This is a genomic window from Pseudomonas sp. CFBP 13602, assembly GCF_014842725.1.
Taxonomy (GTDB): domain Bacteria; phylum Pseudomonadota; class Gammaproteobacteria; order Pseudomonadales; family Pseudomonadaceae; genus Aquipseudomonas; species Aquipseudomonas baltica.
In genome coordinates, this window is the sequence record NZ_JACYVT010000009.1 from 57,672 (window position 1) to 173,014 (window position 115,343).

The following is a 115,343-nucleotide window of genomic DNA, read 5'->3' on the forward strand; positions in this document are numbered from 1 at the left end:
CATACATACGTAAGAACCGCCGCTGTGTTGGTTTCAATGCGGACGATCCTAATGTTAATGAGAATGCTTGTCAAAGCAACTCGCGACTACGTTTGGCACAAGCGATGAACGGTTGCAGCAGGGGCCGTCGATCGTTCTCGACGTTCCCTGCTGCACCGGTTCAATCGTTGAAATCCTGCCAGCCGCCCATCTGCTTCCAGCGATTGACGATGCCGCAGAACAGCTCGGCGGTCTTCTCCGTGTCGTAGCGAGCCGAGTGAGCCTCGCGCCCGTCGAAATCGATATCGGCGGCCTGGCACGCCTTGGCCAGGACGGTCTGGCCGTAGGCAAGCCCTGCCAGGGTAGCGGTGTCGAAGCTGGAAAAGGGATGGAACGGGTTGCGTTTCATTTCGGTACGCGCAACCGCGGCATTGAGAAAGCCGAGGTCGAAACTGCTGTTGTGGCCCACCAGGATCGCGCGCTTGCAACCGTTGGCCTTCAGCGCCTTGCGGATGCCGCGGAAGATGTCGGTCAGCGCTGTCTCTTCGCTGACGGCCATGCGCAGGGGGTGGTCCAGCTTGATGCCGGTGAACTCCAGCGCAGCGGCCTCGACGTTGGCCCCCTCGAACGGCTCGACGCGGAAGAAGTAGGTATGGTCGGCAAAGACGAAGCCTTTCTCGTCCATGCCGATGGTCGTTGCGGCGATTTCCAGCAGGGCGTCGGTGGCGCAGTTGAAGCCGCCCGTCTCCACGTCCACGACTACCGGCAGGTAGCCGCGAAAACGTGCGGCCATGGGATGGCGCGAGCCAGTGCCCGAACCGCCCGTGTCTTCGTCGTCGTAGTTGTCTTCACTCACGCATCTTTCTCCAGCAGGCGCCAGCGCAGTTTTTCACCGGCGCGCAGCGGGATGACTACCTGCTCACCGAATGGCAGGCTGGTTGGGGCGGTCCACTCGTCGCGGACCAGGGTAATGGTGTCGGTGTTGCGCGGCAGGCCGTAGAAGTCCGGGCCATGCAGGCTGGCGAAGCCTTCCAGCTTGTCCAGCGCATCACGCTGCTCGAACGCCTCGGCGTACAGCTCGATACCGGCGAAGGCGCTGTAGCAGCCGGCGCAGCCACAGGCCGCCTCCTTGGCATGCTGCGCGTGGGGCGCCGAATCGGTGCCCAGGAAGAACTTGGTGCTGCCGCTGGTGGCGGCGTCGAGCAAGGCAACCTGGTGCGTATTGCGCTTGAGAATCGGCAGGCAATAGAAGTGCGGGCGGATGCCGCCCACCAGCATGTGGTTGCGGTTGTACAGCAGGTGCTGCGGGGTGATGGTCGCCGCGACATTGGCCGGCGCGGCCTTGACGAATTCGGCGGCCTCGGCCGTGGTGATGTGCTCGAACACCACCTTGAGCGCGGGAAAGCGCTCTACCAGCCGGCGCATGTGCTCGTCGATGAAGATCTTTTCGCGGTCGAACACGTCGACATCACCACGGGTGACCTCGCCGTGGATCAGCAGCGGCATGCCGGCATCGCTGAGGGCTTCGAGCGCCTCGGTGATGTTGTCCAGGCTGGTCACCCCGGAATCGGAATTGGTAGTGGCGCCGGCCGGGTACATCTTGGCCGCCTTGACGAAGCCGCTGGCCTTGGCGGCGCGGATGTCGGCAGCGCTGGTGCGATCGGTCAGGTACAAGGTCATCAGCGGTTCGAAGGCGCTGCCTGCAGGGCGTGCGGCAAGGATGCGCTGGCGATAGGCATCGGCTTCGGCGGCGGTGCGCACCGGCGGTACCAGGTTGGGCATGACGATGGCGCGGGCGAAGATTCGCGATACATCGGCCACGGTATGCGGCAGCACGGCACCATCACGAAGATGAATGTGCCAGTCGTCGGGACGCAGAAGGGTCAGGCGGTCGGACATTGGGGATTCCAGGCGGTTCGAACTCGCCGCGAATGCTACCGGAAAACGCCGTGCACGGCATCCGCTATCAAGTTTTGCAGGCCATGTCCGATACCTTGGAAGTACCCTGTTCGAACCCGTGGAGCCTGTCGTGCGCCAGCGTTATATTGCCCTGCTCAGTGTGTTTGCCAGCCTTCCGGCCCTGGCGATGAATTTCCAGACCCGTCTGGAGAACGTCGAGTGGAAGGTCGCGGGTGACCAGTTCGAATGCCGCCTGGGCCAGCCGGTGACCAATTTCGGTTCGGCCGAATTCGTCCGCCGTGCCGGCGAGCAGGCCGTGTTTCGCCTGACTTCCGCCAGCCGCCTGCTGGGCACGGGTTCTGCCACGCTGATTGCGGCTGCGGCACCGTGGCAACCCGGTCGCGGCGACATCAATCTGGGCAGCGTACGCCTGGGCCATGGCGAAGCCCTGCTCACCAGCTCGCAAAGCCAGGCCAGCGGCTTGATCAATGGCCTGCTCGAGGGTCGCATGACCCTGGTACGCAGCCAGTCCGGAGGCGGCCAGCCGGTGGAGATCCGCTTGCTCTCGGCGCGTTTCGGCCAGGCTTTCGGCGAGTACCAGGCCTGTGCAGCAAAGTTGCTGCCGATGAACTACGACCAGATCCGCCTGAGCGAAGTAGGCTTTCCCCGCAACCTCGAGCTCGATGGGGCGGCCAAGGCGCGCCTGGACAAGCTGCTGGCTTTCATGAAGGCCGATCCGAGCGTCAATCACGTTCAGCTCGACGGGCACTCGGACAACAGCGGCAACCGCCTGGTCAATCGCGATCTGTCCAGGCGTCGGGCCATGGCCGTGCAGGAATACCTGCTGGCCCATGGCTTGAGCGACAGCCAGATCACCTTGCGCTTCCATGGCGAAAGCTACCCGCTGGTGACCAACAACACAGCTGCCAATCGGGCGCGCAACCGCCGTGTGAGCATTGAGTTGAGCCGAGCCGAAGCGGCCCCGAACGTCACGCCAGCTACCGATTCGCCCGCCGTTCTGGCCACGGAAAAACCCCCTGCCAAGCCTTTGTGATTGTCGCTTGTTCAACCAAAGCTGTCGCGCCCCTGTAAATTCGCGGCCTTGGGCGGTAGAATCGACGGCTTTCCGTAGAACCCGTGGAGTGATGGCATGGCGGACGTAAACAAGGTCGTTCTGGCGTATTCCGGCGGCCTGGACACTTCGGTGATCCTCAAGTGGCTGCAGGATACTTATAACTGTGAAGTGGTGACCTTCACTGCCGACCTGGGTCAGGGCGAAGAGGTCGAACCGGCCCGCGCCAAGGCACAGGCCATGGGCGTGAAAGAAATCTACATCGACGATCTGCGCGAAGAATTCGTGCGTGACTTCGTGTTCCCGATGTTTCGCGCCAACACCGTTTACGAAGGCGAGTACCTGTTGGGTACGTCCATCGCTCGTCCGCTGATCGCCAAGCGCCTGATCGAAATCGCCAATGAAACCGGTGCTGATGCCATTTCCCACGGCGCCACCGGCAAGGGCAACGACCAGGTGCGCTTCGAACTGGGCGCCTATGCACTCAAGCCCGGCGTCAAGGTCATCGCACCATGGCGTGAATGGGATCTGCTCTCCCGTGAAAAGCTGATGGACTACGCCGAAAAGCACAACATTCCGATCGAGCGCCACGGCAAGAAGAAATCGCCGTACTCGATGGACGCCAACCTGCTGCACATTTCCTACGAGGGCGGTGTGCTGGAAGACACCTGGACCGAGCACGAAGAAGATATGTGGCGTTGGACCGTCTCGCCGGAGCACGCCCCGGACACCCCACAGTACCTGGAGCTGACCTTCCGCAATGGTGACATCGTCGCGCTGGATGGCGTCGACATGACCCCCGCGACCGTGCTGGCGACGCTGAATCGCATCGGCGGCGAGCACGGCATCGGCCGCCTGGATATCGTCGAGAACCGCTACGTGGGGATGAAGTCCCGTGGTTGCTACGAAACTCCGGGCGGCACCATCATGCTGCGCGCCCACCGTGCGATCGAATCCATCACCCTGGATCGCGAAGTGGCCCACCTCAAGGACGAGCTGATGCCCAAGTACGCCAGCTTGATCTACACCGGCTACTGGTGGAGTCCTGAACGTCTGATGCTGCAACAGATGATCGACGCCTCCCAGGTCAACGTGAACGGTGTGGTTCGACTCAAGCTGTACAAGGGCAATGTGATCGTTACCGGTCGCAAGTCCGATGACTCGCTGTTCGACGCCAACATTGCGACCTTCGAGGAAGACGGCGGCGCCTATAACCAGGCCGATGCCGCAGGCTTCATCAAGCTCAACGCGCTGCGCATGCGCATTGCCGCAAACAAGGGCCGCACGCTGTTCTGATACAGCGCAGGCGTGTCTGCAACCCCGGTTTCGACCGGGGTTTTTTTATTGATCAGCTCAGCAGTACCGTCCACTTCAAACGACCTGGCTGCAGCGCCGCCACTTGGCAATGCAGCCCGGTCAGGCGCGTGACCAGTGCACTGGGCAAGGGTGGCGGTGCAGCCTGGCCCACCAGCACGATCAATAACGGTCGGACGTGCTTGCGCGTTTCCAGAATATCAGCCAGCCGTTCCAGATGGGCTGCCACGCGGGTGCGCGTGGGCAACGTGCTGGTGTCGATGATATGCAGATCATTGTGCGCCAGGCGTACCCGGTTATCGGCTCGGTATTTATAAGCGTCCACTTCGTTGTCGAGACTTTCAAGAAAATACGCTGAACTCTCGAAGTCCGAGGGCGAGTAAAGTGCACGTCGATTGAAGTTGAGCGTTGCAAAGAAAAGAATGGCCAGGAAAGTTGGAAAGCCTACCAGAAACCATATATAGATGGTCTGGCTGGTGTCGTCCAGAAACGGCAGGCTCGCCAAGGCCGATGCCTCGACCATGGCCGTGAACAGCGCGATGACGCCCAGCGGATTGGGACGGGTGATCTTCTTGTTAGCCACGTGTGCCTCGCAGGGCCGTGTCCGGCCGGTAGTTGCTGGGCCAACGATAGTAGTAGGGTCGCCGGGCCGCGCAGGATGCATAGTTATCTGCCTGCCGCTGTCGTGGTGCCCACGGGCATGCGCCGCTGCACGCGGTCGCCAAGGCTCTGGCCCGGTGTTTTCCAGCTGAAGTTGTGTAGATCGATTGCCGGTATTTATCCTGCAACAGCTTGGCCGGTTCGAGGTGCACGGCTCAATTGAAGCGGCTGGTCAATTATGCAATGCTCCTGCTCCTTGGTTTTATAAGCAGAGCTCGATGCCGCCAAACACTGTACAGAAATTTTCACCGGCTTAATATGTAGGAATATTCGTCGGGTGTTGTAGGAAGTGTCTTAGTTATTGCCTGCCCAGATTCTCTATCGTCCAAGGCGGCAGTTGTCTGGGGTAATGTGCGGGCTCTAGAATTCGAACAGCGAAAATTGGATCTTCCCATGAATAAAGTGCTGATCGTGGACGACCATCCGGTCATCCGCCTCGCCGTGCGGTTGCTGATGGAGCGCCACGGCTACGAGGTAGTGGCCGAGACCGACAACGGCGTCGACGCGTTGCAACTGGCCCGTGACCACGCCCCGGACATCGTCATTCTCGATATCGGTATTCCCAAGCTCGACGGGCTGGAAGTCATCGGTCGGCTCACGGTCAGCGAGCCTCAGCTCAAGGTGCTGGTGCTGACTTCGCAGGCACCGGGGCATTTCTCCATGCGTTGCATGCAGGCAGGTGCGGCGGGCTACGTGTGCAAACAGCAGGACCTCACCGAACTGCTCAGTGCGATCAAGGCCGTATTGTCCGGCTACAGCTATTTCCCCAATCAGGCGTTGCACTCGGTGCGAGCGAGCCTGGGCAATGCCTCGGAAGCCGATATGGTGGATCGCCTGTCCGGGCGAGAAATGATGGTGTTGCAGCAATTGGCCAAGGGCAAGTCGAACAAGCAGATCGCCGACGGCATGTTCCTCAGCAACAAGACCGTGAGTACCTACAAGACGCGCCTGCTGCAGAAACTCAATGCTCGCTCGCTCGTCGACCTGATCGAGTTGGCTCAGCGCAATGGGTTGGCCTGATCTGCAGGCAAGCCATGTGGCCTATATATCGAAATCGTAGTCAGCCAACTGCCGTTGCAGACGTTTTTCCTCGAGCAGGTTATCGATCGTACGGCGCTTGCTCAGATTGCTCTTGACGGGCTCGACGACGGGCTCGGCTTCTTCACTTTCTACGGTGGTGAAGTCGTCTTCCGTTTCCAGCACTTCGTTATCGGTACTCATGATGTCAGCTCCAGGCATGTGCTGCCAATGGCGGACCTTATAGCGATATTCGAAGACGGCGTAAAAAAGATTTTTTCAATCGAGAGCTGAGCTCTTACAGGCAACCTCAATCGTCGCTGGTCTTGTGCTTGTATTCACACAGGTCTTCGATGCGACAGCTACCACAGCGGGGCTTTCGCGCCTGACAAACGTAGCGTCCGTGCAGGATCAGCCAGTGGTGCGAGTCGAGCAGGTACGCGCGGGGCACGAACTTCATCAGTTTCTGCTCGACCTCGACCACGTTTTTCCCCGGCGCGATCCCGGTGCGGTTGCTGACACGAAATATGTGAGTGTCGACGGCCATGGTCAGTTGCCGAAACGCCGTATTGAGCACCACGTTGGCGGTCTTGCGTCCAACGCCAGGCAGCGCTTCGAGAGCTTCGCGGGTCTGCGGCACCTGGCCGTCGTGCCGTTCCACGAGCAGGCGGCAGGTTTCGATGACATTGCGCGCCTTGCTGTTGTACAGGCCAATGGTCTTGATGTAGCTCGACAGCCCTTCGACGCCCAGCGCATGCATCGCCTGGGGAGTCGGTGCGACGGGGAATAATTTCGCGGTGGCCTTGTTCACGCCCACGTCAGTGGATTGTGCAGAGAGAATGACGGCGATCAGCAGCTCGAAGGCAGACCCATAGGCCAGTTCCGTCTTGGGCTCTGGATTGTCTTCGTGCAGCCGACGGAAGATTTCCTGGCGTTTCGTCGCGTTCATCGGGTGAATAGATCCTTGGCAGGCCGAGCTAGAGTGTTTGCAGTGCGGCGAGCTGACGTTCGGCGGCCTCATGCTCGCGGCCCAAAGTGTCGAGCACGAGGAATTGCTCGAATGTTGGCGGGGTCACGAAAGCCTTCCGGGTTTTCACCAGCTGTGCGCGGGTCATGGCCACGGCAATCTTCGCCTGTTTCAGGGCGCTATCGCCACCGCTGGCCTTGGCCGCCTTCGCTGCCTTGATCCGTTCGAGTGCCGACAGGGCTGGGCCCTGCGCTAGCGCAACGGTCGCTGAACGCAGGGGCCTTGGCGCTCGCTCGGCCTGTCGGGCAGTCTCGATCCGTTGCAAGCGCTCGTTGCGGGCCTGGTAGCGTTGTCGGGCCTGGTCGCGCTTTCGCAGCCGAGTGCGTTGCTGTTCGGGACCGCACGAAGGGTCGCTCGCCAGCGACGTGAAGGCCGATGTCGGCGCCGGGCGCATCTCTATGCAGTCGACGGGGCAGGGCGCCACGCACAGGTCGCAACCCGTGCATTCGTCTTCCAGCACGCTGTGCATCAACTTGGCCGCGCCGAGAATGGCGTCCACCGGGCAGGCTTGAATGCATTTGGTACAGCCGATGCATTCCGCCTCGCGTATGTAGGCGACCTGGGCGGGTGCCGTGCCGCGTTCCGGGTCCGGTGCCAGTACCGGCAACTGCAGCAGTTGCGCCAGGGCGGCGATGGTCGCATCACCCCCCGGCGGGCAACGGTTGATCGGTTCACCGGCGGCAATACCGGCCGCGTAGGGCTTGCAGCCGGCATGGCCACATTTGCCGCATTGAGTCTGCGGCAGCAATGCGTCGATGCGTTGGATCAGGGTCATGGGCCGGCCGGAGTGCGGATGAGGGCAGATGGCAAGAGTGACGTTGGCAGCCTGGCCCGTCGTCATGCGCTGAAGATGACGGGCAGGGTGCGCGAGCCGCGGACCTATTTGATGCGCTGGCCGGGCTTGGCGCCGCTGTCGGGGCTGAGCAGGTAGATTTCTTCGCCTCCAGGGCCCGCTGCCATGACCATGCCTTCGGAGATGCCGAAGCGCATCTTGCGAGGCTTGAGGTTGGCAATCATCATGGTCAATCGACCTTCCAGCGCGGCCGGGTCAGGATAGGCGCTCTTGATCCCGGAGAAGACGTTGCGCTGTTCATCGCCGATGTCCAGGGTCAAACGCAGCAGCTTGTCTGCGCCTTCCACCGCTTCGGCCTTGAGGATCAGCGCGACACGCAGGTCGACCGCAGCGAAGGCGTCGAAGTCGATCTCGGCGGCCAGTGGCTCCTTGGTCAGCTCACCGTTGCCAGTGGCGGGCGCAGGCGCGACAGGGTCCTGGGCAGCGGCGAGGTCTTGCTTGGAGGCATCGGTCATCGCCTGCACCTTGACCGGGTCGATACGGGTCATCAAGGCCTGGAACGGGTTGAGTCGATGGTCGGCGAGCCAAGTGGCATGGTCGTCCCAGCCTAGGGGTTCGACATTGAGGAAGCGTTCGGCTTCGCGGGCCAGCTCGGGCAATACCGGCTTGAGGAAGATGATCAGCTGACGGAACAGGTTGATGCCCACCGCACAGACGGCCTGGACCTCGTCGCCGCGGCCTTCCTGCTTGGCCAGCGACCACGGCGCTTTCTCGGCAATCCAGGCGTTGGCGCGGTCGGCCAGTGCCATGATTTCGCGCATGGCACGGGCGAAGTCGCGGACTTCATAGGCTTCGGCGATGCTTGGCGTCGCATCGAGGAACGCCTGGGTAAGCTCCGGCGCGGCATTGGCTGTGACCAGCACGCCGTCGTTGCCCTTGTGGACGAAACCGGCGCAGCGGCTGGCGATGTTGACCACCTTGCCCACCAGGTCGGAGTTGACCTTCTGTACGAAGTCATCGAGGTTGACGTCCAGGTCGTCCACGCCACGGCCCAGCTTCGATGCGAAGTAGTAGCGCAGGTATTCGGGTGCCAGGTGATCCAGGTAGGTACGGGCCTTGATGAAGGTGCCGCGCGACTTGGACATCTTCTCGCCATTGACCGTGAGGAAGCCGTGCACGTTCAGCGCGGTCGGCTTGCGGTAGCCGGCGCCTTCGAGCATGGCTGGCCAGAACAGCGCATGGAAGTTGATGATGTCCTTGCCGATGAAGTGGTACAGCTCTGCCGTCGAATCCTTGCCCCAGTACGCATCGAAGTCGAGTTCGGGGCGGCGGGCGCAGAGGTTCTTGAAGCTGGCCATGTAGCCGATCGGCGCATCCAGCCACACGTAGAAATACTTGCCTGGCTCGCCGGGAATCTCGAAGCCGAAATACGGCGCGTCGCGGGAAATGTCCCATTCCTGCAGGCCGGCATCGAGCCACTCGGCGATCTTGTTGGCCACTGCGTCCTGCAAGGTGCCGCTGCGAGTCCAGCCTTCGAGCATCTGCTGGAAGTCAGGCAACTTGAAGAAGAAGTGCTGGGAATCCTTGAGTACGGGCGTGGCGCCCGAGATCGCCGATTTCGGATCCTTGAGCTCGGTGGGTGCGTAGGTGGCGCCGCACTTTTCGCAGTTGTCGCCGTACTGATCGGCTGCCGCGCACTTGGGACAGGTGCCCTTGATGAAGCGGTCGGCCAGGAACATCTGCTTCTGCGGGTCGAAGTACTGGGTGACCGAACGCTGGGCAATATGACCGGCTTCGCGCAGTTTCAGGTAGATCTCGCTCGACAGCTCGCGGTTTTCTTCACAGTGGGTGGAGTGGAAATTGTCGAAGTCCACCAGGAAGTCGGCGAAGTCGGCGCTGTGCTCGGCCTTGACGTTGGCGATCAGCTGTTCCGGCGTGATGCCTTCCTTTTCCGCGCGCAGCATGATGGCCGAGCCATGGGCGTCATCTGCACAGACATAGACGCACTGATTGCCGCGATGCTTCTGGAAGCGCACCCACATATCGGTCTGGATGTACTCCAGCATATGGCCAAGGTGGATGGAACCGTTGGCATAGGGCAGGGCGCTGGTGACGAGAATCTTGCGTGGCTCGGACATGGGGCTCGGCTACTGGAAGTGAAACGAAGACCGAACACTATAAAGGGGCCAAGGGATTTTTTCACCTGTTGTCAGGGCTTGCGAGCAGCGTTCGGTGATCCGTCCGCGTCAGCGCGATCATGCCAATGCGACAAAATGCCTCAAGTCGCTGCGAGGACGGCCGACAACCTGAGATTAGGAGACTTCCCTCATGATTCCGCCCCTGATCCCGATCAGCGTCGTGCCGGTGACCTCGCAACTGGACCCGGTCAAGTCCACGCCCAGCATCGCGCCGGTCGCGCCAGCCCAGCCCGGCTCGAACGAAACCGCCATCGACCTGCGCCATCACGATGCCGACCAGACCGCCCTGCTCCTGCGCGAGGAGCAGCGACGACGCCAGCGTGAGGGCCGGCAGCCAGACCCCGACGAGCACACGCCGGTGCCGGGTGACTCGCTCAACGCCGACAATACGGTTCCGGTGGCGCCTTTGGTCGAGGACCCGCCGCGCCAAGGGCTGTGGGTCGATATCCAGGTCTAGTCAGAGCCGTTCGCGCGCTGCATCATGGACCATCCTTTTCGCCATCCGACCCGACACTGCCATGAGCCAAGACGACAACCTGATCGATTTTGCCAGCGAACGCGGCAAGCGCATCCATGACCTCAAGGACAAGCGCCTCAACGAAATGCGCCAAGCATTCGAACAGGCGCTGCCACTGGCCCAGGCCAAGGCCAAGGCCAAGGCCGGGAAGAAAGCCAAGAAGCCGAAGAAGCGCTGAAGGCCCTTCAGCCGATGCTGATGGGTGGCGGGCTGACCAGGGTCACGGTCTGCTGCTTGCGTGGCGCAAGAATTTCCGCCTCGCCGTCGACCACCAGTTCATCGCGCTGATTGAAAACGCGAGTGGCAATGCGGACGCGGAACTTGGGCAGTTTCTCGAGGATTTCCAGGCGCACGGTCAGGGTGTCGCCCAGTTTCACCGGCTTCTGGAAGCTCATCTGCTGGCCCAAGTAAATGGTGCCGGGCCCTGGCAGCTCGCATGCCACTGCGGCGCTAATCAGCGCACCACTGAACATGCCATGGGCGATGCGTTCCTTGAACATGCTGCTGGCGGCGAATTCTGCGTCGAGGTGCACCGGGTTGTGGTCGCCCGACATGGCGGCGAACAGCTGGATGTCGCGTTCCTGCACGGTCTTGCTGAAGCTGGCGGTCTGGCCGACCTCGAGCGCTTCGTACGGGGTATTGGTGACTTGGGTCATGAGCGGTGGGTCCTTGGCTTGGCGACGGTCGTGGCCGCGTCAAATAGATTCACGATGTTAACAGCGGGGTCGTGCGCATTTGCGTGGGTTGCGGCAGCTGCTAACGTCGGCAGCATACCGCAGGCGCAATGGCCGGGCGGGCTTCGAATCAGAGGACAATAATAATGCATCCTGATTTCTGGAACGACAAGCGCCCACCGGGCGTGCCCCACACGCTCCCCGTCGATGAATTCACGTCCATTGTCGATGTGTTCGACCGCTCCTGCAGCACCTTTGCCGATCGTCCGGCCTTCAGCAACATGGGCGTTACCCTGACCTACGCCGAGCTCGATCGGCTCTGCAGCGCGTTTGCCAGCTGGCTGCAGCGGCACACCGATCTGGTCCCCGGCGACCGCATCGCCGTGCAGTTGCCCAATGTCCTGCAGTATCCGATCGCGGTGTTCGGCGCGCTGCGCGCGGGCCTGGTCGTGGTCAATACCAATCCTCTATATACCGTGCGGGAAATGCGCCATCAGTTCCGCGATTCCGGCGCGCGGGCGCTGGTCTACCTCAACCTGTTCGGCGACAAGGTCGAACAGGTGCTGCCGGACACCACGCTGCACTACCTGATCGAAGCCCGCCTGGGCGATCTGATGCCCACTGCCAAGGGTTGGCTGGTCAACACGCTGGTGAGCAAGGTGAAGAAGCGCGTGCCTGCCTACCATCTACCCCAGGCGGCGTCGTTCAAGACGGTTCTGGCGCGAGGCGCAGAGCTTGCGCCACGTCCGGTAGCGCCGACCCTCGAAGACCTCGCGGTGCTGCAGTACACCGGCGGCACCACTGGCCTGGCCAAGGGCGCCATGCTCACCCATGGCAATCTGGTCGCCAACATGCAGCAGGTACGGGCGTGTTTCCATCAGCTCGACGAACAGGGGCAGACGATCCTGCAGCAAGGCCACGAGGTGATGATCGCGCCGCTGCCGCTGTACCACGTGTATGCGTTCACCGCGAACTGCCTGTGCATGATGGTCACCGGCAACCATAACGTGCTGATCAGCAACCCCCGCGATATCGGTGCCTTCATCAAGGAGCTGAAAAAATGGCGGTTCACCGCGCTGCTGGGCCTGAACACGCTGTTCGTGGCATTGATGGAGCACCCGCAGTTCCGTTCGCTGGACTTCTCCCGCCTCAAGGTGACCAACTCCGGCGGCACGGCTTTGGTCAAGGCCACTGCCGAACGCTGGGAAAGCCTTACCGGTTGCCGCATCGTCGAAGGCTATGGCCTGACCGAGACATCGCCGGTGGCCTGCACCAACCCGTATGGCCAGAGCGCGCGCATCGGCAGCGTGGGTATTCCTGTGGTTGGCACGGCGTTGAAGGTGATCGACGAGCAGGGCTGCGAGTTGCCGTTGGGCGAGCGGGGCGAGCTGTGCATCCAGGGGCCCCAGGTGATGCGCGGCTACTGGCAGCAGCCCGAGGCGACCGCCGAGGCGCTGGACGCGCAAGGCTGGTTCAAGACCGGCGACATCGCCGTCATAGATCCCGATGGCTACGTGCGCATCGTCGATCGCAAGAAAGACCTGATCATCGTGTCCGGTTTCAACGTCTATCCCAACGAGATCGAGGACGTAGTCATGGCCCATCCGCAAGTGGCCAACTGCGCGGCCATTGGCGTGGCGGACGCGCGCTCAGGCGAGGCGGTCAAGCTGTTCGTCGTGGCTCGGGATCCGCAACTGACCACGACCGAGCTGATGGCCTACTGCAAGGCCAACTTCACCGGCTACAAGCTGCCACGGGAAATTGTCCTGCGCGATGCCTTACCGATGACGCCCGTGGGCAAGATCCTGCGGCGTGAGCTGCGCGACGAGTGACGCGCAATGCAGGCGCCAGGCGCTGGTGTCACAGCCCTCGAACGCTGACGCCTGCTGGCCTGCGTCGTGTGAAATCAGGTGTGACCGGAATTGACGATCCGGTCACAATGGTTACCGGCGAGCCACCTTCGGCCTCTAGTCGCCTTATGGCAAAGCTGCTACTCTCGGCGCGCTTTTCGGCATTCGGACCTGTAGCGGTCGTGCTGACATATCAATAATAATCGCATCGAATGCGGTGAAGATTCGCTGGCGCTGGAGGAGTGGGCTTCCATGATCGAAAATTTCTGGAAGGATAAGTATCCGGCTGGAATCGCGGCGGATATCGATCCAGACATGTACCCCAATATCCAGGCGGTGCTCAAGCAGTCCTGCCAGCGCTTCGCCGACAAGCCGGCGTTCACCAATCTGGGCAAGACCCTCAGCTACGGCGAGCTCTATGAGCTGTCCGGTGCCTTTGCCGCGTACCTGCAGCAGCACACCGACCTGGTGCCGGGTGACCGCATTGCGGTGCAGTTGCCAAACGTCCTGCAGTATCCGGTGGCGGTCTTCGGTGCCATTCGCGCAGGCCTGGTGGTGGTCAATACCAACCCGCTGTACACCGCGCGGGAAATGGAACACCAGTTCAAGGACTCCGGCGCCAAGGCCCTGGTCTGTCTGGCCAACATGGCGCACCTGGCAGAAAAGGTCGTGCCCAAAACGGCCGTGCGCCACGTCATCGTCACCGAAGTCGCCGACCTGCTGCCACCGCTCAAGCGACTGCTGGTCAACAGCGTGATCAGGTACGTGAAGAAAATGGTCCCGGCCTATCACCTGCCGCGTGCGGTGAAGTTCAACGACGTGTTGAGCAAGGGTCGCGGCCAGGCCGTCACCGAGGCCAATCCGGCCAGCTCGGAAGTAGCCGTGCTGCAATATACCGGCGGTACCACCGGGGTGGCCAAGGGGGCGATGCTCACCCACCGCAACCTGGTCGCCAACATGCTGCAGTGCAAGGCCTTGATGGGCGCCAACCTCGATGAAGGCTGCGAAGTGCTGATCACGCCGCTGCCGCTCTACCACATCTATGCCTTCACCTTTCATTGCATGGCGATGATGCTGATCGGCAACCACAACGTGCTGATCAGCAATCCGCGCGACCTGCAGGCGATGGTCAAGGAGCTTTCCAAGTGGAAGTTCAGCGGCTTCGTCGGGCTCAACACGCTGTTCGTGGCCCTGTGCAACAACGATGCGTTCCGCAAGCTCGACTTCTCGGCGTTGAAAGTCACCCTGTCGGGGGGCATGGCCCTGCAACTGGCGGCCGCCGAACGCTGGAAAGAGGTGACGGGCTGTGCCATCTGCGAGGGCTATGGCATGACCGAAACCAGCCCGGTCGCCTCGGTGAACCCCAACCAGCGCATCCAGATCGGCACCATCGGCATTCCAGTACCGTCCACCCTGGCCAAGATCATCAACGATGCGGGCGAAGAGCTGCCGTTGGGCGAAATCGGCGAGTTGTGCATCAAGGGCCCACAGGTCATGAAGGGCTACTGGCAGCGCCAGGACGCCACTGCCGAGATCCTCGACGCCCAGGGCTGGCTGAAGACCGGCGACATCGCACTGATACAGCCCGACGGCTACATGCGTATCGTCGATCGCAAGAAGGACATGATCCTGGTCTCCGGTTTCAACGTGTACCCCAACGAGCTTGAGGATGTCCTTGCGACCCTGCCGGGCGTGCTGCAGTGCGCCGCCATCGGCATACCGGACGAAAAGTCCGGCGAGTCGATCAAGATCTTCGTCGTGGCCAAGCCGGGTGTCACCCTGACCAAGGAGAAGGTCATGGAGCACATGCGTGCCAACGTCACCGGCTACAAGGTGCCGCGCACGGTGGAATTCCGCGACGTGCTGCCGACCACCAACGTGGGCAAGATCCTGCGGCGTGAACTGCGCGACGAAGAACTGAAGAAACTGGGCATCAAGAAATCGGCCTGATCTCTGCCCAGCTCCGGGGGCTGCCGACACAACCCCCGCAAATCTGCGACAATCGCGGGGTGTAACCTTCGACGTACCCCACCAAGACCTCTGCGTACCTGATGACCGACCAAACCGTTTCGATTGACCAGCTTCTGAAAAACCTCGACCAGGCCATGATCGGCGACCGTCACCGCCTGCGCAGACAGTTGCACGAACTGCGCAAGCGTCCTGACGAGGCGAAGCTTGGCCAATGGGTCGAGAAAGTCCAGGCCTCGTTCGCCCGCGTCCAGGCGCGTCGGCTGAGCGTGCCAAGCGTGCGCTACGACGACAGCCTGCCGATTGCCGCCAAGCGCGACGAGATCAAGAAAATCCTCGCCGAGCACCAGGTGCTGATCATTGCCGGTGAAACCGGCTCGGGCAAGACCACCCAGTTGCCCAAGATCTGCCTGGAAATGGGCCGCGGCCAGCATGGTCTGATCGCTCATACCCAACCGCGCCGGATCGCCGCGCGCAGCGTGGCCAGTCGGGTCGCCGAGGAATTGGCCACGCCATTGGGCGGGTTGGTTGGCTATCAGGTGCGCTTCGAAGACCAGAGCGATGCCAATACCCTGGTCAAGCTGATGACTGATGGCATCCTGCTGGCCGAGACCCAGCACGACCGCTTCCTCGAACGCTACGACACCATCATCGTCGACGAAGCGCACGAACGCAGCCTCAACATCGATTTTCTGCTGGGCTACCTGAAGACCCTGCTGCCACGGCGGCCCGACCTCAAGGTCATCATCACCTCGGCCACCATCGATCTGCAGCGTTTCTCCGAGCACTTCGACGACGCGCCGATCATCGAGGTGTCCGGGCGGACCTTCCCGGTGGACACTTGGTATCGGCCGCTCACTGCCGAGCAGGACGAGGAAGGCAATCAGATCGAGAACGACCTGACCGTCGACCAGGCGATCCTGGCGACGCTCGACGAAATCGCCGCCTTCGAGCGCAGCGAGCGCAAGACGCCGGGCGACGTGCTGGTGTTCCTGCCCGGCGAGCGCGAGATTCGCGATGCCGCCGACATGCTGCGCAAGGCGCAGCTGCGGCACACGGAAATTTTGCCGCTGTACGCGCGCCTGTCGCCGGCCGAGCAGCAGCGCATCTTTCAGTCCCATCCCGGGCGCCGTGTGGTTCTGGCCACCAACGTGGCGGAAACGTCGCTGACCGTGCCAGGCATTCGCTACGTGATCGACAGCGGCACCGCACGCATCAGTCGCTACAGCTACCGTGCCAAGGTCCAGCGCCTGCCGATCGAGGCGGTGTCCCAGGCCAGCGCCAACCAGCGCAAGGGTCGCTGTGGCCGGGTCGAGCCGGGCATCTGCATCCGCCTGTACAGCGAAGAGGATTTTCTCTCGCGCCCCGAATTCACCGATCCGGAAATCCTGCGCACCAACCTGGCGGCGGTGATTCTGCAGATGCTGCACCTGCGCCTGGGCGAAATCGACCAGTTTCCGTTCATCGAGCCGCCTGATGGCAAGGCTATCAGCGATGGCTTCAATCTTTTGCAGGAGTTGTCCGCGGTCAACCGCGAAAACCAGCTCACGCCAATGGGCCGCCAGTTGGCCCGGTTGCCGATCGACCCGCGGCTGGGCCGCATGCTGCTCGAGGGCGCGCGCCAGGGCAGCCTGCAGGAAGTCTTGATCATTGCCAGCGTGCTCTCGGTGCAGGACCCGCGCGAGCGTCCGCCCGAGCGCCAGCAGGCTGCCGACCAGGCGCATGCGCAATGGAAGGATGCCGATTCGGACTTCGCCGCGCTGGTCAATCTGTGGCGTGGTTTCGAAACCCAGCGCCAGGAGCTGGGCGCAAGCGCGTTGCGCAACTGGTGCCGCAAACAGTTCCTCAATTACCTGCGCCTGCGCGAATGGCGCGATGCGCATCGGCAACTGAGCCTGATCTGCCGTGACCTGCAGCTGGAAGTGAACAAGGACGCTGCGGACTATCCCAGGTTCCACAAGGCGGTGCTGTCCGGCCTGCTCAGTCAGATCGGCCAGAAGACCGAAGACGGCGACTACCTGGGCGCACGCCAGCGTCGCTTCTGGGTCCACCCGTCCTCGGGCATGGGGCGCAAGAAGCCTCAGTGGCTGATGGCCGCCGAGCTGGTCGAAACGACCAAGCTGTATGCGCGCATGGTCGCCAAGATCGAACCTGACTGGATCGAACCGCTGGCCGGGCATCTGATCAAGAAGAATCATTTCGAACCGCATTGGGAGAAGAAGCGCGGCCAGGTGGTGGCGTTCGAGCAGATCACGCTCTACGGCATGATCGTGGTTGGCCGGCGCCCGGTGCATTTCGGCCCCATTGATCCGGTGACGTCACGCGAGCTGTTCATTCGCGAAGGCTTGGTACGTGGCGAGATCCAGTCGCGGGCCAAGTGCCTGACGGCCAATCGCCTGCTGCTCGAGCAACTCGACGAGCTGGAGGCCAAGGCCCGCCGCCGCGACATTCTCGCCGACGAAGAAACCCTCTACGGCTTCTATGAGGCACGCCTTCCTGCCGAGATTCACCAGACCGCGACCTTCGACAGCTGGTACAAGGTCAACAGTCAGAAACAACCCGATCTGCTGATCATGCGCGAAGAGGACGTACTGGCCCGCGAGGCGAGCGAAGTCACTGCCGCGCAGTACCCGGACACCCTGCGGCTGGGCGACCTGAGCCTGCAGCTGAGCTACCACTTCGAGCCCAATCATCCGCGCGATGGCGTGACGTTGTGCGTGCCCGCGCCGCTGCTGCCCGCGTTGCCGGGTGAGCGTCTGGAGTGGCTGGTGCCGGGGTTGCTGGAAGCCAAATGCATTTCGCTGGTGCGCAACCTGCCCAAGGCCTTGCGCAAGAACTTCGTGCCGGTGCCGGACTTCGTTCGCGCAGCGCTCGCACGCCTGACGTTCGGCGCAGGCTCGCTGCCGCAGGCGCTGGGGGGCGAATTGCTGCGCATGACCGGCGCGCGCGTCAGCGACGAGGCGTGGGCCGAGGCGGCCCAGCAGGTCGACAGCCATCTGCGCATGAACATCGAAGTGCTCGACGGCCAGGGCAAGTTTCTGGGTGAAGGGCGTGACCTGGCCGAGCTGACCGCGCGCTTCGCCGAGGCCAGCAGCGCGGCGTTGGCCGTGCCGAGCACGGCCAAGAGCCAGCAACCGGTGCAGGCCAAGGCGTTCGCCAAGGTCGAGCAGACTACCCAGCAGAACATCGCCGGACTGTCGATGACGGTGTATCCCGCATTGGTCGAAGAGGGTGGTACGGTCAAGGAAGGGCGCTTCTCGACAGCGGCCGAAGCCGAATACCAGCATCGCCGCGCTCTGCAGCGCCTGTTGCTGCAGCAGTTGGCCGAGCCTGCCAAGTTCCTGCGCGGCAAGTTGCCGGGCCAGACCGAGCTGGGCCTGTTGTACCGCGAACTGGGCCGTGTCGAAGCCTTGGTCGAGGATATTCTGCTGGCCAGCCTCGACAGCTGCGTGCTCGAGGGCGAGGCCAGCCTGCCGCGCGATGGCGTGGCACTGGCAACGCTGGCCGAGCGCAAGCGCGGTGCCTGGGCGGAGCATGCCGAGCGTCTGGCGCGCCTGACCCTGGATATTCTCAAGCTCTGGCACGGCCTGCAGAAGCGCTTCAAGGGCAAGATCGATCTGACCCATGCCGTGGCGTTGAACGATATCAAGCAGCAACTGGGCAATCTGGTCTATCCCGGTTTTGTGCGCGACACCCCCGCGGCGTGGTTGAAGGAAATGCCGCGCCTGCTCAGGGCTGTCGAGCTACGCTTGGAGAAGCTGCCCAGCCAGGTGCAGAAAGACCGGGTCTGGAGCGGTGAGCTGTCCAATCTCTGGAGCCAGTATCAGGCACGCCTGAACAAGCATGGCCAGGAAGGCAAGCGTGATCCACAGCTGGCGGCCTACCGCTGGCTGCTGGAGGAGTATCGAGTGTCGCTGTTCGCGCAGCAGTTGGGCACCAAGGTGCCGGTATCGGACAAGCGCTTGAGCAAGCAGTGGAGCGCAGTGGACGCCTGAATCTGCCCCGGTCGATTGACCTGGGCCTGCGTGGCGTCCATGTGAATGAGTTGCCCCTAACAATAGAGGAACGAGCGTGCATAACGTCGTCATCAGCGGCACCGGCCTGTATACGCCGGCCCAGAGCATCTCCAACGAAGAGCTGGTCGAGTCTTTCAACCACTACGTCGAAGCGTTCAATGCAGACAACGCCGCCGCCATCGAGCGTGGCGATGCACAGGCGCTGGCGCCGTCCAGCGCGGCTTTCATCGAGAAGGCCAGCGGCATCAAGAGCCGCTTCGTCATGGACAAGGCCGGGATTCTCGATCCGCAGCGGATGAAACCGCACCTGCCTGAGCGCGGTAACGACGAGCAGTCGATTCTGTGCCAGATGGCGGTCGCAGCCGCCGAGCAGGCCTTGCAACGGGCTGGCCGCACGGCCGCCGATGTCGACGCGGTGATCGTCGCCTGTTCCAACCTGCAGCGTCCCTATCCGGCAGTGGCCATCGAAGTGCAGCAGGCGCTGGGCATCCAGGGTTTCGGTTTCGACATGAACGTGGCCTGTTCCTCGGCCACGTTCGGTATCCAGCAGGCAAGCAACAGCGTGCAGTTGGGGCAGGCGCGCGCGGTGCTGGTGGTGAGCCCTGAGATCTGCACCGGGCACTTGAATTTCCGCGACCGCGACAGCCACTTCATCTTCGGCGATGCAGCAACGGCCGTATTGGTGGAACGGGCAGACCTGGCCACTTCGACGAACCAGTTCGACATCGTCAGCACCCGTCTGCAGACGCAGTTCTCCAACAATATCCGCAACAACTTCGGTTTCCTCAATCGGTCCGAAGCGTTGGGGGCAGGAGGCGACGACAAGCTGTTCGTGCAGGAAGGGCGCAAGGTATTCAAGGAAGTCTGCCCGATGGTTGCCGAACTGATCAGCGCCCATTTGGCGCAGAACGACATTGCCGTGCAAAGCGTCAGGCGCTTTTGGCTGCATCAGGCCAACCTGAGCATGAATCACTTGATCGTGAAGAAGCTGCTTGGCCGCGACGCCAGCGTCGACGAGGCGCCGGTGATTCTCGACCGGTATGCCAATACCAGTTCGGCGGGATCGGTGATTGCCTTGCACACCCATCAGGATGATCTGGCGCCGGGCTCGCTCGGGGTGTTGAGCTCCTTCGGCGCAGGCTACTCCATCGGCAGCGTGATTCTGCGCAAGCGCTGATCGACTGCCGCAACACCAATGAAAAAGGCGCAACCTGCGATGAACTCGCACGTTGCGCCTTTTTCAGTAGGGCGATGTGGAGTTAGAACTTGGCTTCCAGGTCCAGTTGCAGGGTGTTCACGTCGGCATCGGTGCGGGTCCGGCTGGCAACGTCGGATTCGGCCAGGAAGTAGATGGCACCCACGGCGAAGTTCTTGTCGATTTCGTAGCCCAGCTTGACCTTGTGGCCGCGCGAGCCGGTGAAGCCGTTGGCGAAGTCGGAGTCGGTGAAAGCCCCCACCACGGCGTTGCGCTGCACGTCGCGGTAGTTGTAGTCCAGGCCGAAGCCGGCAAACTTGGTCTTGAAGCCGGCCAGCCAGGCAGTGTCCTGCTTGCCGACCAGAGCGGTGGCTTCGGCATCACCGTTGACCACGTACTGACCATAGACCGACAGCGGCAACGGCAGGCCGGTGATGTCCAGTTGACCAAAGCCTTCGTACAGGGTGAATTCGGTGGAGGCGTTGCCGTTGACGGCCAGCACGGCGGCGGCGTTGGTGGCGTTGTCATTGTCGTAGGAATAGACGCTGCCGCCCAGGGTCATCTTGACGTTGTCGCCCAGCGCAAAGCGCGCGCCGGCCTGGCCGGTGTACATGCGCAGGTCGTGCTCGAACTGGCGACCTTCGCCGTCGATGTTGTCGGTCAGTACGTAGTAGCCCGTGCTGCCGAACAGCTCAGCGCCGCCCAGAGGCAGCTTGTAGGTTGCGGCTACGCCCTCGGGGTTGATGTCGCCGTCCCAGATCACGTCGCCCATGCTGACCCAGGGTTGGCTCATCTTGCCGCCGATCAGGTGCAGGTCCTTGATGGCGGTAGGGTGCCAGTCGAGGTAGGCCTGGTCGAGCCAGATGGATTTCTTGCTGAAGGCGCCGTCCAGGCTCTGGTTGGTGGAGCGGGCGTCGGCGCTGCTGCCGGTGGCGACGCGGATGCCGGCATCGACCTGTGGGTTGATTTCACTGTAGACGCCGATGCGGGCGCGGATGCGCTGGCGGTCTTGGTTGCGGTCGCCGCTGGAACCATCACGCTCGCCATCGACGTTGATGCTTTCGTGGCGCAGGCGTACGTCGCCCTTGATCTGTGTCTTTGCGGCCCAGGCGACTTTCTGGTCGAACGCGCTCATCTTCTTCGATTGTTCGGCGGCGGCCACTTGCTGGGCCTGTTTCTCACCGTCTAGCTCGGTCTTCAATTCGGCGTATTGCGCAGCGTTGATCGAGCCATTGGCGCGCAGCATGTCGAGCAGCTTGGCATCGACCGCGGCACTGGCCTGGGTGCTGATGGCCATCAGGACAGTGGCGCTCAGGCTGACCTTGGTGAGTGTTGAAACACGACGCATGACATTCTCCCTATCGCAAAAAAGGCCGGCAAGCGCCGAGCCTGAAAGTACTTCCGGACGCGCCTGGCAGACGGCGTGGCTGACCCCGGAAAACTGGCGCAAGTATTGCGAGGGGTGATGACAAAACGATGTCAGAACAATGGCTTGGCGATGACACTGAAATGACTGAATGGCTTGATCCAGAGCCTTCTCTGAATGATGGCACTGTATTGGCGGGTGACCGCGGCGAGAGCCTGCGCGATACTGGGCAGCACATCCCGTCAATTGGAGCCCTACCGATGCCGCTGCATGTAGCTGCCAGCTTGTCCGCCATCGACGCCGCGCAGTGGGACGCGCTGTTGCCTGAACCGCAGCCATTCCTGCGGCATGCTTTTCTCAGTGCGCTGGAGGACAGCGGCAGCCTGGGCGAGCGCTCGGGCTGGGCCCCCGAGCATCTGTTGCAGATCGAAGAAGGGCAGTTGGTAGCGGCCTTGCCCAGCTACCGCAAATGGCATTCCTATGGGGAGTACGTGTTCGATCACGGCTGGGCCGACGCCTGCGAGCGTGCCGGTATCGACTATTACCCCAAGCTGCTGGGCGCGGTGCCCTTCAGTCCGGTGAGCGGCCCACGATTGCTTGCGCGCCGCCCTGGGGATGGGGTCGAGTTGCTGCGCTGTGTGCCGGGCTATCTGGAATTGGAAGGCCTCAGTGGTGCTCACGTCAATTTCACCGACTCCACCCTCGACGAACTGCTGAGGGCCGAGCAGGGCTGGATGGAGCGGCTGGGTTGCCAGTATCACTGGCACAACCGAGGCTATCGCGACTTCGATGATTTTCTCGACGCACTGAGCTCGCGCAAGCGCAAGCAGATGCGCAAGGAGCGGGAGCAGGTGCGAGCCCAGGGTATCGAGTTCGAATGGCGCGAAGGCAGGCAGGTAAGCGAAGCCGAATGGGATTTCGTTTATGCATGCTATGCCAATACGTACCAGGTGCGCGGGCGCTCGCCTTACCTGACCCGTGATTTCTTCAGCCTGTTGGCCGAACGGATGCCCGAGGCGATTCGCCTGGTGCTGGCGACTCACGAGCGGCGTCCGGTGGCCATGGCTTTCAGCCTGGTGGGTGGGGGCAGTTTCTACGGCCGTTATTGGGGCTGCCTGGCCGAGTATGACCGGCTGCACTTCGAAACCTGTTTCTATCAAGGCATGGACTATGCAATCGCCCACGGCATCGAGCGGTTCGATGCCGGGGCGCAGGGCGAGCACAAGTTGATTCGCGGGTTCGAGCCGGTGATCACGCGCTCATGGCACTACCTGCGCCATCCTGGGTTGCGCGATGCGGTGGAGAATTTTCTGCAGGCCGAGCGGGCAGGGGTGCTGGCCTACGCCGAGCAGGCACGGGAAGCCTTGCCGTATCGGCAGGCCTGAACATTCCATGGGTATGCCTGATGCATCGCGGCGCGCCTTTCGCGGCCGATGACCGCTCCTACAAGGGGGTGGGTGTGACATGCGGTCATGCGATCAACTGTGGGAGCGGTCAGTGGCCGCGAAGGGTGCACTGAGGTGTGTCTGGTAGACCGCAGCGTTGCCTTCGCGGGCAGAGCCCGCTCCCACAGGAGGGTAGGTGTGACATGCGGTCATGCGATCAACTGTAGGAGCGGTCAGTGGCCGCGAAGGGTGCACTGAGGTGTGTCTGGCAGACCGCAGCGTTGCCTTCGCGGGCAGAGCCCGCTCCCACAGGGGGGGGATTTTAGTCCATGCCTACGAAACCGCCGGTCTGGTGATGCCACAGCCTTGCGTACAGGCCGCGCTGCGCCAGTAGCTCGGTATGGCTGCCGATTTCGACCACCTTGCCTTTCTGCAGCACCACCAGGCGATCCATCTTGGCGATGGTGGACAGGCGGTGAGCAATTGCAATCACGGTCTTGCCTTTCATCAAGGTTTCCAGGCTTTCCTGAATCGCCGCTTCGACTTCGGAATCGAGCGCCGAAGTCGCTTCGTCCATGATCAGGATCGGCGCGTTCTTCAGCAGGACACGGGCGATCGAGATGCGCTGGCGCTGGCCGCCGGAGAGCTTCACGCCGCGTTCACCCACATGGGCGTCGAAACCACGGCGGCCTTCGCTGTCGGACAGCAGCGGCAGGAAGTCATCGGCGCGGGCTTTGCGTACCGCTTCCCAGACCTGTTCCTCGGTAGCATTGGGCTTGCCATAACGCAGGTTGTCGAGGATCGAGCGGTGCAGCAGCGAGGTGTCCTGGGTGATCAGGCCGATCTGCTCACGCAAGCTCTCCTGGGTCACCTCGGCAATGTCCTGGCCATCGATCAGGATGCGGCCGCTGGGCAGGTCGTACAGGCGCAGCAGCAGGTTGACCAATGTGGATTTGCCCGCTCCTGAGGGGCCGATCAGGCCGATCTTTTCACCCGGACGGATATCCAGGGTCAGACCCTCGATGATGCTGTCGCCCTTGGGGTAATGGAAGTGCACGTCTTCGAAGCGCACGTTGCCGCGGTCGACCTTGAGCCGTGGAGCCCCCTTCTTGTCGGTCACGCTGACGGGCTGGGCGATGGTCTGCAGGCCATCCTGCACCATGCCGATGTTTTCGAAGATACCGTTGACCACCCACATGATCCAACCGGACATGTTGACGATACGGATCACCAGGCCGGTGGCCAGGGCAATCGCGCCCACCGAGATGAGCGACTGCGTCCACAGCCACAGCGCCAACCCCGTGGTGGCGACGATCAACAGGCCGTTTATGGTGGTGATGGCGAAGTCCATGGCGGTGATCACGCGGCTTGCCAGTTGGGTTTTCTCGGTCTGCTCGCTGATCGCATCACGCGCGTACTGCTGCTCCATGCTGGTATGGGCGAACAGCTTGAGCGTGGCAATGTTGGAGTAACCGTCGACGATGCGGCCCATCAGTTTCGAGCGCGCGTCCGAAGACACTACCGAGCGTTCCTTGACCCTTGGAACGAAGTAATAAAGCGCGATCACATAGGCCACGATCCACAGGATCAGCGGGATCATCAGCCGCCAGTCGGCCTCGGCGAACAGCACCAGGGCGCTGATCGCGTAGATCAGTACGTGCCACAGGGCGTCGACTGCGGCGACCGCCGAATCGCGCAACGAGTTGCCGGTCTGCATGATGCGTTGGGCAATGCGCCCGGCGAAGTCGCTGTGGAAGAAATTCATGCTCTGCTTGAGCACATAGTTGTGGTTCTGCCAGCGAATCAGGCTGGTCATGCCGGGACTGATCGCCTGGTGCACCAGAAGATCATGCAGGCCGATGAAAATAGGCCTGAACACCAGCGCCACCACCACCATCCAGGTCAGCTCCAGCGCGTTGTCGCTGAAGAAGTGCACGTTGGGCGTGCCTTGGGCCATGTCGATGATGCGACTGAGGTAGCGGAACAGTGCGACTTCGATCAATGCACCGATCAAGCCCACCACCAACAGGGTGGCGAAGCTGGGCCACACCTGCTTGAGGTAGTAGATGTAGAAGGCCAGGACTTTGTTGGGGGGCGTTTCCGTAGGCGCTTCGCGGAAGATATCGATCCATTGTTCGAAGCGGCGATAAATGCTCAAGCGTGCTCTCCTATGCGGGTTGACGGTCCTGGCCGGGGCCGACGTGGCGTGCGAATCAGTCCACGCGTTTCGCCGACTTGATCATCACCGGATCACTGGGCACGTTCTGCATGCCGCGTGAGGTCGTGGTCGGCACGTTGGCGATCTGGTCGACCACTTCCATGCCCTTGACCACCTTGCCGAAGACTGCATAGCCAAAATCACGGCCACCATGGTCGAGGAAGTCGTTGTCCTTCTGGTTGATGAAGAACTGGCTGGTGGCCGAGTCCTTTACTTGAGTGCGAGCCATCGCGAGGGTTCCCCGGACGTTGTGCAAACCGTTGTCGGCTTCGTTCTTGATCGGACCCTGGGTTGCCTTCTCACGCATGTCTGCGGTGAAGCCGCCAGCCTGGACCATGAAACCCGGAATCACGCGGTGGAACACGGTGTTGTTGTAGTGGCCCTTGTCGACGTAGGCAAGGAAGTTGGCGGTGCTGATCGGTGCCTTGGCTGCGTCCAGCTCGACTTCGATCGGGCCCATGCTGGTGTCGAGCAACACGTGAGGGTGCTGGGCGTCGGCGGCCATCAGGTGGCCCGCCAGGGACAGGGAACAGGCGGCCAGAAGGATTTTTTTCAGCATGGGTGTGAAGTCCTTGAAAAGGGGAGGCAAATGCTTTGAGCCAAAAGCGGCGCAAGCGTTCGGGGCAATGTGTGGCAAGCGTGCCGCCAAAGGACGGCCACGGCGAGCCGCAGGGGCAAAATCAATGTTACCGAATGTTCGCAGAACGAGGGGGTCAGGCGCCCTGATCCAGCACCACCTGCTCCAGCGCCAGGATCGGCACGTCCAGCGGGGCGGTATCGAAAGTGCGCAGCAGTTCGACGAGAATCTGCGTGGCCGGACCCAGCGGCTTGTCCTTGTTCGAATACAGATAGAACGTGGGGTGCCGACTGCCGCCCTGTTCCAGGGGCAAGGCGGCGAGGGTGCCCTCGCGCAGCTCGCGTTCGATCATGTGCCGGGGCAACCAGGCGAAGCCCAGGCCACTGCCGACGAAGCTGGCGGCGGTGGCCAGGCTGCCGACGGTCCAGCGCTGCTCTGCGCCCAGCCAGCCGACGTCGCGCGGTTGCTGGCGGCCCGAGTCACGGATCACCACCTGCATGTGGCCGTGCAGGTCCTGCACGCTCAGCGCCCGGCCCATGGCCAGCAGGGCATGTTCGGGGTGCGCGACGGCAATGAATTCGATGGCGCTCATTTCGGCGCCCAGGTAGCCCGGAATGCTGTAGCTGCTGATCGCCAGGTCGGCGACGCCTTCCTGCAGCACTTCCTCGACCCCCGACAGCACTTCCTCGCGCAGCCGCACTCGGCAGCCGCGGCTCTGCGGCATGAACGCGGTCAGGGCACGAATCAGCCGCGCGTTGGGGTAGGCCGCGTCGACCACCAGGCGGACTTCGGCTTCCCAGCCCTGTTCCATGTGGTGCGCAAGGTCTTCCAGCTGGCTGGCCTGCTTGACCAGTTGCCGGGAGCGGCGCAGCAGCACGCCCCCGGCGTCGGTGAGCACCGCCTTGCGCCCGTCGATGCGCAGCAGCGGTACCCCGAGCTGGTCCTGCATGCGGGCCACGGTGTAGCTGATCGAAGACTGCGAGCGGTGCAGGGCTTCGGCTGCCTGGGCGAAGCCGCCATGGTCGACCACGGCCTGCAGGGTTCGCCATTGATCAAGGGTGACGCGCGGCGCTTTCATCTTCGACTCCTGTGTCTTGTGCGCACCGCCCGCCCGAGGGTGCAGCGATCCGTCTCGATGCGCCACAGGGTAGAGGAATGATCGGACAAGACAACTTATTTGATGGGTCGTGGCAGGTATCCAGGGGTCTTCCATCGATCCCACGCTGGCTTCACTGGCCTGACCTGCCCCAGATGCGCTAAGGTCCGCGCCTCGCAAATTCGGGGCGCACCATGCAATACCTTCTGATCGTCACCCTCATCCAGGCCTTCTCTTTCAGCCTCATCGGCGAATACCTCGCCGGTCATGTCGACAGCTATTTTGCCGTCCTCGCCCGGGTCCTGCTCGCCGGGCTGGTGTTCCTGCCGCTCACCCGCTGGCGCCAGGTCGAACCGCGCTTTGTGCGCGCCATGCTGCTGATCGGCGCGCTGCAGTTCGGCATTACCTACGTGTGCCTGTACCTCAGTTTTCGCGTGCTGAGCGTGCCGGAAGTGCTGCTGTTCACCATTCTGACGCCGGTGCACGTGACCTTGATCGAGGATGCGCTGAATCGCCGTTTCAACCGTTGGGCGCTGGTAGCGGCCCTGGTCGCGGTGGCAGGTGCCGCCGTGATCCGCTTCGACCGCGTCAGCCCGGACTTCTTCATCGGTTTCCTGCTGTTGCAGGTGGCCAACTTCACCTATGCTGCCGGTCAGGTGCTGTACAAGCATCTGCTCGCGCGCCACCCCAGCGATCAGCCGCAATACCGTCGCTTCGGCTATTTCTACGTCGGCGCCTTGCTAGTGGTGCTTCCGGCATTCCTGCTGTTCGGCAACTCCGACCACCTGCCGCAGGCGCCCTTGCAATGGGGCGTGCTGGCGTTTCTCGGGCTGGTGTCGACGGCGCTCGGCATGTACTGGTGGAACAAGGGCGCAAGCCTTGTGCCGGGGGCGACGCTGGCGGTGATGAACAACCTCCACGTACCGGTCGGTCTGCTGCTCAACCTGCTGATCTGGAACCAGGACGAACCACTGGGACGGCTGTTCCTGGGCGGCGGGGTAATCCTTTTCTCGGTGTGGTTGAGCCGTCTGGGCGTGCGTGACAGCAAGGTGCAAGCATGATGAAAACAGGATCCACAGAAACGTCCACACGCAACTGGTCCAGCGTCATCGCGCTGGCACTGGCGGCGTTCATCTTCAATACCACGGAGTTCGCGCCGGTCGGGCTGCTGACGTCCATCGGTCAGAGCTTCGCCATGCCAACGGCGCAAGTAGGGCTGATGTTGACGGTGTATGCCTGGGTGGTGTCGCTGATGTCGTTGCCGATCATGTTGCTGACGCGCAACGTCGAACGTCGCCGGTTGCTGATCGGGGTGTTCATGCTGTTCGTGGTCAGCCATGTGGTGTCCAGTGTCGCCTGGAGCTACGCAGTGTTGCTGGCCAGTCGCATCGGTATCGCCTTTGCCCACGCCCTGTTCTGGTCGATCACGGCATCGCTGGCGGTGCGGCTGGCGCCACCGGGCAAGCACACCCAGGCGTTGGGATTGTTGGCCACCGGGACGTGCCTGGCCATGGTGCTGGGCGTACCGCTGGGGCGGGTGGTGGGCGAGGCGCTGGGATGGCGCACCACGTTCGTCGGAATCGGTGTGGTGGCGACGGCGGTGGGGCTGTGGCTGGCGAAAAGCCTGCCGGCGCTGCCGAGTCAGAATTCGGGTTCGCTGCGCAGCCTGCCCATGTTGCTCAAGCGCCCGGTGCTGGTCGCGCTGTACGTGACCACGGCGCTGGTGATCACTGCGCAGTACACGGCCTACAGCTACATCGAACCGTTCGTGCAGGCGGCTGCACGCATGAGCGGGGAGATGACCACGACCCTGCTGCTGCTGTTCGGCGGCGCGGGGGTGATCGGCTCCCTGGTATTCAGCCGCTACAGCGGCCGTTATCCGCGTAGCTTCATGGTGGTGTCGATCGCCCTGCTGGGCCTGTGCCTGATGCTGCTGTTGCCGCTGGCGCGCCACGCCACCTACCTGAGTGTGGTGAGCGTGGTCTGGGGCATATCGATCATGTGCTTCAGCCTGGCGATGCAGTCCAAGGTGCTCGAGCTGGCGCCGGATGCCACGGACGTGGCCATGGCGCTGCATTCGGGCATCTATAACGTCGGCATTGGCGGTGGGGCGCTGCTGGGCAGTGTGGTGATCACCCAGTTGGGGGTGGCGAACATCGGCAGCGTCGGTGCGCTGATGGCGGGGGCGGGCTTGTTGCTGTGCTGGCACACCACGTATCGGCGTGGTCATTCGGCACCCGCCTCGGGTTGACCGGTCTGCAACACCGCGCCGATCCCGGACGCGGCTTGCGCCGCTGCTACAGTGGAATGCGGTGTTTCTGGGGTAACGCGTTGAGGCGCGATACAGGGGAATGCGGGGGGTCGGGGGAACGCGTTAAGGCCGGATGCAGGGGAATGCGGTGTTTCTGGGGTAACGCGTTGAGGCCCGATACAGGGCAACGCGGTCCCTGTAGCAGCGGCGCGAGCCGCGTCGGCGGCGCATGCGGTTTGCCTGGGTGACCGCGTGCTGGTCGGATACAGCATCGAGGGCGTAACTAACGGTTCCGCTTGCAACCCTTTTTAAAATACAATCGATCTCATTTACATCTGACAGGTGCCGATGATGGTCGATCTTGCGGGGGCGGACGTTCGGGCGTTCGAAACGCTCTACCGCGACAATCGCAGCTGGCTGGAGCAGTGGCTCAGCCGACGCCTGGGCAGTGCCTGGGATGCGGCGGACCTCAGCCAGGATACGTTCGTCCGGGTGCTGGCCAGCCCTCAGTCGGTGGCTGACCTGCAGGAGCCTCGCGCCTATCTCAAGACCGTCGGCAAACATCTGCTGGTCAACTTCTACAAACGGCGCAGCCTGGAGCAAGCTTATCTGGATGCGCTCGCCACGCTGCCTGCAGACGTCGCACCCTCGCCGGAACAGCGCTGGCAGGTGCTGGAAACCCTGCACGCCCTGGATCAGCTGCTCGATGGCCTGCCCACCGCAGTTCGCCGCGCCTTTCTGCTCAGCCAGCTGGAGGGGCTGGGGTACCGGGAAATCGCCGAACGGTTGCAGGTCAGCGAGCGCAGCGTCAAGCGCTACATGGCGCAGGCCTACGAGCACTGCCTGCTGGCCGAGCTGTGCTGAGCCCCGAGCCGAGCGACGAAGCACGTCGGGTTGCCCGGTCGGCGGCACGCTGGTGGGTGTGCATCGAGTCCGGCGCGGTCAGCGAGCAGGATCTTGCCCGCCTGCAACGCTGGCGTGAAGCCAGCGACGCCCACGAGTCGGCCTGGCGGCGGGTATCGGCGCTCAAGGGCCGCTTTCAGATCCTGCCGCCAGCGCTGGCCATGGCCAGCCTGGATCGTCCGGCGCCAGGCCGTCGCGACATGCTCAAGGGCTTGCTGGGCGTAGCCGTAGTGGCCCCCGCCGGCTGGTGGCTCGCGCGCGAGCTGCCCCTCGACGCCTGGCGCGCCGATGAGGCCACCGGGACTGGCGAGCGGCGCCGACTGACACTGGCCGATGGCAGCGTGTTGCATATCAATACCTCGACGGCGGTCGATATCGATGCCGAAAAACGGCAACTCAGGCTGCGGCGCGGAGAAATCATGTTGCGCCTGGCCGACGCCACGCCGTTCCACATCCGCACGGCGCTCACCGACGTGAGGCTCGACCAGGGTGAGATCAACGTCCGCGAGGGCAGCGGCGTCTGTCGGCTGTCGGTGCTTGCCGGGCAGGCAGAGGTTCGCCCCACAGGCTTTGCCGCGCTTACCTTGCGCGCGGGGCAACGTATACAGTTATCCGACGCAGGGCCTGGTCCGATCACCGGTTTCGATCCTCGCCAACCGGGTTGGCGCGAAGGCGTGATCGTTGCCCTCAACCAGCCCCTGGGGGAGTTTCTGCGCGAGCTGGACCGTTATCGCCCCGGCATTCTGCGCTGGCAGCCCGAACTGGACGCCTTGCGCGTGACCGGCAGTTTTCGCCTGGACGAGCCGGATCAGGTATTGAATCTGTTGGCGGTCAGCCTGCCGCTGCGCGTGCAGTGGCGCACGCGCTATTGGGCCACCTTGGTGCCGCAGGAAAAATCCGCGTAGTGCCTGTCCCCTTTTGCGCGCTCGCTTGTCAGGGAGAAGTAAGCACACTCAAAGAGCCTTCAGCCATGCCCGCACGGCCCCCTCGTTCGTTCCCCCGGTCCACCCGCAAGCCACCGACCCACTATGCGCGTGCGCTGCATCTCAGCCTGCTGCTCGGCCTGGCGCCGATGCCGTTGCAAATGGCCCTTGCCGATGGCGGCGCTCGCGTCTACAGCGTGCCGCAGGGCGATCTCGCCGCTTCGTTGACACGCTTTGCCAGCCAGGCCGGGGTCAGCCTGTCGGTCGCCCCCGCGTTGGTCGACGGTCGGCGCAGCGCCGGGCTGGCCGGTGAGTACAGCGTCGAAAGCGGTTTCGCCCAGTTGCTGGCCGGTAGCGGTCTGCGTCTGCAGGCGGTAGGGCAGAATGCCTATATCCTGGTAGCTGCGCCCCAAGGGGCAGACGTCGTGGAAATCACCCCCACCACGGTGACCGGTGCCGCGCAAGGCAGCCTTGCAGGCGAGCCGTATGCCGGTGGGCAGGTGGCGCGGCGTGGCTCGCAAGGCCTTTTGGGTGCGCGAGACTTCATGGACACGCCGTTCAGCATGACCACCTACACCAGCGAGACCAGCAAGAACCAGCAGGCCCGCACCCTGGGCGATCTGGTCGCCAGCGACCCGGCAGTGCGTACCACCAACCCGGCAGGCGGGCGTTTCGAACAGTTCACCATTCGTGGCTTCAGCCTGTTCAACAGCGATGTGTCCTACAACGGGTTGTACGGAATACTGCCTACGTATTCCATCGACATGGAAATGGCCGACCGAGTGGACATCCTCCGTGGGCCCAGTCAGTTGATCAATGGCATTTCCCCGCGGGGCAGTGTCGGTGGCGGCATCAACGTGGTGCCCAAGCGTGCCACCGATACGCCGATCAACGAGTTCACCGCCAGCTACGCTTCCGACAGCCAGGCCGGCGGCGCGGTGGATGTCGGCCGCCGCTTTGGTGAAGATCAGCGCTTTGGTGTCCGCCTCAATGCGGTGAAGCAAGCAGGTGATACCACGTGGGACCAGCAGAGCGTGGACCGCGAGATGGCCGTGATCGGGTTGGATTTTCGCGGCGAGCGCCTGCGGCTTTCCACCGACCTGGGGCATACCGAACGTGATACCGATGCGCCGCAGGAGCGCGTCCAGGTCGGTGTCAACGCGCGCGTGCCGGGTGCCAACCATGTGCGCGACAACTACGCGCAACGCTGGAGCAAGGCGCGTACCGAGGATACGTTCGGGGCGTTCAACGGCGAATACGATTTGAATGATTCGACCCTGCTGTACGGCAGCATCGGTGCACGGGAAAGCAACCACGATTTCCTCCGGCACAACGTGTCCGTCACCAACGATGCCGGTGATTTCGAGGTACTGCCCCGCGACTTCACCCGCGACGAGAGCGTGCGCACGGCCACGGTGGGCGTGCGCAACTGGTTCCAGACCGGCCCGGTCAGTCATGAAGTGAATCTGGCCGCCAGTCATTTCTACATGGACTTCACCAATGGCGGCGCGCGCTACGCCAGGGGGCGCAGCAACCTTTACGACCCGATAGCCACACCAACGCCGACCAACCCCACGCGGCAGGACGCGAAGGTCTATACCGAGAACAGGTTCGACGGCGTGGCGCTGTCCGACACCCTCGGCTTCTTCGACGACCGCTTGCTGCTGACCCTGGGCGGGCGCTGGCAGCGGGTCAAGGTCGATGACTGGAGCGATGGGGTGAAAGGCGATACGGGCTACGACGAGGAGAAGTTTTCGCCTTCGGCAGGCGTGCTCTACAAACTCACCGACGAGCTGTCGCTGTATGCCAACTATCTGGAAGGCCTGAGCCAGGGCAAGATCGCGCCTTCCACCTCGATCAACGAGGACGAGATTTTCCCGCCTTTCATCAGCCGCCAGGTGGAGGTGGGTGCCAAGTACGATCTGGGCAGCCTGGCTATCACCGCGGCCGCGTTTCGTATCAAGCAGCCTGCGTACGAAACCAACACCGTCACCCGCACCTTCGGGCCCAATGGCAAGCGCGAAAACAACGGCGTGGAATTGAGCGTGTTTGGTGAGCCGCTTGCTGGCGTGCGCCTGCTGGGCGGGGTGATGTACATCGACAGCGAGCTGAGCGGTACCACTGCAGGCGCCTTCGATGGCAACCGTGCACCCGCCACGCCCGAGCTGAATGTCAACCTGGGTGCAGAGTGGGACGTGCCGGCCTTGCCAGGGTTGACGCTCAGTGGACGCGGGATCTACTCCAGCGCGCAGTACCTGGATCAAGCCAACAGCAAGGAAATCGACAGTTGGGAGCGATTCGACGTGGGTGCGCGGTACGCGTTCAAGGTGCAGGGCAAAGCCGTCACGCTGCGCGCCAATGTCGAGAACGTACTGGACAAGCGCTACTGGGCATCGGCCGGCGCTTCGGACGACAGCGAGCCGGGGTTGACCCTGGCCACCCCGAGAACCTACCTGGTCTCCGCCACGGTTGGCTTCTGACTGTCTGTGGAAGCGGCCATCTATGGGACCGGGTGCTGCGGTGTGTCAGACGGTACGCGGTGAAGCCTTCGCGGGCAGAGCCCGCTCCCACAGGTTGAACCGTGAACCTGTGGGAGCGGGCTCTGCCCGCGAAAAAGACACTGCGGTGTATCGGCTTAAACCTTGAAGCGTCCGACCAACCCTTTCAGATGTCCGGAAATGTCTGTCAGCCGCCCCGATCCCGATTGTGCCGTGTGCGCGTACTCTTCGACCAACTGAGCATCGGCATGGATCTGCGCGATGTGCCGGTTGATTTCTTCGGCCACCTGGTGCTGCTCCTCTGCCGCCGTGGCGATCTGGTTGTTCTGATCACGGATCGAATCAACCGAAGTCCGAATCTTGTCGAAGCTATCTCGCGCCTGCTGGATGCATTCGACGCTGTCCTGGGACACCTGCAGGCTCCCCTGCATCTGCTGGGTGATGACCTGGGTACGACGAGCGAGATTGCCCAACAGGCCGTCGATTTCCCCGGTCGAGTCGGCGGTACGACGGGCCAGCGCCCGCACCTCGTCGGCGACCACGGCGAAACCACGCCCCTGGTCTCCGGCCCGTGCTGCCTCGATGGCGGCGTTGAGCGCCAGCAGATTGGTCTGCTCGGCGATGGAGCGAATGGTGTCCAGAATGCTGTTGATGTTCTTGCTGTCCTGCTGCAGCAGCTGCATGGTTTCAGTCGACTGTTGCAGCTCCGAACTCAGTTTGAGCACGCAGGTGGTTGCCTCGCCAATACGCTGCTGACCGTCGCTGACCTGTTGGTAGCCATTGTCGGCGCTGGTGGCCGCTTCGCCGCAGGAACGCGCCACTTCGTTGGCCGTCGCGACCATTTCGTTGAACGCCGTGCTGACCAGCTCCACCGCTTCGCGCTGGCGCCCAGCCACTTCATCCATATTGCGCGCGACCTCGTGTGTGTCGGCGGCGGCCACCTGCAGGTCGGACGATGCGGTGCCGATACGTTGCACCAGCTGCGAAATCATCCCGATGAACTGGTTGAACCACCCGGCCAACGCCGCCGTCTCGTCCTTGCCCTGAACCGTCAGCTGACGAGTCAGGTCGCCTTCGCCTTCGGCAATTTCCTGCAGGCCGTTGGCGACGCCCCGGATCGGCCGCACGATGACCCCGGCGAAGCTTGCACCGACGATGGCGAATACCACGGCAAGGGCTGCGGCGATGGCTGCGATCAGCCAGGTCAGGTTCGATGCCCGGGCCATCACCTCTTCACGCTCGATCAGGCCGATGAAGCGCCAGCCAAGCCCGGACGAGCTGACGATGTTGGCCATGTACACCTTGCCGTCGATCTCGACCTGGGTCGAACCGTCGCCGTGCCTGGCCAGCTCGGCGTAGTTGGCGCCCAGGTCGGCCAGCGGCTTGAAGTTGTGCTGTGCATCGCTGGGGTCCACCAACACGTTGCCGTTGGCTTCGATCAGCATCAGGTAGCCACTGTTGCCCAGCTTGATGTTTTTCACCAGTTCGGTCATCTGCTTGAGCGAAACATCCAGGCCCACCACGCCGACCACCTTGCCGGCAGCGTCGGTGACGCTGTGCACCGTACCGATCAACGACACATCATCGGCCGCCCAATAGTAGGCGTCCGTGCGCACGGTGGTGCCGGGCGCGGCCATCGCCGCCTTGTACCAGGGCCGCTGGCGCGGATCGTAGTTGGCGATCTTCGGGTCATTGGGCCAACTGGCGTAGCCGCCATCGCTGAGCCCCAGGGACAGGTAGGCGGTGCTTGGATGGGTCTTGGCGAAACCATCGAAAATCTCCAGCAAACGCTGGTTGTTTTCGGTCAGGGGAATCTGTGGGGCGTCTGCGCCCGAGTAATTCTTCAGACCCGTGGCGGCGACGATACGTGGGTCCTTGGCCAGGTACTCCACGTTCTGGCTGATGCCATCGAAGAACTGCTTCATGCCATTGTCGATCTGACGGATCTCCCGCCCGCTGCTGTCGACGAAGTCTGCCCTGGCAGCTTCGCGCAAGTTGAAGACGACGAGCACGGCGACCACGATCACTGGCAGGCAGGCGATGATCGCGAACCCCCAGGTCAATTTTTGCTTGATGTTCATGGTGTATTCCGCTGGTTTTATAGGTGTTGGTCGGCAGAAGGAAAGGCAGCGTGCTGCGTGCAGTCTCGGGAATTGTTCTTCGCATCGCTTTCAACCTATCGGCGACGAAAGGTCAAGCTGAACTGCGTCCGGCGGGCGCCGGACAGGCGGTCGCTTCGGCACCTGAAACGGTGGTGGGCCGGCAGCCCGCTCGCGGTACTTTTTCAGTCGTGCAGAGTCTACTCAGTGACTTTTCTGACAGAGCGTTCGCGCATGCCCACCGTATCTCGTCTTCCACTGTTCGCCTTCGCGCTGGCCGTGGTCATCCAACCAAGCCTGGCGGCGCCGCGCAGCGTGCCTTCCATCGATACCGAAGATGCCGCACTGGGCAGTGTCGAGATCGGCGAGGAATCAGGCCGCTTTCACCCGCAAATGAGCGTGGATGTCCGCAATGGCGACTTCGCCCGCGGCAACTACGACGATGACGCGGCAAGCCTGGGTCGCGTGCCCTTGCATGCCCAGGCCGGTTTCGCCCTGGACCTGCACCAGGCTGTCGACGGTCGTGCCAACGCCTGGCTGGTGTTCAGCACGAGCAACGGTTTTCATGATCCATCGAGCGATGAAAGGGTAAGCCCGCGGCGCTGGTACGAGAGCAACAACCTGCTGGGATTGGTGATATCGCCCGTCGAGGGGTTGAGGCTGGGGTTTGTCTACACGGTCAAGACCAGCCCGAACGATGTCGCCGACACCACTCAGGAGGCGAGCATTACCTTGGCCTACCAGGCTGATTCGGGGTTTGGCGCATGGCGCCCGGGTTTGGCGATCACCAGCCGTACGCAGGGGGACAGTGGCCTGTATACCCAAGGCAGCGTGGAGCCGGGCGTGGACCTGAGCGATGCCGGTCTGCGCTTGAGTTTTCCCAGCACGGTCGGGATCGGCTGGAATGGATTCTATGGTCCCGATTCCGGCGACCGTCTCTATGCCCGCAGCGGGCTGGCGCTCGAGCAGCCCTTCAAGTGGGGGGAAACACGCTGGAGCGCCCGCGCCGAGGCCCTGGCAATCTACCGCGATGGCACCCTGCGCGAACTCAGCGGCCCGAACGGCGAAACCGACAGCGTGGTGCCTCAGGTGACCATGAGCCTGTCCATGGCGTACTGACCATTACCTGTAGGAGCGGGCACGGACCGCTCCTACAGATGAATCTGCTTCGGGGCCAGGGCCTGGTGCCTCTACCAGGACACACCTTGATTCAGAATCCCTGCTTCGGCAAAAACCTGTAACGGTATGATCTGGCGCATTCCCATCCCTCCCAGAGGTTTCCATGCAGTCCAGACTCATCGCTTACCCGGCCATGGTCGCGCTGACCGTCCTTCTTGCCGGCTGTGACGCGGCCGAAACCGCGGCGAACAAGGTCATCGAAACCTCCAAGACGCAACTGGTCGAAGCAGCGCGTGACACCTTCAGCGAATCGGCCAAGCAGATCAACGAGACGATCGACAAGGCGCAGCAGAGCGCCAAGCCGTGGATGACGGAGGGTGACGAGAAATCCGAAACCCGACACTCTGCAGCCGAGCAGGAAGCTAAGGAAAAGTCGGAAGGGTAAGCCTTTCCGCCTCTTCACAATTCATCAAGCATCAGGCCTGAATGCCACAGCGGGCATGACTAGATCTTGAAGCTGTCCACCAACTGCTTCAAACGGTTGGCCTGCTGGGAGAGCGCATCGCAATTTCGCAGGGTTTCGGTGAGGTTGGTCACGCCCTGCTGATTCAGCATGTTGATTTGACTGATATCCACATTCAGCGCCTCCACCACCGAAGTCTGCTCCTCGGTAGCGGCAGCAACGGATTGGTTCATGCCGTCGATCTCGCCGATTCGCTGGGTCACGATGGCCAGACGATCGCCGGCCTGGTTGGCCACCGTCATGCTTTGCTGACTGGAAGCCTGGCTGGTATTCATCGTCACCACCGCTTCGCGCGAACCCACCTGAAGCGCCGTGATCATCTTGTGAATCTCTTCTGCAGACTCCTGGGTGCGATGCGCCAGGTTTCGCACCTCATCGGCCACGACTGCAAAACCACGGCCCGCTTCACCGGCCCGCGCCGCCTCGATGGCAGCGTTCAAGGCCAACAGATTGGTTTGCTGGGATATACCCTTGATCACGTCGAGGATGTGGCCAATGTTGTCGGTGCCTGCGTTCAAGGTTTCAATCTGCTCGCACGACAGGCTGATTTTCTCGGATAACGTGCTTATTGCCTCGATGGTACGCGTCATCACTTGGCGACCGTCGTCGGCCTGACCGCTGGCATCGCTGGCCTGACGCGACGCTTGCGCGGCGTTGCGTGCAATCTCTTGGGCGGCAGCACCCAGCTCGTTGATTGCAGCTGCAACGCTTTCGGTACGGGCGCTTTGCTCGTCGGAGCCTGCGATGGACTGGTTGGAAGAGTGCATGACCCGTTGGGCCAATGCATGCACTTCCCGGGTAGCCGACGACACCTCGCCGATGGAGGCATGGATACGCTCGACGAACTGGTTGAACGAGGTACCGAGTTCACCGAATTCATCACGGCTTTCAACGACCAGGCGACGCGTCAGATCGCCTTCGCCCTGCGCGATGTCACGCATTGCCCGGCCCATGGTCACCAATGGACGCATCAAGAACTTGATGAGCAAGGTCAGCAACAAGGCAATGGCGAGAACGGCAACGACCATGGCGATCACGGCCGACGTACGGAACTGGCGCAGTGGGGCGTAGGCTTTGTCCTTGTCGATCGACAGACCCACGTACCAATCCGCCGATGGCAATCCTGTGACCGGCGTGAACGACAGCAGTCTCGCCTGACCATCGAGGGTGACCTCCTGCAGATTCTTCTCGATTCGCGGCGTGCTGTCGGGGTAGATGTCTTTCAGGTTTTTCATGACCTGATCCTTGTCCGGCGACACCAACACTTGACCGTCTGCGCTGACAAGAAACGCCTGGCCGATCCCGCCAAAATCCACCGAATTGATGATCTGCACCAACGTGTCGAGGCTCAAGTCGCCGCCGACTACGCCCATCAACTGACCTTGGCGTTTGACGGGCGCTGCCACCGTGACGACCAGGCCACCCACCGATGCCAGATAGGGCGGCGTCAGCATGACTTGATCCGCTGTCACCGCAGCGTTGTACCAGGGCCGCTGACGCGGATCGTACCCACCAGGCATCTTGGTGTCGGGACGCTGGATGAAGGTGCCGTCGGCCACACCCATGTAGGTGAATTGAAAGTTGGTCGTGATCACGGGCTGGTCCAGCAGCCCTGGGTAGTCAGCCTTGTCGCCCTGATAGGCGATGTTCTGGCGCAGGTTTTCAATCACCAGAATCCGGCCGCTGAGCCAGTTCTTGACGCTGCTGGCGGTCAGCTCGCCCGACTGCTTGACCGATGCGCTGAGGTTCTGCTGGATGGCGCTGCGCTGCAGGTAGTCGTTGTAGAGCGTGAACAGTGCGAACGCCAGGATGACGATGCTGCACCCGGCGATCAGGATTTTATGGCTGAATTTCAAGTTCATGGACGCTAGAGGTTCCGGGGCATGAGGGGGCGAAAGCCAGGCGCCGTGCTGGGGATGCAGCAGCGCTGTCAGGCAGCAGGTCGGACTGGGGACGAGCACCGGATGGCGGCAATCGAGTTGCGCCGATAACGGTGGTCTCAAGCGTTTCGGCTGCGGGCGCGCGAACATGAGAACTGATCGTGGTTTTCCGCCACATGGTCACCGGCCGACGAGGGCGCTCCGCGCTGTGCCTGACACACCGCGGCGGCCCATTCGCGGGCTCTGCCCACTCCCACAGAAAAAACTGACCCACCTGGGGGAAATCTCGCCCCAATTGTGTGAGCGGGCTCTGCCCGCGAAGGGCACACCGCGCAGTCCCTGATCCACCGCGGCGGCTCATTCGCGGGCAGAGCCCGCTCCCACAGGGGCTGCGGCATCTCGTAGGAGCGGTCATCGGCCGCGAAGGGCGCACCGTGTGGTACCTGACACACCGCGGTGCGCCCTTCGCGGCCACGGACCGCTCCTACGAACGGGGTTGCGTTCAGTGCGGACCGGTCACCGCCACCAACCCGCCGCGCAGATCGGCGCCGCTGGGCTTCTGGTAGACGCTCAGGCCAAACTCCGGCAGCACGGCCAGCAGGTAATCGAAGATATCGCCCTGGATCCGCTCGTACTCGGCCCAGGCCGTGGTGCGGGTGAAGCAGTAGATTTCCAGCGGCACGCCCTCGGCGGTGGCTTCCATCTGACGGACCATGCAGGTCATGTTCGGCTGGATGTCCGGGTGGGCGTTGAGATACGCCAGAGCGTAGGCGCGGAAAGTCCCCAGGTTGGTCATGCGCCGCTGGTTGGCCGAGAGTTCCGCGACCTCGCCCTGCGCCGCGTTCCACGCCTTGAGTTCGGCCTGCTTGTTGCTGACGTAGCCGCTGAGCAGGCGAATCTGGGTCAGCCGCACTTGCTCCTGTTCGTCGAGAAAGCGTATGCCGCTGGCGTCGATGTGCAGGCTGCGCTTGATGCGCCGGCCACCGGACTGCTGCATGCCGCGCCATTACAACCGGTAAATTTCCATACTATCTAGACCTTCCCCACAGCCCCACGCAGCTCCTCATCCCCCGAAACGCCCATAAAACCACCAATCCTCTCATCAACCCAGATTTCCAACCGAGCATGTCTCCCTGGGCCTTGACCCGATCTCCACAAACTATGTACTAAGTACTAAGCCCAGAAACCCCTACAAGGAACGACCCCGAACTGTACCGCCAATGGGAATACTTGAAGGGACAAGCATTGTGCGCTGTTAGGGATTTCTTTCGCCAAGGTGGAGCTGGACACGACATCCCTGAAGCCTTTGATGCTGAACCAGATCCCTACAGTGGGACGCTGAATAACTTCAGTTGCCGTTTCTGGCAACCCGCTTAACCACAGCGGTTGATGCTGCGTTGGCCACCATTGGCTGGTCGATATGGCATTGGGCGTGAGCGCAATATGCCACGCCCCTCTAGAATGTGTGATGAAGTTCACAAATATCGCAGAAATCTTCAATTTTGAATTAGTGTTCTCTCCGTGGAATCTGCACACGAAAAGCTCCCTATCGCTCTCGCATTTAAAATTCGAGCTCCAAAATTTTGAATTTTGAGGCTCAAACCAACAATCCGACGTCCCAATTTTAAAATTAGGCAGTGTTAATAGGTTAATTGTCACTGATATGGCCGGCCAGATTTTGCATTTTTGGGTGGCGGCGCTCATGTGTTTTTGATATTTCTCATGCTTGTTATTCGCGATTTAATTGTGAAAGATTTGTATCTTGCGGTAGGAAAGAATATGGCGTTTGTAAGAAAAATCAAAACCCTATATCGGAATGATAGTACTGGCCGGGAACGTCAGCTCCCTGCGCTGCTTACGCAAGATGGTATTTTGATATCTCATCTACGATTCTTGGCTGATCCGAATTACTATAGGAAAAGTGAAGAATGGCGAACGCGAAATATTTATGCAGTCCGATTGCTGGTTAAGTATATTCAAGCAAATGAAGGTGTGTTCGAGAAAGCTACTGAGTTGCTAAAGTCTTTTGCCGTCGCTGTAGAATACGGCACTATCGATATCGACACGCAGCGAGATCCTAGCGGGCTTTACTGGTTAACGCGTTCGGCCACGGATGCACGTACAATCATAGGCCATGTTACCGCCTACACAGACTGGCTCGCCCAGCAGCCAGAGTATGATCAGCCCCGGCTCAATCCATTCCGTACTGCTACCTCACTTGAGGAACGTATGAACTGGTGTGCCTACTATCACAAGGAATCTAATGTTTTCCTGGCTCACCTCCGCAATCCCGACGAGGCAGCCAGGAATTTGAAATTGGTGCGTACTGTGCGAGGGCCTGATGTACCTATGTCACAGAAGATTACCAAGCGGTTTCCTGAGCGTGATTTCCATAATTTGCTTACCAGCGGTTGGACGAGGTCGTGTAGCGATACCAACGCTACAGAGCATAACTTTATTGACTATAAAGGCAGGGCGATGACGATACTGATGCACTACGGTGGCCTTAGGAAAAGTGAGATTTTTCACACTTATCTGCAAGATATTATTATCGACCGCAAGCTGAATGAGGCGGTGATTCGGATCAGTCATCCTACTTTTGGCAGAGCACCTGAAGAAGGTTATGCGAATCGTCAGGATTATCTGAATCGACGGTATAGCATGCAGCCTCGGCATAAGTATCCAACGTCGCACGCACTCCACGCGGGGTGGAAGTCGCCGATGCTTACAGAAGATTATGTGGAAGTATATTTCTGTCCCCCTGAAGCATCAAAGGACTTCTTGTACAACTTCATCATGTACCTGCAGCACCAGCGGGTAGACCCGGAGCCTGACGATGATCACCCGTATGCGTTCACTAACACCCGGGGTCGTCCCGAAACGCTGAAGAACTTCAATCGGCAACACTGTGATGCGGTGAATAGAATCGGGCTTGCCCATAGGAAAAAGCTGGGTACAACCGAGCACGGTCACCGTCATGCTTACGGATATCGCATGGTCGAGAGGGACGTTAAGCCGAATATCATCCAAAAAGCCATGCACCACAAAAATCCGAATTCATACAAAGTCTATACGCAGCCTGACGCCGACGATGTTCGCAAAGCCTTTGAAGAAGCCGAGCGCAAGGGCGCGTAAGCGCTGACTCCAAGCGCTGCTTGGCTCATGCACGGCGAGCAGAAACTGGCGTTTCCATGCGACACCTGAATAACCCATCAGCCCTCAGCCCCACCATCAGGCGCTGCTGGGTGCAGGTGGATCGCCCGGGTGATGCATGTCATAAATGTGATGCCAGTCACAAAATAATAAATTATCTCCAATTCAAAAACAGCTCCTCAACCCTCCATTTGCGGTGTGCAATTCTAAATTGAGCGCTGCTGCGTGAAATCTGAGGACAAAATTCGTTGTCCTCGCCATCAGATTCAAATCTCGCCACCACAATTTAAAACTGAGCTTGAGATTGATCAATAAATGATCATTTTTCAAGGAGATCTGGCCGGCCAACTTTTAGCCTATTTCTAGTGACAGTCTCTCGGCGACTTAGTACGTTTTAAAGAAAACCACACCTTAGGTACTATTTCATGGCTAAAAGGGTTGCATCTCCCAGAATTCTTGGCGAAGACGGGAAATCAGTTAAGGTACGATATAAACGGGGCGGTGCCATTGTTGCTGTCGATACTGTTATGCCCGACGGTGAGATTGTGGGGGATGTCAGTGTCGAACAGGCCTCAAGTAAAAGCTATCCTCAACGCCCGCGCAGAGTTTCTCAGGTGTTCTATACCTACGAAGAAGCGAGAGCGTTGATTATTGATAATAAAGTTCTGCTTAAGTCCGAATACAATCGGTTTCGTAAAGACTATCCCATGTTGCCTTGGGATCCCGACATTCATTACGGCACCGAGTTTGTGAGTTGGAATCATTTCACTGGCAGGCCCGAGTTCTATGCGACCTTGGAGGAGGCTCAAGAAGCTGCACTGGCCTTGGGTGTGAAAGGTCGGGCGAGTTATATTAAGGCTGCCAAGATCGATCCGCGACTACCCTACACCCCTGAAAACCACTACAAGGAGTTTCCAGGCTATGAAGTGTTTCTGGGTATTGGAGATGTGCCCTACGCAACTTATCAAGAAGCATCGGATGCAGCAAAGCGCTTGGGAATTACCAGTCCTGACGCCTACCGCAGGAACCGAAAGAAGGATCCTAAGCTGATTGCCAGTCCTTTAAAGCGTTATTGCAGTGAGTGGAAAGGTTGGCCGCACTTTCTTCAGGTGGCAGATAAGTTGGATGGGGTTAACTTGGCGGAGGAAAGTAATGTTTATCCAACTTGGGGGGAGTTCTCGGCTGCTGTTTCGCGCTTGGGTATTAAATCCCAGAGAGAGTACATGGAACGGCATGCCGAAGACGCATGCCTGCCAGTTTGGCCGGAGCGAGTTTACCTAGAGGATTGGCCGGGCTGGGGAAAGGCGATGGTTGGTCGTGCGCGTTTCGCGTGCAAGACCTGGCAAGAAGCAAAGGCTGTGGTATTGCCGCATCGTTTTGATGGCTATTCAGCCTATAGAGTTGGCTATAAAGTGGACACTCGCCTTCCCTCCGACCCGACCAAGAAATATCCTGACTTTCCTGGTTGGCCTACTTTTTTGCTACCCGAGAATTATGAAAATCTGGCCGATGTTAAGCTCGCTACCAAACTTTTGGGCGTGAAGACCCAAGATGCTTATCTTGAGGCTAGAAATAGGTTCCCAGTGTTGCCTGAGAATCCGGAAGTGCTTTTCTCAGAGGAGTGGGTGGATTGGTACGATGCCTGTGGATTCATTACGCCTTACTCGTATCAGGAGCTTCAGTCAATTGCGCAGAGCCATAATTGTAAAACGCTGAAAGACTACAGAAAATTAGCGAGAAAGCTCGATGATCCTAGAATGGTTAACAGGCCTGAACTTCACTACAAAAAGTGGGTAAGTGTTTATGATTTTCTGTGCAGGGATCTGCCTAACTTGCTCACCTTCGTTTCAAAGAAAAGCGCAGGTTGGATTGCTGACGTGGCCTATTGGCTTGAGCGGTTGCCGGCTGTAGGTACGCGAGAGTATTCGTTATGTAAATTTATTCGTTATTACATTGAGCCTAATGGGTATGGTGCTACCGTACAGGATTTCCTCCAGCTCAAGCGTGTCGACACCGTACAGTTTGAGAAATTTCTCGCTTCTCAGGGCACGCCTGCGAATTGTAGGCGCACCTGGTACGAAATCCAGGAGTACCTCAATGACGCCTTGAGACGTCACTTCTTTGATGAAGATGAGAGTGGGAAAATCTATAGGACTGCAGATGCCGCAAATCCATTGGCAGCAATTAAGTACAATGGTGAGTTCCATAGGCCATCTGAGTCCACGAAGCCACCTCTAGCGTACCAGTTCGTCAAAGCAGCCAAGGATTGGATCGTACCGCCGCATGCCAAGGCACTCCGTGATCTTGTCAATATCCATGGTTTCGATTCGGATTACTTAGCTGTCGACGAGTCGATGATTGATTTCAACGATCCTAACTGCGTCTATCGCAAAAGCGGAGATCAGTATTATCTCTGGATTCCCATGTATTGGATTGCGGTGTACACGCTGTTGTCTGTTCCAGCTCGGGCGCGACAAGTGATGTACAACGATTCAGGAGAAGCTGATGAATTTATCGTTGATATTAGTAGCGGTGAACTCCAATGGGTGCTAAATACCAGCCCCATGGCTGAACAAGAGCTTCAGCAGGCCTTCGTTTCCCATGATGATGGGAATTGGGGAATGCATTTCACGTCCAACAAGACCAGCTACGATGGAGGTGGCTATGACGTGCCATGGATTCCCCAACCCCTTGTGTATTGGCTAACGGTGCTGCGTGAATGGCAGAAGAAGTACAACCCTATTGTTAAGCGGACACGTTGGGTAGATTGCGCCAGCCGTTGTAACTTCAGCAAATTGAAACTCAAGAAGAAACCGGATGCTTGTTTCCTGTTTCGGGCTTTTGGTGAAGATAAGCCCCCAGTTTACGCGGGTGGTGTTGCCAGTCGATTGGCTGCAACGCTCTACAATATCCAACCTGATGACCTTGTCCTGGCGTCATTTGATGATACTTATGAAAGGTCGGATCGCGTATCTAAGTCGACTCTGACTCGGTACTACTCAGAGTTTACGACTCACTCAATGCGGGTCAGTTTGATCACTGCCTATGTGATGAAGTTCGGCATGCCCGTAGAGATCATCATGAAAATCGTTGGCCATGCGTCGATCGTGATGACGATTTATTACGTGAAAGTAGGCTCTGCGTCAGTCCGCCAGGCTATGACGGAAGGAGAGAAGCGGGCACTGCAGGACGATGCGACCGACATGCAGATCATGGTTGAGCAGAAGCGGTTGGATGAGCTCAAGCATCAGATGGTAGGTAGCACCAAGGAAGCGCTCGAAGCACTACTTGCGGGTAATAGCGGTACTCAACTGGTCAGGGACTACGGCATGTGTCCTTATGCCGGCGCTCGGTGTGGCGATGGTGGTGAATCGACAGGCAAGCAATGGTCGCCTGTCCAGGCTGGGCATCTGGGGCTGCAGAACTGCCCACGCTGCCGACACTTTGTCACTGGGCCGGTGTTCCTGGGAGGACTGGCGGCTTTGTGGAATGAAATCTCTCTGACCGCAAACCTCAACTGGCAAAACTATGCCGATATCGATCAAAAACTTATGGATTACCGTGCGCGTTGCCAAGACCTCAGGAACGAAAAGTTCGACTGTGCTCAAGCAGGTAAGCCGTTTAATGACCGGGAGTTGAAACGGGTTAACGTTGCAATTCGAAAGCTCGAAGCAGAACAGGAAGGTGTCGTCACGAAAATGGACATGTACATCGGTGATTTGCAGGCCCTCACCAAGCTGATCTCGGAATGCAAGGTGTTGCTTAATACCAATAGTCAGGCAGAGGCCTCCAGAACTGATGGTATGCAACTGCTGGTGAGCGACCGGCACGAACTTGAGATCGCGTATGAGGAGACGTCGCTTTTCCATCAGCTGGACGAGGTTTGCCAGAACGCCACGCTTTATCAATCAGCTTCAGCGGTGGTGGCGACTCCTCGCAGAGCCCAGCTGCTGGATCGACTTGCCCTCAACAATGGCATTCGTCCTGTGATGCTTCAGCTCGATGAGCGTGAGCAGCTTCGTCTCGGCAACCAGGTCTCGTCATTCCTGTTCAGTCGGTTGAAAAGCAGAAAGAAGGTCGACGAGTTGATCAGCGGGCAGTTGCGGCTGGAGGACTTGCAAGGAGAGCATACCATCAGTGTGAAGGAGATCACCACCCTCATGTCCAGCGAGTCATTGCCCGGCCTTGGTGGTATCCCCGCTGGCCGTGCTCGGCAGCCCCAATTGATTGAAGCAGAGCCCTGTTATTGACGTATGGAGCGGTCGGGTCACCGACCGCGTACTGAGATTCAGAATTTGGAGGGTCGGTAGAATGATGCCTGAAGAAATGCTGGCATTGCTTTGCGCAAAATCGCCACGCCAAAAAAGCTCCTTGGAGGCCGTCTATGCCATCTGCAAAGAGATTGTGGACGCTGGGGGTACGAATTTTACTTCGGAGCACATTGGCCGGGTGGGGGCTACCCGAGGAGGGCCCCGTGCACAGACGATTCGTAATAAAACCGGCGACAATTTCAAAGCCCTTATCAAGTGCTTCAAGGACGCCCCTGGTACTCGTAAACGGGCAAAAAAAACATTGTCGTCCACTGACTGGGTTGACGGCATCAAAGATCCGAAGATTCGAATTCTCGTTGACCGCACGCTTGCTGAACTGGCTGAAGCAAGGCGTGAGCTCAATGAACTGATACCTCCAGGTACTGAATTCAGGGTCGACGATCGTCGAGGGCAGTCGTCTGAGGTCGTTCCAAACTTCAAGCTGAACGAGTTCGAGCGTGAGGCCCTCACATTCTTGCTGTCGGACAGCTTCCTGCTGCAGTGGAGATATGAGCGGGGGAAGAGGGGGGATGTGCTTAACGCCAAGGGGGACACGGTATTCCATCCAGGAACTCTCCCGGCTTTGGAGAAGGCCCTGAAATACCTCTGACTGAAATGCAGCGTCGCAATGACACCTTCATGCCAGGCGAGATTGAGAACTGGGGCTGTAGTGGTCTACTAACCCCGGACACCTTTTTAGGCGAAAATGATTGCCACATAGAGGTGTTCGATGAGCAGACAACGACGTACCTTCACCCCCGAATTCAAGCGCGAAGCTTCCAGCCTGGTGCTTGACCAAGGCTACAGCTATACCGATGCAGCACAGTCGCTCGGGTTGGTAGAATCGGCCCTGCGCCGGTGGGTCAATCAGCTCCAGCAGGAACGAGGCGGTGTTACACCGACCAGCAAAGCGCTGACACCCGAGCAGCAAAAAATCCAGGAACTGGAAGCCCGAATCAACCGCCTGGAACGAGAGAAATCGATTTTAAAAAAGGCTACCGCGCTCTTGATGGCCGAGGAACACGAGCGCTTGCGTTAGTCGATCAATTGCGCTCCGAAGAGCCGGTTGATCTATTGTGCTCGGTATTTGAAGTCACCCGATCTTGCTACTACGCATACTGTCGAAAACGCCGTCCCCCTTATGCCGAACGAGTGATTTTGCGCAGCCGTATGCACGAACTGTTTACCCAAAGCCGAAGCGCTGCGGGTAGTCGAAGCATCATGCTGATGATGAAAGAGGATGGCATGTAAATCGGGCGTTTCAAGGTACGTAAGTTGATGCGCGAGATGAACCTGATCAGCAAACAACCGGGCTCCCATGCCTACAAAAAGTCTACCGTGGAGCGACCTGATATTCCGAACGTACTTGATCGAGAGTTCATTGTGGCATCCCCCAACAAGGTCTGGTGCGGTGACATCGCGTACGTTTGGGCCGAAGGTCGATGGCACTATCTAGCGGCCGTAATCGATCTTTATGCGCGCCGGGTCGTAGGCTGGGCGTTCTCAGCCAAGCCTGACGCTGACCTGGTGATCAAGGCATTGGATATAGCCTATGAGCAGCGTGGCCGGCCTCAGAATGTGCTGTTTCACAGCGATCAGGGCAGCCAATACGGCAGCCGGAGTTTCCGCCAGAGACTATGGAGATACCGCTTCACGCAGAGCATGAGTCGGCGCGGCAACTGCCACGACAATGCGCCGATGGAGCGGCTATTTCGCAGTCTGAAAACTGAATGGATACCGACGGTGGACTACATGAGCGGCGCTTGGCTAAAGAAGATATCAGTCGTTTCCTGATAGAGCGGTACAACTGGCGGCGACCGCATCAGTTCAACGAGGGCTTGGCGCCTGCCATTGCCGAGGAAAAGCTCAATTCAGTGTCCGGGATCAGTTGACCACTACATGCTTTGCAAGCGGTGAAGCTTCGAGATGCGCACTCAGCTCGCCGTCGAACATCGAAATTTGCTTATTGTGTTCCAGATCGTCTACTGAGGAGAGCAGCTTTCTAATCGTAAGCGGCCGGTGAAGACACCTTCTCAAACGCTGGCTGCCCTCTAACCGAGATCGGTACATCTCGGGCAGATCGCGATGACATTTTATCCAGGCGCGTGGCGCGAATGGTTGCCAAGCGGACAGGGTGACCAACGCACTGCTTATGTCCTACGTCGTTAACTTGGAGTAATTTAAATGACCACGGCCTTGGTGTGGCTCTCTGAATCGGTGCAGGGTCACTCCTCGAACGGGCTGATTGAATTGTAGAGTGCTACCTAAATTGTATTTGGCGCTCAAACTACAGCAGCCACTTTGGGGAGAACGAGTATTGTCAGCAGAAAGTGATATCAGGGTGGTTACGACAGATTCCGCATGGTCGGTGTTTCTGGTGTTCTTGCGGCTGGGCTTAACGTCTTTCGGAGGCCCGATTGCGCATTTGGGATATTTCCGAGAGGAGTTTGTTGCTCGGCGTCAATGGCTCAGCGAACGCAGCTATGTTGATTTGGTCGCACTGTGTCAGTTTCTTCCGGGGCCGGCGAGTAGCCAGGTGGGCATAGGGCTGGGACTATCGCGAGCCGGGTTTTCGGGGGCCGTCGCCGCATGGGCAGGTTTCACATTGCCATCGGCGATAATTTTGGTTCTGTTCGCTCAGGGCATGTCCACATGGGGAAGTGCTTTCCCTAACGGTCTATTACACGGGCTTAAAATCGTCGCGGTCGCTGTGGTTGCTCAAGCAGTCTGGGGAATGGCTCGCAATCTTTGCACCGATGTACCTCGGGTAACCATGGCTGCGTTTTCTGCTTGCGCTGCGCTCCTTTGGCCCAATGCATTGGGGCAGATTGGAGTGATCGTATGCGCCGCCGTCATCGGGTTGATGCTGTTTAAGCCCACTCAAGGCTTGGCTGCGGAATCCTTGCCGATCTTGGTCAGCCGGAAGGTGGGGGTAATGTCGCTGGTGCTGTTCTTCAGCTTATTGGTTGGCCTACCATTATTGATTCAGGTTTGGCCTTCTCAAACTCTGGCTATGGTGAACGCCTTTTACCGTGCTGGCTCATTAGTATTCGGTGGGGGGCATGTCGTCCTGCCGTTACTCCAGGCGGCGACGGTACCCAACGGCTGGGTTGCCAACGACACTTTTTTGGCTGGGTATGGCTTGGCACAGGCCGTGCCGGGCCCACTTTCTACCTTCGCAGCATTTCTCGGTGCGTCCATGAACGTCCAGCCTTCTGGTTGGTTGGGCGCTTCGATTTGCCTCATCGCTATATTTGCGCCTTCATTCCTGCTGGTGATCGGAGTGTTGCCATTCTGGGAGCAGCTGCGTCATAGCTCGCGCACCCAAGCGGCGCTTGCGGGAGTTAACGCGGGAGTGGTCGGGCTTCTTTTGGCGGCCTTATACAACCCGATCTGGACGAGTGCCATATTCAAACCGCAAGACTTTGGGTTAGCGCTGATGGCCGTAGTTGCGTTAATGTTTTGGAAGGTGCCTCCGTGGTTGGTCGTCCTATGCAGTGGTTTGCTCGGATGGGGGCTAAGCAAAGTTTTTTAGGGAAGCTAGCAAACTCAAGACGGCTAGCCGCACTCGCTCCTTAGCGTCAGCCTAGCAAACTTTACGTGCTTACACGGGCGACCATTTATGCGGGAGAAGCTCTGCGATTTCGCTCGCCCGTTGTTTCGGCAGGCGTAGGAGTACGTCCTTCAAATAAGCGTACGGATCATGCCCGTTTATGCGAGCGGACTGGATCAAACTCATGATTGCCGCCGCCCGTTTTCCGCTGCGTAGCGATCCAGCAAACAACCAGTTCGAGCGCCCTAGGGCCCATGGTCGGATTTGGTTCTCGACTTGATTGTTATCGATGGGCACAGCCCCATCGTCGAGGTAGCGCGTCAGCGCTACCCAGCGTTTAAGGCTGTAATCCAGGGCTCGGGCCGTGGCGGATCCGCTGGGCACCAGATCTCGCTGGGCCCACATCCAGTCATGCAGTGCCTTGATTATCGGTGCAGCCTTTTCTTGGCGTATTCGCCAACGATCCTCATCACTCATGTCTCGCGCTTGGCGCTCAACTTCGTACAAGCCGCCAATCGAGTGCAACGCCTGTTCGGCCAGTTGGCTTTTGTTTGCCAAGTGCAGATCGAAAAACTTGCGGCGGGCGTGGGCCATGCAGCCGATTTCGGTCATGCCTTTCTCGAAGCCTGCTTTGTAACCCGCAAAGTCATCGCACACCAGCTTGCCATTCCAAGAGCCGAGGAAGTTACGCGCATGCTCGCCCGCTCGGCTTGGGCAGAAATCATAAACCACAGCCTTGAGCGTCGAAAACGGCGTGGCACAATAAGCCCAGACGTACGCTCGGTGGGTTTTCTTCTCACCTGGCGCAAGCATTTGAACCGGAGTCTCATCGGCGTGTATCACTCCCTCGGCAAGCACCGCCTCGCGGAGCGCATCGACCAGGGGTTGAAGCTGCACGCCCGTTTGCCCAACCCACTGCGCCAGCGTCGAACGGGCGATCATCAGGCCGGCGCGGCCAAAGATTCTCTCTTGCCGATACAGTGGCAAGTGGTCGGCGAACTTCGCCACCATCACATGAGCCAGCAGGCCTGCGGTCGGGATACCCTTGTCGATTACCTGTGCGGGTACTGGCGCCTGGATCAGTGTTTCGCACTGTCGGCAGACCCACTTTCCGCGTATGTGCTGCTCGACGGTAAACATGCCTGGCGTGTAATCGAGCTTCTCGCTGATGTCTTCGCCGATGCGCTGAAGTTGGCAACCACATGCGCACTGCATATTCTCAGGTTCGTGACGGATCACTGTGCGCGGAAACTGCGTCGGCAAAGGCGCACGCTTGGGTTGCTGACGGGGTTCGGTCGGTGCAGTCGGCGGATTGGCCGCTTTCAACTCCGCTTCGATGGCCGCGATATCAGTGTCGAGCAGGTCGTCGAGCAAGCTGCCCTGGTCAGGGCTAAGTTGCTCGCTGCGTTTGGCGAACTTGTGCCGTTTGAGCACTGCGATTTCGTGGGTGAGTTGTTCGTTGACTATTTCGATCCTATGGATCTTCTTGCCCATCGTGTCGACCTGCGACAGCAACTGCGCAGCGAATGCACGCAGTTGATCGAGGGTCATTTGATCGAGGTTGGGCGCAGAAGTCATGCCTTGGATTTTACCAAAGCAGACCGCCTGCGGCAGCAGGCTTAGGTCTTAATTACAGCCTTTTAAAGGATGGTGATTGCCCCGCCAGCTCCAACCCGTTGCCAAGGCAGGCCCAGAACCAAGGCTTGAAGTTGTTCGGTATTCAGCTGCATCTCGCAGCCTTGTCGGATACCTGGCCAGTGAAACTTGCCTTGATTCAAACGGCGAGCGGCCAGCCAGACGCTAATCCCGTCATGCACCAGTACCTTCATGCGAGTGGCGCGCCGATTGGCAAACAGATAAGCGCAGTGCGGCTTCGCCGCACCGAACACCGCAATCACCCTGGCCAGCGCAGTTTCAGTGCCGGCGCGCATATCCATGGGCTCGGTGGCGAGCCAGATGGCGTCGATGCGAATCATTGGGTGAGTCCACGGACAAAGCGGGCACAGCCTTCGGGGTCGGAAGCTGGCCATTTCACTGTGAGTGTTTGCCCGCCAAGCGGCAGCTCGATAGTCGCCGATGTTTCTTCCGGACGTTTAGGGCTGGCTCTTAGCGGGACAAAAGCTGGCAAGGCTGCTGGTGGCTGGTCTCTGTAAATCGGCAACCACTTGCGGATTACGTTGGCGTTGATACCGTGGCGGATGGCGACGCTGGGAAGCGTTGCGCCAGGTTGCAGGCATTCCTGAACAACCTGAGCCTTGAAGGGTTTTGGATAAGAGCTTCGTTGGCGCATGGAAATCCTGACGTTAAGGGCTATTGCGTCCGCTTTAAAATACGCGGACACCATCGCCCTTAATGCTGGAGTTCGTAAGGTGTGTTCCCGGAACGCTTACTTCTAATCGGCGCATTGGGATAATTAGGATCGTATGAGGCGTTTGGGCGGTCGGTTTGCGGAGCGGTGCCTGAACATCGCGCTCCGTATATCTGCAGGATCCGGCTTCGGCATCACTGTAATGCGAGCAGCCCCAGCCCTTTGTCTATGCCCAAAAATCATGCTTTCTCCGCTGCTTGGACAAACGGCGATCTAGGCGCTGCAAGATATGTGACACACAGCGCCATCAAGCCCACCTGAGTAACGTGAAATTCCTGATCATTCGTTCCAACCGCACGCGATGAAGTGCAACACGCCATGCCTTTTTTAAGTGACAGACGACGCGGCGGCATTGCTACGAGATTGAGTCCGAGCTCCAGTATCTACGCACGGAGGTATAGGGGATACCTAGGGCGGCAGCAGTTTCCGCCCGGGTCTTCCCTTGAGCTTTGAGCGTCAGTACCGCCTCACGGTTTTGTGCTTTCAGCGGGTAGCCCAATGGTCGCTTTGCCAACTGGTTTCCTTCCAGTTGGGCCTGAACCAGATCGAGCCCGCCCGACGTAGCGAAGCTCGCCAGCCGATTGTGAGCACAAGCGAGCGCAGTCTCAAACGACTCCCCGCGCTGCAGAGACACGCAAAGGGCCAAGAGGGCGACAATATCGAAGTCCAGCGCCTCAGCAATCTCCGCAAGCTTCCCGATTGTGATGTCTGTCTCCCCGCGCTCCAGAAGCGCTAGGGTAGTACGAAACGTTTCACCTTTCAGTTTTCTATGGCCTACGCCACGTTGCTTGCGAATCGCCCTCAGCGATGCTGCTAGCTCGGTTTTAAGGTGCATAGGCATCCCAAAAAACGAGGATATAGCCACAGATGCGCATAGCCACTAAACAGAGGATTATGGTAATAATGGATGTATCGGGTTATGCTGCACTCCAATCGAGGCGCTCCTGGCAACCGCTACTGAAAAAAGCGCGAGTCAACGCTTTGGGAGCAGAGCGAATCAATTTACGCCTAAAACGACTTTAAGGATGCCGCCGTATGAGGGCTTACGTCCTGTCCGACCTTCACGTTGAGTTCTGCGATTTCAGCCCTGCGGCAGATGGTTACGACCTTGTGATTCTGGCGGGTGACATTCACACCAAAACGAGAGGAGTCGAATGGGCAAATGATACATTTCGCTGCGATGTGCTTTACGTGCTGGGGAATCATGAATTCTACGGGGGGCATTTTGATCGGCTGATCGACAAAGCTCGATCTGCAGCGGCACCTCACGTTCATCTGTTAGAAAACGACACTTTTGTTTGGAATCAAACCAGATTTTTCGGCACAACCGGCTGGACTGATTTCACGGCGACCGGGGACATGATTGCCGCAACGTCGATGGCGCGGGCAACGATGACGGATTTCAAAGTCATACGTGCAGGCCCGAACTACCGGCGTCTGCGCCCTGACGATGTGATATGCCGAAATCGACAGGCGAAGGAATGGCTAACGCAGGAGTTGAGTAGGCCATTCTCAGGACGCACCGTTGTCATCACACACCATTCGCCTCTTGTTGAAGTCGGGGGTGGGCATGAAGGGCATCTGACGGCAGCGTATTGCAACAGTTGGCATGGTCTTGTCGAGCAGGCCGATTTTTGGGTTTTCGGACATACCCACGAGTCGATTGATGTCCAGGCCGGTGGATGTCGAGTTGTTTCGAACCAGCGGGGATACCCAGGGGAGTCGACAGGGTTTGCACCGGGCAAGATCGTAGAGATTATTTGACGGAATAGGAGGGTAGAGGTGGTGTCTTCGATAGCGATACACGAGGCCTCAAGCGAGCTTGAGGAAGCCCATCAGATTGACTGGGGGGTCATGGTTGACGCTTATCTGACTGATGCTGCCCCTGTCGGTGACCGATACGCCGCGTGTGCGCATCGTGTTCAATCTGGAGCCATCCGAGATGGCACGACCATCGTTACTCCTCCGGTAGTCTGTTTGACGGAGGTAGGAAGCTTTTCGTTGGTACGAAGCCGCTCCGGCCAAGACCACTACGTGATTGTCACTCGACATCACGGGTCTGGGGCATGACGAGATGACTGTGCCGCGCTCGGTAGACGAGGCAGCGAAAATCAATTTTGGAGTGGCCATTACCGGCTATTTGTATTGCCCTCAATTGTGCGGTTTTTGTTTTGAAGGCGTTGTCTATTTTGATCGAAAGGCACGCTTCGAGAGCGGGCGTTTGATACGCACCTCTGTAGTCTCAGATTTTTTGGAGATTGCTGGTTATTGGATAGCTCTCACATCTACTGGAAGTGCCTATGTCCTTGTCGGTGAGGAAGCCCCGTGGCAGTACCCTTCAGAAAGCGACGCGTCGATCAAACGCCGGCCCGGGGGCAAAACCATCTGAACGCTTTCTGGCGCGCAGGGATGACGATTTCTAGGAGTAGAGGTTTATGTCCGATATTGACGTGCAAGACATCATCGGCCCCAGTGCAGTCATGGAAGGAAGCAGTGTCGAGCTTCATGAGGCCATTCGCATTACCAAAAATCTATTTCCAGGCCAGAGTTTTTGCGTGGTTGAAGATTGGGTATGGCTTGACTTGGATGCGCCTGACCTCATCACAGAGGAGCTTGCAAGCGAAGGACAGCAGCCCGTCATGCTGCTCGTGTTCAACGCGTTGTACGACAGCTCCAGCAGCGCCAATCATCATTGGTTTCGGTCAACGCCGCTTGTTGAGTTCAACGACGGAATGTTCTTTCAGACCGCACACAAGCTCTACGTGCTGCTTGGGCCTGGGCGAAGGAAGACCATGTCATTGTCCGCTGTGGTGCGCCTTTTCTAAACAGGGGTGCGCAAGAGGGTTTGTAAGCCCAGGAGGAAGAACAGATGATCAGCGGGGTGATATTTGATGCTTTCGGCACCGTGGTGAAAATTGGCAAACGAACAAATCCCTATCGTGAACTCCTGAAGCATGGTCGTCGGCAGGGGATGAGCTTCGACCCAGCGGCGCTTCATATCGCGATGACGATGAACCTGTCTTTCTTGGAATTGGCTTCATACCTCAGCATAGCTCTCTCGCCATCGAAGCATGACAAGCTCATTCAAGCATTGGAGGTGGAGCTATCATCGATCACCCCTTTCGCCGATGCGCTCGTAGCCATACAGCAGTTGAAAGAGGCTGGGCTGAAAGTGGGCATCTGTTCGAATCTTGCTAGCCCTTACGTCCCCGTGGTCAGGCAGTTTTTTCCAGATATGGATGGGTATGCATTCAGCTGTGAGCTCGGTGTGATGAAGCCCAATCCTGCAATCTACCAAACAATTTGCAACCAAATGAACATCGAGCCGGGATGCTATTTTGGGAACGGGGCAGGGCGTGTGTTGATGATCGGCGATTCGAAGCGATGCGATCGGGATGGCCCAAGGTTGGTTGGAATTATGGGATGTCATCTGGATAGGGCCGATTCTGGGCCAGTCAATAACCTTCTGCAATTCGTCGAGCTGGTGCTCGACTAGAACCGCGACCCCAGAGTCCCTTCTTTTCGCTCAATAACCCCTGATTAATTTCTGAGCGGAGAAGTGCATGCCATTTGACCACCCGTTTGCAATTCCTTTGACCAGTCATTTGCATTCGATCTGACCAGACTTTTGCATTGGATCTAACCAGTACACCTCGTGTCCTTGACCGGCAGTAGTCGACCCAAGGCGTTCATTGGAAGGTCAAGACTATCTAACAAGCTTCACTCTTCTGTGCGGAGCAACTCTAGATGGGAACAGCGTGTGTATCAAAAAAATAGGTTGCTGATTAATCGTCTTTTATCTTTCCTAATACATCCTCCGCTTTTTCGACATTAAGCACTCGCACCATAGACTTTCCAAAACCCAGTGGAAAGATTGGATTTGATGGATCGATAGATATGAAAAACTCTAGCAACATACCCGCTGACCGTGTGTATTGGTATACGGCCCCCGCAAATAGTTCTTCCAATATCGCATTTGTATTGCTCGATTTGCTATGTATAATTTCGTTTCTTAGTCTTTCAAGGTTTTTGAAGTTAGACCAAAAACTTTGAGATTGTGGTGGCGGGCATTTTAAGATTGACGGCAATATGGCTGATACCTTTTCTGATGTGGCTATCCACCGCTCGATTTGCTCTTTGTTATAATGGTCTGTGGATTTGCTCGTTGTTTTTTTGTATACGTATGAGTCAGGAATTGTCGCATTGCAAAATGACTCTACCGCCTTGTACGCGAAAATTATCGCTGTTTGTATGCTCTCAAGGTAATCGTATGCAAGGCCTACATTTTTATCGTAGATAGACTCGGTGGATTTTGATAACCGTTCGAGAGCACTTTTTCTCCTCTTTGCTTGGTTTAATGACTTGTTGGCAACGCTTAATGATAAGGTGATTTCATTTGGGATCACTAATGCGATTGTGACGGGCCCAATTTTTGGCTTTATTATTTTTTGAAAGAAAGCTGTTTTATTTGTAGATGTCTCGTGAATGCCGAATGGCTTGTTTGACCGTTTGTCAGGTGTCGGAACAACCTCGTTGGTATCATCTGGATTGCACATATGGTGAACGCAAATCAACTGAGTATGTGGCTTTAACAATTTTCTCACTCCGGAGATAATACCTGCTAATTTATTATTCGTATTTCAGCTCACCGAATAGACTGTACATTAAATCCCCATCCAACACTTCAAATGGGAGTTCCACATAATCGTTACGATGACGTGGCAGCGCTTTACCATCATGCGGTGCGTTTTTGGTGTGCCCCTGCACTCGTTCGCCGTTTTCTTTAATGTATGGCAACACTACGATTCGGCCATGGTTTTTGGATAGAATCGTACCTTCAAGCCACATTGTATCGCCCGTCTCTGACTTGCCCGATATACCAACTTGTTTGACGACCCAATGCGGAACATTGCTATCCTCGTACCAAAATACAAAACTACCCACGATCAAAACCTGCTGCCCCCGACGCAGCGCGTCTGCGAGCAAAAGTTTCACGCTGGCAAGGTGCAGTAGCTTATTTGCGCGAGGAAGAAGCGCATCGCGGATGGCAGCTTTAGTTTGGCCCCAGTGATCAGTACCGCTCATCCCAAATCCACGCGCAACTTTCTCGCGGTAAGCGTAAAGGCCTACCTTGTGACTGTTCGCTCCAATGACGCGCCAAGTGAAGTCACCTTCACGCTCAAGACGCACGCCATACCGCGCCAAGAATACAAGTTGCACATAAGGGTGTTGCAGTAGGCGTTTGTGCAGCTCTGCTTGTAGGACGTCGCTACCATCCAAAACAGTGAGGTCTTCCAATCGAGGTCGAGGATCCGCTACATGACGCTTGATAGCTTCCATCAACATGAGCCTTTCCTCGCTCATCAACCGTTCTTCAGCTGTCAGCGCCTTCTGCACCTTTAAGCGGATCGACTCGGCCTGTTCAAACGGTAAGGCAAGATCTTCTACCGCATCCTTGAGCAGGAGATTTGTGGATTTGGCCTCTGTTACAGCAGCGTCGTAATCTTGATAGGTAATCGAGCCGTAGCCGCCATGGGCGACGTCGTCGCCACGAAGATACCAAGCAACATTCCCGTCCGGTTTCAGCTGTAACTCAAACATATGCCAGACAGCGTCATCCTTGATCCACTGCTGTGGCCAGCAGCCTAGAACGGGTAGGCGGTCGCGGTGTCGCCGCAATGGTTTCATCCCAAATCGCTCCTTTTACCTGAACACTTGATCTTACGCACAAACGCTTCTATCAAGCCACCAGTTCTACTTGCTCCTGCCTATAGGCTTGGTGCATAGCCTTCGTCTTGTTCTGATTTGCACCGACTTTTAGAGATCAGATGACCGCTTATGGCCGATTTCTGCCGATTAAAGGCCACTTAATATGCCGGTCAAATTGATGGATATTCTGGCTGTCATCCGCCATTTTTTAGGCAAATACCGTACCGCTATGAAGGCACGCATCGCTGACAAGAGACGGCCAAACGCAATGATCTGCCCGGTCAGCACCAAGCTCGATAATCAGGCTCTCCCTGGTGTACAGCCACCTCGCTTACACTGCCCATCTGGCCTGAAAACTTGGCCCATCTGAAATCGGGGGTTGAGTGGGGCGTCCAATCTGAATGGTTACTGGGATTGGAAAATCGACACCTACCATTGCGACTTCACCCTGCTTGAGGTTCGGCAGAAATGCAGCCGCTGAGCGGTCAATTTCGCCGCAAGCCCGCTCGACCACTTCTCGATCGCGGTCGTTGGTAAGACGGTGAACCAGCAGTGTTCCCATCTGACTGAGCACCCCCTCAGTAATGTCGCGGGGGCGCTGGGTTGCAAGACAGATGTTCAAACCGTATTTACGACCTTCTTTGGCAATCAGCTCAAACGCATCTAGATGCTGTAGATCGTCATCCCCACCTATGGCTTTGCCCAAAAAGTTGTGGGCTTCGTCCAGGATAACGATCAGTGGTCGATCCCTGAAAACCTCTGCTCGCGCTCGCTGCAGGAGAAGTCTTCCGAGCACGTTCGCGATGACTTCTCGGGCGTTGAACTCGTATCCCACAGCGCTCAGACACACTCGGAATAAGCGTTTGTCGCCTGCTAGGAAGGCATCTAGTTGCTCAACGATATCGCCCGCCTGTTGGGGTGGATTGAACACGCTGTTCAGTGATGAAGATCCCATCACGCCCAGAATTCTTGTCATTAAGGAGGAGCAGTGGGATATCTCATTGTTCGCCGAGCCGAATCGCTCTAAGTCATTGAACGCATTAGGATAGCAGCATTCCTGAACGAGCTGTCGTACCAGCAGTTTTGGATTAAATGGTTGGCTCGGGCTATCAACGAGGTTGGCATGGTTTGGGCGATTCATTGCCTCTTGATAGGGCGCTCGAGGTTGATCGACCTTCCGAACGATCCCTTGAGGAAAAAGGTCTGGCGCCAGCGTGGCAAGTCGGAGACTCTTGATAGCATCGCGTAGCTTTGGGCCCTGCGTTTTACCCGAAGGCTGGAAGAGAGCGATGAAATCGCTCTCTGTAAAGCTGGTTGGTGGAAGCCCTACCTCGGTGGAGTTTTGCGAGCGGAATATTGGATTTCCAAGGTGGCAATGAACAGTGTCAGGCCCCTCTAGAGAGCGGTACTCGCCGGTGGCATCAATTAGAACGACTTTCGATGCGAACCTGCGGCATTCCTCAATCAATTTCGATGTCGTCCAGCTCTTCCCGCCCCCCGTTGAACCTAGGATGGCACAATGTCGCCCGAAGATTTTTTCCGGGGTCACGGATATAGGAAAGCCGCCATCGCCTGCTATATGACCAAGATTGAGTGAGACACTCGGAATGGCGCCATCTACTCCTGCTGACGTGAGTAGCGGGATCTGAGAAATGAACGCGCTCGGTGCTGAGTAAACGCGATCTCCCAAGCGAGGATATGAGCTGACTCCCGCTGTTATCTTCAACGTTTGTGGGTTTACGGAGCCCAGTAATCGTACGAAACCAATAGCGTCAACTTGGCGGCTGCCCGCAAAATCCTGCGAGATTTCGGTTCGATCTCGATCTGGGAGAGAGACCTCAGTGATCCGGCCTAGCAGTACCGCTTGCTGGCCTTCGATGAGAACCAGCTCACCGACCTCCCCCCTCCCGTATCTATGTTCCCCAAGGTATTGGCCGCTGACGTTGCCTGCGTGCGCCAGGTTGGCTTTTATCAGTTGGGCACTGACGCTCGATACCACGCCAATTTTCATGTTACTCGCGAGTATGCCGTCGAGCGATATCATGAGTGGTTGGCTCCAATGCGCCTTACAGCGTTTGCGAGTTGCTCTGCCGGCGAGGCAGTGCGCAGATGAGGGATATGGCTGATGAGATCAGTGAACGTACCGCTGACGAAGTGGATGTCAAACCCCTGTCGAGCCAGATCATGGAATCGACCCCAGTAGGGGCTAGAGCCGTAAAACCCCCGGTTGTGCACGTGAGATATGCACTGAAAATCACACAAGATGAGTCTTAAGCTTGGATTTGATTGGATAGCAGAGTAAATGGGCTCCGACAGGTGATCATCGTTGAAGCCAAAACCCGCCACCATTAGACAGCTGTTGGGTTGACGAAGAAATTCCAGATAACGCGACAACAGTTCCAGGTGAGGTTGCAGAAATGCTTGTTGATATTTGCCTTTCGCTGGGTAGATCAAGCAAGCGTTTGCTGGTGTCGGTGCGGCATCCTCAAAAATCTCTAGGCCCTCGCGGCTCCAGCTGACGGAGCCATGGAGCTTGAGAAGCTGAAAGACACCTTCAGTGAATTCGTGGGCATCTGCATCTCTTCGTACAATATCGTACGTGAAGTGTTTGCCATCAAACCTGCGTTTTCTCGTGTAGGAGAACCCGTCGATCGCCACCATGCCCAAATCTGATGCAGCTGTTTCAAAGCACATATCGTAATTGGTGGTGAACACCTTCAGCCTTGGATCTCGCACTCGACGCCTGGCGAGTTTTTGTAGGAGGTGGCGATATGCAGAAATGTCTGACTGAGGTGTCTGCAGGAACGTCGAGCAGGCATCAAGAATTATCGCCTTAACATCGCTTACGAAACTGCGAACTTGAAGGTCGTCGTTGAACGATAGATAGGCGTCACACTGTGACAGGAAATGCTCAATGTTCGTCGATCCATTGGGATACCGAACTTTGCCCATAACACTGGCAGCAGCATGCGTCAGAGGGCCTGAAGGTGGCTCGCACATTGCCTGGCTCCAGAGGTATCCCATGCTGGGCCCTCCCACTTGGCCAAGGGATGTTCCGCTCCCTGCTAGGAAGCCGAGATTGGGAACCTGGAGTGCATGAGCAAACATATCTCCCAAAGCCGAGCGATGCTGCGCTGTCTGATTTGGCTCTGTAGGCGGCTCGCCGTTAAGTATCGTGTAGGCGTCAGCATTGAGCGGCAACCATTCGCCTCCTGGAGGGAGGTAAGCCTGCAGACCGTTGCGATTCTGTTCCAGCGCAATAGGCGGGGACGTAGGGTGGGCTTGCGGTGGTGCTGGTTGTGCATTGGGAGTAACTGGAGAAGCAGGCTCATTGGGCATCAGCGCCTTCCTTGTCTTATGTAATGCGGTTGCCGACCAGACGCAGCATCTGAGCTGGGGCTGCCCGCAACAGACGCCCTACTTGTAAGAGGTCAACGGATGGTTATAGCATCATCAGCAAGATCTACATCATGTGGCTACATCAAAATTCTTATAAGCAGCACCGGCACAATGCCCAATGCGCACATAGGCTTGCCCTCGGCGGCGCCAAGTGTATGGGGTACGATTTTCTTGAATTGTTACAGTTATCTCAGACCCGACACTGGAGTAACGAATGGACTCAATCGAGACCCTAGGCACCACAGAGTTTGCTATGCGAAAAGCAATGCTTCGAATCGATGCTATCAGCTCTGCAAAATCTACGGAGGAAGCCGTTTTCCGTCTTGGCGCTGCCACCGCGTACATCACAGCGTGTGCCGAGTTGAAGGCACTACCGGAAAAGGTCTGGGCCAACCTGTTGGACGATGCGGACGCCGCGTACACCTCACATCCTTCCGCTGGAGGCACATCGGAAAGGTTTTCGGTCTAAGGAACTCAGACCGCAGGCTATGCAGCGAATCACTGCTGCATTGGTCATGCTGACTGCTACAACATCCTGGCGTGGTTACGGAGGCACAAGGCTGCGCACCTGATATCCGTCAGACCATGCCTATGCTCTACACCTTCGTTTGATGCCGGACATTGATGAATGAGACCTTAGCGAATGGCTTCACTCCATCTGCAAAGGTCTCAAATGACTACTTCGGTTTCTTGGCATCGCTCCGCTTGTCACGGATCTGACCATCGTTGTTACGAGAGCGAGGCTGTGTGCCACCCCCCGGTTTTGGAACGACTACGTTTTTGTTGATAGGGCGTCTGTCAGTCATACGATATCTCCCGAACACATCTGAAGGGTTTGCAGATAAACGTCAACGATAGCTAGCCTGGCACATCATGTAGTGGTTTTTATGCTAGCTGGACACAATATAGAGGATTGCTCCAAGTTCGACAAGCTGACATACCGTGCTCAGGAGTATACCGTTTGTCGGGTTTGCCCGCTTTTCTTCGACCCCACCCCCTTGAAAATTTTCAAACGAGACGGAGTTCTTATATTTGAGAGCAAAACAAAAGCTGCATTCGTGCATGCCCCACTCACACTGATCCTGCACAGCCACTGTTCTTGGTTTTGCTTCATGCTTTGCCCTTTGCCCTTTGCCCTTTGCCCTTTGCCTCAGCTTCTGATCTTGGCTTTGCCGTTGCGGGCTTAAGGATCCAGCTGCGCCAGTGGGTCTTGTTGGGTAGGGGAAGTCGGCATTCGGCGGCGTAGCCGCCTCCTTCTCTTTGATCACAAAACGAGATTTCTATACACGAAAAAATTTCATCGTCGGGCTCAGCACAACTGATACGCACCAGTGCGTCCGGAGTTTGGAGCTGAAGATGGATTATCGTTTGGAATCGGAAATATGGATCACCGCGCAGCGAAGCATGCCTGAGCGTGCATTTTTCGAGTTGATTGCTGATGCAGTCGGGAGCTACAGACGCACGCCTGGGTACTCCGCTCCAGAGCGCATGTATGCATCCGACATCGGCCCATATGGTGTCTATTCGCTAGGCATGGCCGCTAGTGGGGCAGCTATGTCATCTTGGCAGGAAGCCGACCCCTATGTTCCTGTTCGAGCTCGGTTAAGGGAACATATCTACAGAATCCTGCAGCACCACCTTCTGTCTTCTTCTCTAGCATCGGATGCGATTATTGATAACCAGATGGCTGGCGATTTGGGGCTTTAGAAGTCGTTGCTACGGCGCCTATGAAGATCCCAAAGCAAACGAGCCATACCCATCCGCGACCAAAGGTTCATTACTACCTTGGCCAGAAGCGCTATCATCGAGCCACTAGCTCAGGAGGGCTCTTGGCCAGGTATTCGCCTGCACCCCCCTTGGCCCATGACAAGGATGGTTGCGCATGGACGACGTCGTTCAGCCCCTCTCGCCGCAAGCTGAAATCCCACCTAAAAAAATAGAGATTCTTGCGACGCTTGTGGCGAAGCTGAATCTGGCAGACTTCCAAAATGCCATTCCGGTTATCCGTGAGCTTCGCGTCTTGAACGAGACTTCCTCACGATTTCTCAACGCGACGCTTACGTTGTCTTCTGAGCCTGAGGTATTCAAACCCAAGACGTGGCGCATTGATGAGATCGCAGCAGTCAGCTTCAGAGTCATTCCAGGGCTTGATCTTGTCCTGGACGGCCCATTGCTAAATCGTTTGACGGAAGCAGAGCTTTCGACCTTTACCTTCGTGCTTGAAGCTGATGACAAAGACGCTGCGCAGGGCCGTAAGGAGATCGCTCGCACAGAGCAAATCGTCGATCTTCTTCCGCGAAATCAGTGGGGCGGGATGCGGCACATACCTGATATGACTGCCGCGTTTGTGCAACCCAATGACCCTGCAGTTGAGCGGCTGTTAAAGCAGACTGCCGAGCTGCTTCGCCTCAGTGACAAGTCATCATCGCTTGATGGCTATGAAGGAGGCTCAAAGCGAGCGTGGCAACTGGCCTCAGCAGTCTGGGGAGCGGTCGCAAGGATGAAGCTGGACTACGCGCTTCCACCAGCGAGCTTCGAACAGACAGGGCAAAAAGTTCGTAGCCCAAGCCAGATTGCGAATTCCGGACTGGCCACGTGTCTCGATCTGACCCTGCTCTTCTGCGCAGCGCTTGAACAGATCGGTCTCAATCCCGTGATCGTGTTTACGAAGGGGCACGCGTTCGCCGGCCTTTGGTTGAAACCCGAGGAATTCACTACCGTTCTTGTAGATGACGTCACAGCCGTACGCAAGCGGGTCAAACTCCAAGAGCTTGTGTTGTTCGAAACCACACTCATTACTCAGAACCCGATTCCCCCATTCTCTTACGCAGTGGAAAGAGGAACGAAGCAGATTGCCGAGGACGTTGAGTCCGACTTCGAAATGTTGCTCGACATCCGTCGTGCTCGTCTCCAAAGAATCAAGCCGCTAGCCAGTTCCGAAGCCCAGCCGGCGCATGTCGTTTCAGAAGAGTCTGATGCTGCTCCGGTTTTGATGGTCGAGGAGGGGGTGGGCTTCTCTGACGAGAATGCAGAGGTTCAAGTCGAAGATCTGTCCAAGCTAGACCCTGCAGATCGCCTGGGTCGTTGGCAGCGCAAGCTTCTTGATCTTTCGCTTCGTAATAACCTCCTCAATTTCAAGACTGGTAAGCGGGCGCTGAAACTGGAATCACCAGATCCCGGCGCGCTGGAAGACATTCTGGCCAGTGGTCAGTCATTGAAGCTGCTGACCAGGCCAGATCTAATGGATGGTGCGGATCCGCGTGAGCGTGTGCTTTATGAGCAACGTGAACGTGAAGATGTCCGCCGTCGTCATGCTGAAGATGCTCTCAGACGTAAAGAGGTCTTCGTCGCGTTAAGCTCTCATGAAATGGACGTACGGCTTACCGAACTGTACCGGGGAGCTCGCACCGCATTGCAGGAGGGTGGTTCCAACACTCTGTTCCTAGCCATGGGTTTTTTGAGCTGGACACGAGAGGACAGGGCAGGTCAGAAATACAAGGCTCCACTCGTGCTTGTTCCGGTCAGTCTGGAGCGCAGAAGCGCGCGCTCTGGGTTCACCATGGTGCTTCACGATGATGAGCCTATATTCAATCCCACGCTGATCGAGATGCTCCGACAAGACTTTGAGCTTGGTCTCGGCTCGCTGGAGCACGAGCTACCTCGTGATGATTCTGGTCTGGATATTTCCGGCGTGTGGAAGAAGGTTGGCCATGCCATCAAAGATATTCCCGGTTGGGAGCTAAATGAAGACGTCGTCCTCTCGATGTTCTCCTTCGCGAAATACCTTATGTGGAAGGATCTGTCCGAGAACGCAGATCACCTGCGTCAAAGCCCAGTGGTTCAGCACCTTCTCGATACACCTCGCGATTCTTTCCCCTCTGATACTCCTTTTCCGGAGGCAGAGGCCCTTGATCGCGATTACAGTCCGACAGACGTCTTTTGCCCGCTACCCTCAGATTCATCTCAACTCGCGGCTGTAATGGCTGCAGCAAAGGGCAAGGACTTTGTTCTCATCGGCCCCCCAGGTACAGGTAAAAGCCAAACGATCTCGAACATGATCGCCCAGTCCATAGCTCAGGGACGTCGAGTGCTTTTTGTATCCGAGAAAATCGCCGCTTTGGACGTAGTCTACCGACGTTTGCGGGAAATCGGTCTGGGCGAGTTCTGTCTAGAGTTGCATTCGAGTAAAGCACGCAAAACAGATGTTCTCGCTCAGCTACAGTCAGCTTGGGAAGCGAAGGGCCACGTTGATGCTGCCGCATGGGAGTTGGAGGCACAGCGGCTTGCTGGGTTGCGCGAGACTCTCAATATCTATGTCGAGCGTCTACATCGTCGCCATCGCAATGGCTATGCCATCTACGATGCGATTGGTACGGTGACATCGGGCATTGATGAGCCTGTCGCTTCGCTGGCATGGCCTTCCCCTGACGTCCACGACCGTAAAGACATGCTTGGGATACGGGAACTGGGCGACCGTCTTGAGGTAAATGCTCAAGCAGTTGGTTACGACCAACTCGCTGGAAACGCTCTCTCTGCGGTTGGACAGTCTGAGTGGTCAACGCATTGGCAACAGCAGTTCATACAGGCAGCGCGAGACGTGTTACCAGCCGTTTTGGAGGTACAACGATCATCTGACCGCTTCGTGGAACTGACGCGCTTACCTGTTACTCCCTATACGCCTACGGGACTCGAAGGGCTGAGTATTCTATCTGAATGTCTTCCAATGGCTGCAGGACATGACTGGCGCTTCGCATTGCGAGTTGATGCCCGGGCGGTTAGCTCACGTCTTACTGAAGGATGCCTGTGGGTTGAGCAGCATAGGGACATTAATACAAAACTGTCGCCTGTATGGACATCACGCGTTGTCGCGCAGGTAAAGGAGGGGATCGACCTGCTGCAGCAGCGTCGTCTGCTCCATGCCGAGCTACGTCCCTCCTGGCCGGAGAGCGTCACAGAGGTGCTCGCGCAAGCCGTCCAGTTGCTTAGCGAAATGGAGGCGCTCAAGCAGCAGTTAAACGCAACTTACAGTGATGCTATTGAGTCGGTAGATGTTGATCTGCTGTGGCGGGAGTGGAAGGACGCTGATGAATCGTTCTGGCCTAAATCTTGGCTCGGCAAGCGCCGTATCTCTACATTACTAGCACCCATGCAGACCGCTGAAGGCGAGGTAGATGACGGCAGAGAACTGGCTACTTGGGTGGAAATTCGGTCTGTGCGTAAAGCGATCGAGGTACTGGAGCCAGGTCATGAGTGTGTCGCTGTTTGGCAAGGCTCCAAATCGGTAGCAACACGGCTAACGACGGCGATCAACGTGCAAAAAGCTCTTCGACTTCAGAAGCAATCCAACTCTTGGATTGATGAAAACTTTCAAACAGTCGAGGAGGGGCAACTGGGCGAGGAACTCAAAGCGCAGCTTCATCGGATGCGCAGCTTGGTGCGTTTGGATGCTCAAATCCAGCAACTTCATGATCTATCGTCCAGCACCGGGGCTCTTTGGAGTGGACTGAGCACCGACATCGATGTACTCACGGCAGCCGTGCGTTTTCAAGCAGAGCGACGTGAAATAGAAGAGCGTGGTCGACTCGCGGATGATCATCCTTCTGTAGAACAAGGTCGCTGCGGTAACGTCTTCAAAAATGACATTGAGCTCCTCAAGGTGCGATCGCTGATCGAACGTGATTTGGCTGACCTTGCAGATCTGCGCGAGTTGACTCCGATCTGGCTCGACTTGAAGACTAAAGTTGATGTCGCACGCCGTGCTGTCTCTTTCCAAGGTCAGATTGCTGTTGCTCTAGCAAAGCTTGTCCAGAATCCTGAGGAAATAGCCGCGTATAAAGCTGCGCTTCAAATTCTCTTGGGCGACGGCAATGCGTTGCTTGAGCCGGAAGGCGCGATAACCTCAGCAGGAATCCAACTCCGTGAAAAACTGGAGATTCTGCAGAAACGATCTTCGCAGTTGACGTCGGCAGGTCACTTCACAGATACAGCTGTTGGGCAAAACGCTCATTTATCGTTGAGCGATCTCAGGCAAAACTGTGAGGCCGTAGTGTCCTGTGAGCCTCAGCTCAAGACATGGTGTGCGTGGAGAAAAGTACGCGATGATGCGTTTGCGGCTGGCTTGGGTTCTATCGTTCAGGCCATGGAAACTGGGGCAGTAACCGCCGGGAAGGTTCGTCGAGTTCTTGAAGTCAACTACGCCCGCTGGTGGCTTAACACCACAGTGGATTTGGACGATGTGATCCGCACATTCGTAAGCGTCGAGCACGAACAACGTATCCGCGACTTCCGAGCTTTGGACGACAAATTCACAGAGCTCACCAAAGACTTGCTCAGAGCCCGTCTCTGCGCTGATTTACCTAGCCAGGAAAGTGTCAGCAGGTCTTCGGAGTGGGGGCTTCTGCGTCACGAAATGGGTAAGAAGACCAAGCATCTTCCGTTGCGAGAGCTGATTACTCGTGCGCCAGATGCTCTGACAAAGTTGACGCCATGTCTGTTGATGAGTCCGCTTTCAATCGCTCAATACCTGCCTCCAGCCTCTACTCCTTTTGACCTGGTCATATTTGACGAGGCGTCACAGATTCCGGTGTGGGATGCCATCGGCGCCATGGCGCGAGGAAGGCAAGTGGTGATGGTAGGCGATCCTAAGCAGCTGCCGCCTACCTCTTTCTTTGGTCGCGCTGAATCTACGGCTGACGATGAGGATGTGGAGGCCGACCTTGAAAGCATCCTGGATGAATGCATCAGCGCAAACCTGCCAATGCGCAAGCTTAATTGGCACTACCGTAGCCGCCATGAAAGCCTTATCACGTTCTCCAATCAGCGGTATTATGACTCTACACTGGTAACGTTCCCGTCACCTCATACAACGGACAAAGCGGTGCGCCTATGTCCTGTTGCTGGGGTGTATGACAAAGGCGGTTCGCGTACTAATCTGATTGAAGCTAGATCGCTGGTGGCTGATCTTGTGGCCCGTCTGAAATCGCCAGCCTTCCGAGAGAGCGGGCACACGGTCGGTGTGGTCACCTTCAATGGTGAGCAACAGAAGCTCATCATGGACATGCTCGACGATGCATGTTGTAAAGACCCGTCACTTGAGCCCTATTTCGCTGAGTCCGAGCTCGAACCCGTTTTCGTCAAGAACCTTGAAAGCGTTCAGGGTGATGAGCGAGACATCATCTACTTTTCGACCACCTATGGTAAGGACGCTGCCGGCGTGATGTCGATGAACTTCGGCCCGATGAACCGGCCGGGAGGGGAGCGCCGGCTGAACGTTGCTATCACTCGCGCACGGCAGGAATTGGTAGTGTTCTCGACCTTACGGCCTGAGCACATCGACCTCGCTCGGACGCAGTCCGTAGGCGTACGTGATCTCAAGCATTTCCTTGAGTTTGCAGAGCGTGGGCCACAGGCTTTGGTAGAGGCCAACCTTGGTAGCGTAGGTGGATTTGATAGTCCGTTCGAGGAAGCGGTCGCCGCCGCTCTTGCTAAGAAAGGGTGGCAGGTTGTCACGCAGATCGGCGTCTCTTCATTCCGAATTGATCTGGGCGTGGTCGATCCAGATGCGCCAGGCCGGTTCCTGGCGGGGGTTGAGTGTGATGGTGCTACTTACCACCGCAGCGCAACTGCGCGAGATCGGGACAAGCTTCGTGAGTTCGTATTGCGTGGCCTGGGCTGGGAAATTGTCAGGATTTGGTCGACAGATTGGTGGGTTGATGCGCTCGGTACCGCCGAGAAGGTGCACCAGCGCTTGAACGCCCTTCTTGTCGTATCGCGGGCCAAGCAAGCTGCTATCGATGCTGCGCAAGAAGCGGAACGTCTGAAGGCAGATACAGCCGCAGCGCAACAGCTTGAAGTCCTAGACCAGGTTGTAGTCGGTTCTATCACTCCTACAATCATTGAGTCCAATGATCCTATGGGCGCAATAGCGGAGCCCAAGTACGCCCGAGCATCAGCGGTTCCTCCACTGGAAGATGTCGTGCTTGCGCAAAAGGTAGAGCGGCTGATCTATAGAGAAAGCGATTTACGCTCCGCTATCGGCGAAGTTGATCCCGACAGATTTTTCGATGTTGGTTACACCGCGACATTGGAGAAAATGATTGCGTACGTTGTGGAGAGAGAAGGGCCTGTTTTGGATGCCGCGTTGACCAGACGTATTGCTCGGGCTCACGGCTGGGCTAAAGCTGGCGGACGTATCCGCGAGCGCGTTGACCGAATTGTTCGTTCCCAATTTCGCTTTCACGAAGAGGAGCAGACAGGCACGTTCTTCTGGCCGGTACAGTTGGAAGAAAAGTCGCGCGTCATTTTCAGACGTCCCGATGAGGAAGGAGCAATGCGTAGCCTTGGGGAGATCTGCCTGCCGGAGCTGGCTGCACTTGTTCGTGAGATGGTTGATCAAGGCCACGAAGGCGAAACACTTATTTATGCGGTAGCCAAGGAGGCCGGCGTTGGTAGAGTTGCGCATGCCGGACGTCAGCGAATAGAGAAGGCGATCCAGTTCGCATCTGAGTGATGTCAACCAAACGGTATTCGGATCATCCGCTTCTGGCCCATCCATCATCCCTGATGCGTCGGGCCTACAGATTCGTAGGGCGCGGTTCTGAATTTTCATCAAGGAATGTCGGTGTCCTGACATGGCGTTGTACCAGTTGAAGCGCTGACGATTTCATAGTGATGGCGGAGGGCATTTAGCTTGAATGCCTTCCTATGCTAATGTGCCATCACATGAGCGATAGGGAGAATCGTGATGGGCTGGAAAGGGACTGTACGTTCGTTGCACGCATCAGCAAGGCGGGCAGAGCGCAATGCTCACCGTCGGCAACGTGAGCTTGAGAAGCGGCACAACGAGTACGCCAAAATGGAAGCGCCTGAGCAGGCAGCGTATGAAGTTGAGGTATACGAAAATCATCTCGAAATCTTGATGTCGATGCACAAAGAATGCGAGAAGCCTGTGAATTGGAAGCGGTTGCTTTCAAAGCCTGAGCCTCTGCAGCCTGAGAGCTCCAGATCGCTTGAGCAGGCAGCCACGCACGCGTCGACTACGTATAGCCCGAATTTGCTCGTTCGGTTATTCAAACTAGAAGCTCGCAAGCGTCGAGATTTGGTAGCAAAGATTCGAGTGGCAAAGCTTGAGGACGAGAAGCGCTATCAGGTCGCACTCGCCGATTGGAACACAGAGCACGCTGAATGGAGGGAGGAAAGGGGCATGGCTTTGCGTATCCTGAGCGGCGATTACCAAGCGAAGCTTGATGCCATCGAGGCATTTGATTCTTTCTCGGAAATTTCACACCTTGGCTCATCCATAGAGATTGTTGTTCATGAGAACGGTGTGCTGGAAGCCAAGCTTGCTATCCACGGCTCAGAAGTGATTCCGACGGAGATAAAGTCTCTGCTGAAGAGTGGCAAGCTATCTACCAAGGCCATGCCCACTGGACGATTCAACGAGATACACCAGGATTACGTCTGCAGCTGTGCTTTGCGCGTTGCCAGAGAGCTGATGGCCGTACTGGCCGATGAAATAGTCATTGTCACTGCTCTGGATGATGTGCTGAACGGCGCAACAGGCCATATGGAGGAGCGGCCTATTCTGAGCGTTGCATTCTCACGGTCGACGGTGGACAGGCTCAATCTCGATTCGATAGATCCATCAGACGCGATGAAGAATTTCGTGCACAACATGAGCTTCAAGAAGGGAGCTGGATTCGCACCGGTGTCTGCCGTTGATGCTCGCGCCTTGACCACGACCTTGTAGTGGTCAAGTGATCCCGAACAATGAGTTAAGTTTTTCCTCGGCGACCGCAGGCGTAGACCCTCGATTGAACTGGTGTAGTCGCCGCCAGTTGTACTGCTGCATTAGATACCGACCTATATCCTGCTTCGCCAGCGCAGCGCTCATGTAGCCCATCGTCGGTATCCAGTAAGTTTTCAAGCTATGAAATAGCCGCTCCATCGGTGCATTGTCGTGGCGGTTACCACGCTGACTCATGCTTTGTTCAAAGCGAAATCGCGACAGCCTCTGGCGGAAAGCTCTGCTCCCATATTGGCTGCCCTGTCAGCGCTTTGCTGGTCGGCGTGGCTGTACCCCTGGTCAAGCTCCAGGCTGGCAGCTTAGCGCTTGAACTGGGGGGTGAAGGTACGGCGTTGCTTGGTCATCGGACACCTCTCTATGGCGAGCATTCTCGCCTAAATGGGTGTCCGGTTTCATTAGACCACTACAGTTTCAATTGCGAGCCGTTAGGCATACCAGAGGTTGAGGCGCAGAAGCGGTATTGTTGCCCTATTTTTCTTGGAGCATGATTTTCTCACCTGTGACGTTTTCTGCGAGAAAATCAAGGAATGACCGAACGGCAGGCATCATGCCTCGCCGGGTAGGAAACACCGCTAGGACTTTTAGCGCAGGCGGCGACCATCCCTCAAGCACTGGCAAAAGCAAACCCTGACTTATCTCATCGCTGCACATGAAGTCTGGAAGCAGCGCCATGCCGATGCCTTCCAATGCGGCGGACTTGAGTACAAGCATGTCATCCGCAGTGCACACTGGCCGATGATGCAACTCAAATTTTTCACCATCAGGCCCCACTAGGCACCAACTTGTGCGTCCATCCAAAGCCGACATCGCCAACGTGGGCAATCGATGCAGCTCCTCTATCAACCCAGGCTTGCCGAGGCGATCCAGTAGTTTGGGGCTCGCGAGCAGCACAGAGTATGTTGCTCCCAAGTTCTTGACTACCAAGCTGCCACTGTCCTCGAGATTAGGACGTACGCGAAGAGCGACATCAACGCCTTCATGAACCAGATCAACCACCCGATTAGTCACTTGCAGTTCAATACGCACCTGTGGATGCATTGCGACGAATCGAGGCAATATTGGCCCAAGGATTGTCTGGGCAAGGGTAACAGGACAGGTGATTCGCACGGTACCCCGTGGTTCGCTCTGCGCATGTGCAATTGCCTCATCAGCGGCTTCAGCCTCCTCGCGTAACGCAACGCAATGGCGGTAATAGATCTCACCTGCCTCGGTGAGCGAAAGCTTACGCGTTGTCCGCTGCAGCAAGCGCACCCCCAATCGGGACTCAAGATCACTGATGCGCCGCGACAGCCTGGATTTAGGCACGCTTAAAGAACGGCTAGCAGCTGTGAATCCGCCCCGATCTACTACCTCTGCAAAAAAAATCATGTCATTCAGGTTCTGCATCGTTCCGCCAGTAGAACAATCAAACTCAATTTTACCAACTTATCAGGACTTTATGTCTACCGCATAATCTATTTTCGCGCGCAGGCAAATTCCTCGCCGCATCAGGAGATAATATGAAGCTGTTGCATATAGATTCGAGCCAGCTAGGCTCCTTCTCTGTTTCGCGAGCGCTCAGCCGCAAAACCACCATTTGGTGGGCAGCCAACCATCCTGGGACGCACATCGAATACCTGGATCTAGCTGAGGCTGCCCCTTCACACCTAGACAGTGACTCACTAGCATTTCGCCTCGGGGTCGATTCACCCGAACTCACGCCAGCTCAGAAACGGGAAAACGAGTTGACCGAAAGACTGGTGAGTCAATTCCTGGAAGCTGACGCTTTTGTGATCGGCGCACCTATGTATAACTTCACCATACCGACTCAGCTCAAAGCCTGGATTGATCGGATTGCGCAAGCCGGCCGCACGTTTCGCTACACGGCTGCAGGTTCCGAAGGGCTGGCAACCGGCAAGACCGTAATCGTAGTGTCCACCCGAGGCGGCATGTATGCCGGTCTGCCTCATGAAACGCTGGATCACCAAGAAAGCTATCTGCTGGCAGTATTCGGTTTCCTTGGCATAACAGATGTGCGCTTCGTACGTGCCGAAGGGCTGGCCATGGGCGACGAGGTGAAGGCGAAAGCAGTCGCCGTAGCCGAAGCTGACATTCAGGTTCAGACAGGGCCGAACGTAAAAAGCAAATAACCACTGCCCGCCTTATTTAGGCGATTGTGATTCTGATCATAAATATGACCACCGGCGAGCTTCAGAAAACCTGGAGCCGTTCTGGAACTGTGGTCTTTGTGGGCATTTACTGCGCAAACACGCCGAACTACACGGCGGTTACCAAAAACTATTTAACCGCTCAATCCGCGAAGGAATAATCGGTGCGTACAGTCAAAAGATCCCACCCTGCATACCGCGATGATATTGCCGACCTAATCACGCGTCGGCCTATTCCGGGGCCAGAGATCGATCAGATCGACCCTTTCCTCTTTCTCAACCATCATGGTCGGATGGTGTATAAACCTGGCAACAATGGTCTTCCCTTCGGCCCACACCCGCATCGGGGGTTCGAAACGGTCACGTTCATACTTGAGGGAAGCCTTGCACACCACGACACGGGTGGCCATGAAAGCGTTATAGAAGCTGGTGGTGTGCAATGGATGACGGCCGGCTCTGGCCTGATTCATTCCGAAATCTCTCCGCCATCCTTTAAGAGAACCGGCGGCGCGCTGGAGATCCTTCAGTTGTGGGTAAACCTTCCATCACACTTGAAGATGAGTCCTCCACGCTATTCTGGCGTCCAGAAAAAGCAGATCCCTCACCTATCCCTTGCAGGTGGGAAAGGAAGTCTCGAGCTCATTGCGGGCGAATTCTCGGGTGTCCACGGCCCAATCACTTCGCTAACCGGGGTGTTCATGTCCGTGGTGCGCCTGTCGGCCGGCGCCAAAGTAACCATCTCTGCGCCCTGTACCCGCAGCGTTTTTCTCTATGTTATAGGTGGCAGAGTCGCCGTTTCAGGTAAGACGGTTGGCCAATGGCACCTGGTGGAGATGAACAGCGACGGCGATGAAATCGAGATTGAAGCATCGGCTAGCACTGTCTTATTGTTCGGTCACGCCACTCCAATCAACGAATCGGTTGTAGCCCAGGGCCCATTCGTTATGAACAGTAAAGAAGAGATCCGACAGGCCTTCGCAGACTACAAAGCCGGCAAATTCAACGGGGCTAACAAGTTGCTTGAAATCGGTGACTAAACCTAACTTGATCAGCTGGTGAACGACACTGGGTTTATGGTTGAAACTAGCCGCAGGTTATCAGTTGCCAGGCTATAGGTACCATCGAGTCGTAGTGGAGCGTATCTATGCTTACGTTGAGCTATCGGGGTAAAAGCTAACCAATCCTAAAGGGTTGCTGTTGTATCATTGCGGCAATGAGCAAAAGCATCGTCTAACAGCTAACGAGATCTACATTGGCAGAGGCGTACGCGAATTCAAGCCGGCATCCAGGTCAAAGGACTGGGTGCGTATCGCCTACACGCAACGACAGCGACCGTTAAGGGAAGATCATCAGCACGCTGTAGCAGCATTTGAAGGGGCCTTACGATGGATACCATTCATTCTTCAGGCCCAGCGTCTGTTAGGGATACGGACTATTTACCCATGATTGTGACGGCAGACCTTTCAGCCTTCCAGCCTTCCAGAGGCTATCTGAAGAAAAGCTGTCACGTTTCCCCAGTTTAATGCGAATGGACGTTAACGTTGGTCATAAATCATGGGGTGACGGATCGTTCACTGCGCTTGATATAAACGTAGCCGAGGAATTGCTACGCAAGGTTTGTCGCTCTAGATCGGATTGGAAGGTTCGTTCCCCCTACAATTACGATTGATTGAGGATTTTGCATAATCATCTTGAAAATTGAAATAGATCACATAACCCCTTGGGGTTAAGGTCTAGGTCGCTGCGAACAAAAACAAGATTGACTAGAGGTTTGCATGAAGCTGCAAGAACGCACCCAAATGATCTCAAAGCCTAATAAATCTGTACGCTCAGCGTCGTCCGTTGAGCGGCACAGGGCGTTGGCAAAACTTTATTACCGCCACACGTAGGCGTTGCTCCAACACGGCTTATCGTGGAAGGGCAGAACCGATACTGTCCTACCTAATTGCTTGATGACACAAGCATCGCTTGCGATGAGCTATGCCTGCTACCTGCTAAACGAGGACTTGGACGATGGAACTCAGTTTTGCTGCAGAAAAACCCAAGATCGCAGTCCAGATCGCCGGGATGTTTGCACCTATGGCTCCCGCCAATGCGATAATCGGCGTCAACGTGCGCTCAGATAACTGGGTGTACTACGCAAGCCGGATACGCCCGCATTACGAGCGGATGAACCGACTCATCGGCCAGATCGGGGGATTGCTGATTCTGGGCCAGGCAAAAGGTTGCTTCGATACCTACTTCGAAATGTCGCGTACACCGAAGGAACAGACAGCGTCCTGCTTGGATGATCTTAATTCTGTGATTGCGCCCACCGGTGCCATTCCCCATCTCACTCACATGCAGACCGCAGCACGGCAACTGAACCAGATCGCCCTGGATTTACATGGGGCGGTAAATGATCCCTGCGAGCTCACTGCGAAGCTGGCGCAATGGCTGGCCGCGCTGAAATCGGTAAGCGCCATGCTCCATTGCGCTGCAGACCCAGTGGTATCCCTGCAGCCGGTGGCATTCGAAGACGCCTGCGCGTGCTGTGTGATCAAGACAACACCCTAGCCAAACCTTTCCAAACCCTGTGCCTTCGCCAAAAACAATAAGGAGCACACCATGTCCCAAAATACCTACTCCATCTGGGTGGCTGAATACGCCTATGTCACTAACTATCCCATTGGCGGCGTTCTCTCGGGCGCTCATAACGAAGGGGTTTGCAAGCTTCCCTACTGCTATGTGGTGATCAAAGGTGGCGGCCATACGATGATGGTGGACGTTGGTTACAACCATTCCGCTTACGGTGGGGTGCTAGGTGATCGTTTCGGTGTCGAACACTGGCACTCGCCGAAGCAAGTGCTCGAAGAGCTTGGAATCACGCCTGAAGAGGTGGATACCGTCTTCATTACACACTCCCACTTCGATCACTTGGGCAACACCGATGCCTTCCCGAATGCCACTTTCTACATCCAGGAGCGCGAACTGTCCAAGTGGATTTGGGCAATGGCACAGCCAGAGCATATGCAGTGGATGATGACCGGTACGGATCCCTCGGACATCCTGAGAGCTGTAGAATTGACCAAACAGGGTCGTCTGCGTTGCATCGATGGCCCTCAGGAAGACGTCCTTCCGGGTGTCGATCTTCACGTTGCCTTCGACAGTCATACCTACGGCTGTATGTGGGTGCACGTACGTAACGATTTAGCCCGGCAGTCCCAGAATGGCTGGGTGCTGGCGGGTGATTTAGTCTACGTATACGATAATCTCGTAGCCGAACCACAGGTCAGCGACGGGCAGATTGAGGGCAAACTGAGTCTTAAACCCGTGGGCTTCGCCATGGGTAGCAATACCAACCTCATCACCGCTTCGGACGACATGCTCAAAGCAGTGGACTACCAAGTCAAACGGGTGATACCGATCCACGAGGAGCGCCTTAAAGATGTATTCCCTTCGCGAATTTCAAAGATCGGTCTGCGTGTTAGTGAGCTTTGTCTCGCCGACGACCAAGCTTCTGCTGTCCTGTAAGCTTAGGTATTTGAGGAAAAAGCGCTGTTCATGAGATGTACAGCGCTTCACCTAAATGGGTTTCAGTGGACATGCGTCGATGTCCGCGACGATCGGATTAGAACGAGTAGCGACGCATCTCACTGTCGACCACCAGTACCGTGCCAATGATTTTGCGGACGCGAGGGCAGGCCAGGAACGTCACAGCGTTGCTTACGTCTTTGGGTTGCTAAAGTCACGCATTGGTACCTCGCGCTCCAGGAACTTCTGACGCTCTTCACCGGTGCGGGCGAGAATCTCGGGTAACAGCTTTTGAGTGACTTGGCGAAGATGGTCAAAGTTAAGCGTCATGCCTTCAATCCAACGTTCTTCTCATGTGCCGATGCCCATCGGGCTGCTGCTGCCGCCGGCGTTGTTGATCAAATGCCGATGTGGCCCATCGCGGCCAATGCAGCAGTAACATTTCTTTCCGCGCCGTTAGTAGCGACAAAGACCTTGGCAAAAGTGACTGGAGCGAGACCGCCAGATACTTTGATTTTTAATAACGACCTAGCTAAAAGTTCTTCATTGCGCTCGCTCGCGATGACCTTAATTCCTTCAGCTGCGAGTGACTTCACCATTGCTTGGCCATTGCCTTGACTTGTACCGGTGCCTGGTACGGTTTTTACAGCAATTTGCAGATCTGTGTTCAATTCTCATGAGAGAAAAAGGGTGTGGGGCTTTTTATGTTGTCACGTTCTTTGATTACATTTTGAGTTTTTAGAGATGTTGGATAAATAGCCGTATCCGAAACACATTAGGAATGCTGGCGTACCGATACTCTTGAATTTTTACAGGTATTTACAATGGCGCAGGTAAATCCACTCGCGACGAAGTGAGAAATCCATACGCCCAGCCTTGAAATTCCTGTGTCACCAATAGGGGGTTAGCGGTGCGATCGCGGCGGCCGCCCCCCATTGATAGACAAAATCGAATAATCAAAATTATTATTCAATTAGTACGATTCTCCGGATTCTCTTACGATCATCTCAGCTCGCCGGTGCAGGTTCATGCACTTGGCGATGAACACCAGCTGAGGAATCTCAAATTGGGCCAAACAAATAACAATCAGCCTATGGCAGGTGTCCGTGTACTGGACATTGCTACATTCGTTGCCGCTCCATTCTGCGGAACCATCCTTGCAGATTTTGGTGCCGAGGTAATCAAGATCGAGCAGCCCGCAGGGGGCGATACCCTACGTAAATTCGGAACACCCACCGAGTGCGGTGACAGCATGGTCTGGCTAAGTGAGGCCCGTAACAAGCAGTCCGTGACGCTTGATCTGCGCTCTGAGCAGGGCGCTGATCTCTTCAGGCAGCTTGTCGCGAAATCGGACGTGGTGCTTGAAAACTTTCGACCGGGTACTTTAGAAAAATGGGGCCTGAGCTTCGAGTCCCTTCGTGAGATCAACCCCAAGTTAGTGATGCTCCGAGTCAGCGCCTACGGTCAGACCGGCCCTAAACGCGGCGAGCCAGGCTTCGCACGCATCGCTCACGCTTTTGGTGGGCTCGCATTCCTAGCGGGAGAGAAGGACGGCCCGCCCGTGGTGCCTGGTTCGACTTCTCTTGCCGATTATATTTCTGGCATGTGGGGTGCTATCGGTGTGCTGCTCGCACTGCGCTCCGTTCAGACCGGTGGGATTGGTCAGTACGTCGATATAGGCTTGTATGAATCGGTCTTTCGCTTGCTCGACGAGATCGCGCCCGTCTATGCGAAATTTGGCTACGTGCGTGAGCGCATGGGTGCGGACACCATCAACGTGGTTCCCCACAGCCATTACCAAACAAGAGACGGCCAGTGGATCGCGCTGGCCTGCAGCAACGACCGCATGTTCCAACGACTGGCCCAGACGATGGATAGGCCAGAGCTTGCCGAGGAATATCCTACTAGCCCAGACCGCGTGAAAGAGCGCGCCAAGATCAATGCCCTAGTGGCGCTTTGGGTATCGGGCTTTACGCAGCAAGAACTGCTTGATGTCTGCAAAGAAGGGCAGGTGCCCGCCGGCCCGCTGAATTCCATCGCCGATATTTTCGAAGATCCTCAGTTCGCCGAGCGGGAGAACCTCATCACGGTTCAAGACCCACGTATCGGTAAGTTGGTTCTGCCTAATGCCATGCCACGGCTTTCCGAAACGCCGGCGGCCTTCGTTTCTACCGGCCCAGCGCTAGGGGCAAGCACCGAGGACGTCCTAAGCCGCTTGCTTGGCGTATCCCCCGAAACCCTTCAGGCCCTTAAAGCAAGCAAAGTGATTTGAACAAGGAATCGACAATGTCTAATTATAAAATGTACATCGGTGGCGAGTGGGTTGAGGCTGCTGATGGTGAGACTTTTGAAACCAAAAATCCCTACACCGGCGAAACCTGGGCGACACTGCCTCGTGGTCGTGCTGCTGACGCTGAGAAAGCAGTAGCTGCCGCAAAAGCAGCGTTCAATTCGCCTGAATGGTCGAAAATGAAGGCCAGTGTCCGGGGCCAATTGCTGCGCCGCCTGGGTGATTTGATTGCCGAAAACGTCGAGCATCTGGCTGCGACAGAAGTCGCCGACAATGGCAAACTCCTCGCTGAAATGCGTGGTCAAGTCCGTTACCTTCCCCAGTATTTCTATTACTTCGGCGGCTTGGCCGACAAGATCGAAGGCGGCGTTCTGCCTATCGATAAGCCAGACACCTTCACCTTCACGCGCTATGAGCCGCTGGGCGTGTGCGTAGCGATCACGGCGTGGAACTCGCCGCTGCTCCTCGCTGTTAACAAGCTCGCGCCAGGTCTCGCCGCTGGTAATACCTTCGTCCTGAAGCCTTCGGAGTTCACCTCAGCATCGGCGCTGGAACTGGCCAAGCTCATTGAGAAAGCCGGTTTCCCGAGCGGCGTGGTCAACGTTGTCACCGGGTTCGGCCTTGAAGTCGGCGAGCCACTGGTCACCCATCCAGACGTGGCCAAAATTGCGTTCACCGGCAGTGAATACGGCGGTCAGAAGATCTATGAGTCGGCTGCCAAGCACTTCAAGAAGGTCACCCTTGAGCTGGGGGGCAAGTCACCAAACATCGTGTTCGACGATGCCAACCTGGATAACGCCGTGAAGGGTGTAGTGGGCGGAATCATGGCTGCCACTGGACAGACCTGCGTTGCGGGCTCGCGCTTGCTCGTACAGGAGTCCATCCACGACGAGTTCGTTGACAAACTTCTGGCGTTTGCTGCCACGGCCAAGATGGGGGATCCGATGCTGCCGACCACTCAGGTGGGCCCGGTTACCACTCCCGCTCAATATCAGAAGATTCTGGATTACATCGGTATTGCCAAGGAAGAGGGTGCGGTATGCCGTCTGGGTGGCAACCCTTCGACTAAGCCTGAATGCGGCAATGGCTTGTTCGTTGAGCCCACTATCTTTACCGGCGTAAACAACCAAATGCGCATCGCTCGCGAAGAAGTCTTCGGCCCAGTCCTGAGCATCATTCCGTTCAAAGATGAAGAAGACGCTATCGCGATTGCCAACGACACGCCTTATGGCCTGGCAGCTGGTGTGTGGACGCAGAGCACTCGTCGCTCGCTGCTGATGTCCGAGCGCCTCCAAGCTGGCATGGTCTGGATCAACATGTATCGCGCAGTGAGCTACATGGCGCCGTTCGGTGGCTTCAAACGTTCTGGTGTGGGTCATGAAAACGGCCAGGACGCTATCTACTCCTATCTGCAGACCAAGACCGTGTGGATCAGCACAGCGCTGGAAACCCCAGATCCATTCGTCCTCGGCTGATTCACGAAAGCGCCGATTGCAGAGAAGGATAAAAATAATGACCACGCAATTTCCAATGCCTGGCCGCTTCCTCGAAGACTTCAAGGTCGGTGATACCTATCGTCACTGGCCTGGCCGCACCATCACTGAGACGGACAACATCCAGTTCAGCCTGATGACGATGAACCGGCACCCGATGCACTGCGACAGTAACTTCGCGGCCAAAAGCGAATTCGGCCGCTCCCTGATCAACAGCGGGCTGACGGTTGCGATCGTCCTGGGCCTGACCGTGGACGATGTCAGCCTCAATGCCATCGCCAATCTGGGGTGGAAGGACATCAAGCTGAGCGCGCCGGTCTTCCCTGGCGATACCCTGTATGCCCGTTCCGAGGTCACCGAGGTTCGCGAAAGTGCCAAGCGTCCAGGGCAGGGCATCGTGACGACACGTACCGAAGCATTCAATCAGGATGGCACCGTCTGCATAAGCTTCATTCGCGCCTGCCTGGTACCTACCCGGCAGAACGCTACCGAGCTGCGTGCACGTGGAGCGGAAGGATCATGAATTACGATCTGCTCAAAAGTGTTCGAGTCATCGAGAGCTCGGCATTCATCGCGGCTCCGCTGTGTGGGATGACCCTCGCACAGCTGGGTGCAGAGGTGATTCGGGTAGACCTGATCGGGGGCGGGATCGACTATCAACGTCTGCCCATGATGCCCGAAGGTCGCAGCATCTACTGGACAAGCCTCAACAAGGCCAAGAAGTCGGTTGCGATCGACATCAAACGGCCGGAAGGGCGTGAGCTGTTGCAGCAATTGGTCGGAGCGCCGGGCGAAGCCGGTGGCATCCTGCTCACCAATATCGGCACCCCATGGCTGAGCCACAAGCTGCTGTCTGAGCTACGGCCTGACCTGATCTCCTGCACTATTGAAGGTAACTTCGATGGGAGCACCGCGGTTGACTACACCGTCAATTGCGCAACGGGTTACCCGATGCTCACAGGGAATGGATCAGCTGATCGTCCGGTGAACCACACGCTGCCTGCGTGGGACGTCATCTGCGCCAATCAGGCGGCTACCGCCATTGTAGCTGCCGTGGCGCGCCGTCAGCAGACCGGAGAGGGCGCTGAGATACGGCTGGCGCTTTCTGACAGCGCCTTCTCGACGCTTTCTCATCTTGGTTTGCTGACAGAGTCCGAGCTGATCGAACAGCCGCGCGAGTCGCTGGGCAACTACCTCTACGGGGCGTTTGGTCACGACTTTGCGACCAATGATGGCCGACGCGTGATGATCGTTGCCATCTCGTCCCGGCAATGGCGTGCCCTGGTGAAAGCCTGTGACCTTGAGGGGGTAATTGAATCTCTGCAGTCCGCTCTGGGCGTCAACTTCGACAATGAGTCCGATCGATTCAAAGGCCGCGAGCTCCTGGGGGCGTTGGTCAAGCAGTGGTGCTCGAAGCGCTCACTCGCGCAGATCGAAGCGCACTTGACCCAACACGGAGTGGCCTATGGGCCTTACCGCACCGTGCGGCAGTTGCTCCACGAGGACAACCGGGTCTCACTGGAAAACCCCGTATTCGAGCGCATCACGACCTCTGGTGTGGGGGAGCACTTGGCGGCCGGCACGCCTCTGAGAGTTGGGCAATCGCAGCGCCATGCCATCCAGCCCGCGCCAGAGCTTGGGCAGAACACCGATGAGGTGCTGGCTGATCTCCTCGGGCTCAGCCAGCAGGAGATCAGTGCCTTGAGAGACAAGGGCATTGTCGCGGGTGCTTCTGATTAATCATCTGCGATTGCGGAACGTGCGACTTACAAAAATAAAAGCGAGCGATCTGAATGAGTAGTCTACTGATTTGCCTGGCGTCCCTAGGCTTTCTGATGTTTGTTGCTTATCGAGGCTTCAGCGTCATCCTGTTTGCCCCGATTGCGGCCTTGGCTGCGGTACTGCTGACCGAACCCGCGATGGTCGCTCCGGCCTATAGCGGGCTGTTCATGGACAAGATGGTAGGGTTGTTGAAGCTGTACTTCCCGGTCTTCATGCTGGGCGCAGTTTTCGGCAAGCTTATTGAGGTCTCGGGCTTTGCTCGCTCGATCGTCACCGCCATTTCGAAGTGGTTCGGTAGTAGCTATTCGATCACCTGCATCGTTTGCGTTGGTGGCGTATTGACATATGGCGGCGTATCGCTGTTTGTGGTGGTATTCGCACTGTATCCATTCGCAGCCGAGCTCTTTCGCCGCAACGACATCCCGAAACGGCTGATCCCTGCGACGATTGCTCTGGGTGCTTTCACGTTCACCATGGACTCGCTCCCTGGCACGCCGCAGATACAGAACATCATACCTACGGCGTTCTTCGGCACCGATGCTTACGCGGCACCTTGGCTCGGTATCATCGGCGCAATCTTCGTCTCGGGCTGTGGCATTACCTACTTGGAAATGCGTCGTCGGAGCCTGATGGCTAAGGGCGAGGGCTACGGCTCCGGGCATACCAATGAGCCGGCTCAGCACACCGACGAGAATGTGATAAGCCCCTGGTTGGCCATACTGCCTTTGATCATCGTCGGTGTGGGCAACAAGCTCCTACTCGATCTGATACTTTCTCACTACGGTTCTGGCAACCAAGTAATGGTGACCTTCCGGCCCGATTTTGCCGCCGTGGCACAGGACGTCACCAAGATGGCGGCTGTCTGGGCGGTGGAAGGCGCACTTGCGCTGGGGATCCTGGCGACGTTGGTGCTGGGCTGGAGCCGAATTCGTGGCAAGTTCACAAACTCCACTCAGATCGCGGTTTCAGGTTCTCTCCTGGCAGGCGTAAACACAGCCTCAGAATATGGGTTCGGCGCGGTAATTGCTGCGCTGCCCGGGTTCAAAATGGTCGCCGATACGCTATCGCACATTGAAGACCCTCTGGTAAACCTCGCTGTCAGCGTGAACGTCCTTGCCGGGATTACCGGCTCTTCCTCGGGTGGTTTGAGTCTGACTTTGGGAGCACTTGGCGACCACTTCGTTGCGTTGGCCCACCAGTATTCGATACCCGCCGAAGTAATGCACAGGGTGGCCTCAATCGCCGCCGGTGGCATGGATACGCTGCCGCACAACGGCGCGATCATCACACTCATGGCTGTCACTGGCCTGACCCACCGCCAAGCCTACGGCGACATTTTCATATTAACGATTTTCAAAACCATGGCTGCCTTCGTGGTGATTGCAGTTTTCTACCTGACAGGCCTGGTTTGACTGGCCAACTCCCGACAAAAAAACAAAGGATAGGGGTGAACACATGAATGTTAAAAGCTATGACTACATCATCGTGGGCGCAGGCTCGGCTGGCTGTGTGCTCGCGAACCGACTCAGCGCTGACCCGTCTAAGCGGGTGCTGCTGCTTGAGGCTGGGCCTTCCGACGACTTGCTCTGGATCAAGATCCCAGCAGGGATGACTCGTCTTTTCTCCAACAGCAAGGTGAACTGGCGCTACCAAGGCGCAAAGGAGCCCGGGCTGAACAACCGTGTCCTGTACTGTCCTCGCGGTAAAACGCTCGGTGGGTCGAGCGCCATCAATGGTCTGGTCTACATGCGCGGCAACTCGCATGACTACGATTCTTGGCGCGATGAGGGTAACGAAGGGTGGGGCTGGTCAGATGTTCTGCCGTACTTCAAGAAAAGTGAGCGTCAACTGCGCGGCGGCGATGAATACCATGGTGCGACAGGGGAGCTGGCGATTTCAGATGTAGTCAATCCCCACGCCGCGTCTCTGTCGTTCATCAAGTCGGCTCAAGCGATCGGCATTCCGTTCAACAAGGACTTCAACGGTGCCCAGCAGTATGGCGTGGGTTACCCTCAGATGACTGTTGATAAAGGGGTTCGCCAGTCCGCTGCTACAGCGTTTCTGAAGCCTGTGCGTAGCCGACCGAACCTGGAGGTGCAGGTCAACGCCCATGCTGAAAAGATTCTGTTTGAAGGCAAACGCGCTGTCGGCGTCCGTTTCGCAATCGAGGGTCAGAGCGATAAGCATGAGGTCTTCGCTAAGGAAATCATCCTGAGTGGCGGCACCATCGCATCCCCGCAAATGCTTATGCTCTCGGGCGTAGGGCCTAAAGATCATCTGAAAGAGCATGGCATCGAGGTCGTTCACGACCTGCCAGGCGTAGGTGAGAATCTTCACGACCACGCGTATGTTCACTTCCTTAATCAGGTGACGCCAAAGTTTTCGATCAACCACGAAATCCAGGGCTGGCGCCTGATCCCTCATGTGCTGCACTACGTAGGTGCACGTAAGGGCTTGCTAACCTCGGCAGCGGCGCAGGTGGTCTGTTTCATCAAATCCGATGAGTCACTGATCTCACCCGACCTGCAGATCCAGTTCAGACCTTTCAGCATCATCGTAACCGAGGACGGCAAGATCGTGCCTGAGAAGATCCCGGTAGTGACCGCGTCTTGCAGCCAGATTCGCCCCAAATCTCGCGGGCGCATCCGCCTCAATTCGGCAAATCCCTACGACGACCCGAACATCCTCATGAACTACCTGACGCACGAGGATGATTGCAAGGCCTTGATCGCCGGCATCCGCTGGATGCGGAAAATCCACTCCGCCGAGCCGCTGTCCCAGCACATTGTTAAAGAGACCATGCCAGGTAGTAACGTCCAGACCGATGAGGAATTGCTCGGTTATCTTCGCAAATTCGGCCAGTCCATGTACCACCCTGTTGGCTCGTGCCGGATGGGTAACGACGAGACAGCCGTTGTGGACTCAAGGTTGCGCGTGAGGGGTATTGAGGGGTTGCGTGTGATCGACGCCTCGATCATGCCTAGTATCAGTTCAGGCAATACCAATGCTCCGGCCATCATGATCGCCGAGAAAGGCGCGGACATGGTGCTGGAAGATTTGCGTTCAACCAACAATGTCGCAAGCCAAGGTCTAACAGCTGAAGCTGCCGTCGCATAAGGAGGGCTCGTGGATCACTCACAGTGGATCGGTAAAACCCAAGACCGTGCAGAAGTCATTACCCGAGCGAATGCCGCCCGGATTGCTGCCACGCTCAATGAAAAGCCGCCAGTTGATGGAGATGCCTTACCTCTGCTGTGGCATTGGGCATACTTCCAGGATCTGGCTTCAACTGAGGCGCTGCGTACAGATGGGCATGCCAAGGCCGGCGACTTTCTTCCAGACGCGGGCGATAGGACGCGCATGTGGGCAGGTGGCCGCTTGACCTTCTTTAAACCGCTCGTGGTAGGCACGCCTGCCCAGCGTACATCAACTATCCAGGACGTGAAAGAAAAGCAAGGTCGAACGGGTTCGCTGCTCTTCGTGACAGTACGTCACGATTATCTTCAAGACGGTGAGGTGACACTGGTAGAGGAGCAGGACATTGTTTATCGCGCCGTCACCAAAGCGGTGGTGTCTGACGATGAACCACTGCCAGAAGCGGAATGGTCTGAGGAGATCGATGCGAGCCCAACCTTGCTGTTCCGGTATTCAGCGGTCACCTTCAATTCCCACAAAATCCACTACGACTGGCGGTACGTTACGGAGGTGGAAGGCTACCCGGGCCTTGTAGTGCACGGCCCCCTCGCGGCCACGCTCGTGATGCGCGCATTCTCCAAATTTGCTCCAGACTCAGTTGTCCGGTCATTTGCGTTCCGAGGCGTGAGGCCGCTGATAGCCGGAGACAAACTTATTGTTGGTGGACGTATGAATCAATCGGGGCAGGCATCGGTCTGGGCTGGGAATCAGAGCGGGGTCGGACAAGTGGGCGAGATTGGGTTTGATTGATCACATCACGATTCAACAGCAGGGCTAATCATGAGTAACGCTTCGAACCAAGCTTGCGCACACGATGTTGTACGTTCTGCGCTTTTTGTACCCGGTGATCGTCCTGAGCGCTATTCCAAAGCGCTCGCGAGTGGCGCTGACCGGGTTATCATCGATTTTGAGGATGCTGTGGAGGAGGGGACGAAAGCTGTCGCCAGGCAACAGCTGGGCGATTTTTTGATCGCCAATCCTGAGGCGAGTGTGTGGGTACGTGTTAACTCACCAGGCCACGTACAACACGAGCAAGACCTCTCTTTTTGTCGTGCGCATGATGGCGTCGTTGCGATCATGCTCCCCAAGGCTGAGACCAAGGCTCAGATAGAGATCGCGGCTGCAACCGGAAAGCCCGTAGTCCCAATCATCGAAAGTGCCGTGGGGGCAGCGAATCTGAGTGATCTGTGCTCAGCGTTGGGTTTGGAAAGACTCTGCTTTGGAGCGATCGACATGGCCCTTGATCTAGGGCTCAAGGATGGCTCGGCAGGTGCCCTGACCGTGCTGGAGCATCTCAAAGCCAGCATTATCGTCCAATCCAGGGTTCATGTACTGGCCCCGGCCCTTGATGGAGTGTTTCCGGCGATCGACGATTCGCCAGGTTTGATGCACGCAGTTGAGACAGCAGTGCAAATGGGATTTGGCGGTGTACTGTGTATCCACCCCAAGCAGGTCATGGATATCCATTTGGCCCTTGCACCCGAAGTCCGCGAGATCAACTGGGCGAACCGTGTCTTGGCTGCCGCTGAAACGCAGCGCGGGGCATTCAAGCTCGACGGCCAGATGATTGATGCGCCAGTACTCGCTCGAGCAAGACGCATCTTCAACAGTGTGAGTAATTGACCTTCCAATCAGCGCATAGCAAGCTCGCGATCAGCCGAGTGCGGTGCTGTGATCAGCAGCCGCACCAACTGAGCCAGACGTGAAGCTGAGGGAGATAACTTCCTGCCCTTAAGCGTGATGATAGCCAACTGGCGGGTGAGTTCCGGCTCAATGATCAGCATCTCGTGGGTGTCTAGACTCGGATGATCTGGCAGCACCACAGCGGGTAGAACTGCGGCGCCCAATCCTGCGTTAGCCATGGATATCAGAGTCTGGGCCTGGTTAAACTGGTAGCGCGTCTTCAACTCTAGACCGAGTTGTTTCGCAGTGTCATCTACGACCGCCCGCAGAATCGTTGCGAAGTTCAATAGCAATAAAGGCAGCTCCGCCAACTCGGTCATCGTGATCGTAGGCCCACCGGCAGCTCGTAGCTTTTTGGGCACTAGGGCATAGAGATTTTCCGTAAGGATGGTCTCGAAGTTGAAGTCCTGATTCTCACTTATAGGCCCGATCCCGAAATCGACCTCTCCCTTGCGAATACTGTCGTGCATGTCGCCTGAGGTTAGCTCGTGGACAAAAACTTCTATCCCAGGGAAATCGGTTTCGAACGCCGCAAGGATTTTAGCCAAGCGTGTGGACGCGACAGTGGTCGAGCAAGCCAGAAAGATCCGCCCTCGTTTCAAGTCAGCCGTTTCCTGGATACGACGTAGACCTAGCTCTACCTCATGCACCGCCCGTTTAGCGCTATCTAAGAGCTCAACGCCAGATTCGGTGAGGCTGACGTGTCGTGTTGTTCGGTGAAAGAGCTGAACACCGAGTTGGCTTTCTAGCTGCTTGATTTGGCTAGTCACAGCCGATTGAGATTTGTGCGTAATGTCGGCTGCCTGTCGAAAGCTTCCATGCTCTGCGACAAGCATGAATGCCTGCAGAAGCTTGAGATTGACGTTCGGCAGGGGCTGGGGATCAAGTGGGACGGCCATGAAGAACTCATTGTTAGATTAGATTGCACAATCACCATGATAATTGAATTGGTCGTTTTCGCCAGTGCGCAGTAACCTCAATTTCACTGAAAAAGGTAATGGCGCCATACAAAAATAAAAGGAGCCCTCGTGTATTCGAATCCCATTTTGCCAACGGATCCCGTTTTTAAAATTTGTGATTTGCGCAAGTCCTACGGGCCAACACACGCACTTAGCGGTGTCAGCTTTGATATTTACCCGGGGGAAGTTCACGCCTTACTCGGTGAGAATGGTGCAGGCAAATCGACCCTCGTCAAAATCCTCACGGGCGTTGTAACCCCGAACAGCGGCAGCATGAGTTTTGGCGACGCGCAGTACGCGCCCAAGACCATCATGGAAGCGCGCAGGGGCGGGGTGACTACAGCATTCCAAGAGCTTAGCCTGCTGCCTAATCTTACGGTCGCAGACAATTTGGCACTTCCGGTATTGGCGAAGAGCTGGCAAGGTCTGAACTCCACATTCCTCAATCACAAAGCGGCGCGCCTGACGCTGTCCACCTTCGGGCTCAACCATATCAAGCCCGCATCACTTGTGAGCGAGCTCTCCCTCGCGGATAAGCAACGACTCGAAATTGTTCGAGCGCTAAGCCATCATCCGGCGCTACTGATCTTGGACGAGCCCACGGCAGCGCTGCCTTCAACCGATTGGTTGTTCGATCTGATTCGCAGACAGACCGCCAAAGGCACTGCGGTTCTGTACATCTCCCACCGACTTAATGAAATCCGTGAGCTCTGCAGCCGCGCGACTGTATTACGCAGTGGGCGCAGCACCGGCACCGCCGATCTGGCGGACACCAATGACGCCAAAATCTTTGAAATGATGGTTGGTCAACGCATGGCGGCCATAACGGTACGGCCGACGCCAACTGGCAATCGTACGACCCAGCAGCCTCGTCTGCGTGTTGAAGGGCTTACCGCCGGCAAGGTTAAGGATCTCAGCTTCAAGCTCTACCCGGGCGAGATCGTGGGTTTGGCAGGGTTGGACGGCCAGGGGCAGTGTGATCTTTTTCATGCGATCTACGGCTTGATCCCCAAGCATGTCAAGGCGATTGAGGTGGAAGGGAAGAGCGTATCAATTGATTCACCGTCTGCTGCACTGAACGCAGGTATTCAGGTCGCTTTATTACCGGAAGAACGCAAGACTCAAGGGATCTTCGCAGATTTAGCCGTTCGCTCGAACATGGCAGTGTCCGCATTGAATCGCATAGGCCTGATGGGCTTCACCTCTCGCAATGCGGAGCGTCACCTGGCCCACGGAATCGCCAGCCAAGTCGATCTCCAAGACCGCTACCTGGATTTCCAAATCAAGGAACTCTCAGGGGGCAATCAGCAGAAAGCCCTCCTGGGCAGGGTACTGCTCACGGGCGCAAAAACACTCCTGCTCTTTGATCCTACTCGCGGTGTGGACGTAGGTACCAAACAGGCCTTGTATCTGGCAATCGAAGATTTCGTACGGCAAGGCGGAAGCGTCTTGTTGTACTCGTCCGAACTCGCCGAGCTGGTACGTCTAAGTCATCGATGCCTGGTGATCTACGAGGGCAGAATCGCCGCACAGCTTGAGGGTAAGGCAATCGAAGAGACCGCACTCGTGGCAGCAGCGACGGGTAACCAGCGCCAGTTGGAAGGAGCTGTCGCATGAAAAATGTGATTTCGACACTGGCTCCCATTATCAAGAGCGGCGCAGGGATGGCGGCGATATTGTATGTCGCGCTCTACATAGCCTATGCCGCTGTAGAAAAAAGTGCACTGAGTACCTACGCCTTCAATGATTTGCTCAACAACACAGCTCCACTTGCCATCGCTGCGGCCGGCGGCACTTTGATCATTTTGATCCGGGGGTTCGATCTATCTGTTGCTGGCGTGATCTCGCTGGTGAACGTCGTATTGGCGACTTATCCGCTGGAAGGCCCTGGCGGCGCTGTCGCCAGCCTGGGCATCTCACTGGCGATTGGCTGCGCAATCGGACTCCTGAACGGCATTCTCGTTGCTTACGGTGGCTTTCAAGCCGTGGCCGTGACGTTGGCAACGATGATCTTGACGTTGGGCCTCTCGCTGGTCGTACTCGATGCACCCGGTGGCCATGTCGCCGATTGGTTGAGCGAAAACCTCACGGACACCATCGCGGGTGTCCCTTCCTCGGGTATCGTGCTGGCGATTGTGGTCGCCTTCTGGCTGTTCATTCGCCGCACGGACTTTGGGATCGCGCTCTATGCGGTGGGCCAGGATGATCACGCTGCAGCGCTCTCTGGCATAAAAGTTCAGCGAACGCTTTGCCTGGCGTTCGTGATAGCTGGCGGATTGTATGCCTTGGCCGGCTACATGCTTTCGGCTCAAACCGCTACGGGCAATCCCACCTCAGGTAACTCACTTCTTCTGCTGACCTTCGCTGCGATTGCGCTGGGGGGTACCTCTTTCCGTGGTGGCTTAGGCGGCCTTACCGGAAGCATCATCGGCGCTGCCAGTCTGATGCTCCTGCAAAAGCTTTTGTTCTCCGTGGGTGCCCAATCCTTCTACATCGGATTGTTACAAGGTCTGGTGATGATCCTGGCAGTTGGCCTGATGAATGCCGCCGATCGAATCCGTATGAGGAGAGCCTGAGATGAACAGCAGAAGAGTTGAATCGACTGAATCTGTGCAGGTGTCTGGTATGAATCAGGGGCTACTGGATACCAGGACATCCGCGCGAATATCCCGCGAGGCTCTCAACATCGGCGCTGTCTTTGTGCTCTGCATCATTGCCTTATTCGTGGCTCGCTGGGTAAACCCGAATGCCAGTGCTTCCCAGCAGCTTGAGACGGTATTGATCCTAGGCGCATTTCTTATCGTAGTCGCGTTCGGTCAAGGGCTGGTGGTGCTGATAGGGGGATTGGATCTGTCTATCCCATCGGTGATCACCCTTGGCGGCATCCTAACGACGGCATGGGTAGGCGCTGAGGGCGAAGAGTGGAAACTGCTTGTTGCGCTGGGCATTTGTGCCGCTGTAGGGGCTTTGAATGGCTTAGGAGTCGCGGTGTTCAGGGTGCCCGCGTTCATCATGACGCTGGCTATGGGCATTATCGTCTTCAGCCTCAGTATGGGCGCTACAGGAGGCGCACCTAGCGGCACGGCACCTGACTCTCTGACCTGGCTGATGACTGCCCGCACCTTCGGCGTCCCGGTCGTGATCATTTTCACACTTTTCGGTACGGCGATCGCTTACGTCCTCCAGGCACGCACCCGCTTCGGGACACGGCTCTACGCATTGGGCTCAAACCCGATCGCTGCGCGTTTCGCTGGTTTGCACACCGTGCGTTTAACGATTATGACGTATGCGTTGTGCGCCCTGCTGGCGGGTATTACCGGAATGCTCCTAGTTGGCTACTCCAACGGCGCGACGCTTCGCATGGGGGAGCCATTCTTACTGCCGTCAGTAGCTGCGGTGGTGATTGGCGGCTCAGCGATCAGCGGAGGGAGAGGCAGTTTCCTCGGCACCCTCGCCGGTGCCCTGCTACTAACTGTACTCGACATGATCATATCAAGTCTGGGCTTTTCTCAGGGATGGAGAACGATCATCTCAGGGACAATCATCCTGTTCGCGATTCTGCTTCAGCACGAGGGGGCTATGGACTACTTGCGCTCGATGCAACGCCGCAAGCCTAAAAAGGTTGCCTAAACCCAAACCGTTCATAGCAAACCAACAACTATAAAAGGGGCATGACATGACAAAAACAATGACGTCGCCGTCCTCCGGTTTCTTCAAGCGCACGCTTGCGACACTGGCGTGCACGACAGCCACCCTCGGTGCGTTCGGCACATGCGGCGCTCAAGCGGCTGAGACTAAGATTAAAGATCACTATCTCATTTATCTGAGCGTCAGCTACAGCGGCAACGCATGGCAGTCTGAAGCCGCGAACGTCGTGAAGGCGCTGGCGAAAACGCCACCGTATGACAAGTTGGTCGAGCTGCGGGAAGTAATTTCGGGAACCGACGTCCAGGCCCAAATATCGGCCTATGAGAGCATGATCGCTGCAGGCGCGGATGGCGTCATCAGTTTCCCGATCTCGCCTACAGCCTTGAATCGAACGATCAAACGGGGTTGCGGGCAAGGCACGCTGTTCTACATGTACGACGCTACTGTCACTGAACCTTGCGCCTATAACGTGAGCTACATCACGGCAGGCTTCGGAGAGAACACGGCTCAGGCACTGGTGAATGAGCTGAATGGCAAGGGCAAGATTTTCTTGAGCCGTGGCATGTCTGGCAACTCGGTCGACAAGCGCCACTATGACGGAGCAATGAGCGTTTTCAAGCGCTATCCGAACATCAAGATCGTCGCCGAGTACTACAGCTTCTGGGATGACCGTACTACCCAGCAGGAAACCGCAAAAGCACTGGCCGCGCACCCTGACGTCGATGGCATCTGGGCCCAGGCCGGCGAAAACGGTGCGCTCAAAGCTCTGCTCGCCGCCAATCACAAACTTATACCGATCACGGGCGAGAACTCTAATGGCTTTCGCTTGGGTCTCGCTAATCCTGAGTATCAAGCGAAGGGACTGCGAGGGGTCTCCTCTGGATCGCCGCCTGCATCCGCAGGTCTGGCGTTCAAGCTGATGATGGAGCAGCTGCTGGGTAAGCGCGAGGTGAAGGAACACAATGTGGAGTATGCGTTGCCCTGGGTACCTGCTGACAAGGTGAAAGTATGTGAAGGCGGCGTGGTTACATCCGCCTGCAACACTCTTCCGGCAGGGACGGTTCCAGAGTCCTTTGTGACCGAAATTTTCAATCCTGTATTGCTTCCAGAAATCTCGCTGCAGTCAGCCACCGAAGGCAAGGCCACCCCGGGGGCTACGATTCAGCCTCTTCCACAAGACGCCACCCAGGCGGCTAGTAACGAGCCTGGTGTGAATTGTGCCAAATGCGAGCGCGCGCCTGATCTGTACAAACTCACTAAGATTCAGGCGCTCAGCGCGCAATAAGAAGGTCAGCCGGGATTGATGCTGATCGATGTGCAGGGCTTACGCACTCAGTGCTTAGCGATCCCGGTTTCACACAAACGTCATGGCGCCATGCACAAAACAAGATGAGCCCCGCTGTGCATTGTGACCTCAAACCTCACGTAGCCCCGAGGTTTCGTACTGTAGGAAAAGATACTAGTGATTACTGGTGCAGGCGGTGGTATCGGCGATGGCATCGCGCTCACTGGTACCAAAGCAGGCGCGCATTTGCTTCTCGTCGGTCGTGACCGTGACCTACTAGATCCGGTAGACACCTATACTCGCTCGGAAGTAGGTAAAGACACTTTAGTGGTTTTCTATCTCATCAACAGCACTGCTACCAGCGCTCGCATCCAAGGATGCTTCCTGCCCTCGATATCTAGTGGTTCACTAACCCCGGACATCATTTTAGGCGAAAATGATCGCAACACAGCGGTGTTCATGAGCAGACAACGACGTACATTTGCCCCCGAATTCAAACGTGAAGCCGTCAGCTTGATGCTCGACCAGGGCTACAACCAGATTGAGGCAGGCCTGTGGATCAATCAGCTTTAACAGGAACGAGTCGGCGTCACACCGACCAGCACAGCTGCTAACACCCGGGCAGCAATAAATTCAGGAACTGGAAGTCCGAATCAACCGCCTGGAACGAGAGAAGCCTATTTCAAAAACGGCTACCGCGCTCTTAGTAGCCGAGGAGCACGGGGGCCTGCCTTAGTCGATCAACATTGCTCGGAGGAGCAGGTTGATTTGTTATGCTCGGTCGTTGAAGTCAGCCGATCCTGCTGCTACGCGCACCACCTCAGACGTCGAACTCCGGACGCTGACGGGTGCTTTTCAGCGGCCGGATGAACGAGCTGTTTACCTAAAACCGAAGCGCTTCAGGTACTCGCAGCATCATGCTGATGATTAAAGAGGACAGCATGCAGATTAGGCGATTCAAGGCACGTAGGTTGATACGCGAGATGAGCCTGATCAGCAAGCAACCTGGCTCCCATGCCTACAATAAAGCCACCATTGAGCGATCTGATACCCCGAACGTGCTAGATCGAGAGTTCAGCGCGGCATTCCCTGACAAGGTCTGGTGCGATAATAATCACTTGCATATGGGCCGAAGGTCGATGGCATTATATGGCAGCGGTCATCGATCTCTATGCGCGCCCGGTGTAGGCTGGGCGTTCTCAGCCAAGCCTTACGCTGACCCAGTGATTGAAATACTGCATATGGCCTATCAGCAGCGCGGCCGGCTTCGAAATGTGCTATTTCACAGCGGTCAGGGCAGCCAATACGGCACAGGAGTTTTCGCCAGAGACTATGGCGATACAGCTTCACACGGAGCATGAGTCGACGCGGCAACTGCCATGACAATGCCCTGATAGAGCGAATGTTTCGTAGCCTGAAAACTGAATAGATAACAACGGTGGGCTACATAACCGCCGCGTTGGCTAGGCAAGATGTCGGTCGCCATCCTGATGGAACGGTATAACTGGCGGCGACCGCATCGGTTCAACCAAGGCTTCGCGCCTGCCCATGCCGATGAAAAAATTAACTCAGTGTCAATGATCAGTTGGCCACTACAGTTTGACAGCCCTAATCGTGCGTTTAAGAGTAGGCTTGTAACTGGGCACGAACGGATTTGGTAGAAGAGTTCGATAAAACTTGTTTCAAAAGGGCTTGGCCATAGGCAATTTCTCTATCGTTCACTAAGTGTGCCATCCCCGGATAGACATGCAATTTCACAGCTGCCCCCATTAACTTGAAGGCAGAACGTGTTTGCTCCGTTCTTTCGACTGGAACCCATTCATCGATATCACTATTACCAAGGAAGATCGGAGTGCCTGCGAAGTTTCCTTGGACTGGAAAATCGATACTTTCCGGACCGATCAGACCACCAGTGTAAGCCACCAATCCCCCCCAACGCTCCGCGTTCCGGTAAAGATATTCGCAAGCAAGGCAGGCGCCTTGCGAGAAACCCACAAAGATGATTCTAGAGCGCTCGACACCCTCGTTCAGCAGCGACTCAATTAACACGTCGATTCTTTCTAAGGCATGATCCAGCCGGGGTTGATTTCGTTCCAAAGGCTCCATGAATCTGCCAGGGTACCAACTGTTACCTTCAGCGTTAATTGCCACATAAGTCATATCGGGTAACGCTAGACGGTCAGCGATCACGAACATGTCAGCAGAGCTCTGGCTGCGACCATGAATCAAGATGGTCACCGCCGCAGCGACGTTAGGAGCTGGCCCCCTGACAAGAGGAGGCTGAAGTAGGTGCAGATTCTGGGTCATCCCGGTTACCTCAATATTTCAGTGGTTCGAGATAAGCGGCGATCTCGGCGGCGCGAGATTGCATTTGTGGGGGAATTTTAATTGACTTGCCCAGATCCTCGTACGCTTCATCAATCATAAATCCCTCGGGCTTGGAAACGGTTGCCTCAAACAAAGCCCCTCCTGGCGTACGTACGTAGACTGAATCGAAATACCCGCGATCCTTACGATCGGAAACGTCTGTATATCCCATGCTCTCAAGGTGCAGTTTGACGTCGCGCTGAGCTTCCAGCGAAGCAACTTCAAACGCGCAGTGGTGCACCGCACCCTCGCCGTAAGTCCAAGAACCCTGGAGCAGATCCGGCTCGTGCTCAAAGTCGATGATTGTTCCAGAACCACCGCTCCCCACCTCATAGCGCGTAAAGGCACCATCGGCATTACTCAGGCTGCCACTCCAGCCATATTGCATGAACTCTGCGGAGTTCTCGATATCGCGCACTGATACGGTAACTCCGTGAGTGCCGCGAATGCCGAATTCTGATGGAATCGCACCATTTGAATATGGCTTGCGATCGTCGTCTGCAATACCCACCAGTTCATAAGTTATGCCGCAAGGATGAGCAAACTTTATCAGCGCTTCACCGAAGCGTTCTAGATAAATGGGGTTAAACCCGAATGACTTGAGGTGCAGAGTCCAGAATTTTAGGGATGATACCGGAACAGATAACGCTAAAGTCTTGACCTGACCAGCGCCGCGTCTTGCCATACGACCTGCTTGGCGAAACGGAAAGCATGTTATCAAGGTGCTCTCATCCCCTAAATCATTTCCATAATAAAGATGATAAATGGGTTCGTGTCCATCATAAAGACCCGTTTTCTTGACACTTTTAAGGCCTAGCACTTTAGTGTGGAAGTCATAATCTTCTTGAGCGCTGCCGACACTCAAGGTTATATGGTGATGGCGCAGGATTTGCGAATTCAGGCTCATGGGTATACCTTTTTATATAGTTTGTATGGTTTATACATGTGCAATATATGTTGCTGCTCAGTTTGAGGGCCGAACTCCCTTGAACGCATTATTAAGCAAGTGGCGAATCGCATCCTGCTCGATCGGCCGTGGGTTCCAGTAGGGCGAGGAGCAGGCAAGTTCGACTGCGCGCGGCAGATCTGCCTCATACATACCGATGTCAGCGAGACGAGTGGGTCCACCGTTAACGTATGCCAAGTCAAACAAACCTTGCGCAGCGTCAGAAACGCCCAAGGCCCTTGCAATCCGGGCCATGGCCTCGGGCGCGGCTTCTGCGTTATAGGCAACTGCATGAGGGAGTACGACGGTATGAGTTTCAGCGTGTGGGAGTCCGAAGCTACCTCCAAGGGTATGACACAATTTATGGTGGATAGACATGCCGACCGCTCCTAGGCAGACACCACATGCCCATCCGCCAAACAGCGCATCAGAACGAGCTTCCTTGTCGGTCAGGTCAGATGTCAGACGAGGCAGGGCGCGAGCCAACGCAGAAATTCCCTGTTCAGCGAGCGTTGAAATAAGTGGATTGGCATCTTTCGAGTAAAGCGCCTCAATGGCATGTGCGATAGCATTCATTGCGCTGGTGACCGTCATTTGAAGAGGGAGCGTCATTGACAGGTCGACGTCATAGAGAATGACTTCGGGCATGACCTTCAGTGTTCTTTGGGTAGTTTTCAGGCCATTTTCGGTTTGGCCAATGATCGGCGTCGCTTCGGAGCCAGCATAGGTCGTAGGAATGACGATCTGTAGCAAATCTGTATGCAATGCAATGGCCTTGCTAAGCCCGATGGTGGAGCCCCCACCCAGAGCAATCAGGCAGTCTACCTCAAGCTCCTGCGCGAACTTCAGTGCATCTCGTGTTACTTCGACAGGAGTGTGCATAGCAGCGTTGGAGTAAAGGCCTGCAGCAAGATTGCCCAGCTCTGCGACGATATCTTCGCCACGATTGCGCTGAGCAGCTGTCGTCAGCACCAAGGCTCGAGAGCAACCTAATCTGCGCACCTCATCTCGCAGCCGAGCAAGAGTCCCAAAGCCGAATACGACCCGCGACGCCAAACCCTCGTACACAAAAGAATCCATGATCACTCCTGGCAACTGCTGAATATTTCCTGCTAAATCTGAGCGTTTTGAAACGTCAGGGTTAGCACTCACTTAGTAAAATCAGTTTCAAGTAATGCTTGAGGCTGATGAAAAAAACTGATCAAAGACGATCCGTCAATCGGCCAGTCGCGAATGCTTCGGATATTTTATCTGTATTGAAGGCTTCGGTAACAAAGTCTACAAAAGCGCGAGTTTTGGCCGGTAGCAGCTTTCGACTCGCGTAATAAACTGAAATAGGCCCGAAATCACAACTCCAGCCAGGCAGTAACCATTCGAGCTCTCCCTTCGCTAAGTACGGCATAGCGTAGGACTGAGCTATCAGAGATACGCCGAGCCCCAACACCGTAGCCCGGCACAGTGCGTCAGGGCCATTGACGATCATTACCGGGGTCTGCGAAGCGGCCATCTCAAGGCCCTGATCATTTCGCATGGTAAGCGTGCGAAGCCTGTTACTGGTTGAGGAGCGCATAATCAAACCATCAAGCTCTATTAGTTGCGAAGGATCCTTCGGACGGTTCCGTCCTTGCATATAGCTTGGTGCTGCAACAGCAATGATCTTAATCCGTCCAAGCTCGCGTGCAACCATCCCAAGTGGTAAGTCAAAACCGCCTCCAATCGCCGCGTCGAAGCCGCCGGAGATAAGGCCCAAAGGACGATTATCGAATGTCCAGTCTGGTATCACCGCTGGATAGCGCTCAATGAATTTTGGCATGAGCGGCAGTAGGTATTCCATTCCAAGACCAGGTGACGTGTTTAACTTGAGCACGCCGGCAGGTTGGCCAGCATTGGCTGTGATTTCGCAGATCGCGCACTGAATGGTATCGAGCCCCCCTTGCACCGACTCCAAAAACCGCTCGCCAGCTTCACTTAGCTTCAGGCCTCGCGTGCTTCGATAAAAAAGCCGTACACCAAGATTACGCTCTAGGTGCGCAACATTGCGGCTAACAGCGGCCGGTGATAGCGCTAGCCGACGTGCCGCTGCAGAAAAGCTACCGGCGTGCGCACTGCGCACAAAAGATTCGAGATTCGCTAGTGTCTCCACGGTCTTTACCCTAAACTTGGCGATCTTTAAACCATTTGAAAAATAGAGATCTGTTTTCTAACATTCAGCTGTATCTGCGAGTGGATATATAAAGCGGAGCGTAGGATTTCCTTAGGTAGTGCGCAAACTGGGTCGTCACTGGTATTTATTCAGGATGAGCGCGTCATCCTAACTTAGATGGGCGTCGCTGCTATCGGCTAGCTGCTCACTTTCATATGCTTACCGGTAGTTTTCAAGCCTGGTTTCAGAGCCGCTGGTAGCAACTGCTTGAGCTTTTCCGAAAGTCTCCATCAGGCACTTGTATTCCGGACATACGTGATCAGCTAGAATTTGCGCGAAGTGAGAGGCTTCGGGGCGATTCCAAGTCTGCATCAATTCGGCAAGAATGGCGAAGGTGTCGGTTGGGATAGCCCCGGCCTGAGTGATGCGGGCGATAGTGGTGTCAGTTGCAAGCTTACTCCAGTTACCAGAGGCATCAACTACACAGTAAGCTTTGAATCCCGCCTGAACGGCGCTGATCGCAGGAAATGCCATGCAGATGCTGGTAAGCGTTCCTGCAATGATGAGCGTTTTTCGACCCGTCTTTTCAATTTCATTGACGAAAAGAGGGTTGTCCCATGCGTTTATCTGCCCGTTGCGAGGTACATATTTAGCGTGGGGAGCATACTGGTGTACTTCCGGAATCAGTGGGCCGTTGGGGCCATCCGGGATGGACGCGGTAGTAATGACGGGTATGTTAAGCAGCGTTGCCGTCTTCGCAATAGCCGTCACATAGTTTCGAAGATCAGATACCGGGATGTCACGAACTGTGTTAAAAAGGCCACTCTGATGATCAATCAACAAAATGACCACGTCACGTGGGTCTAGCATCGCGTTGTAATTAGGCATGTTCTTCCATTCGCCGACGTCCCTCACCGGAGTGGAGAGGCTTCTCGTCCGCCAAGACAAGATAAATTTATCTTTTATGAACCGCAAGTACTATCATTTAGGATACCTACCCTCTACCCAGGCTAAGCATCCCTATGCGACCACGTAAAAATAAGGCAAGCTGTCCTGTTGAAGTTACGATGAAGATAATTGGAGGGAAGTGGAAGGTGCTAATCCTATACTTCCTTTTCAGCGGGACTAAGCGGTTTGGAGAGCTGGGTCGCTGCCTGGGGCCAATCTCAGCAAGAACGTTGACTCAGCAGTTACGTGAGTTGGAGATAGACGGGATCATTGAACGAAAAATATTTGAAGAGGTTCCCCCACGGGTTGAGTACACCATCACCTCGCTGGGTAAATCTCTCTATCCCATTCTTGAAGCAATGGCTGACTGGGGAGGGCATTTAGAGCACGTGCAGCCTTCTAAAGAACTTGCGTAAGCGGACAGGTCTTGCACGCCTTCAGCAATATATTTTGGATAGGCGCGCAAAAACGTTGTCTTTTACCTCTGTGCTGCTTTTGTTGAACGATTAGCATGCTTTGGGGTTCTGTACTGTCAACGCTACACTGTTACCAACCGCCCAAGGAGCCGTTAATGAAAAAACCATTGTGCGCTACGAGGTTTACTTGCTCAGGATTCATCTGCTTTCCAAGTCGCGGTACTTTCCCTGCCATCTGTTGTGGTTTTGAATTGAGTCCGCCTTGAGAAGGTAACAGGAGCAACGCTAGCGGCCGGCTGCTCGGGGCAAGACGCTAATCAGTTTCAGAAGGGGGAGTACATAGTAGCCAATAAAATTCTTGCTCGGCTAGGAAATACTGATATATGAATTTTTTCAAAAGCAAAAAATTATCTCTTCAAAAGTCAGAGGACTTTTAAATGCCTTATAAGCTGACTCTCGTATTTTCAATACTTGCCGTTGTGCGTGCCCCGATAGCATGGGGTGTTGGAGATCTACCTGTCCAGATGACTTCAAACCAGGCTAAAGAGCTTTATAGGTCAGTCCTGCCTCTGCTGAATGCCGATGGAATGGACTGCCCTGGTAATCAGAAGCCGGTCTCCGGGGTTATTACGGGCGGTGCGTCACCTCGCAGTGGTAGTCAACAAAAAATCATATATTTTAACCAGGGGGCGACGGTGACTGTGTCTAAAACTTGGATGCGCTCTATTATGAGTATACCAGCAAAAGTTGAGATTGATGTGGCCATTGATTGCAAGTTATAGGAAGCCGCTAGCTATTATTTTATATCTGTATGGTTTTTGAGTTTGCACTCGTTTATCGAAGATTTTAAATCAACTGCTAGGCTTAGGGATATTTCTTTTCATGGCTCATACACTTGCAAAGTGGAGGGGCATTTTGCGTGAACATAGAGCCATTCCCAATGGCTTTGTTACCTCAACATGACTGTCGCACTGAAGAAACAAAAAATGATGCACCCTATTTCTAACCTAGCGCCTATCGACCCCGGCACGATGGTGTCTACCGAACCAGTGCTGCAACAACTTATCTAGCTATTGGTAGAGGCCGGATATCAGGAAGGGCAGCGGGCAAGCCTCAGTTGAGAGGAGGTATAGAGAGCTTCGACGTCAGGCCACTAAATTCGCATAATCACGCGCAGACCATCGCGTTTAGCTAATCTAAAAGGAACCCATATGTCTCGTCTCGCAGCATACCGCCGACTCGAACAGAAAATTATCGAGCAAAGTTCCGAGCTTAACGAGCTTCGAATTGATCCGATGCTAGAGAAAGAGATGGAGTTTGAAGGCAAACTGCGAAAGCTGCTTGAGCAACATGGCAAAGGACTTACTGACGTCGTCGACCTGCTTGATCCGAATTTCTATGGAGTACAAGGAGGGCAGGTGGCGGTGCCTGCTAAACGCACTAGGCAGGCTAGGAGGGTAAAAGTTTATCGCAATCCGCTGACAGGCGAGATCGTGGAGTCCAAGGGCGGAAACAATCGGCTTCTTGGTACTTGGAAGGCGCAGTTTGGCCATGAGGAGGTTGAGTCTTGGGTAAGGCAGTCCTAGCACCTGTATGTTGACTCGGAGACCGGCTGGAATGGTCTGCAAATTTACACGGGTACAACTGGTGAACCATCCATTGCTTGAGCAGCTGTAGAGCCTTCATCTGGTCGTAGCGCAGGTAGAGGCCAGTCGCTAAGGCCGTTCATGCCGTGCGTATGGTGACTCACCCTTTGCAATCTGGCTGTGCGGCATTTCCATAGCTATCGAACGCTGACAGGGCGTGCTAACGTCAGAAGCACACCCTGAGGGAGGTAGTTATGGCTCGGGTCTTCTTTTCATACAGTCACGAGGATGAGCTGCTCCGTGATCAGTTGGAGAAGCATTTGGCATCCCTCAAGCATGAGGGAGCGGTTGAGTCCTGGCATGACCGCCGTCTCAACCCTGGGGAAGACCTTGCGGCCACGATTGACGCTCAGATAGATAGAGCGGATGTGATTCTGTTGTTGGTCAGCGCGAGTTTTTTGAGCTCTCACTATTGCTACTCGATAGAGATGAAGCGTGCCTTGGAGCGACATGCCAACAAGGAATGCAGCGTAGTACCGGTGATCCTACGCGCTTGTGACTGGAGCCATACTCCCTTGGGACAGCTGTTGGCTATTCCTACAGACGGCAAACCAATCACGAGCTGGGCCAATCCCGACGAGGCCTATACCGATGTGGTTCGTCAGATCCGAAAACTTCTTCGCCATTACTCCAAGGCTGCAAGCATTCAGACAGCTGCGACCGTTTCTGCGCCCGCCTCTGGGCCATTTTCCGCCACAGCTCGTCAGCCAGATCGTCCCCAGCGGTCGAGCAACCTAAGGCTTCGTAAGGAGTTTACGGACTATGATAAAGACGAGTTTGCACATTCCGGATTTCAGTACATCAAACGCTTCTTTGAGAACTCTCTCAGCGAGCTAGGAGCTCGTAACCCCGGCGTACAAGGGACGATGAGGTCGATCAGCGATGTACGTTTTACGGCTTCGATCTATCGGGACGGAAGAGTCATCGCCGAATGTGCAATAGCTATTGGCGAAAACTTCGACCGTAACAGCATTACGTACTCAGGCCAGATATCCAGCAACGGTTACAATGAGATTTTGTCGGTAGAAGCGGATGATCAAGACATTCATTTCAAGTCACTTATAGGGTCTTCTCTAAACGGACATGATAGCAAACTGAGCGGGTAGGGTGCCGCCGAGTTTTTCTGGGGTCTTTTGATTGGACGGTTGCAACGATAGCTACGTAACATGCCCATGGTCAGCGCAAACCGTCGTAGAAGCCTGGAAAGGCTTCATCATGGTCGTCAAATGCAGACTCACCGATCACATCTTTGTTTGGAGTTGCACCGGCCCTTTCAGCATAATCGGGGCCAAACACGTTTTCTGGTGTCCATTCCTCGTGGAAGAGAAACATCTCGCTGGTGAAAGGCTGGATTCCAAGATCATGCTGTTGAAATATGCATCGAATTTCCCCTAAGAAGTTATTTCCCCTTTCATGTGTGATTTCAGTCTCGCTGAAAAATTGGGTGATCCACTGGTCATACCATACACCAAGTCCAAGCTTGCTCCAGCTTTGATAAAGCTTATTGTAATCATCCCCATCTAGATCATTGCTGTAGATGACATTCAGATTGCCCTTGGCAGCGTAGAGTGCCTTCACTGGGGGTAGGACTCCATTGATAAGTGCTTTTTCAACTATGGAGATGAGTCGAGTGTCTACCGTGTCTTTCCAGAGAATAGCAAAAGTTTGAATGCAAACCTTTGTGCATTTTTTGAAGTTTAGTTTGTAAGGCTGAACTACTGTGAAGACAGTGTATGCGCCTTCACCGTCCTCGTTGGCAGGGTGCTCGTACTCGGTATGCAAAATTCGAGAATAGATCATCTTGTTCGACCGCGTGTGGTTGGTAAGTTAATAAACTACACGGCGTGATAGCTGTCAAGGTGGATGCGGCACTTAATTGTAACGTCAATATATATATAATTCGATCTTGTGTTGAGATTTCTACGTGCGTTTTTTGACGCATGAAGCGTTTTATTACTTCCTATAGAGTCGTGCCATATTGTAATGGTCACTTGCAACTCCTTTAAGATGTGCTTTGTACGCCACATTTGACGCGGCTCTCACCACAAAAGTAGTACCGGCAGCGTGAATGATGAAGCCTGCTACTAGAGATCAATGTCTTTAGGTGAAGGATTCAACAGCTGAACCAAAAGGGATCAGGGGTTGATTTGCGGTGAAAGCAACGTCTGTGGGCCGAACTAAATCGCGGATGTAGCCTTGACATGATTCGAAGGTTTAGAGGGCAGAGCGGGTTTGTCGTTGGACGCTATGTGAAGTATCCGACCCCGGACGTGGCTCACATCCGCATTGGCGGATTGTGACGGTCTACCCGTTGCCCTGTATCTCTGCTTTGTGTACCAGCGGGTTCCGAGGCTGGCTAGAGGTCTCAGCCTTAGAAGTAGTACACAGAATTTAGTACCTATACTAAATTCCGAACCATTGGGGCTAAGGGGCTTGCAGGAAATAGTATGTTTTCTGAAGGCGTTGGGGGGAGTTCTTGAACGACTCGCTCATCAGCCGCCAGGTGGGGATGGAGACGATGGTCTTGTCGAAATTCTGGATCTTCACGGTGTGCAGGGTGATGTCGACGACGTCGCCGTCGGCGCCCACCTGGGGCATCTCGATCCAGTCGCCGACGCGCAGCATGTCGTTGCTGGTCAACTGCACGCTGGCCACGAACGACAGCAGGGTGTCCTTGTAGACCAGCAGGATGACCGCCGACATGGCGCCCAGCCCGGACAGCAGCAACAGCGGCGAACGGTCGATCAACGTGGCGACGATGATGATGGCACCGAAGATGTACAGGATCATCTTGGCCAGTTGCACGTAGCCCTTGATCGAGCGGGTGCGGGCATGCTCGGTGCGCGCATAGATGTCGATCAGTGCATTGAGCAGGGCCCCCAGGGCGAGCACCAGGAACAGGATGGTGAAGCCCAGCGCGATGTTGCCGATGACGTGCTTGCTGTTGTCGCTCAGCACCGGGATCAGGCCCAGACTGAACTGCACCACCAGCGACGGCGTCATTTGCGCCAGGCGATGGAAGACCTTGTTGTGCAAAAAGTCGTTGAGCCAGTGCAGCGATGGCCGGCGACTGAGCAGCTTGACCGCGTGCAGGGTAAGGAAGCGCGCCAATCGGCCCAGGGCGAAGGCGGCGATCAGCAGCAGGAACAGCGACACACCGGCCTGCAGGACCGGCTGGTCGTCCAGGCCAGTGATGAAAGTGACGGTTTGGTGCCAGAGCGATTCGATGTTCATGGGGTGGCGTGCAGCTCCCGGATTGAAAAGGGGCGGGGATTAAAGCCCATCGAGTGGGGCAATCGCCACGCCTGGAAAGATTTGCACGCAATTTACCGACTTACGGGTAAAGAAATTCGGCTAATCGTGCGCAAACCGGTACCCTATGCAGTCGAATTTATGTACTCCGTCGAGGTAACACCCGTGTTTTCCCAATTCGCCCTGCATGAACGCCTGCTCAAAGCCGTCGCCGAGCTGAAATTTGTCGAGCCGACGCCGGTGCAGCTGGCCGCCATTCCCCTGGCATTGCAAGGGCGCGACCTGCGGGTGACGGCGCAAACCGGCAGCGGCAAGACTGCTGCATTCGTCCTGCCGATTCTCAACCGCCTGATGGGCCCGGCCAAGGTGCGCGTCGACATTCGCGTGGTGATCCTGTTGCCGACCCGCGAACTGGCCCAGCAAACCTTGAAGGAAGTGGAGCGCTTCAGCCAGTTCACTTTCATCAAGGCGGGCCTGATCACCGGCGGTGAAGACTTCAAGGTGCAGGCCGCCATGCTGCGCAAGGTACCGGATATCCTCATCGGCACCCCTGGCCGCCTGCTGGAACAGCTCAACGCTGGCAACCTGGACCTCAAGAAGGTCGAGGTGCTGGTGCTCGACGAAGCCGACCGCATGCTCGACATGGGCTTCTCCGAAGACGTGACGCGCCTGAGCGACGAGTGCGGCCAGCGTGAACAGACCCTGCTGTTCTCGGCCACCACCGGCGGTGCCGGGCTGCGCGACATGATCGGCAAGGTGTTGAAGGATCCCGAGCACCTGCTGATCAACAACGTCAGCCAACTGGCCGAGGGCACTCGCCAGCAGATCGTCACCGCCGACCACAACGTGCACAAAGAGCAGATCCTCAACTGGCTGCTGGCCAACGAGACGTACCAGAAGGCAATCGTCTTCACCAACACCCGGGCCATGGCCGACCGTATCTACGGGCGCCTGGTGGCGCAGGAATACAAGGCGTTCGTGCTGCACGGCGACAAGGACCAGAAGGACCGCAAGCTGGCCATCGATCGCCTCAAGCAGGGCGGCGTGAAAATCCTCGTGGCTACCGATGTGGCGGCGCGCGGTCTGGACGTCGACGGCCTGGACCTGGTGGTCAACTTCGACATGCCGCGCAGCGGCGATGACTACGTGCACCGCATCGGCCGGACTGGCCGCGCCGGCAACGAAGGCCTGGCGATCTCGCTGATCTGCCACGGTGACTGGAACTTGATGTCCAGCATCGAGCGCTACCTCAAGCAGACCTTCGAGCGCCGGGTGATCAAGGAAGTCAAAGGTACCTACGGCGGACCGAAGAAGGTCAAGGCGTCGGGCAAGGCGGTCGGCGTGAAGAAGAAAAAGACCGACAAAGACAAAAAAGGCGACAAGAAAAGCGTTGCCAAGGGCCCGACCAAGCGCAAGAGCGTCAACCGTCCCAAGGCCGATGCACCGGCGTTGGTAAGCCAGGACGGACTGGCACCGCTCAAGCGTCGCAAGCCGGCTGTCAGCGAGTAAACTGCGCCAGGCAGGCTGGCTTCCCGGCGGAGGCCAGACCTGCCAAAACACCCCGCAAAGCTGTCTTCGCGCAACTCCCCCGCACCCACCCGGTCCCATACCTGGCAAGCCCTTTCACTCATGTGTTGGAGGTTCTTCCGGATGACCACTTACGACTGGCAGTTGATCGAACGGCTGTTGCACGAAGTGCAGAACGGCGCCAATCAGGATTTCACCCCGCACCGCTATGCCCAGGACCACGCCGATGCAGCCACCGCTCAGGGTGACACGCCTGCTGCTGTCGACCAGTTGCAAACCCAGGCCCGCGACTATGAGAAGCTGTTGCTGGAGCGCGGGTTCATTGAGCAGCGTCCTGACAGCGAAGGTGGCACGGGCCGCAATTTCCAGTTGACGATGCGTGGCTCCAGCCTGCTGAGCCTGCTCGACAGCAGCATTCCCGACAACGATCACGGGCTGGAAGTGCTCGACGAGCAGGACGATGCGCTGGACCCGGCTACCTTCGATGAGTTGGCCAGTAAACCGCAGATTGTCTGAGCCTTTGGCATGGATTGAAACCGTGTTGCTCTCTTCGCGGCCGCTGACCGCTCCTACAAGGGCGGAATACGGTGTGCCGATGTAGGAGCGGTCCGCGGCCGCGAAGCAGGCGACATGGTGTGCCTGTGTGGGCGCAACCTTCCGCCGCGAAAGCCTTGTGACGCGTGGCTTGTTACACTGGCGATTCCTCATTGCCTGAAGGCATCGTCATGTCGTGGTCAATTCGCCGATGAGCATCGAACGCCGTCAACCCGATGGATTCGCGCTCAAGGTCATGCTCGGGTTGTGCCTGATCTGGGGTATCCAGCAGGTCACCATAAAGTGGGCCGCACCCGATATCGCCCCGGTGATGCAGGCGGCCATGCGCTCGGGCATTTCCGCGGTCCTGGTGGCCGCACTGATGTGCTGGCGCGGGGGCTGGGCGCACATGCCCTACACCTGGCGCGCCGGGTTGCTGGCCGGCTCACTGTTCGGGCTGGAATTCTTGTTCATCGCCGAGGGCCTGAAGCTGACCTCGGCAGCGCACATGTCGGTCTTTCTCTACACCGCCCCGGTGTTCACGGCGCTTGGCTTGCACGCCCTGCTACCCGGAGAGCGCCTGCGGCCCCTGCAATGGCTGGGCATTGCCCTGGCGTTCAGCGGTATCGCCTTCGCTTTCGCCGGCGGAATTTCCTGGCAACATCTGGACCGACGCATGCTGCTGGGTGATGCACTGGGCGTGATGGCAGGCTTGTGCTGGGGCGCGACCACGGTGGTGGTGCGCACCTCGCGCCTCTCCGAAGCACCCGTGACGCTGACGCTGTTCTACCAGCTGATCGTCTGCGTGATCGGATTGTTGCTCATCGCCCTGGCCACGGGGCAGTTCACGCAGGTCAGTTTTACCCCGGTCGGCATCGCCAGCGTATTGTTCCAAGGGGTGGTGGTGTCTTTCGCCAGCTTCCTGATCTGGTTTTGGCTGCTGCGACGCTACCTGGCGTCCAATCTGGCCGTGTTCTCGTTCATGACCCCGCTGTTCGGCGTGACGTTCGGTGTGCTGCTGCTGGGCGAACCGCTGAGCGTGAATTTCATTCTGGGCGCGCTGTTCGTACTGCTGGGCATCACCTTGGTCAGCGCCGAGCAGTGGGTGCGCCGACGATTACGAACGTGGATAAGGTAATGAATTACTTGCCTGGCAGATGATCAATACGTAGGACTGCGACTTTTCGACACAAGTGCGTGAATGCATCCTACGTCGCTTAGCGCTATGATCGAACAGAAGCGACGGACCATGACCGTCGTTCGGGCTTTTCCCTGAAGGGGGGCGATATGAACGGTAACTTGTACAACTGGCTCCACGATCTGGCTGTCGCACTGGGGCTGGTGCCGCCGCCACCACAGCCTGTGCCTATCCCGGCCGACAACCACCGGCCTCGGCAGCGCCCTCGGCGCTGAGCCCTCCGGGCCCGTCGCGCGCCATGCAAAACGCCCCTTACGGGGCGTTTTTCGTTGCTGACAGAGCTCAAGCCGCCTGGGTATTGGCCCGGCTGGCGTCGACCTTCGCCAGGTAAGCATCCAGGCGAAGCGCGGCCGCATCATCGACGAACAGCCCCAGCTTGCTGCGACGCCACAGCACGTCTTCGCTGCGGGTGGCCCATTCCTGCTCGTACAGGTAATCGACTTCGCGGCTGAACAGCCCCGTGCCCAATTCTTCGCCCAGATCGGCTACCGACTGTGCACCTTCGATCAAACGCCAGCTGCGGCTGCCGTAGCTGACCGCCCAACGCTCGGCCAGGCCGTTTGGCAGCCAGGGAGCTTTCACCCGCATGTCCTGAGCCAGGGCCTGCGGCGTGCTCATGTCTTCGCCACCGGGCAGGGCACTGGTCGCCGTCCAGCTACCGCGCATCTGCGCGAAGAATGGCTTCAACTGTGCCATGGCCGACTCGGCCAGCTTGCGGTAAGTGGTCAACTTGCCGCCGAACACCGAAAGGATCGGCGCCTCGCCCTGGCCGCCGCTGAGCGACAGGGTGTAGTCGCGGGTGATGGCCGATGGGTTGTCCGACTCGTCGTTGCACAGCGGGCGAACGCCCGAATAGGTGCGCACCACATCGCTGCGGCTGACCTGTTTCTTGAAGTGGGCGTTCACCACTTTGAGAATGTAGTCGGCCTCGGCCTCGGTGATCTCCACCTTGGACGGGTCGCCCGTGTATTCACGGTCGGTGGTGCCCAGGATGGTGAAGCGATCCAGGTACGGGATGGTGAAGACGATGCGCTGGTCTTCGTTCTGCAGGATGTGCGCCTGCTCGCCTTCGTACAGGCGTGGCACGATCAGGTGGCTACCCTGGATCAGGCGGATGCCGTATGGGGATTGCAACTGCAGGTCGTCACGAATGAACTTCGCTACCCAGGGCCCGGCCGCATTGACCAGCGCGCGCGCCTTGAGGGTGAACGTGCTGCCGTCCTCACGCTGCAGATTGACCTGCCACACACCGTCTACACGCTTCGCGTCGACACAGCGGGTGCGGGTATGGATGTGTGCGCCTTTTTCTCGCGCTGCCATGGCGTTCAGTACCACCAGGCGAGCGTCGTCGACCCAGCAGTCGGAATATTCGAAACCGCGGGTGATTTCCGGCTTCAACGCACTGTCGGCGCCGAAGCGCAGGCTGCGCGAGCCTGGCAGCTTTTCTCGCTTGCCCAGGTTGTCGTAGAGGAACAGCCCGGCGCGGATCATCCAGGCAGGACGCAGATGGGGCCGGTGCGGCAGGACGAAACGCATGGGCTTGACGATGTGCGGAGCCTTGGCCAGCAACACTTCGCGTTCGGCCAGTGCCTCGCGTACCAGGCGGAATTCGTGGTGTTCCAGATAACGCAGGCCGCCGTGGATCAGCTTGCTGCTGGCCGAAGAGGTGTGGCTGGCCAGGTCGTCCTTCTCGCAGAGAAACACGGAAAGCCCACGCCCGGCAGCGTCAGCGGCAATCCCCACGCCATTGATGCCACCACCGATCACGGCGACGTCGTAGATTTCAGCCAGCGGTTGGCGGGGCAAGGTCGAATGGGGCATGGCAGCCTCCTGCGTTTATCAAGGAGCGTTCGAATGAGTGCTTTGAATTCGAACATCAATGTTCAATTTCGAAAATACTAGCCCAATACGAAGGGCTTAGCCAGTCGAAGATGATTGAAATTGTTGATCGAAGGGGGTCAAAGCGAAGAAATACGAACATCAGAAGCGAAGCTGATGCGCCGTGGGCGTTGCCAGGTGGGGATTGTGGACGGGCAGGGCGGCTTGCGCCGCTGCCACAGGGTCAGACGATCTCGAGGCGGATCTTGTGTTGCTGCAGCAATTGCAGCAAGGCGGGCACGGGCGGTTGGTCGGTGACCAGGCAATCGATCAGGCTGATCGGGCCCAGGCGGACCATGGCATTGCGGCCAAACTTGCTCGAGTCGGCGGCCAGAATGACTTGGCGCGCATTGGCGATGATCGCCTGGCTGACGCGAACCTCCTGATAGTCGAAGTCCAGCAGGCTGCCGTCTTCGTCGATACCACTGATGCCGACCAGGGCGAAGTCGACCTTGAACTGGGTGATGAAGTCGATACTCGCCTGGCCCACCACGCCGCCGTCACGGCGTACGTTGCCGCCGGCCAGCAGCACGTCGAAGTCGTCCTTGCCGCTGAGGATCGAGGCTACGTGCAGGTTGTTGGTGATGATCTTCAGGTGGCTGTGGTTGAGCAGGGCGCGGGCGATGGATTCGGTGGTGGTGCCGATATTGATGAACAGCGAGGCGTGGTCGGGGATCTGGGCGGCAATCGCCTCGGCGATGCGCTGTTTCTCGTCGCGCATCTGGTCGGCACGCATGGCGTAGGCCGTGTTTTCGATGCTCGAATCGTAGGCGGCGCCACCGTGATAGCGACGCAGCAGGTTGACCTCGGCCAGCTGGTTGATGTCACGCCGGATGGTTTGCGGCGTCACGACGAACAGTTGGGCCATTTCCTCGATGCTGACATAGCCGCGTTCGCGTACCAGTTCAAGGATCTGCTGTTGGCGGGGAGGCAGGTTCATGGGGCTTCCTTTGGCTGCCATGCAAAAGCATGCATGATGCCGCAGGAACGGGCCCCATCGCCAGAAGTGATTCCATGGACCGCACTTGCGCAGGCCGGAACCGCCCGGTCTGCGCCTTCACTTGGTCACTGCTCTTCGTGCGGTTCCCAGTCACGGGTGCGTTCGACGGCCTTTTTCCAGCCGGCGTAGAGTTTTTCCTTGCCGGTTTCGTCGAGCAGAGGCTCGAAGGTACGCTCGATCACGGCTTTGCCGCGCAACTCATCCAGGCTGCCCCAGAAGCCGCACGCCAGGCCCGCCAGGTAGGCGGCACCCAAGGCCGTGGTTTCGCGCATCTGCGGACGCTCCACCGGAGTGCCGAGAATGTCGGCCTGGAACTGCATGAGGAAATTGTTGGCCACCGCGCCGCCGTCCACGCGCAAGGCGCTCAGGCGCTCGCCGGAGTCCTGTTGCATGGCGTCGAGCACGTCGCGGGTCTGGTAGGCAATCGATTCGAGCGCCGCGCGAATGATGTGGTCGACGCGTACGCCGCGGGTCAGGCCGAACAGCGCGCCACGGGCATAGGGGTCCCAGTAGGGCGCGCCCAGGCCGGTGAACGCCGGCACCAGGTAGACACCGTTGGTGTTCTTCACCTTGCTGGCGAAATATTCGGTGTCGTAGGCGTCGTTGACGATCTTCAGTTCGTCGCGCAGCCACTGCACGGTCGAGCCGCCGTTGAACACGGCGCCTTCCAGGGCGTAGGCGACTTCGCCACGCGGGCCGCAGCCGATGGTGGTGAGCATCCCGTGCTGCGACGTGACGGCCTTCTTGCCGGTGTTCATCAGTAGGAAGCAGCCGGTGCCATAGGTGTTCTTGGCCTGGCCAGGCTCGACGCACATCTGACCGAACAAGGCGGCCTGCTGGTCGCCGGCGATCCCGGCAATGGCGATGCCGCTCTTGGTATGGCCGTAGATTTCCGACGACGACTTGACCTCTGGAAGCATCTCGCGCGGGATGTCCAGGGTCTGCAGCATCTTCTCGTCCCACTCCAGGGTGTGGATGTTGAAGAGCATGGTGCGCGAGGCGTTGGTGTAGTCGGTGACGTGCACCTTGCCGCCGGTGAATTTCCAGATCAGCCAGCTATCGACGGTGCCGAACAGCAGCTCGCCGTTGCGTGCGCGCTCGCGGCTGCCTTCGACGTTGTCGAGGATCCACTTGAGCTTGGTGCCGGAAAAGTACGGGTCGACCACCAGGCCGGTGGTCTGCTTGATGTAGTCTTCCAGGCCGTCGCGCTTGAGCTGCTGGCAGATCTCGGTGCTGCGTCGGCACTGCCAGACCACGGCATTGTAGATCGGGCGACCGCTGTTCTTGTCCCACACTACGGTGGTTTCACGCTGGTTGGTGATGCCGATGGCCGCAACCTGGGCGTGGCTCAGCCCGGCCTGGGCCAAGGCCTCGACCATGGTCGCGCTCTGGGTGGCGAAGATTTCCATCGGGTCGTGCTCGACCCAGCCGGCCTGCGGATAGTGCTGGACGAATTCGCGCTGCGAGGTGCCGACGACATTGGCGTCGCGGTCGAAAATGATCGCCCGGGAGCTGGTGGTACCTTGGTCCAGGGCAATGATGTAGTTCTTGTTGTCGGTATCGGTCATGTCGATGGCCTTGCGCAAGTGTGCAATAAATGCGGAATGTGGTGTTTGTGCAGGCTCAGGAGGCCTGCACCTTCGATGCGGACGCTTTGGCCGACCCGTTGTTCGAGTTTGGCAAATGGCGTGCGATCAGTACCCGGTACGCGCCGGCGCCCAGGCAGGCACCTACGATCGGCGCCACGATGGGAACGATGAAATAGGGAATCGTGCGGCCACCGGTGAAGGCTATTTCACCCCAGCCGGCGATGAACGTCATCAGCTTTGGACCGAAATCCCTGGCCGGGTTCATGGCAAAGCCGGTCAGCGGCCCCATGGCACTGCCGATCACGGCGATCAGCAAGCCCACCAGCAGGGGCGCCATGGCCCCGCGCGGAAGACCGTTGTGCTCGTCGCCCAGGGCCATGATCACCGCCATAAGGATGGCGGTGATGACCATCTCGACCAAAAAGGCCTGACCGATAGACAGCGCCGCATGGGGGTAGGTAGAGAAGATGCTCGCCGTTTCGAGGCTCGCTTGCGTGCCCCTGACGATGCCGTGGGTTTGTTCGTAATCGAAGAACAGGCTGCTGTAGAGGGTATAGACCAGTGCTGCGGAACAGAACGCGCCTGCCACCTGAGCCAGAATGTAGAACGGCAGCTTGCGTTTCTCGAAGCCGCCGAACAGGCACAGGGCGATGCTGACCGCAGGGTTCAGATGGGCACCGGACACGCCCGCCGTCAGGTAGATCGCCATGCTCACGCCGACGCCCCAGATGATGCTGATTTCCCACAGGCCGAGGCTGGCACCTGCGACCTTGAGCGCCGCGACGCAGCCGGTACCGAAGAAGATAAGCAGTGCGGTGCCGAGAAACTCGGCAGTGCACTGGCCCGACAGGGTCGGTTGTTGCTGTGCGGTCATCGTGTATTACCCCAATTGTTTTTTTTGTCTGACGCCGTTTTCGGCGCCTGGAATCTGTCGTCGTACGATCCCCATCGCACGTCGCAGTACAGCCTTCGAGCACATTGTACTATCGTGCCTATCTTCACAAACGAAAAAATATAGACAAGAAACGCCGCTGTCAAAGGTCGAAATCGAACGAGTTCGTTCATTGCCTGCGAACTTTTCCGCGCATTTCCGGCAAAGCCACGGTTGGCGTGGCTTGCCCGCCTGTGTCCTAATGCCGGGCATGTTTTTTATTTGTCTGGAGTCCCTGCATGACCCCCGCCCTGGACCTCTTGAAGAAGCACCGCGCCGAGCATCGAGTGCATGCCTATGAACATGATCCCAAGGCAGCTTCCTATGGACTCGAAGCGGTGGAAAAGCTCGGTCTGACCGCCGCGCGGGTGTTCAAGACCCTGCTGGCGGCGAGCGAAAGAAGCGAGCTGCTGGTGGCAGTGGTGCCGGTGACCGGCACCCTGGATCTCAAGGCGCTCGCGCATGCGGCCGGCGTGAAGAAATGCGAGATGGCAGATCCGCAGGCTGCGCAGCGAGCCACGGGGTATCTGCTGGGCGGGATCAGCCCGCTGGGGCAGAAGAAGCGCTTGCGGACCTTCATCGACCAAACCGCCGAGGCATTGCCCAGCATGTTCGTCAGCGCCGGCAGGCGCGGGCTGGAAGTCGAGCTGGCGCCGCAGCTGCTGGCCGAGCATACCCAGGGTAGCTTCGCCGATATCGGCCGCCCCTGATGCACCAAGGAAATTATTCATCGACTCGACGAGTCGAACGCCGATAGCCAGACGGCTTGGCCGCCACCCCTTTCCGCAACAGCGAGGATTGCCATGCAACTGGATTTCCATCAGGTCGATGCGTTTACCCAACAGCCTTTTGCTGGCAACCCGGCAATGGTCTACCGCCTCGACAGCTGGCTGGCCGACGAGCTGATGCAGAAGATCGCCGCCGAGCACAATCTGGCGGAGACCGCGTTTTTGGTTCGCGAAGTGCAGGGCTGGCACATCCGCTGGTTCACCCCGCGCACCGAGGTGCCCTTGTGTGGCCATGCCACCCTGGCCAGCGCCTACGTGCTGTTTCATGTCTATGGGGAGACAGCGTCGAGCCTGTCGTTCGCCAGCCGCTCGGGCAACCTTACCGTCAGCCGCGAGGGCGACCGGCTGTGGCTGGACTTCCCGGCGATGATGCCCGAGGAGCAGTTGGGTCTGACCCTGGAGGTTGAGCGTGCCTTGGGTTGCGAAGCGGTCGACGTAATGGCGGCGGCGTCGCTGTTCGTCCTGCTGGAGTCGGAGCAGGCGGTACGCCAGTGCCGCCCGAACATGGCGGCACTGGCACGCTTGCCCTGGCCTGGGGTGATCATTACCGCCCGGGGTGACCATCAGGACTTCGTTTCGCGCTACTTCGCACCTGCCATCGGCATCGACGAGGACGCGGTCACCGGCTCCACCCATTGCAGCCTCATCCCGTACTGGTCGAGGCGTCTGGTCAAGACCAGCCTCACTGCCTACCAGTGCTCGGCGCGGGGTGGCGAGCTGTTTTGCCGGATGGAAGGCGAACGAGTCAAGATCGGCGGCTACGCCACGTTGATCAGCAGCGGCCGGCTACTGCTCGGTGCCCAGCCCTGATTGCGCCGAAGCCAGTGTGCCGGCCTGGTCGTCGAGCAGCGCCATGAAGGCCCGCGCCGCA

The 115,343-nt window shown here is 57.3% G+C and carries 90 protein-coding genes and 6 pseudogenes (2 of these 96 cut by a window edge); 56 read left to right on the top strand and 40 right to left on the bottom strand.

All coding sequences use genetic code 11. The features are described from left to right. The 3 genes from IFU31_RS18605 to pyrC form a co-directional block, all read right to left on the bottom strand. A protein-coding gene (locus tag IFU31_RS18605) for a bacterioferritin-associated ferredoxin (RefSeq protein WP_122479247.1) crosses the window boundary here: on the bottom strand, positions 1 to 7 show its start. Its footprint begins 215 nt before the window's first position; only the first 7 of its 222 coding nucleotides appear in the window; the start codon lies at positions 5 to 7; its stop codon lies off the left edge, out of view. A gap of 153 nt (positions 8 to 160) precedes the next feature. Next, positions 161 to 835 (bottom strand): ribonuclease T, encoded by a 675-nt coding sequence (gene rnt / locus IFU31_RS18610; RefSeq protein ID WP_122479246.1) that lies wholly within the window; start codon positions 833 to 835, stop codon positions 161 to 163. After that, positions 832 to 1,878: a dihydroorotase gene (gene pyrC / locus IFU31_RS18615; RefSeq protein WP_122479245.1), complete on the bottom strand. Its 1,047-nt coding sequence runs from the start codon at positions 1,876 to 1,878 to the stop codon at positions 832 to 834. Before pyrC ends, rnt begins: the two co-directional genes overlap by 4 nt. A 130-nt stretch (positions 1,879 to 2,008) precedes the next feature. Between pyrC and IFU31_RS18620 the strand changes: the two genes are divergently transcribed. Further along, positions 2,009 to 2,932, top strand: a complete 924-nt coding sequence (locus tag IFU31_RS18620) for a flagellar protein MotY (RefSeq protein ID WP_122479244.1) — start codon at positions 2,009 to 2,011, stop codon at positions 2,930 to 2,932. 96 nt (positions 2,933 to 3,028) lie between these two features. Further along, on the top strand, positions 3,029 to 4,246 hold the full coding sequence (locus IFU31_RS18625; protein WP_192104097.1) for an argininosuccinate synthase: 1,218 nt from the start codon (positions 3,029 to 3,031) through the stop codon (positions 4,244 to 4,246). Between the two features lie 52 nt (positions 4,247 to 4,298). Here IFU31_RS18625 and IFU31_RS18630 read toward each other — a convergent pair whose 3' ends face one another. Continuing rightward, positions 4,299 to 4,847, bottom strand: coding sequence for a hypothetical protein (locus tag IFU31_RS18630; RefSeq protein ID WP_122479242.1), 549 nt, complete (start codon positions 4,845 to 4,847; stop codon positions 4,299 to 4,301). Between the two features lie 470 nt (positions 4,848 to 5,317). Between IFU31_RS18630 and IFU31_RS18635 the strand changes: the two genes are divergently transcribed. Continuing rightward, complete coding sequence (locus IFU31_RS18635; protein ID WP_122479241.1) at positions 5,318 to 5,944, top strand: response regulator transcription factor; 627 nt, start codon at positions 5,318 to 5,320, stop codon at positions 5,942 to 5,944. A gap of 21 nt (positions 5,945 to 5,965) precedes the next feature. Here IFU31_RS18635 and IFU31_RS18640 read toward each other — a convergent pair whose 3' ends face one another. From IFU31_RS18640 to metG, 4 genes and pseudogenes are all read right to left on the bottom strand, one after another. Then, on the bottom strand, positions 5,966 to 6,145 hold the full coding sequence (locus tag IFU31_RS18640; protein WP_192053803.1) for a PA3496 family putative envelope integrity protein: 180 nt from the start codon (positions 6,143 to 6,145) through the stop codon (positions 5,966 to 5,968). Between the two features lie 106 nt (positions 6,146 to 6,251). Beyond that, a complete protein-coding gene (gene nth, locus IFU31_RS18645) occupies positions 6,252 to 6,890 on the bottom strand; it encodes an endonuclease III (protein ID WP_122479240.1) in 639 nt (212 codons plus the stop codon). Between the two features lie 34 nt (positions 6,891 to 6,924). Beyond that, positions 6,925 to 7,743, bottom strand: a pseudogene (locus IFU31_RS18650) (RnfABCDGE type electron transport complex subunit B); the annotation flags it as partial. A 104-nt stretch (positions 7,744 to 7,847) separates the two neighbouring features. Then, on the bottom strand, positions 7,848 to 9,899 hold the full coding sequence (gene metG, locus IFU31_RS18655; RefSeq protein WP_185793900.1) for a methionine--tRNA ligase: 2,052 nt from the start codon (positions 9,897 to 9,899) through the stop codon (positions 7,848 to 7,850). A 190-nt stretch (positions 9,900 to 10,089) separates the two neighbouring features. On the opposite strand from metG, the gene IFU31_RS18660 reads away from it, so the two are divergent. Both IFU31_RS18660 and IFU31_RS18665 read left to right on the top strand, forming a co-directional pair. Next, positions 10,090 to 10,416 (top strand): aspartate-semialdehyde dehydrogenase, encoded by a 327-nt coding sequence (locus tag IFU31_RS18660; protein ID WP_122479237.1) that lies wholly within the window; start codon positions 10,090 to 10,092, stop codon positions 10,414 to 10,416. A 61-nt stretch (positions 10,417 to 10,477) separates the two neighbouring features. After that, positions 10,478 to 10,654 (top strand): hypothetical protein, encoded by a 177-nt coding sequence (locus IFU31_RS18665; RefSeq protein ID WP_192104101.1) that lies wholly within the window; start codon positions 10,478 to 10,480, stop codon positions 10,652 to 10,654. Positions 10,655 to 10,661: 7 nt separating this feature from the next. Here IFU31_RS18665 and IFU31_RS18670 read toward each other — a convergent pair whose 3' ends face one another. Further along, the gene (locus tag IFU31_RS18670; protein ID WP_043187336.1) at positions 10,662 to 11,132 is read right to left on the bottom strand and encodes a MaoC family dehydratase; all 471 of its coding nucleotides are present in this window, start codon (positions 11,130 to 11,132) and stop codon (positions 10,662 to 10,664) included. 164 nt (positions 11,133 to 11,296) lie between these two features. On the opposite strand from IFU31_RS18670, the gene fadD2 reads away from it, so the two are divergent. The 4 genes from fadD2 to IFU31_RS18690 all read left to right on the top strand — a co-directional run bounded on the left by fadD2 (position 11,297) and on the right by IFU31_RS18690 (position 20,161). After that, the gene (gene fadD2 / locus IFU31_RS18675; RefSeq protein WP_192104103.1) at positions 11,297 to 12,982 is read left to right on the top strand and encodes a long-chain-fatty-acid--CoA ligase FadD2; all 1,686 of its coding nucleotides are present in this window, start codon (positions 11,297 to 11,299) and stop codon (positions 12,980 to 12,982) included. Between the two features lie 270 nt (positions 12,983 to 13,252). Beyond that, positions 13,253 to 14,950: a long-chain-fatty-acid--CoA ligase FadD1 gene (gene fadD1 / locus IFU31_RS18680; RefSeq protein ID WP_122479235.1), complete on the top strand. Its 1,698-nt coding sequence runs from the start codon at positions 13,253 to 13,255 to the stop codon at positions 14,948 to 14,950. A 101-nt stretch (positions 14,951 to 15,051) separates the two neighbouring features. Beyond that, positions 15,052 to 18,963, top strand: coding sequence for an ATP-dependent RNA helicase HrpA (gene hrpA, locus IFU31_RS18685; RefSeq protein WP_192104105.1), 3,912 nt, complete (start codon positions 15,052 to 15,054; stop codon positions 18,961 to 18,963). Positions 18,964 to 19,039: 76 nt separating this feature from the next. Further along, positions 19,040 to 20,161: a beta-ketoacyl-ACP synthase III gene (locus tag IFU31_RS18690; RefSeq protein WP_192104106.1), complete on the top strand. Its 1,122-nt coding sequence runs from the start codon at positions 19,040 to 19,042 to the stop codon at positions 20,159 to 20,161. Positions 20,162 to 20,243: 82 nt separating this feature from the next. Here the strand turns inward: IFU31_RS18690 and IFU31_RS18695 are convergent, their stop codons facing one another. Further along, positions 20,244 to 21,527, bottom strand: coding sequence for a putative porin (locus IFU31_RS18695; RefSeq protein ID WP_192104108.1), 1,284 nt, complete (start codon positions 21,525 to 21,527; stop codon positions 20,244 to 20,246). Between the two features lie 278 nt (positions 21,528 to 21,805). Here IFU31_RS18695 and IFU31_RS18700 point away from each other — a divergent pair, with 278 nt between their 5' ends. Next, entirely contained in the window at positions 21,806 to 22,930 is a 1,125-nt protein-coding gene (locus IFU31_RS18700; RefSeq protein WP_192104110.1) for a GNAT family N-acetyltransferase, read from the top strand. A 322-nt stretch (positions 22,931 to 23,252) separates the two neighbouring features. On the opposite strand, the gene IFU31_RS18705 is transcribed toward IFU31_RS18700, so the two are convergent. From IFU31_RS18705 to IFU31_RS18715, 3 genes are all read right to left on the bottom strand, one after another. Further along, positions 23,253 to 25,082 (bottom strand): ABC transporter ATP-binding protein, encoded by a 1,830-nt coding sequence (locus IFU31_RS18705; protein WP_122479715.1) that lies wholly within the window; start codon positions 25,080 to 25,082, stop codon positions 23,253 to 23,255. A gap of 61 nt (positions 25,083 to 25,143) precedes the next feature. Then, positions 25,144 to 25,707 (bottom strand): peptidylprolyl isomerase, encoded by a 564-nt coding sequence (locus IFU31_RS18710; protein ID WP_122479230.1) that lies wholly within the window; start codon positions 25,705 to 25,707, stop codon positions 25,144 to 25,146. A 154-nt stretch (positions 25,708 to 25,861) separates the two neighbouring features. Beyond that, a complete protein-coding gene (locus IFU31_RS18715; RefSeq protein ID WP_122479229.1) occupies positions 25,862 to 26,803 on the bottom strand; it encodes a LysR family transcriptional regulator in 942 nt (313 codons plus the stop codon). A gap of 212 nt (positions 26,804 to 27,015) precedes the next feature. Here IFU31_RS18715 and IFU31_RS18720 point away from each other — a divergent pair, with 212 nt between their 5' ends. From IFU31_RS18720 to IFU31_RS18740, 5 genes are all read left to right on the top strand, one after another. Then, positions 27,016 to 27,882 (top strand): carboxylate/amino acid/amine transporter, encoded by an 867-nt coding sequence (locus IFU31_RS18720; protein ID WP_192104112.1) that lies wholly within the window; start codon positions 27,016 to 27,018, stop codon positions 27,880 to 27,882. Continuing rightward, the gene (locus tag IFU31_RS18725; RefSeq protein WP_122479227.1) at positions 27,882 to 29,072 is read left to right on the top strand and encodes a sugar transporter; all 1,191 of its coding nucleotides are present in this window, start codon (positions 27,882 to 27,884) and stop codon (positions 29,070 to 29,072) included. The genes IFU31_RS18720 and IFU31_RS18725 overlap by 1 nt, the downstream gene beginning before the upstream one ends. Positions 29,073 to 29,423: 351 nt before the next feature. After that, positions 29,424 to 29,936, top strand: coding sequence for a sigma-70 family RNA polymerase sigma factor (locus IFU31_RS18730; RefSeq protein WP_192104114.1), 513 nt, complete (start codon positions 29,424 to 29,426; stop codon positions 29,934 to 29,936). Further along, positions 29,933 to 30,880: a FecR domain-containing protein gene (locus IFU31_RS18735; protein ID WP_197979685.1), complete on the top strand. Its 948-nt coding sequence runs from the start codon at positions 29,933 to 29,935 to the stop codon at positions 30,878 to 30,880. The genes IFU31_RS18730 and IFU31_RS18735 overlap by 4 nt, the downstream gene beginning before the upstream one ends. A gap of 167 nt (positions 30,881 to 31,047) precedes the next feature. Then, a complete protein-coding gene (locus IFU31_RS18740; RefSeq protein WP_244657712.1) occupies positions 31,048 to 33,378 on the top strand; it encodes a TonB-dependent receptor in 2,331 nt (776 codons plus the stop codon). Between the two features lie 155 nt (positions 33,379 to 33,533). Here IFU31_RS18740 and IFU31_RS18745 read toward each other — a convergent pair whose 3' ends face one another. Then, complete coding sequence (locus tag IFU31_RS18745; RefSeq protein WP_185793891.1) at positions 33,534 to 35,477, bottom strand: methyl-accepting chemotaxis protein; 1,944 nt, start codon at positions 35,475 to 35,477, stop codon at positions 33,534 to 33,536. 252 nt (positions 35,478 to 35,729) lie between these two features. Here IFU31_RS18745 and IFU31_RS18750 point away from each other — a divergent pair, with 252 nt between their 5' ends. Both IFU31_RS18750 and IFU31_RS18755 read left to right on the top strand, forming a co-directional pair. Continuing rightward, positions 35,730 to 36,614: a hypothetical protein gene (locus IFU31_RS18750; RefSeq protein ID WP_244657703.1), complete on the top strand. Its 885-nt coding sequence runs from the start codon at positions 35,730 to 35,732 to the stop codon at positions 36,612 to 36,614. 163 nt (positions 36,615 to 36,777) lie between these two features. Then, positions 36,778 to 37,059, top strand: a complete 282-nt coding sequence (locus tag IFU31_RS18755; RefSeq protein ID WP_122479223.1) for a hypothetical protein — start codon at positions 36,778 to 36,780, stop codon at positions 37,057 to 37,059. A 59-nt stretch (positions 37,060 to 37,118) separates the two neighbouring features. Here the strand turns inward: IFU31_RS18755 and IFU31_RS18760 are convergent, their stop codons facing one another. Further along, positions 37,119 to 38,999 (bottom strand): methyl-accepting chemotaxis protein, encoded by a 1,881-nt coding sequence (locus IFU31_RS18760; RefSeq protein WP_192104120.1) that lies wholly within the window; start codon positions 38,997 to 38,999, stop codon positions 37,119 to 37,121. Positions 39,000 to 39,519: 520 nt separating this feature from the next. Then, positions 39,520 to 40,023, bottom strand: a pseudogene (locus IFU31_RS18765) (mechanosensitive ion channel family protein); the annotation flags it as partial. Positions 40,024 to 40,739: 716 nt separating this feature from the next. Here IFU31_RS18765 and gmtY point away from each other — a divergent pair. From gmtY to chrA, 5 genes and pseudogenes are all read left to right on the top strand, one after another. Next, entirely contained in the window at positions 40,740 to 42,152 is a 1,413-nt protein-coding gene (gene gmtY, locus IFU31_RS18770; RefSeq protein WP_244657704.1) for a gamma-mobile-trio recombinase GmtY, read from the top strand. 443 nt (positions 42,153 to 42,595) lie between these two features. Next, a complete protein-coding gene (gmtZ, locus tag IFU31_RS18775; RefSeq protein ID WP_192104122.1) occupies positions 42,596 to 46,420 on the top strand; it encodes a gamma-mobile-trio integrase GmtZ in 3,825 nt (1,274 codons plus the stop codon). Between the two features lie 61 nt (positions 46,421 to 46,481). Further along, complete coding sequence (gene gmtX, locus IFU31_RS18780) at positions 46,482 to 47,090, top strand: gamma-mobile-trio protein GmtX (protein WP_192104124.1); 609 nt, start codon at positions 46,482 to 46,484, stop codon at positions 47,088 to 47,090. A 120-nt stretch (positions 47,091 to 47,210) separates the two neighbouring features. Next, positions 47,211 to 48,372, top strand: a pseudogene (locus tag IFU31_RS18785) (IS3 family transposase). A 443-nt stretch (positions 48,373 to 48,815) separates the two neighbouring features. Continuing rightward, positions 48,816 to 50,015, top strand: coding sequence for a chromate efflux transporter (gene chrA, locus IFU31_RS18790; RefSeq protein WP_420893211.1), 1,200 nt, complete (start codon positions 48,816 to 48,818; stop codon positions 50,013 to 50,015). A 69-nt stretch (positions 50,016 to 50,084) separates the two neighbouring features. Here chrA and tnpC read toward each other — a convergent pair whose 3' ends face one another. From tnpC to IFU31_RS18810, 4 genes are all read right to left on the bottom strand, one after another. After that, the gene (gene tnpC / locus IFU31_RS18795) at positions 50,085 to 51,611 is read right to left on the bottom strand and encodes an IS66 family transposase (protein ID WP_191999907.1); all 1,527 of its coding nucleotides are present in this window, start codon (positions 51,609 to 51,611) and stop codon (positions 50,085 to 50,087) included. Between the two features lie 62 nt (positions 51,612 to 51,673). Next, positions 51,674 to 52,009 (bottom strand): IS66 family insertion sequence element accessory protein TnpB, encoded by a 336-nt coding sequence (gene tnpB, locus IFU31_RS21700; RefSeq protein WP_192104126.1) that lies wholly within the window; start codon positions 52,007 to 52,009, stop codon positions 51,674 to 51,676. Beyond that, a complete protein-coding gene (gene tnpA / locus IFU31_RS18805) occupies positions 52,006 to 52,323 on the bottom strand; it encodes an IS66-like element accessory protein TnpA (protein WP_191999909.1) in 318 nt (105 codons plus the stop codon). Before tnpA ends, tnpB begins: the two co-directional genes overlap by 4 nt. A gap of 433 nt (positions 52,324 to 52,756) precedes the next feature. Continuing rightward, a complete protein-coding gene (locus tag IFU31_RS18810) occupies positions 52,757 to 53,236 on the bottom strand; it encodes a helix-turn-helix domain-containing protein (RefSeq protein ID WP_192104128.1) in 480 nt (159 codons plus the stop codon). Positions 53,237 to 53,436: 200 nt separating this feature from the next. Between IFU31_RS18810 and IFU31_RS18815 the strand changes: the two genes are divergently transcribed. The 4 genes from IFU31_RS18815 to IFU31_RS18830 all read left to right on the top strand — a co-directional run bounded on the left by IFU31_RS18815 (position 53,437) and on the right by IFU31_RS18830 (position 55,897). Beyond that, the gene (locus IFU31_RS18815) at positions 53,437 to 54,165 is read left to right on the top strand and encodes a metallophosphoesterase (protein ID WP_192104130.1); all 729 of its coding nucleotides are present in this window, start codon (positions 53,437 to 53,439) and stop codon (positions 54,163 to 54,165) included. A gap of 274 nt (positions 54,166 to 54,439) precedes the next feature. Beyond that, positions 54,440 to 54,790, top strand: coding sequence for an outer membrane lipoprotein-sorting protein (locus IFU31_RS18820; RefSeq protein ID WP_244657705.1), 351 nt, complete (start codon positions 54,440 to 54,442; stop codon positions 54,788 to 54,790). Between the two features lie 46 nt (positions 54,791 to 54,836). Then, complete coding sequence (locus IFU31_RS18825; protein ID WP_192104132.1) at positions 54,837 to 55,226, top strand: DUF6957 family protein; 390 nt, start codon at positions 54,837 to 54,839, stop codon at positions 55,224 to 55,226. 44 nt (positions 55,227 to 55,270) lie between these two features. Next, complete coding sequence (locus IFU31_RS18830; RefSeq protein ID WP_192104134.1) at positions 55,271 to 55,897, top strand: HAD family hydrolase; 627 nt, start codon at positions 55,271 to 55,273, stop codon at positions 55,895 to 55,897. Between the two features lie 289 nt (positions 55,898 to 56,186). Here IFU31_RS18830 and IFU31_RS18835 read toward each other — a convergent pair whose 3' ends face one another. From IFU31_RS18835 to IFU31_RS18850, 4 genes are all read right to left on the bottom strand, one after another. Then, on the bottom strand, positions 56,187 to 56,996 hold the full coding sequence (locus tag IFU31_RS18835; protein WP_192104136.1) for a hypothetical protein: 810 nt from the start codon (positions 56,994 to 56,996) through the stop codon (positions 56,187 to 56,189). Positions 56,997 to 57,030: 34 nt separating this feature from the next. Continuing rightward, positions 57,031 to 58,089: a hypothetical protein gene (locus IFU31_RS18840; RefSeq protein WP_192104138.1), complete on the bottom strand. Its 1,059-nt coding sequence runs from the start codon at positions 58,087 to 58,089 to the stop codon at positions 57,031 to 57,033. Between the two features lie 352 nt (positions 58,090 to 58,441). Further along, the gene (locus IFU31_RS18845) at positions 58,442 to 60,154 is read right to left on the bottom strand and encodes an ATP-binding protein (RefSeq protein WP_192104139.1); all 1,713 of its coding nucleotides are present in this window, start codon (positions 60,152 to 60,154) and stop codon (positions 58,442 to 58,444) included. Then, on the bottom strand, positions 60,151 to 61,449 hold the full coding sequence (locus tag IFU31_RS18850; protein ID WP_244657706.1) for an SIR2 family protein: 1,299 nt from the start codon (positions 61,447 to 61,449) through the stop codon (positions 60,151 to 60,153). The genes IFU31_RS18845 and IFU31_RS18850 overlap by 4 nt, the downstream gene beginning before the upstream one ends. Before the next feature lie 1,416 nt (positions 61,450 to 62,865). Here IFU31_RS18850 and IFU31_RS18855 point away from each other — a divergent pair. The 3 genes from IFU31_RS18855 (at position 62,866) to IFU31_RS18865 (ending at position 71,257) form a co-directional block, all read left to right on the top strand. After that, entirely contained in the window at positions 62,866 to 63,216 is a 351-nt protein-coding gene (locus IFU31_RS18855; protein ID WP_192104141.1) for a hypothetical protein, read from the top strand. A gap of 175 nt (positions 63,217 to 63,391) precedes the next feature. Next, positions 63,392 to 70,018, top strand: a complete 6,627-nt coding sequence (locus IFU31_RS18860; RefSeq protein ID WP_192104143.1) for a DUF3320 domain-containing protein — start codon at positions 63,392 to 63,394, stop codon at positions 70,016 to 70,018. Positions 70,019 to 70,363: 345 nt separating this feature from the next. Then, positions 70,364 to 71,257 carry a hypothetical protein gene (locus tag IFU31_RS18865; protein WP_244657707.1) on the top strand — a complete coding sequence of 298 codons (894 nt, stop codon included), beginning with the start codon at positions 70,364 to 70,366 and terminating at the stop codon, positions 71,255 to 71,257. A gap of 3 nt (positions 71,258 to 71,260) precedes the next feature. Here IFU31_RS18865 and IFU31_RS18870 read toward each other — a convergent pair. After that, positions 71,261 to 71,557: pseudogene (locus IFU31_RS18870) on the bottom strand (integrase core domain-containing protein); the annotation flags it as partial. Positions 71,558 to 71,782: 225 nt separating this feature from the next. Then, positions 71,783 to 72,700 carry a LysR substrate-binding domain-containing protein gene (locus IFU31_RS18875; RefSeq protein ID WP_192104147.1) on the bottom strand — a complete coding sequence of 306 codons (918 nt, stop codon included), beginning with the start codon at positions 72,698 to 72,700 and terminating at the stop codon, positions 71,783 to 71,785. Between the two features lie 113 nt (positions 72,701 to 72,813). On the opposite strand from IFU31_RS18875, the gene IFU31_RS18880 reads away from it, so the two are divergent. The 4 genes from IFU31_RS18880 to IFU31_RS18895 all read left to right on the top strand — a co-directional run bounded on the left by IFU31_RS18880 (position 72,814) and on the right by IFU31_RS18895 (position 76,974). Next, entirely contained in the window at positions 72,814 to 73,443 is a 630-nt protein-coding gene (locus IFU31_RS18880) for an FMN-dependent NADH-azoreductase (RefSeq protein ID WP_192104148.1), read from the top strand. 182 nt (positions 73,444 to 73,625) lie between these two features. Beyond that, positions 73,626 to 74,498 carry a pirin family protein gene (locus IFU31_RS21770; protein ID WP_192104150.1) on the top strand — a complete coding sequence of 291 codons (873 nt, stop codon included), beginning with the start codon at positions 73,626 to 73,628 and terminating at the stop codon, positions 74,496 to 74,498. Between the two features lie 976 nt (positions 74,499 to 75,474). Next, positions 75,475 to 76,017, top strand: a complete 543-nt coding sequence (locus IFU31_RS18890; RefSeq protein ID WP_192104152.1) for a hypothetical protein — start codon at positions 75,475 to 75,477, stop codon at positions 76,015 to 76,017. 51 nt (positions 76,018 to 76,068) lie between these two features. Further along, positions 76,069 to 76,974 carry an N-acyl homoserine lactonase family protein gene (locus IFU31_RS18895; protein ID WP_192104154.1) on the top strand — a complete coding sequence of 302 codons (906 nt, stop codon included), beginning with the start codon at positions 76,069 to 76,071 and terminating at the stop codon, positions 76,972 to 76,974. A 398-nt stretch (positions 76,975 to 77,372) separates the two neighbouring features. Here IFU31_RS18895 and IFU31_RS21715 read toward each other — a convergent pair whose 3' ends face one another. Continuing rightward, the gene (locus IFU31_RS21715; protein WP_244657708.1) at positions 77,373 to 77,645 is read right to left on the bottom strand and encodes a hypothetical protein; all 273 of its coding nucleotides are present in this window, start codon (positions 77,643 to 77,645) and stop codon (positions 77,373 to 77,375) included. A 395-nt stretch (positions 77,646 to 78,040) separates the two neighbouring features. Here IFU31_RS21715 and IFU31_RS18905 point away from each other — a divergent pair, with 395 nt between their 5' ends. The 8 genes from IFU31_RS18905 to IFU31_RS18940 are packed head-to-tail and all read left to right on the top strand — an operon-like array spanning position 78,041 to position 87,357. Beyond that, positions 78,041 to 79,246, top strand: a complete 1,206-nt coding sequence (locus IFU31_RS18905) for a CaiB/BaiF CoA transferase family protein (RefSeq protein ID WP_197979681.1) — start codon at positions 78,041 to 78,043, stop codon at positions 79,244 to 79,246. Between the two features lie 14 nt (positions 79,247 to 79,260). Further along, entirely contained in the window at positions 79,261 to 80,739 is a 1,479-nt protein-coding gene (locus IFU31_RS18910; protein WP_192104156.1) for an aldehyde dehydrogenase, read from the top strand. A gap of 37 nt (positions 80,740 to 80,776) precedes the next feature. Next, positions 80,777 to 81,280: a MaoC family dehydratase gene (locus tag IFU31_RS18915; RefSeq protein WP_192104158.1), complete on the top strand. Its 504-nt coding sequence runs from the start codon at positions 80,777 to 80,779 to the stop codon at positions 81,278 to 81,280. Beyond that, complete coding sequence (locus tag IFU31_RS18920; protein WP_192104159.1) at positions 81,277 to 82,497, top strand: CoA transferase; 1,221 nt, start codon at positions 81,277 to 81,279, stop codon at positions 82,495 to 82,497. The genes IFU31_RS18915 and IFU31_RS18920 overlap by 4 nt, the downstream gene beginning before the upstream one ends. 53 nt (positions 82,498 to 82,550) lie before the next feature. Next, a complete protein-coding gene (locus IFU31_RS18925) occupies positions 82,551 to 83,951 on the top strand; it encodes a GntP family permease (protein WP_192104161.1) in 1,401 nt (466 codons plus the stop codon). A 43-nt stretch (positions 83,952 to 83,994) separates the two neighbouring features. After that, complete coding sequence (locus IFU31_RS18930; RefSeq protein ID WP_192104163.1) at positions 83,995 to 85,656, top strand: GMC family oxidoreductase; 1,662 nt, start codon at positions 83,995 to 83,997, stop codon at positions 85,654 to 85,656. A gap of 9 nt (positions 85,657 to 85,665) precedes the next feature. Next, entirely contained in the window at positions 85,666 to 86,484 is an 819-nt protein-coding gene (locus IFU31_RS18935; protein WP_192104165.1) for an FAS1-like dehydratase domain-containing protein, read from the top strand. 30 nt (positions 86,485 to 86,514) lie between these two features. Continuing rightward, positions 86,515 to 87,357 carry an HpcH/HpaI aldolase/citrate lyase family protein gene (locus IFU31_RS18940; RefSeq protein ID WP_192104167.1) on the top strand — a complete coding sequence of 281 codons (843 nt, stop codon included), beginning with the start codon at positions 86,515 to 86,517 and terminating at the stop codon, positions 87,355 to 87,357. Between the two features lie 8 nt (positions 87,358 to 87,365). On the opposite strand, the gene IFU31_RS18945 is transcribed toward IFU31_RS18940, so the two are convergent. Beyond that, entirely contained in the window at positions 87,366 to 88,316 is a 951-nt protein-coding gene (locus IFU31_RS18945; RefSeq protein WP_192104169.1) for a LysR family transcriptional regulator, read from the bottom strand. 129 nt (positions 88,317 to 88,445) lie between these two features. Between IFU31_RS18945 and IFU31_RS18950 the strand changes: the two genes are divergently transcribed. The 5 genes and pseudogenes from IFU31_RS18950 to IFU31_RS18970 form a co-directional block, all read left to right on the top strand. Then, a complete protein-coding gene (locus IFU31_RS18950) occupies positions 88,446 to 89,993 on the top strand; it encodes an ATP-binding cassette domain-containing protein (RefSeq protein ID WP_192104171.1) in 1,548 nt (515 codons plus the stop codon). Beyond that, entirely contained in the window at positions 89,990 to 90,952 is a 963-nt protein-coding gene (locus IFU31_RS18955; protein WP_192104173.1) for an ABC transporter permease, read from the top strand. Before IFU31_RS18950 ends, IFU31_RS18955 begins: the two co-directional genes overlap by 4 nt. A gap of 1 nt (position 90,953) precedes the next feature. Continuing rightward, a complete protein-coding gene (locus IFU31_RS18960; RefSeq protein WP_192104175.1) occupies positions 90,954 to 92,006 on the top strand; it encodes an ABC transporter permease in 1,053 nt (350 codons plus the stop codon). Positions 92,007 to 92,052: 46 nt separating this feature from the next. Then, positions 92,053 to 93,309 carry a sugar ABC transporter substrate-binding protein gene (locus IFU31_RS18965; protein WP_197979682.1) on the top strand — a complete coding sequence of 419 codons (1,257 nt, stop codon included), beginning with the start codon at positions 92,053 to 92,055 and terminating at the stop codon, positions 93,307 to 93,309. Positions 93,310 to 93,768: 459 nt separating this feature from the next. Beyond that, positions 93,769 to 94,895, top strand: a pseudogene (locus IFU31_RS18970) (IS3 family transposase); the annotation flags it as partial. 34 nt (positions 94,896 to 94,929) lie between these two features. Here the strand turns inward: IFU31_RS18970 and IFU31_RS18975 are convergent. From IFU31_RS18975 to IFU31_RS18995, 5 genes are all read right to left on the bottom strand, one after another. Then, a complete protein-coding gene (locus tag IFU31_RS18975; RefSeq protein ID WP_192104177.1) occupies positions 94,930 to 95,616 on the bottom strand; it encodes an alpha/beta hydrolase in 687 nt (228 codons plus the stop codon). A 10-nt stretch (positions 95,617 to 95,626) separates the two neighbouring features. Then, the gene (locus tag IFU31_RS18980) at positions 95,627 to 96,583 is read right to left on the bottom strand and encodes a VOC family protein (protein WP_192104179.1); all 957 of its coding nucleotides are present in this window, start codon (positions 96,581 to 96,583) and stop codon (positions 95,627 to 95,629) included. A 57-nt stretch (positions 96,584 to 96,640) separates the two neighbouring features. Then, a complete protein-coding gene (locus tag IFU31_RS18985; RefSeq protein ID WP_342345296.1) occupies positions 96,641 to 97,774 on the bottom strand; it encodes a maleylacetate reductase in 1,134 nt (377 codons plus the stop codon). A 49-nt stretch (positions 97,775 to 97,823) separates the two neighbouring features. After that, the gene (locus IFU31_RS18990; protein ID WP_192104180.1) at positions 97,824 to 98,765 is read right to left on the bottom strand and encodes a LysR substrate-binding domain-containing protein; all 942 of its coding nucleotides are present in this window, start codon (positions 98,763 to 98,765) and stop codon (positions 97,824 to 97,826) included. A 219-nt stretch (positions 98,766 to 98,984) separates the two neighbouring features. Further along, positions 98,985 to 99,653, bottom strand: a complete 669-nt coding sequence (locus IFU31_RS18995) for an isochorismatase family protein (protein WP_244657709.1) — start codon at positions 99,651 to 99,653, stop codon at positions 98,985 to 98,987. 179 nt (positions 99,654 to 99,832) lie between these two features. On the opposite strand from IFU31_RS18995, the gene IFU31_RS19000 reads away from it, so the two are divergent. The 4 genes from IFU31_RS19000 (at position 99,833) to IFU31_RS19015 (ending at position 102,881) form a co-directional block, all read left to right on the top strand. Next, entirely contained in the window at positions 99,833 to 100,129 is a 297-nt protein-coding gene (locus IFU31_RS19000) for a winged helix-turn-helix transcriptional regulator (protein ID WP_274598232.1), read from the top strand. A gap of 437 nt (positions 100,130 to 100,566) precedes the next feature. Beyond that, the gene (locus tag IFU31_RS19005) at positions 100,567 to 100,911 is read left to right on the top strand and encodes a hypothetical protein (RefSeq protein WP_192104182.1); all 345 of its coding nucleotides are present in this window, start codon (positions 100,567 to 100,569) and stop codon (positions 100,909 to 100,911) included. A 429-nt stretch (positions 100,912 to 101,340) separates the two neighbouring features. Further along, positions 101,341 to 101,715: a histone-like nucleoid-structuring protein, MvaT/MvaU family gene (locus IFU31_RS19010; RefSeq protein ID WP_192104183.1), complete on the top strand. Its 375-nt coding sequence runs from the start codon at positions 101,341 to 101,343 to the stop codon at positions 101,713 to 101,715. Between the two features lie 254 nt (positions 101,716 to 101,969). After that, positions 101,970 to 102,881, top strand: coding sequence for a toll/interleukin-1 receptor domain-containing protein (locus tag IFU31_RS19015; protein ID WP_192104185.1), 912 nt, complete (start codon positions 101,970 to 101,972; stop codon positions 102,879 to 102,881). Positions 102,882 to 102,951: 70 nt separating this feature from the next. On the opposite strand, the gene IFU31_RS19020 is transcribed toward IFU31_RS19015, so the two are convergent. Continuing rightward, a complete protein-coding gene (locus IFU31_RS19020) occupies positions 102,952 to 103,575 on the bottom strand; it encodes a hypothetical protein (RefSeq protein ID WP_192104187.1) in 624 nt (207 codons plus the stop codon). Between the two features lie 672 nt (positions 103,576 to 104,247). Continuing rightward, positions 104,248 to 105,009 (bottom strand): annotated as a pseudogene (locus IFU31_RS19025) (mechanosensitive ion channel family protein); the annotation flags it as partial. A 183-nt stretch (positions 105,010 to 105,192) separates the two neighbouring features. On the opposite strand from IFU31_RS19025, the gene IFU31_RS19030 reads away from it, so the two are divergent. The 4 genes from IFU31_RS19030 to IFU31_RS21775 all read left to right on the top strand — a co-directional run bounded on the left by IFU31_RS19030 (position 105,193) and on the right by IFU31_RS21775 (position 108,501). Continuing rightward, positions 105,193 to 106,536 (top strand): DEAD/DEAH box helicase, encoded by a 1,344-nt coding sequence (locus tag IFU31_RS19030; RefSeq protein ID WP_163007604.1) that lies wholly within the window; start codon positions 105,193 to 105,195, stop codon positions 106,534 to 106,536. A 141-nt stretch (positions 106,537 to 106,677) separates the two neighbouring features. Further along, positions 106,678 to 107,070 (top strand): transcriptional regulator, encoded by a 393-nt coding sequence (locus tag IFU31_RS19035; RefSeq protein ID WP_185793888.1) that lies wholly within the window; start codon positions 106,678 to 106,680, stop codon positions 107,068 to 107,070. A 229-nt stretch (positions 107,071 to 107,299) separates the two neighbouring features. Beyond that, positions 107,300 to 108,226: a DMT family transporter gene (locus tag IFU31_RS19040; protein ID WP_122479219.1), complete on the top strand. Its 927-nt coding sequence runs from the start codon at positions 107,300 to 107,302 to the stop codon at positions 108,224 to 108,226. 149 nt (positions 108,227 to 108,375) lie between these two features. Next, positions 108,376 to 108,501: a PA1414 family protein gene (locus IFU31_RS21775; RefSeq protein ID WP_286916280.1), complete on the top strand. Its 126-nt coding sequence runs from the start codon at positions 108,376 to 108,378 to the stop codon at positions 108,499 to 108,501. Positions 108,502 to 108,568: 67 nt separating this feature from the next. Here IFU31_RS21775 and glpD read toward each other — a convergent pair whose 3' ends face one another. The 4 genes from glpD to IFU31_RS19060 all read right to left on the bottom strand — a co-directional run bounded on the left by glpD (position 108,569) and on the right by IFU31_RS19060 (position 113,627). Then, the gene (gene glpD, locus IFU31_RS19045; RefSeq protein ID WP_192104189.1) at positions 108,569 to 110,107 is read right to left on the bottom strand and encodes a glycerol-3-phosphate dehydrogenase; all 1,539 of its coding nucleotides are present in this window, start codon (positions 110,105 to 110,107) and stop codon (positions 108,569 to 108,571) included. A 241-nt stretch (positions 110,108 to 110,348) separates the two neighbouring features. Further along, positions 110,349 to 111,104, bottom strand: a complete 756-nt coding sequence (locus IFU31_RS19050) for a DeoR/GlpR family transcriptional regulator (protein WP_043187404.1) — start codon at positions 111,102 to 111,104, stop codon at positions 110,349 to 110,351. A 125-nt stretch (positions 111,105 to 111,229) separates the two neighbouring features. Beyond that, the gene (gene glpK, locus IFU31_RS19055) at positions 111,230 to 112,732 is read right to left on the bottom strand and encodes a glycerol kinase GlpK (protein WP_122479712.1); all 1,503 of its coding nucleotides are present in this window, start codon (positions 112,730 to 112,732) and stop codon (positions 111,230 to 111,232) included. A 55-nt stretch (positions 112,733 to 112,787) separates the two neighbouring features. Next, a complete protein-coding gene (locus tag IFU31_RS19060) occupies positions 112,788 to 113,627 on the bottom strand; it encodes an MIP/aquaporin family protein (RefSeq protein ID WP_192104191.1) in 840 nt (279 codons plus the stop codon). A 296-nt stretch (positions 113,628 to 113,923) separates the two neighbouring features. Between IFU31_RS19060 and ybaK the strand changes: the two genes are divergently transcribed. Then, entirely contained in the window at positions 113,924 to 114,394 is a 471-nt protein-coding gene (ybaK, locus tag IFU31_RS19065) for a Cys-tRNA(Pro) deacylase (RefSeq protein ID WP_192104193.1), read from the top strand. Between the two features lie 93 nt (positions 114,395 to 114,487). Beyond that, the gene (locus tag IFU31_RS19070; RefSeq protein ID WP_192104195.1) at positions 114,488 to 115,282 is read left to right on the top strand and encodes a PhzF family phenazine biosynthesis protein; all 795 of its coding nucleotides are present in this window, start codon (positions 114,488 to 114,490) and stop codon (positions 115,280 to 115,282) included. On the opposite strand, the gene IFU31_RS19075 is transcribed toward IFU31_RS19070, so the two are convergent. Further along, on the bottom strand, positions 115,259 to 115,343 hold the end of the coding sequence (locus IFU31_RS19075) for a LysR family transcriptional regulator (RefSeq protein ID WP_122479214.1). The gene runs 827 nt beyond the window's last position; only the last 85 of its 912 coding nucleotides appear in the window; its start codon lies off the right edge, out of view; the stop codon is at positions 115,259 to 115,261. The genes IFU31_RS19070 and IFU31_RS19075 overlap by 24 nt on opposite strands.

Excerpts from the sequence above, each read along its gene's own strand:
- pyrC (WP_122479245.1), bottom strand. The coding sequence starts at position 1,878 with ATGTCCGACCGCCTGACCCTTCTGCGTCCCGACGACTGGCACATTCAT.
- IFU31_RS18625 (WP_192104097.1), top strand. The coding sequence starts at position 3,029 with ATGGCGGACGTAAACAAGGTCGTTCTGGCGTATTCCGGCGGCCTGGAC.
- IFU31_RS18635 (WP_122479241.1), top strand. The coding sequence starts at position 5,318 with ATGAATAAAGTGCTGATCGTGGACGACCATCCGGTCATCCGCCTCGCC.
- IFU31_RS18640 (WP_192053803.1), bottom strand. The coding sequence starts at position 6,145 with ATGAGTACCGATAACGAAGTGCTGGAAACGGAAGACGACTTCACCACC.
- nth (WP_122479240.1), bottom strand. The coding sequence starts at position 6,890 with ATGAACGCGACGAAACGCCAGGAAATCTTCCGTCGGCTGCACGAAGAC.
- metG (WP_185793900.1), bottom strand. The coding sequence starts at position 9,899 with ATGTCCGAGCCACGCAAGATTCTCGTCACCAGCGCCCTGCCCTATGCC.
- IFU31_RS18660 (WP_122479237.1), top strand. The coding sequence starts at position 10,090 with ATGATTCCGCCCCTGATCCCGATCAGCGTCGTGCCGGTGACCTCGCAA.
- IFU31_RS18665 (WP_192104101.1), top strand. The coding sequence starts at position 10,478 with ATGAGCCAAGACGACAACCTGATCGATTTTGCCAGCGAACGCGGCAAG.
- IFU31_RS18670 (WP_043187336.1), bottom strand. The coding sequence starts at position 11,132 with ATGACCCAAGTCACCAATACCCCGTACGAAGCGCTCGAGGTCGGCCAG.
- fadD2 (WP_192104103.1), top strand. The coding sequence starts at position 11,297 with ATGCATCCTGATTTCTGGAACGACAAGCGCCCACCGGGCGTGCCCCAC.
- fadD1 (WP_122479235.1), top strand. The coding sequence starts at position 13,253 with ATGATCGAAAATTTCTGGAAGGATAAGTATCCGGCTGGAATCGCGGCG.
- hrpA (WP_192104105.1), top strand. The coding sequence starts at position 15,052 with ATGACCGACCAAACCGTTTCGATTGACCAGCTTCTGAAAAACCTCGAC.
- IFU31_RS18695 (WP_192104108.1), bottom strand. The coding sequence starts at position 21,527 with ATGCGTCGTGTTTCAACACTCACCAAGGTCAGCCTGAGCGCCACTGTC.
- IFU31_RS18700 (WP_192104110.1), top strand. The coding sequence starts at position 21,806 with ATGCCGCTGCATGTAGCTGCCAGCTTGTCCGCCATCGACGCCGCGCAG.
- IFU31_RS18710 (WP_122479230.1), bottom strand. The coding sequence starts at position 25,707 with ATGCTGAAAAAAATCCTTCTGGCCGCCTGTTCCCTGTCCCTGGCGGGC.
- IFU31_RS18715 (WP_122479229.1), bottom strand. The coding sequence starts at position 26,803 with ATGAAAGCGCCGCGCGTCACCCTTGATCAATGGCGAACCCTGCAGGCC.
- IFU31_RS18720 (WP_192104112.1), top strand. The coding sequence starts at position 27,016 with ATGCAATACCTTCTGATCGTCACCCTCATCCAGGCCTTCTCTTTCAGC.
- IFU31_RS18725 (WP_122479227.1), top strand. The coding sequence starts at position 27,882 with ATGAAAACAGGATCCACAGAAACGTCCACACGCAACTGGTCCAGCGTC.
- IFU31_RS18730 (WP_192104114.1), top strand. The coding sequence starts at position 29,424 with ATGGTCGATCTTGCGGGGGCGGACGTTCGGGCGTTCGAAACGCTCTAC.
- IFU31_RS18740 (WP_244657712.1), top strand. The coding sequence starts at position 31,048 with ATGCCGTTGCAAATGGCCCTTGCCGATGGCGGCGCTCGCGTCTACAGC.
- IFU31_RS18745 (WP_185793891.1), bottom strand. The coding sequence starts at position 35,477 with ATGAACATCAAGCAAAAATTGACCTGGGGGTTCGCGATCATCGCCTGC.
- IFU31_RS18750 (WP_244657703.1), top strand. The coding sequence starts at position 35,730 with ATGCCCACCGTATCTCGTCTTCCACTGTTCGCCTTCGCGCTGGCCGTG.
- IFU31_RS18755 (WP_122479223.1), top strand. The coding sequence starts at position 36,778 with ATGCAGTCCAGACTCATCGCTTACCCGGCCATGGTCGCGCTGACCGTC.
- IFU31_RS18760 (WP_192104120.1), bottom strand. The coding sequence starts at position 38,999 with ATGAACTTGAAATTCAGCCATAAAATCCTGATCGCCGGGTGCAGCATC.
- gmtY (WP_244657704.1), top strand. The coding sequence starts at position 40,740 with ATGCTTGTTATTCGCGATTTAATTGTGAAAGATTTGTATCTTGCGGTA.
- gmtZ (WP_192104122.1), top strand. The coding sequence starts at position 42,596 with ATGGCTAAAAGGGTTGCATCTCCCAGAATTCTTGGCGAAGACGGGAAA.
- gmtX (WP_192104124.1), top strand. The coding sequence starts at position 46,482 with ATGATGCCTGAAGAAATGCTGGCATTGCTTTGCGCAAAATCGCCACGC.
- tnpC (WP_191999907.1), bottom strand. The coding sequence starts at position 51,611 with ATGACTTCTGCGCCCAACCTCGATCAAATGACCCTCGATCAACTGCGT.
- tnpB (WP_192104126.1), bottom strand. The coding sequence starts at position 52,009 with ATGATTCGCATCGACGCCATCTGGCTCGCCACCGAGCCCATGGATATG.
- tnpA (WP_191999909.1), bottom strand. The coding sequence starts at position 52,323 with ATGCGCCAACGAAGCTCTTATCCAAAACCCTTCAAGGCTCAGGTTGTT.
- IFU31_RS18810 (WP_192104128.1), bottom strand. The coding sequence starts at position 53,236 with ATGCACCTTAAAACCGAGCTAGCAGCATCGCTGAGGGCGATTCGCAAG.
- IFU31_RS18815 (WP_192104130.1), top strand. The coding sequence starts at position 53,437 with ATGAGGGCTTACGTCCTGTCCGACCTTCACGTTGAGTTCTGCGATTTC.
- IFU31_RS18825 (WP_192104132.1), top strand. The coding sequence starts at position 54,837 with ATGTCCGATATTGACGTGCAAGACATCATCGGCCCCAGTGCAGTCATG.
- IFU31_RS18830 (WP_192104134.1), top strand. The coding sequence starts at position 55,271 with ATGATCAGCGGGGTGATATTTGATGCTTTCGGCACCGTGGTGAAAATT.
- IFU31_RS18840 (WP_192104138.1), bottom strand. The coding sequence starts at position 58,089 with ATGAAACCATTGCGGCGACACCGCGACCGCCTACCCGTTCTAGGCTGC.
- IFU31_RS18845 (WP_192104139.1), bottom strand. The coding sequence starts at position 60,154 with ATGATATCGCTCGACGGCATACTCGCGAGTAACATGAAAATTGGCGTG.
- IFU31_RS18850 (WP_244657706.1), bottom strand. The coding sequence starts at position 61,449 with ATGCCCAATGAGCCTGCTTCTCCAGTTACTCCCAATGCACAACCAGCA.
- IFU31_RS18855 (WP_192104141.1), top strand. The coding sequence starts at position 62,866 with ATGGATTATCGTTTGGAATCGGAAATATGGATCACCGCGCAGCGAAGC.
- IFU31_RS18860 (WP_192104143.1), top strand. The coding sequence starts at position 63,392 with ATGGACGACGTCGTTCAGCCCCTCTCGCCGCAAGCTGAAATCCCACCT.
- IFU31_RS18865 (WP_244657707.1), top strand. The coding sequence starts at position 70,364 with ATGGAAGCGCCTGAGCAGGCAGCGTATGAAGTTGAGGTATACGAAAAT.
- IFU31_RS18875 (WP_192104147.1), bottom strand. The coding sequence starts at position 72,700 with ATGCAGAACCTGAATGACATGATTTTTTTTGCAGAGGTAGTAGATCGG.
- IFU31_RS18880 (WP_192104148.1), top strand. The coding sequence starts at position 72,814 with ATGAAGCTGTTGCATATAGATTCGAGCCAGCTAGGCTCCTTCTCTGTT.
- IFU31_RS18890 (WP_192104152.1), top strand. The coding sequence starts at position 75,475 with ATGGAACTCAGTTTTGCTGCAGAAAAACCCAAGATCGCAGTCCAGATC.
- IFU31_RS18895 (WP_192104154.1), top strand. The coding sequence starts at position 76,069 with ATGTCCCAAAATACCTACTCCATCTGGGTGGCTGAATACGCCTATGTC.
- IFU31_RS18910 (WP_192104156.1), top strand. The coding sequence starts at position 79,261 with ATGTCTAATTATAAAATGTACATCGGTGGCGAGTGGGTTGAGGCTGCT.
- IFU31_RS18915 (WP_192104158.1), top strand. The coding sequence starts at position 80,777 with ATGACCACGCAATTTCCAATGCCTGGCCGCTTCCTCGAAGACTTCAAG.
- IFU31_RS18920 (WP_192104159.1), top strand. The coding sequence starts at position 81,277 with ATGAATTACGATCTGCTCAAAAGTGTTCGAGTCATCGAGAGCTCGGCA.
- IFU31_RS18925 (WP_192104161.1), top strand. The coding sequence starts at position 82,551 with ATGAGTAGTCTACTGATTTGCCTGGCGTCCCTAGGCTTTCTGATGTTT.
- IFU31_RS18930 (WP_192104163.1), top strand. The coding sequence starts at position 83,995 with ATGAATGTTAAAAGCTATGACTACATCATCGTGGGCGCAGGCTCGGCT.
- IFU31_RS18940 (WP_192104167.1), top strand. The coding sequence starts at position 86,515 with ATGAGTAACGCTTCGAACCAAGCTTGCGCACACGATGTTGTACGTTCT.
- IFU31_RS18945 (WP_192104169.1), bottom strand. The coding sequence starts at position 88,316 with ATGGCCGTCCCACTTGATCCCCAGCCCCTGCCGAACGTCAATCTCAAG.
- IFU31_RS18955 (WP_192104173.1), top strand. The coding sequence starts at position 89,990 with ATGAAAAATGTGATTTCGACACTGGCTCCCATTATCAAGAGCGGCGCA.
- IFU31_RS18960 (WP_192104175.1), top strand. The coding sequence starts at position 90,954 with ATGAACAGCAGAAGAGTTGAATCGACTGAATCTGTGCAGGTGTCTGGT.
- IFU31_RS18965 (WP_197979682.1), top strand. The coding sequence starts at position 92,053 with ATGACAAAAACAATGACGTCGCCGTCCTCCGGTTTCTTCAAGCGCACG.
- IFU31_RS18975 (WP_192104177.1), bottom strand. The coding sequence starts at position 95,616 with ATGACCCAGAATCTGCACCTACTTCAGCCTCCTCTTGTCAGGGGGCCA.
- IFU31_RS18980 (WP_192104179.1), bottom strand. The coding sequence starts at position 96,583 with ATGAGCCTGAATTCGCAAATCCTGCGCCATCACCATATAACCTTGAGT.
- IFU31_RS18995 (WP_244657709.1), bottom strand. The coding sequence starts at position 99,653 with ATGCCTAATTACAACGCGATGCTAGACCCACGTGACGTGGTCATTTTG.
- IFU31_RS19000 (WP_274598232.1), top strand. The coding sequence starts at position 99,833 with ATGAAGATAATTGGAGGGAAGTGGAAGGTGCTAATCCTATACTTCCTT.
- IFU31_RS19005 (WP_192104182.1), top strand. The coding sequence starts at position 100,567 with ATGCCTTATAAGCTGACTCTCGTATTTTCAATACTTGCCGTTGTGCGT.
- IFU31_RS19010 (WP_192104183.1), top strand. The coding sequence starts at position 101,341 with ATGTCTCGTCTCGCAGCATACCGCCGACTCGAACAGAAAATTATCGAG.
- IFU31_RS19015 (WP_192104185.1), top strand. The coding sequence starts at position 101,970 with ATGGCTCGGGTCTTCTTTTCATACAGTCACGAGGATGAGCTGCTCCGT.
- IFU31_RS19020 (WP_192104187.1), bottom strand. The coding sequence starts at position 103,575 with ATGATCTATTCTCGAATTTTGCATACCGAGTACGAGCACCCTGCCAAC.
- IFU31_RS19035 (WP_185793888.1), top strand. The coding sequence starts at position 106,678 with ATGACCACTTACGACTGGCAGTTGATCGAACGGCTGTTGCACGAAGTG.
- IFU31_RS19040 (WP_122479219.1), top strand. The coding sequence starts at position 107,300 with ATGAGCATCGAACGCCGTCAACCCGATGGATTCGCGCTCAAGGTCATG.
- IFU31_RS21775 (WP_286916280.1), top strand. The coding sequence starts at position 108,376 with ATGAACGGTAACTTGTACAACTGGCTCCACGATCTGGCTGTCGCACTG.
- glpD (WP_192104189.1), bottom strand. The coding sequence starts at position 110,107 with ATGCCCCATTCGACCTTGCCCCGCCAACCGCTGGCTGAAATCTACGAC.
- IFU31_RS19050 (WP_043187404.1), bottom strand. The coding sequence starts at position 111,104 with ATGAACCTGCCTCCCCGCCAACAGCAGATCCTTGAACTGGTACGCGAA.
- glpK (WP_122479712.1), bottom strand. The coding sequence starts at position 112,732 with ATGACCGATACCGACAACAAGAACTACATCATTGCCCTGGACCAAGGT.
- IFU31_RS19060 (WP_192104191.1), bottom strand. The coding sequence starts at position 113,627 with ATGACCGCACAGCAACAACCGACCCTGTCGGGCCAGTGCACTGCCGAG.
- ybaK (WP_192104193.1), top strand. The coding sequence starts at position 113,924 with ATGACCCCCGCCCTGGACCTCTTGAAGAAGCACCGCGCCGAGCATCGA.
- IFU31_RS19070 (WP_192104195.1), top strand. The coding sequence starts at position 114,488 with ATGCAACTGGATTTCCATCAGGTCGATGCGTTTACCCAACAGCCTTTT.